At 70.5% G+C, this 115343-nt stretch carries 106 protein-coding genes (2 of these 106 only partly in view); 65 read left to right on the top strand and 41 right to left on the bottom strand.

Going from position 1 to position 115343, the window contains the following annotated elements:
- Both ACFC1I_RS08455 and ACFC1I_RS08450 read left to right on the top strand, forming a co-directional pair.
- Positions 1-494, top strand: partial view of a 4-oxalomesaconate tautomerase gene (locus tag ACFC1I_RS08455; RefSeq protein ID WP_376007896.1) — the 3' portion only. It extends 586 nt beyond the left edge of the window; 494 of the gene's 1080 nt are visible here — the last part of the coding sequence; its start codon lies beyond the left edge, outside the window; it ends in the stop codon at positions 492-494.
- Positions 495-516: 22 nt separating this feature from the next.
- A complete protein-coding gene (locus ACFC1I_RS08450) occupies positions 517-1482 on the top strand; it encodes a VOC family protein (RefSeq protein ID WP_376007894.1) in 966 nt (321 codons plus the stop codon).
- Between the two features lie 526 nt (positions 1483-2008).
- Here ACFC1I_RS08450 and ACFC1I_RS08445 read toward each other — a convergent pair.
- The 3 genes from ACFC1I_RS08445 to ACFC1I_RS08435 form a co-directional block, all read right to left on the bottom strand.
- A complete protein-coding gene (locus ACFC1I_RS08445) occupies positions 2009-3121 on the bottom strand; it encodes a 5-methyltetrahydropteroyltriglutamate--homocysteine S-methyltransferase (RefSeq protein WP_376007892.1) in 1113 nt (370 codons plus the stop codon).
- Positions 3122-3266: 145 nt separating this feature from the next.
- Positions 3267-4178, bottom strand: a complete 912-nt coding sequence (locus ACFC1I_RS08440) for a serine hydrolase (RefSeq protein WP_376007890.1) — start codon at positions 4176-4178, stop codon at positions 3267-3269.
- Between the two features lie 63 nt (positions 4179-4241).
- Positions 4242-6206: a M13 family metallopeptidase gene (locus ACFC1I_RS08435; protein ID WP_376007888.1), complete on the bottom strand. Its 1965-nt coding sequence runs from the start codon at positions 6204-6206 to the stop codon at positions 4242-4244.
- A gap of 125 nt (positions 6207-6331) precedes the next feature.
- On the opposite strand from ACFC1I_RS08435, the gene ACFC1I_RS08430 reads away from it, so the two are divergent.
- A complete protein-coding gene (locus tag ACFC1I_RS08430) occupies positions 6332-7651 on the top strand; it encodes an MATE family efflux transporter (protein WP_376007886.1) in 1320 nt (439 codons plus the stop codon).
- A 6-nt stretch (positions 7652-7657) separates the two neighbouring features.
- On the opposite strand, the gene ACFC1I_RS08425 is transcribed toward ACFC1I_RS08430, so the two are convergent.
- Positions 7658-8314 carry a TrmH family RNA methyltransferase gene (locus ACFC1I_RS08425; RefSeq protein WP_376007884.1) on the bottom strand — a complete coding sequence of 219 codons (657 nt, stop codon included), beginning with the start codon at positions 8312-8314 and terminating at the stop codon, positions 7658-7660.
- Between the two features lie 449 nt (positions 8315-8763).
- Between ACFC1I_RS08425 and ACFC1I_RS08420 the strand changes: the two genes are divergently transcribed.
- The 6 genes from ACFC1I_RS08420 to ACFC1I_RS08395 all read left to right on the top strand — a co-directional run bounded on the left by ACFC1I_RS08420 (position 8764) and on the right by ACFC1I_RS08395 (position 14945).
- Positions 8764-9912 (top strand): PP2C family protein-serine/threonine phosphatase, encoded by a 1149-nt coding sequence (locus ACFC1I_RS08420; protein ID WP_376007882.1) that lies wholly within the window; start codon positions 8764-8766, stop codon positions 9910-9912.
- Positions 9909-11867 (top strand): glycosyltransferase family 2 protein, encoded by a 1959-nt coding sequence (locus ACFC1I_RS08415; RefSeq protein ID WP_376007880.1) that lies wholly within the window; start codon positions 9909-9911, stop codon positions 11865-11867. The genes ACFC1I_RS08420 and ACFC1I_RS08415 overlap by 4 nt, the downstream gene beginning before the upstream one ends.
- Entirely contained in the window at positions 11864-12196 is a 333-nt protein-coding gene (locus ACFC1I_RS08410) for an STAS domain-containing protein (RefSeq protein ID WP_376007878.1), read from the top strand. The genes ACFC1I_RS08415 and ACFC1I_RS08410 overlap by 4 nt, the downstream gene beginning before the upstream one ends.
- Positions 12186-12599 carry an ATP-binding protein gene (locus ACFC1I_RS08405; RefSeq protein WP_376007876.1) on the top strand — a complete coding sequence of 138 codons (414 nt, stop codon included), beginning with the start codon at positions 12186-12188 and terminating at the stop codon, positions 12597-12599. The genes ACFC1I_RS08410 and ACFC1I_RS08405 overlap by 11 nt, the downstream gene beginning before the upstream one ends.
- A 340-nt stretch (positions 12600-12939) precedes the next feature.
- Positions 12940-14286: an Nramp family divalent metal transporter gene (locus ACFC1I_RS08400; RefSeq protein WP_376008037.1), complete on the top strand. Its 1347-nt coding sequence runs from the start codon at positions 12940-12942 to the stop codon at positions 14284-14286.
- 23 nt (positions 14287-14309) lie between these two features.
- Positions 14310-14945, top strand: a complete 636-nt coding sequence (locus ACFC1I_RS08395) for a metal-dependent transcriptional regulator (protein WP_376007874.1) — start codon at positions 14310-14312, stop codon at positions 14943-14945.
- Between the two features lie 39 nt (positions 14946-14984).
- Here ACFC1I_RS08395 and ACFC1I_RS08390 read toward each other — a convergent pair whose 3' ends face one another.
- Together ACFC1I_RS08390 and ACFC1I_RS08385 are read right to left on the bottom strand one after the other, a co-directional pair.
- A complete protein-coding gene (locus ACFC1I_RS08390) occupies positions 14985-15677 on the bottom strand; it encodes a VIT1/CCC1 transporter family protein (protein WP_376007872.1) in 693 nt (230 codons plus the stop codon).
- Positions 15678-15813: 136 nt separating this feature from the next.
- A complete protein-coding gene (locus ACFC1I_RS08385; protein WP_376007870.1) occupies positions 15814-16758 on the bottom strand; it encodes an SDR family NAD(P)-dependent oxidoreductase in 945 nt (314 codons plus the stop codon).
- A gap of 40 nt (positions 16759-16798) precedes the next feature.
- Here ACFC1I_RS08385 and ACFC1I_RS08380 point away from each other — a divergent pair, with 40 nt between their 5' ends.
- The 5 genes from ACFC1I_RS08380 to ACFC1I_RS08360 all read left to right on the top strand — a co-directional run bounded on the left by ACFC1I_RS08380 (position 16799) and on the right by ACFC1I_RS08360 (position 21962).
- Entirely contained in the window at positions 16799-17608 is an 810-nt protein-coding gene (locus tag ACFC1I_RS08380) for an HAD-IIA family hydrolase (protein WP_376007868.1), read from the top strand.
- Between the two features lie 220 nt (positions 17609-17828).
- On the top strand, positions 17829-18446 hold the full coding sequence (locus ACFC1I_RS08375; RefSeq protein WP_376007866.1) for a YdeI family protein: 618 nt from the start codon (positions 17829-17831) through the stop codon (positions 18444-18446).
- A 252-nt stretch (positions 18447-18698) separates the two neighbouring features.
- Positions 18699-20021: an ABC transporter substrate-binding protein gene (locus ACFC1I_RS08370; protein WP_376007864.1), complete on the top strand. Its 1323-nt coding sequence runs from the start codon at positions 18699-18701 to the stop codon at positions 20019-20021.
- 61 nt (positions 20022-20082) lie between these two features.
- Positions 20083-21042, top strand: coding sequence for a carbohydrate ABC transporter permease (locus ACFC1I_RS08365; protein WP_376007862.1), 960 nt, complete (start codon positions 20083-20085; stop codon positions 21040-21042).
- 89 nt (positions 21043-21131) lie between these two features.
- On the top strand, positions 21132-21962 hold the full coding sequence (locus ACFC1I_RS08360; protein ID WP_376007860.1) for a carbohydrate ABC transporter permease: 831 nt from the start codon (positions 21132-21134) through the stop codon (positions 21960-21962).
- A 9-nt stretch (positions 21963-21971) separates the two neighbouring features.
- Here ACFC1I_RS08360 and ACFC1I_RS08355 read toward each other — a convergent pair whose 3' ends face one another.
- Positions 21972-22835: a helix-turn-helix domain-containing protein gene (locus ACFC1I_RS08355; RefSeq protein WP_376007858.1), complete on the bottom strand. Its 864-nt coding sequence runs from the start codon at positions 22833-22835 to the stop codon at positions 21972-21974.
- Positions 22836-22928: 93 nt separating this feature from the next.
- On the opposite strand from ACFC1I_RS08355, the gene ACFC1I_RS08350 reads away from it, so the two are divergent.
- Entirely contained in the window at positions 22929-26213 is a 3285-nt protein-coding gene (locus tag ACFC1I_RS08350; protein ID WP_376007857.1) for a DUF5107 domain-containing protein, read from the top strand.
- Positions 26210-27514 carry a cellulase-like family protein gene (locus tag ACFC1I_RS08345; protein ID WP_376007855.1) on the top strand — a complete coding sequence of 435 codons (1305 nt, stop codon included), beginning with the start codon at positions 26210-26212 and terminating at the stop codon, positions 27512-27514. The genes ACFC1I_RS08350 and ACFC1I_RS08345 overlap by 4 nt, the downstream gene beginning before the upstream one ends.
- Before the next feature lie 24 nt (positions 27515-27538).
- Here ACFC1I_RS08345 and ACFC1I_RS08340 read toward each other — a convergent pair whose 3' ends face one another.
- From ACFC1I_RS08340 to ACFC1I_RS08315, 6 genes are all read right to left on the bottom strand, one after another.
- The gene (locus tag ACFC1I_RS08340) at positions 27539-28426 is read right to left on the bottom strand and encodes an RNA polymerase sigma-70 factor (protein ID WP_376007853.1); all 888 of its coding nucleotides are present in this window, start codon (positions 28424-28426) and stop codon (positions 27539-27541) included.
- A gap of 10 nt (positions 28427-28436) precedes the next feature.
- A complete protein-coding gene (locus ACFC1I_RS08335) occupies positions 28437-29027 on the bottom strand; it encodes a carboxymuconolactone decarboxylase family protein (RefSeq protein WP_376007851.1) in 591 nt (196 codons plus the stop codon).
- A 76-nt stretch (positions 29028-29103) separates the two neighbouring features.
- Entirely contained in the window at positions 29104-29682 is a 579-nt protein-coding gene (pyrE, locus tag ACFC1I_RS08330; RefSeq protein ID WP_376007849.1) for an orotate phosphoribosyltransferase, read from the bottom strand.
- Positions 29683-29718: 36 nt separating this feature from the next.
- Positions 29719-30015 (bottom strand): hypothetical protein, encoded by a 297-nt coding sequence (locus ACFC1I_RS08325; protein WP_376007847.1) that lies wholly within the window; start codon positions 30013-30015, stop codon positions 29719-29721.
- Between the two features lie 28 nt (positions 30016-30043).
- Positions 30044-30799, bottom strand: coding sequence for a hypothetical protein (locus ACFC1I_RS08320; protein WP_376007846.1), 756 nt, complete (start codon positions 30797-30799; stop codon positions 30044-30046).
- 39 nt (positions 30800-30838) lie between these two features.
- On the bottom strand, positions 30839-33094 hold the full coding sequence (locus ACFC1I_RS08315; RefSeq protein WP_376007844.1) for a hypothetical protein: 2256 nt from the start codon (positions 33092-33094) through the stop codon (positions 30839-30841).
- A gap of 198 nt (positions 33095-33292) precedes the next feature.
- On the opposite strand from ACFC1I_RS08315, the gene ACFC1I_RS08310 reads away from it, so the two are divergent.
- Both ACFC1I_RS08310 and ACFC1I_RS08305 read left to right on the top strand, forming a co-directional pair.
- Complete coding sequence (locus ACFC1I_RS08310) at positions 33293-34132, top strand: exodeoxyribonuclease III (protein WP_376007842.1); 840 nt, start codon at positions 33293-33295, stop codon at positions 34130-34132.
- Between the two features lie 218 nt (positions 34133-34350).
- Complete coding sequence (locus tag ACFC1I_RS08305; RefSeq protein ID WP_376007840.1) at positions 34351-36288, top strand: sigma-70 family RNA polymerase sigma factor; 1938 nt, start codon at positions 34351-34353, stop codon at positions 36286-36288.
- A 28-nt stretch (positions 36289-36316) separates the two neighbouring features.
- On the opposite strand, the gene ACFC1I_RS08300 is transcribed toward ACFC1I_RS08305, so the two are convergent.
- The 4 genes from ACFC1I_RS08300 to ACFC1I_RS08285 form a co-directional block, all read right to left on the bottom strand.
- Positions 36317-36934 (bottom strand): dihydrofolate reductase family protein, encoded by a 618-nt coding sequence (locus tag ACFC1I_RS08300; RefSeq protein WP_376007838.1) that lies wholly within the window; start codon positions 36932-36934, stop codon positions 36317-36319.
- Between the two features lie 28 nt (positions 36935-36962).
- The gene (locus ACFC1I_RS08295; RefSeq protein WP_376007836.1) at positions 36963-37682 is read right to left on the bottom strand and encodes a winged helix-turn-helix transcriptional regulator; all 720 of its coding nucleotides are present in this window, start codon (positions 37680-37682) and stop codon (positions 36963-36965) included.
- Complete coding sequence (locus ACFC1I_RS08290; protein ID WP_376007834.1) at positions 37683-38120, bottom strand: VOC family protein; 438 nt, start codon at positions 38118-38120, stop codon at positions 37683-37685.
- 107 nt (positions 38121-38227) lie between these two features.
- The gene (locus ACFC1I_RS08285) at positions 38228-39085 is read right to left on the bottom strand and encodes an oxygenase MpaB family protein (protein WP_376007832.1); all 858 of its coding nucleotides are present in this window, start codon (positions 39083-39085) and stop codon (positions 38228-38230) included.
- A gap of 123 nt (positions 39086-39208) precedes the next feature.
- Between ACFC1I_RS08285 and ACFC1I_RS08280 the strand changes: the two genes are divergently transcribed.
- Complete coding sequence (locus ACFC1I_RS08280; RefSeq protein WP_376007830.1) at positions 39209-40549, top strand: sensor histidine kinase; 1341 nt, start codon at positions 39209-39211, stop codon at positions 40547-40549.
- Complete coding sequence (locus ACFC1I_RS08275) at positions 40546-41310, top strand: response regulator (protein ID WP_376007828.1); 765 nt, start codon at positions 40546-40548, stop codon at positions 41308-41310. The genes ACFC1I_RS08280 and ACFC1I_RS08275 overlap by 4 nt, the downstream gene beginning before the upstream one ends.
- Positions 41311-41498: 188 nt before the next feature.
- Here ACFC1I_RS08275 and ACFC1I_RS08270 read toward each other — a convergent pair whose 3' ends face one another.
- Complete coding sequence (locus ACFC1I_RS08270; protein WP_376007826.1) at positions 41499-42068, bottom strand: NADPH-dependent FMN reductase; 570 nt, start codon at positions 42066-42068, stop codon at positions 41499-41501.
- A 209-nt stretch (positions 42069-42277) separates the two neighbouring features.
- Here ACFC1I_RS08270 and ACFC1I_RS08265 point away from each other — a divergent pair, with 209 nt between their 5' ends.
- The 7 genes from ACFC1I_RS08265 (at position 42278) to ACFC1I_RS08235 (ending at position 50169) form a co-directional block, all read left to right on the top strand.
- Complete coding sequence (locus tag ACFC1I_RS08265; RefSeq protein WP_376007824.1) at positions 42278-43162, top strand: ABC transporter ATP-binding protein; 885 nt, start codon at positions 42278-42280, stop codon at positions 43160-43162.
- Entirely contained in the window at positions 43159-44271 is a 1113-nt protein-coding gene (locus ACFC1I_RS08260; RefSeq protein ID WP_376007823.1) for an ABC transporter permease, read from the top strand. The genes ACFC1I_RS08265 and ACFC1I_RS08260 overlap by 4 nt, the downstream gene beginning before the upstream one ends.
- Positions 44272-44368: 97 nt before the next feature.
- On the top strand, positions 44369-45148 hold the full coding sequence (locus tag ACFC1I_RS08255) for a hypothetical protein (RefSeq protein WP_376007821.1): 780 nt from the start codon (positions 44369-44371) through the stop codon (positions 45146-45148).
- 223 nt (positions 45149-45371) lie between these two features.
- Positions 45372-46049 (top strand): hypothetical protein, encoded by a 678-nt coding sequence (locus tag ACFC1I_RS08250; RefSeq protein WP_376007819.1) that lies wholly within the window; start codon positions 45372-45374, stop codon positions 46047-46049.
- A gap of 749 nt (positions 46050-46798) precedes the next feature.
- Positions 46799-47989: an exonuclease domain-containing protein gene (locus tag ACFC1I_RS08245; RefSeq protein ID WP_376007817.1), complete on the top strand. Its 1191-nt coding sequence runs from the start codon at positions 46799-46801 to the stop codon at positions 47987-47989.
- 269 nt (positions 47990-48258) lie between these two features.
- On the top strand, positions 48259-49062 hold the full coding sequence (locus tag ACFC1I_RS08240) for a nuclease-related domain-containing protein (protein WP_376007815.1): 804 nt from the start codon (positions 48259-48261) through the stop codon (positions 49060-49062).
- Between the two features lie 390 nt (positions 49063-49452).
- A complete protein-coding gene (locus tag ACFC1I_RS08235) occupies positions 49453-50169 on the top strand; it encodes a hypothetical protein (protein ID WP_376007813.1) in 717 nt (238 codons plus the stop codon).
- A 38-nt stretch (positions 50170-50207) separates the two neighbouring features.
- Here ACFC1I_RS08235 and ACFC1I_RS08230 read toward each other — a convergent pair whose 3' ends face one another.
- Entirely contained in the window at positions 50208-50807 is a 600-nt protein-coding gene (locus ACFC1I_RS08230; protein WP_376007811.1) for a nucleotidyltransferase domain-containing protein, read from the bottom strand.
- Between the two features lie 16 nt (positions 50808-50823).
- Here ACFC1I_RS08230 and ACFC1I_RS08225 point away from each other — a divergent pair, with 16 nt between their 5' ends.
- Positions 50824-51075, top strand: coding sequence for a hypothetical protein (locus tag ACFC1I_RS08225; protein ID WP_376007809.1), 252 nt, complete (start codon positions 50824-50826; stop codon positions 51073-51075).
- A 39-nt stretch (positions 51076-51114) separates the two neighbouring features.
- On the opposite strand, the gene ACFC1I_RS08220 is transcribed toward ACFC1I_RS08225, so the two are convergent.
- A complete protein-coding gene (locus tag ACFC1I_RS08220; RefSeq protein WP_376007807.1) occupies positions 51115-51567 on the bottom strand; it encodes a nucleoside deaminase in 453 nt (150 codons plus the stop codon).
- 65 nt (positions 51568-51632) lie between these two features.
- Positions 51633-52487 carry a FadR/GntR family transcriptional regulator gene (locus tag ACFC1I_RS08215; protein WP_376007805.1) on the bottom strand — a complete coding sequence of 285 codons (855 nt, stop codon included), beginning with the start codon at positions 52485-52487 and terminating at the stop codon, positions 51633-51635.
- A 147-nt stretch (positions 52488-52634) separates the two neighbouring features.
- Here ACFC1I_RS08215 and ACFC1I_RS08210 point away from each other — a divergent pair, with 147 nt between their 5' ends.
- The 12 genes from ACFC1I_RS08210 (at position 52635) to ACFC1I_RS08155 (ending at position 62671) form a co-directional block, all read left to right on the top strand.
- Positions 52635-53552, top strand: coding sequence for an ABC transporter permease (locus tag ACFC1I_RS08210; RefSeq protein WP_376007803.1), 918 nt, complete (start codon positions 52635-52637; stop codon positions 53550-53552).
- On the top strand, positions 53549-54445 hold the full coding sequence (locus ACFC1I_RS08205) for an ABC transporter permease (protein ID WP_376007801.1): 897 nt from the start codon (positions 53549-53551) through the stop codon (positions 54443-54445). The genes ACFC1I_RS08210 and ACFC1I_RS08205 overlap by 4 nt, the downstream gene beginning before the upstream one ends.
- A complete protein-coding gene (locus ACFC1I_RS08200) occupies positions 54442-55497 on the top strand; it encodes an ABC transporter ATP-binding protein (protein WP_376007799.1) in 1056 nt (351 codons plus the stop codon). Before ACFC1I_RS08205 ends, ACFC1I_RS08200 begins: the two co-directional genes overlap by 4 nt.
- A complete protein-coding gene (locus ACFC1I_RS08195; protein WP_376007797.1) occupies positions 55494-56345 on the top strand; it encodes an ATP-binding cassette domain-containing protein in 852 nt (283 codons plus the stop codon). The genes ACFC1I_RS08200 and ACFC1I_RS08195 overlap by 4 nt, the downstream gene beginning before the upstream one ends.
- 55 nt (positions 56346-56400) lie before the next feature.
- Complete coding sequence (locus ACFC1I_RS08190; RefSeq protein ID WP_376007795.1) at positions 56401-57927, top strand: ABC transporter substrate-binding protein; 1527 nt, start codon at positions 56401-56403, stop codon at positions 57925-57927.
- A 51-nt stretch (positions 57928-57978) separates the two neighbouring features.
- Complete coding sequence (locus tag ACFC1I_RS08185; RefSeq protein WP_376007793.1) at positions 57979-58710, top strand: cysteine hydrolase family protein; 732 nt, start codon at positions 57979-57981, stop codon at positions 58708-58710.
- A 29-nt stretch (positions 58711-58739) separates the two neighbouring features.
- Positions 58740-59459, top strand: coding sequence for a cysteine hydrolase family protein (locus tag ACFC1I_RS08180; protein WP_376007791.1), 720 nt, complete (start codon positions 58740-58742; stop codon positions 59457-59459).
- Positions 59460-59517: 58 nt separating this feature from the next.
- Positions 59518-60990 (top strand): MFS transporter, encoded by a 1473-nt coding sequence (locus ACFC1I_RS08175; protein ID WP_376007789.1) that lies wholly within the window; start codon positions 59518-59520, stop codon positions 60988-60990.
- Between the two features lie 17 nt (positions 60991-61007).
- Positions 61008-61526 carry an ankyrin repeat domain-containing protein gene (locus ACFC1I_RS08170; protein ID WP_376007787.1) on the top strand — a complete coding sequence of 173 codons (519 nt, stop codon included), beginning with the start codon at positions 61008-61010 and terminating at the stop codon, positions 61524-61526.
- A gap of 214 nt (positions 61527-61740) precedes the next feature.
- Positions 61741-61953, top strand: a complete 213-nt coding sequence (locus tag ACFC1I_RS08165; protein WP_376007786.1) for a hypothetical protein — start codon at positions 61741-61743, stop codon at positions 61951-61953.
- Positions 61950-62324 carry a hypothetical protein gene (locus tag ACFC1I_RS08160; RefSeq protein ID WP_376007784.1) on the top strand — a complete coding sequence of 125 codons (375 nt, stop codon included), beginning with the start codon at positions 61950-61952 and terminating at the stop codon, positions 62322-62324. Before ACFC1I_RS08165 ends, ACFC1I_RS08160 begins: the two co-directional genes overlap by 4 nt.
- 161 nt (positions 62325-62485) lie before the next feature.
- Complete coding sequence (locus ACFC1I_RS08155) at positions 62486-62671, top strand: hypothetical protein (protein ID WP_376007782.1); 186 nt, start codon at positions 62486-62488, stop codon at positions 62669-62671.
- Positions 62672-62725: 54 nt separating this feature from the next.
- Here ACFC1I_RS08155 and ACFC1I_RS08150 read toward each other — a convergent pair whose 3' ends face one another.
- Together ACFC1I_RS08150 and ACFC1I_RS08145 are read right to left on the bottom strand one after the other, a co-directional pair.
- Positions 62726-63295: a dihydrofolate reductase family protein gene (locus ACFC1I_RS08150; protein WP_376007780.1), complete on the bottom strand. Its 570-nt coding sequence runs from the start codon at positions 63293-63295 to the stop codon at positions 62726-62728.
- Positions 63292-63876 (bottom strand): dihydrofolate reductase family protein, encoded by a 585-nt coding sequence (locus ACFC1I_RS08145; protein ID WP_376007778.1) that lies wholly within the window; start codon positions 63874-63876, stop codon positions 63292-63294. Before ACFC1I_RS08145 ends, ACFC1I_RS08150 begins: the two co-directional genes overlap by 4 nt.
- Positions 63877-64003: 127 nt before the next feature.
- On the opposite strand from ACFC1I_RS08145, the gene ACFC1I_RS08140 reads away from it, so the two are divergent.
- Entirely contained in the window at positions 64004-65371 is a 1368-nt protein-coding gene (locus ACFC1I_RS08140) for a glucose-6-phosphate dehydrogenase (protein ID WP_376007776.1), read from the top strand.
- Positions 65372-65411: 40 nt separating this feature from the next.
- Here the strand turns inward: ACFC1I_RS08140 and ACFC1I_RS08135 are convergent, their stop codons facing one another.
- Entirely contained in the window at positions 65412-65825 is a 414-nt protein-coding gene (locus ACFC1I_RS08135; protein WP_376007774.1) for a VOC family protein, read from the bottom strand.
- Positions 65826-65961: 136 nt separating this feature from the next.
- Here ACFC1I_RS08135 and ACFC1I_RS08130 point away from each other — a divergent pair, with 136 nt between their 5' ends.
- Genes ACFC1I_RS08130 through xdhC form a run of 3 tightly spaced genes read left to right on the top strand, consistent with a single transcriptional unit; the run spans position 65962 to position 71022 of the window.
- Positions 65962-67629 carry a xanthine dehydrogenase small subunit gene (locus ACFC1I_RS08130; protein WP_376007772.1) on the top strand — a complete coding sequence of 556 codons (1668 nt, stop codon included), beginning with the start codon at positions 65962-65964 and terminating at the stop codon, positions 67627-67629.
- Positions 67626-70184, top strand: coding sequence for a xanthine dehydrogenase molybdopterin binding subunit (gene xdhB, locus ACFC1I_RS08125; protein ID WP_376007771.1), 2559 nt, complete (start codon positions 67626-67628; stop codon positions 70182-70184). The genes ACFC1I_RS08130 and xdhB overlap by 4 nt, the downstream gene beginning before the upstream one ends.
- A 4-nt stretch (positions 70185-70188) precedes the next feature.
- Entirely contained in the window at positions 70189-71022 is an 834-nt protein-coding gene (xdhC, locus tag ACFC1I_RS08120) for a xanthine dehydrogenase accessory protein XdhC (protein WP_376007769.1), read from the top strand.
- Between the two features lie 271 nt (positions 71023-71293).
- On the opposite strand, the gene ACFC1I_RS08115 is transcribed toward xdhC, so the two are convergent.
- The 3 genes from ACFC1I_RS08115 to ACFC1I_RS08105 form a co-directional block, all read right to left on the bottom strand.
- Positions 71294-71785, bottom strand: a complete 492-nt coding sequence (locus tag ACFC1I_RS08115) for a nucleoside deaminase (RefSeq protein WP_376007767.1) — start codon at positions 71783-71785, stop codon at positions 71294-71296.
- Positions 71786-71833: 48 nt separating this feature from the next.
- A complete protein-coding gene (gene rraA / locus ACFC1I_RS08110) occupies positions 71834-72301 on the bottom strand; it encodes a ribonuclease E activity regulator RraA (protein WP_376007765.1) in 468 nt (155 codons plus the stop codon).
- A 144-nt stretch (positions 72302-72445) separates the two neighbouring features.
- Entirely contained in the window at positions 72446-73270 is an 825-nt protein-coding gene (locus ACFC1I_RS08105) for a LuxR C-terminal-related transcriptional regulator (protein WP_376007763.1), read from the bottom strand.
- 95 nt (positions 73271-73365) lie between these two features.
- Between ACFC1I_RS08105 and hxlB the strand changes: the two genes are divergently transcribed.
- Together hxlB and hxlA are read left to right on the top strand one after the other, a co-directional pair.
- Positions 73366-73950, top strand: a complete 585-nt coding sequence (gene hxlB, locus ACFC1I_RS08100) for a 6-phospho-3-hexuloisomerase (RefSeq protein ID WP_376007761.1) — start codon at positions 73366-73368, stop codon at positions 73948-73950.
- A 58-nt stretch (positions 73951-74008) separates the two neighbouring features.
- Positions 74009-74632 (top strand): 3-hexulose-6-phosphate synthase, encoded by a 624-nt coding sequence (hxlA, locus tag ACFC1I_RS08095; RefSeq protein WP_376007759.1) that lies wholly within the window; start codon positions 74009-74011, stop codon positions 74630-74632.
- Between the two features lie 193 nt (positions 74633-74825).
- Here the strand turns inward: hxlA and ACFC1I_RS08090 are convergent, their stop codons facing one another.
- A complete protein-coding gene (locus ACFC1I_RS08090) occupies positions 74826-75305 on the bottom strand; it encodes an ArsR/SmtB family transcription factor (RefSeq protein ID WP_376008035.1) in 480 nt (159 codons plus the stop codon).
- Positions 75306-75425: 120 nt separating this feature from the next.
- Between ACFC1I_RS08090 and ACFC1I_RS08085 the strand changes: the two genes are divergently transcribed.
- The 4 genes from ACFC1I_RS08085 (at position 75426) to ACFC1I_RS08070 (ending at position 80530) form a co-directional block, all read left to right on the top strand.
- Complete coding sequence (locus ACFC1I_RS08085) at positions 75426-76886, top strand: MFS transporter (protein WP_376007757.1); 1461 nt, start codon at positions 75426-75428, stop codon at positions 76884-76886.
- Between the two features lie 583 nt (positions 76887-77469).
- A complete protein-coding gene (locus ACFC1I_RS08080; protein WP_376007755.1) occupies positions 77470-78618 on the top strand; it encodes a type III polyketide synthase in 1149 nt (382 codons plus the stop codon).
- Between the two features lie 27 nt (positions 78619-78645).
- Positions 78646-79350 carry a methyltransferase domain-containing protein gene (locus ACFC1I_RS08075; protein ID WP_376007753.1) on the top strand — a complete coding sequence of 235 codons (705 nt, stop codon included), beginning with the start codon at positions 78646-78648 and terminating at the stop codon, positions 79348-79350.
- Complete coding sequence (locus ACFC1I_RS08070; RefSeq protein WP_376007751.1) at positions 79343-80530, top strand: FAD-dependent oxidoreductase; 1188 nt, start codon at positions 79343-79345, stop codon at positions 80528-80530. Before ACFC1I_RS08075 ends, ACFC1I_RS08070 begins: the two co-directional genes overlap by 8 nt.
- A 32-nt stretch (positions 80531-80562) precedes the next feature.
- On the opposite strand, the gene ACFC1I_RS08065 is transcribed toward ACFC1I_RS08070, so the two are convergent.
- Positions 80563-81405 carry a UbiA family prenyltransferase gene (locus ACFC1I_RS08065; protein ID WP_376007749.1) on the bottom strand — a complete coding sequence of 281 codons (843 nt, stop codon included), beginning with the start codon at positions 81403-81405 and terminating at the stop codon, positions 80563-80565.
- 130 nt (positions 81406-81535) lie between these two features.
- On the opposite strand from ACFC1I_RS08065, the gene ACFC1I_RS08060 reads away from it, so the two are divergent.
- Positions 81536-82117, top strand: a complete 582-nt coding sequence (locus ACFC1I_RS08060) for a nitroreductase family protein (protein WP_376007747.1) — start codon at positions 81536-81538, stop codon at positions 82115-82117.
- 221 nt (positions 82118-82338) lie between these two features.
- Here the strand turns inward: ACFC1I_RS08060 and ACFC1I_RS08055 are convergent, their stop codons facing one another.
- Positions 82339-84549, bottom strand: coding sequence for an ATP-dependent Clp protease ATP-binding subunit (locus ACFC1I_RS08055; protein WP_376007745.1), 2211 nt, complete (start codon positions 84547-84549; stop codon positions 82339-82341).
- 533 nt (positions 84550-85082) lie between these two features.
- Positions 85083-86753: a SulP family inorganic anion transporter gene (locus ACFC1I_RS08050; RefSeq protein WP_376007743.1), complete on the bottom strand. Its 1671-nt coding sequence runs from the start codon at positions 86751-86753 to the stop codon at positions 85083-85085.
- 215 nt (positions 86754-86968) lie between these two features.
- On the opposite strand from ACFC1I_RS08050, the gene ACFC1I_RS08045 reads away from it, so the two are divergent.
- On the top strand, positions 86969-87379 hold the full coding sequence (locus ACFC1I_RS08045; protein ID WP_376007741.1) for a hypothetical protein: 411 nt from the start codon (positions 86969-86971) through the stop codon (positions 87377-87379).
- Positions 87380-87404: 25 nt separating this feature from the next.
- Here ACFC1I_RS08045 and ACFC1I_RS08040 read toward each other — a convergent pair whose 3' ends face one another.
- From ACFC1I_RS08040 to ACFC1I_RS08030, 3 genes are all read right to left on the bottom strand, one after another.
- The gene (locus ACFC1I_RS08040; RefSeq protein ID WP_376007739.1) at positions 87405-88427 is read right to left on the bottom strand and encodes a GlxA family transcriptional regulator; all 1023 of its coding nucleotides are present in this window, start codon (positions 88425-88427) and stop codon (positions 87405-87407) included.
- Between the two features lie 269 nt (positions 88428-88696).
- Positions 88697-90097, bottom strand: a complete 1401-nt coding sequence (locus ACFC1I_RS08035) for a glycosyltransferase (protein WP_376007737.1) — start codon at positions 90095-90097, stop codon at positions 88697-88699.
- A gap of 6 nt (positions 90098-90103) precedes the next feature.
- Positions 90104-91318, bottom strand: coding sequence for a glycosyltransferase (locus ACFC1I_RS08030; protein ID WP_376007735.1), 1215 nt, complete (start codon positions 91316-91318; stop codon positions 90104-90106).
- 128 nt (positions 91319-91446) lie between these two features.
- Here ACFC1I_RS08030 and ACFC1I_RS08025 point away from each other — a divergent pair, with 128 nt between their 5' ends.
- The 4 genes from ACFC1I_RS08025 to ACFC1I_RS08010 all read left to right on the top strand — a co-directional run bounded on the left by ACFC1I_RS08025 (position 91447) and on the right by ACFC1I_RS08010 (position 94609).
- On the top strand, positions 91447-92088 hold the full coding sequence (locus tag ACFC1I_RS08025; protein ID WP_376007733.1) for a hypothetical protein: 642 nt from the start codon (positions 91447-91449) through the stop codon (positions 92086-92088).
- Between the two features lie 13 nt (positions 92089-92101).
- Entirely contained in the window at positions 92102-92941 is an 840-nt protein-coding gene (locus ACFC1I_RS08020) for an LLM class F420-dependent oxidoreductase (RefSeq protein WP_376007731.1), read from the top strand.
- A 61-nt stretch (positions 92942-93002) separates the two neighbouring features.
- Entirely contained in the window at positions 93003-93674 is a 672-nt protein-coding gene (locus tag ACFC1I_RS08015) for a GAP family protein (protein ID WP_376007729.1), read from the top strand.
- A gap of 20 nt (positions 93675-93694) precedes the next feature.
- Positions 93695-94609: a formylglycine-generating enzyme family protein gene (locus tag ACFC1I_RS08010; RefSeq protein WP_376007727.1), complete on the top strand. Its 915-nt coding sequence runs from the start codon at positions 93695-93697 to the stop codon at positions 94607-94609.
- A 3-nt stretch (positions 94610-94612) separates the two neighbouring features.
- Here ACFC1I_RS08010 and ACFC1I_RS08005 read toward each other — a convergent pair whose 3' ends face one another.
- Positions 94613-95548, bottom strand: coding sequence for an HAD family hydrolase (locus ACFC1I_RS08005; RefSeq protein WP_376007725.1), 936 nt, complete (start codon positions 95546-95548; stop codon positions 94613-94615).
- Between the two features lie 128 nt (positions 95549-95676).
- Between ACFC1I_RS08005 and ACFC1I_RS08000 the strand changes: the two genes are divergently transcribed.
- On the top strand, positions 95677-98019 hold the full coding sequence (locus ACFC1I_RS08000) for an arylsulfatase (RefSeq protein ID WP_376007723.1): 2343 nt from the start codon (positions 95677-95679) through the stop codon (positions 98017-98019).
- Between the two features lie 67 nt (positions 98020-98086).
- Here the strand turns inward: ACFC1I_RS08000 and ACFC1I_RS07995 are convergent, their stop codons facing one another.
- Positions 98087-99721 (bottom strand): SulP family inorganic anion transporter, encoded by a 1635-nt coding sequence (locus ACFC1I_RS07995; RefSeq protein ID WP_376007721.1) that lies wholly within the window; start codon positions 99719-99721, stop codon positions 98087-98089.
- 225 nt (positions 99722-99946) lie between these two features.
- On the opposite strand from ACFC1I_RS07995, the gene cls reads away from it, so the two are divergent.
- Positions 99947-101422: a cardiolipin synthase gene (gene cls / locus ACFC1I_RS07990; protein ID WP_376007719.1), complete on the top strand. Its 1476-nt coding sequence runs from the start codon at positions 99947-99949 to the stop codon at positions 101420-101422.
- 543 nt (positions 101423-101965) lie between these two features.
- Positions 101966-102955 carry a hypothetical protein gene (locus tag ACFC1I_RS07985; RefSeq protein WP_376007717.1) on the top strand — a complete coding sequence of 330 codons (990 nt, stop codon included), beginning with the start codon at positions 101966-101968 and terminating at the stop codon, positions 102953-102955.
- A gap of 196 nt (positions 102956-103151) precedes the next feature.
- On the opposite strand, the gene ACFC1I_RS07980 is transcribed toward ACFC1I_RS07985, so the two are convergent.
- Entirely contained in the window at positions 103152-104279 is a 1128-nt protein-coding gene (locus ACFC1I_RS07980; protein WP_376007715.1) for an AI-2E family transporter, read from the bottom strand.
- Between the two features lie 160 nt (positions 104280-104439).
- Here ACFC1I_RS07980 and ACFC1I_RS07975 point away from each other — a divergent pair, with 160 nt between their 5' ends.
- The 3 genes from ACFC1I_RS07975 to ACFC1I_RS07965 are packed head-to-tail and all read left to right on the top strand — an operon-like array spanning position 104440 to position 105632.
- Positions 104440-104826: an SHOCT domain-containing protein gene (locus ACFC1I_RS07975; protein WP_376007713.1), complete on the top strand. Its 387-nt coding sequence runs from the start codon at positions 104440-104442 to the stop codon at positions 104824-104826.
- Between the two features lie 24 nt (positions 104827-104850).
- A complete protein-coding gene (locus ACFC1I_RS07970; RefSeq protein ID WP_310240253.1) occupies positions 104851-105267 on the top strand; it encodes a DUF6325 family protein in 417 nt (138 codons plus the stop codon).
- A gap of 29 nt (positions 105268-105296) precedes the next feature.
- Entirely contained in the window at positions 105297-105632 is a 336-nt protein-coding gene (locus tag ACFC1I_RS07965; RefSeq protein WP_376008033.1) for an SHOCT domain-containing protein, read from the top strand.
- 204 nt (positions 105633-105836) lie between these two features.
- Here the strand turns inward: ACFC1I_RS07965 and ACFC1I_RS07960 are convergent, their stop codons facing one another.
- Complete coding sequence (locus tag ACFC1I_RS07960) at positions 105837-106703, bottom strand: potassium channel family protein (RefSeq protein ID WP_376007711.1); 867 nt, start codon at positions 106701-106703, stop codon at positions 105837-105839.
- A 115-nt stretch (positions 106704-106818) separates the two neighbouring features.
- Here ACFC1I_RS07960 and ACFC1I_RS07955 point away from each other — a divergent pair, with 115 nt between their 5' ends.
- Positions 106819-108162, top strand: a complete 1344-nt coding sequence (locus ACFC1I_RS07955) for an ion channel protein (RefSeq protein ID WP_376007709.1) — start codon at positions 106819-106821, stop codon at positions 108160-108162.
- Here ACFC1I_RS07955 and ACFC1I_RS07950 read toward each other — a convergent pair.
- The 3 genes from ACFC1I_RS07950 to ACFC1I_RS07940 all read right to left on the bottom strand — a co-directional run bounded on the left by ACFC1I_RS07950 (position 108151) and on the right by ACFC1I_RS07940 (position 111225).
- Positions 108151-108918, bottom strand: coding sequence for a potassium channel family protein (locus ACFC1I_RS07950; protein ID WP_376007707.1), 768 nt, complete (start codon positions 108916-108918; stop codon positions 108151-108153). The two genes, ACFC1I_RS07955 and ACFC1I_RS07950, sit on opposite strands and share 12 nt — an antisense overlap.
- Positions 108919-108997: 79 nt before the next feature.
- Complete coding sequence (locus tag ACFC1I_RS07945) at positions 108998-110089, bottom strand: DUF998 domain-containing protein (protein ID WP_376007705.1); 1092 nt, start codon at positions 110087-110089, stop codon at positions 108998-109000.
- 41 nt (positions 110090-110130) lie between these two features.
- Positions 110131-111225 (bottom strand): AI-2E family transporter, encoded by a 1095-nt coding sequence (locus ACFC1I_RS07940; RefSeq protein ID WP_376007703.1) that lies wholly within the window; start codon positions 111223-111225, stop codon positions 110131-110133.
- Positions 111226-111279: 54 nt separating this feature from the next.
- Between ACFC1I_RS07940 and ACFC1I_RS07935 the strand changes: the two genes are divergently transcribed.
- Positions 111280-112677, top strand: coding sequence for a DUF2252 domain-containing protein (locus tag ACFC1I_RS07935; protein ID WP_376007701.1), 1398 nt, complete (start codon positions 111280-111282; stop codon positions 112675-112677).
- Positions 112678-112838: 161 nt separating this feature from the next.
- A protein-coding gene (locus tag ACFC1I_RS07930) for a collagen-binding domain-containing protein (RefSeq protein WP_376007699.1) crosses the window boundary here: on the top strand, positions 112839-115343 show its 5' portion. It continues 840 nt past the right edge of the window; only the first 2505 of its 3345 coding nucleotides appear in the window; its start codon is at positions 112839-112841; the stop codon falls past the right edge of the window.

The raw sequence follows: 115343 nt of genomic DNA, 5'->3' as shown, positions 1-115343 counted from the left end.
TCGACAACGGCATGCCGGTCGTGCTCGTGCGCGCAGCCGACCTCGGCGTCGAGGGCACCGAGTCACCGGCGGCGCTCGAGGCCGATGCCGCTCTCGCGGCGCGGGTCGAGCGGGTGCGGCTCGCGGCCGGTCCGCTCATGGGGCTCGGCGACGTGTCGGCGCAGACGGTGCCGAAGGTGATCCTGGTCTCGCCACCGCGCGCAGGCGGCGCGATTTCGACGCGCGCCTTCATACCGACGCGCGTGCACACGGCGATCGGCGTGCTGATGGCAGCATCCGTCGCCGCCGCCCTGCGGATCCCCGGCGCGGTGGGGCACGAGATCGCGGGCCCGCTCGGCGAGGAGGACACCGCGATCGAGCACCCGAGCGGCACCTTCCCGTCGCGCGTGCGGGTCGCACAGGACGACGCCGGCGCCTGGCGCGCGACCTCCTTCTCGCTGCGCACCGCCCGCAAGCTCTTCGACGGCACGGTCTTCCCGAGGCCGCGCCGATGAACCCCGTCAGAGAGGACGCCCCATGACCGCCGACACGTCGTTCGACGTCGCCCACCTCGCCCATGTCGAGCTGCTCACCGCGAAGCCCGACGAGAGCCGCTGGTTCTTCGAGGACCTGCTGGCCATGCGGGTCGTCGCCGAGGACGGCGACTCGGTCTACCTGCGCACGTGGGACGAGTACCAGCTGTACACGATCAAGCTGACGGCCTCGGATGCTGCGGGCGTGGGTCGCACGTCGTTCCGGGCCTCGTCGCCGCAGGCGCTGGAGCGGCGCGTCGCCGCGATCCAGAAGACCGGACTCGGCGTCGGATGGATCGACGGCGACGTCGGCTGCGGACCGACCTACGCGTTCACCGACCCCGACGGTCACGCGATGTCGATCTTCTACGAGGCCGAGCGGTACGAGGCCGGCGACGACGACCGGCCGGCGCTGAAGAACCAGGCGTCTCGGTTCCCCGGCCGCGGCGTGAACGCCCGACGCCTCGACCACATCAACTACCTCGCGAAGGACGTCGAGGCCAACGGCGCGTTCCTGCGCGACGCCCTCGGCATGCGCGAGTCCGAGCGCATCCGCCTCGACAGCGGGAAGTTCGCGGCGTGGTGGTTCCACTTCTCGCTGAAGTCGTACGACGTCGTGTACTCCGACGACTGGACGAAGCACGGCAACCGCCTGCACCACATCGCGTTCGCGCCCGACACGCGGGAAGACATCCTCAAGGCCGCCGACATCCTCCTCGAGAACGGTATCCACATCGAGTCGGGCCCGCACAAGCACGCGATCAACCAGACGTTCTTCCTGTACGTCTGGGAGCCCGGCGGCAACCGCATCGAGTTCGCGAACGCCGGCGCCCGCCTGCTGCTGGATCCCGATCAGCCCGTCGTCGAGTGGACCGAGGCCGAGCGCCGCAAGGGTCAGGCCTGGGGCATGAAGACGATCGACACCTTCCACACCCACGGCACCCCGGTGGTCGACGCCCCCGCCCACTGAGGCCGGGGCGGGGTCCGGGGCTGGGTGCGGGTCGGGGTTGGGTCCGGGCCGGGCGCGGGGGTCTGGGGGTCAGCCGCCATCCCGGGTTTGGGGCGCAATCACTCCGTTGGGGCGCAGATTCTCCGCCCCAACGGACGAAACGCGCCCCAAACCCGACGAGCACGCCGGGGACTCGCCCCGGCTCACCCGTCGCCCGGGGTTCGGGGCGCGCCATGACCGTTCGGGGCGCAACCCGTGCGCCCCGAACGCACGCCGTGCGCCCCGAACCCGAAGCGCGTGGCCGAGGTCGGTCCCGGGGTCCGGCCCAGCTGCCATCCCGGGTTTGGGGCGCAATCACTCCGTCGGGGCGCAGATTCTCCGCCCCAACGGACGAAACGCGCCCCAAACCCGACGAGCACGCCGGGGTTCGCCCCGGCTCCCCGTCACCCGGGGTTCGGGGCGCGCCACGACCGTTCGGGGCGCAATCCGTGCGCCCCGAACGCACGCCGTGCGCCCCGAACCCGAAGCGCGTGGCCGAGGTGGGGGGTCAGCGCCAGACGTCGGCGGCGATGTCTACGACCTCGCGCACCTTGGCCCACTGCTCGTCCTCGGTGAGGACGTTGCCCTCCTCGGTGGAGGCGAAGCCGCACTGCGGGCTCAGGGCCAGCTGCTCGAGCGGGGCGAACGCCGCCGCCTCGTCGATGCGCTGCTTCACAGCATCCACGTTCTCGAGTTCGCCGCTCTTGGACGTGATGAGGCCGAGCACGACCGTCTTGTCGCCCTCCGGCAGGAACCGCAGCGGCTCGAAGCCGCCGGCGCGCTCGCTGTCGTACTCGAGGAAGTAGCCGTCGTACGCGGTGTTGCCGAGCAGCTGCTCGGCGACCGGCTCGTACCCGCCCGACGAGATCCACGTCGAGCGGAAGTTGCCGCGGCACACGTGGGTCGTCACGGTGAGGTCTTCGGGCTTGCCGTCGAGGATGCGGTTCAGGATCGTCGCGTACCGCTCGGCGATGCCGTCGGTGCGGATGCCTCGTTCCCGCGCCTTCTCGAGCTCGACGTCCGAGCAGAGATAGGCCCACGCGGTGTCGTCGAACTGCAGGTAGCGGGCGCCGGCGTCGTAGAACGCCGACACGGCGTCGCGGTACGCCTGCACGAGGTCGTCGACGATGTCGTCGCGGCCGTCGTAGCCCGACCCCTCGAGGTGGCCCGGCTCGAGACGGAAGTCGAGCACGGTCGGCGCGGGGATGCTGAACTTCGGCACCGCGCCGGTGGTGCGCTCGAGCAGGCTCTTGAGCGAACGGAAGTGGTCGAGGAACGGGTGCGTGTCGCTGAAGCCGATCTTGCCCGAGATCTCGATGCCGCGGGGCTTGGTCTGCACGCCCTGGAACTGGATGCCGTGGTCGAGCTCGACGATCTCGACGCCGTCGAGCAGGCCGAAGAAGTCGAAGTGCCACCACGAGCGGCGGAACTCGCCGTCGGTCGCGAGCTTCAGGCCGGCGTCGGCCTCGCGCACGACGAGCTCGGCGATCGCGGTCTCTTCTGCGACGCGCAGGGCGTCGGCGTCGATGTCACCCGCGGCGAATCGGCGGCGGGCCGCGGCGAGCTCGGTGGGACGGAGGAAGCTGCCGACGATGTCGGCGCGGAACGGCGGTGTTGACACCCCGCGAGCGTACCCGATGCCTCCCGGCATAGGTACTCCGCGGTCACCCGGCGTCATCCCCGCCGCCGTCCGTGAGACGACAGGGAAGGAGCCCGGACCCCGGTCCGGGCCGGGAGTCCCGAGCCGGCCCCGACCCCAGCCCGGGTCAGAACACGTACTCCATCAGGTCCGTCCCGAGGATGCGGAAGGCCTCGTGCGCGCGCAGCCGGTGCGAGATCGACAGGTCGTCGAAGCACACGATGAGCGCGTACGACACTCCGGCCCGGGGACCGGCCAGCACGCCCGCCTCGACGCGGATGCCGGCATCCCGGCCCGTCTTGTTGATGAAGAGCAGGCCGTGCTCGTCGTTCTCGTGCGAGAACGGGTCGAGCCCGGTGGCGGACGCCACGAGCGACAGGTCGTGGTTGAGGCTCAGCCACTCCGCCACCTGCGCGCTCACGCTCGGCGACACGACCTGCGAGTTCACGAGGGCCGCGAACACCTCGGCGAGCTCCCGGGCGGAGCCGAGCGCGAAGTGCGGCGCGTCGTCGGGTCCGCGCTCGTCACGGAAGCGGTCGAGCAGCGCCGAGCGCGAGAGCCCGAGCTCCTCGATGCGGGACCGCACCGCCGGAAGGCCGACGCGGCGCAGCAGGGCGTTGGCCGCCAGCGCGTCGCCGGTCGACGCGGTGAGCACCGCCAGGTCGACCAGGGGCAGGGCAGGCGCCTTCAGGTGCTGCCACACTCCCCCGACCCCGACGGGCTCGATGTGTGCGCGGTCGATGATCTCGAGCGGCTCGAGGCGCCCCGACTCGAACGCGGCCGCCACCTCGATGAGCAGCGGCACCACGCCGAGCCCGGCGACGGGCAGCGTGACGAAGTCGTCACCCGACAGCACGGACGTGCCGCGGTCGAGGTCGGTGATGCGCACCGAGATCTTGGCGCCTGATGCGGCGAGGTCGTCGAGCGCCTTCAGCGTCGATGTGAACGATCGACGACCTGCGGCCGCCCTCTTCGGCAGCCGCCGGCCGGTGCTCCGTCGCGCCCCCCGCAGCGACTCGGCATCCTTTCTGGGCTCCATGCCCACGGAGTTTCCTTCCCCTGACGTTGTTGCGGGGCGATCGGGCCGCACGCGGCCCGGCCGTCACCAGATGGTGACGCGCTGGTCCTCGTCGAGCCAGAGAGCATCTGACTCGGTCACACCGAAGGCATCGTAGAACGCGTCGATGTTGCGCACGATCTGGTTGCACCGGAACTCGTTGGGCGAGTGCGGGTCGATCGTGAGCAGGCGGATGGTCTCCGCATCCCGTCCCTTCTGCTGCCAGATCTGTCCCCAGCTCAGCAGCAGTCGCTGGATTCCCGTGAAGCCGTCGAGCTCCGGCGCCTCGTCATCGCCCAGCGACAGGGCGTAGGCCTTGATCGCGATGCCGAGTCCGCCCAGGTCGCCGATGTTCTCGCCGATGGTGAGCGCGCCGTTGACGTGGTTGTCGTCGGCGAGCCCCTGCGGCACGAGGGCGTCGTACTGGGCGATGAGGTTCTTGGTGCGCTCCTCGAAGGCGGCGCGGTCGTCGTCGGTCCACCAGTCGCGCAGCGACCCGTCGCCGTCGAAGCGGCTGCCCTGGTCGTCGAAGCCGTGGCCGATCTCGTGGCCGATGACCGCGCCGATGCCGCCGTAGTTGGCGGCGGCATCGCGCTCGACGTCGAAGAACGGGAACTGCAGGATCGCGGCCGGGAACACGATCTCGTTCATCAGCGGGTTGTAGTACGCGTTGACGGTCTGCGGCGTCATGAACCACTCGTCGCGGTCGATCGGCTGGCCGACCTTCGCGAGCTGGCGGTCGTGCTCCCAGACGTGGGCGCGGCGCACGTTGCCGACCAGGTCGTCGGCCTCGATCTCGAGGGTGGAGTAGTCCTTCCACTTCACCGGGTACCCGATCTTCGGGGTGAAGGCGTCGAGCTTGGCGAGCGCCCGCTCACGGGTGTCGGGGCTCATCCACTCGAGCTCGGCGATCGACTGCCGGTACGCCTCGATGAGGTTGCCGACGAGTTCGTCCATCGCGTCCTTGGCGGCGGGCGGGAAGTGCCGCTCGACGTAGACGCGGCCGATGGCCTCGCCCATCGCGGCCTCCGTGAGGCTGACGCCCCGCTTCCACCGCTCGCGGTTGACCGGCACGCCGGTGAGCTGCGTGCCGTAGAAGCCGAAGTTCTCGGCGACGAACTCGTCCGACAGGAACGGCGCCGCGGAGTGCACGACCGCGAACCGCAGCCACGCCTTCCAGTCCTCGAGGCGGTCCTCGACGAGCAGGGTGCCGAGGCCCTCGAAGAAGCTCGGCTGGTAGACGTTGATCTCGGCGAACGCGTCGGCGTGGTCGGGGGCCGCGCCCTCGCGCCACGGCGTCAGGTCGGCCCCGACGAGCTCCTGCACCTCGTCCCACGTCTTGAGGTTGTACGTCTTCACCGCGTCGCGGCTCGAGACGTTGTCCCAGTGGTGCGTGGCGAGTTCCGTCTCGATCGCGACGATCCGATCGGCGGATGCCTCGGCCCCGGCCACGCCCGCGAGCTCGAGGATGCGCTGCACGTGGGTGCGGAACGCGATCCGCGTCTCCTGGAAGTTGTCGAGGCGGTAGTAGCTCTCGTCCGGGAGCGACAGCCCGCCCTGGATGAAGAAGGGGACGTACCGCTCGGGGTTGCCCGGATCCGGCTCGAAGTAGAGGTGGATGAGCGCCGCGATGCCGTCGCGCTCGAACTCGCCGATCGTGCGGAGGAAGCCCGGGATGTCCTCGATCGCCTCGACGCGCTCGAGCGAGTCGGCGAGCGGGGCTGCGCCCTGCGCCTCGATGCGCTCGGTGTCCATGAAGCTCGTGTAGAGGTCGCCGATCTTGCGGGCCTCGGTGCCGGGCTCGGCCTGCTGCGACTCCTCGACGATCGCGTGCACGTCCTTCTCGGCCTGCTCCGCGATGAGGTGGAACGAGCCCCACCGCGCCTTGTCCTCCGGGATCTCGGTCCGATCGAGCCAGCTGCCGTTGACGTGGCGGAACAGATCATCCTGGGGGCGGATCTCGGCGCTCAGCTCATCGAGCGCGAGACCGGAGCGGGGGGCGTCGGTCATGCGTTCCAGGGTAGCCGCCCTGAACCTGGACAACTCTCGCGAGAGCACGGATCGCCGCCCGTGACGACATTGTGATCAATGGATGCTGCGCCCCGAGGTCCGAGCCCCTGTCTAGGCTCTTCCAGGTGAGGACCGACACGCTGAACCGCGACATCCTGCGGCTCGCGGTGCCGGCGCTCGGCGCCCTGATCGCCGAGCCGCTGTTCCTCATCGTCGACTCGGCGCTCGTCGGCCACCTCGGCGTCGAGCCGCTCGCCGGACTCGGCATCGCGTCCGCGGTGCTGCAGACGATCGTCGGGCTCATGGTGTTCCTCGCCTACTCGACGACGCCCGCCGTCGCGCGCCGGTTCGGCGCGGGCGACCCGTCGCGCGCGGTATCGGTCGGCATCGACGGCATGTGGCTCGCGCTCGGCATCGGGGCGGTGCTCGCTCTCGTCGGCTACGTCGCGACGCCGTTGCTCGTCGGCCTCTTCGGCGCGACGCCCGAGGTCGCGCAGCAGGCCGAGATCTACCTCGGCATCTCGATGTGGGGCCTTCCCGCGATGCTCGTCGTGTTCGCCGCGACCGGTCTCCTGCGCGGCATGCAGGACACCGTGACGCCCCTCTGGATCGCGGGACTCGGCTTCGCCGCGAACGCCCTCCTCAACTGGCTCTTCATCTACGGCTTCGGGTGGCGCATCGCGGGCTCCGCGATCGGCACCGTCCTGGCGCAGTGGGGCATGGTCGCCGCGTACGCGGTCGTCGTGGGCCGGCTCGCGCGGCGGCACGAGGCATCCCTTCGTCCTCAGCGCGAGGGCGTGCGCGGCTCGGCGCGATCCGGCGGCTGGCTGTTCCTGCGCACGGTGTCGCTGCGGTTCGCGCTGCTGGCGACCGTCGCCGTCGCGACCGGGCTCGGCACGGTCGAGCTCGCCGGCTGGCAGGTCGCCTTCACGATCTTCTCGACCGCGGCGTTCGCCCTCGACGCCCTGGCGATCGCCGCGCAGGCACTCATCGGCAAGGGGCTCGGCGCCGAAGACACGCCGCTCGTGCGTCGCGTGCTCGGCCGCACCGTCGCATGGGGCGCGTGGTTCGGCGTGATCACCGGCGCCATCATCGGCGCGCTGTCGGGAGTCATCGGGCTGCTCTTCACCGGCGATGCGGGCATCGCCGCCCTCGTGCAGCCCGCGCTCATCGTGCTCGCCATCGCGCAGCCGGTGTGCGGCATCGTCTTCGTGCTCGACGGCGTGCTCATCGGCGCCGGCGACGCGAAGTACCTCGCGATCGTCGGGCTGCTCAACCTCATCCCGTTCGTGCCCGCACTCGCGCTCGTCGCCTGGCTGCACCCCATCGGCGCCGCGGGACTCGCGTGGCTCGCGGTCACGTTCTTCGGCGTCTACATGCTCGCCCGGCTCGCCACCCTCGGCTGGCGCGTGCGCGGATCGGCCTGGCTCACCGCCGGCGCCTGAGCGCGGTCACGCCCAGCGGCGGCACCATTCGTACATGACGACCGCCGCGGCCGCGCTCGCGTTGATCGAGCGGGTCGAGCCGTACTGCTCGATCTGGATGGTTCCGGATGCTGCGGCCAGCGCCTCGGGCGAGAGCCCGGGTCCTTCCTGACCGAAGAGGAGCACGCACGCCTCGGGAAGCTCGGCGGCGGGCAGCGGCAGCGAGCCGTCGACGTTGTCGATCGCGATGACGGGGAGGGACGCGGCATCCGCCCACGCGGCGAAGGCCTCGACGGTCTCGTGGTGGCGCACGTGCTGGTAGCGGTCGGTGACCATGGCGCCGCGGCGGTTCCAGCGGCGCTTGCCGATGATGTGCACCTCGGCGGCGAGGAACGCGTTGGCGCTGCGCACGATCGAGCCGATGTTCATGTCGTGCTGCCAGTTCTCGATCGCGACGTGGAACGCGTGGCGGCGGGTGTCGAGGTCGGCGACGATGGCGTCCATCGTCCAGTACCGGTAGGCGTCGACGACGTTGCGCGCGTCGCCGTGCGCGAGGAGGTCGCGGTCGTAGCGCGGGTCGACGGGCCACGCGTCGGGGCCGCCGGGCCACGGCCCCACGCCGACCGGCAGCGTCGGCTCGGTGTGCTCGGCGTGCGGTGCGGCGCTCGGGTCGGGCGGATTCACCGGCCCAGGCTATCCCGCCCCGCCGTTCGCACCTCTGGACCAGACGCCCGCAGCGACCGCCACAGCGCCGTCACGCGGCATCCGCCCTGAATGACCAGCCGCGCCCGGCGATCAATGGGGCGTCTGGTGCCACTGGCCGCGCCGCGTGTCCGCGAGCGACGCACGCCACGCGTGGCTGCTCCGTCGGGTGCTTCTGCGATCCCGCATGCCGTCCACCACGCGATGGATCGCCGTGACCAGCTTCGTCATCATCTGTACCGCCCACTCTCGAGGTATGTCGAGTCAGGCATATCGCCGATCACCGGCGAGGCGAGTGGGGGTTGACAAGGGCAGGGGCGTCGTGCCGACGGGCGCGTCGGGCGGCCGATCTGGTCGCACCGCGGTGTCCGGCTCGACGCGGAAAGCGCACGCCGGTAATACTGGGAAAGACCGTACGACCGGGGGGCCAGTTGTTCGACGACGACAAGCGTCAGCGCGCCATCGAAGCACTCGGGGTGTTGGACACCCCGCCGGACGAGCGTGTCGACCGCGTCGCGCGGCTCGCCCAGGAGATGTTCGGCGTCCCTATGGTGAGCGTCACGCTCATGGACGGCGACCGCCAGTTCCGGAAGGCGCAGATCGGCCTCGGCGGTCACGAGGCGCCGCGCGCCGACTCGTTCTGCGACCTCACGATCCGCCAGGAGGGGACGCTGGTGGTCGAGGATGCCGCCACCGACGACGTCTTCGCCGAGAACCCGTTCGTGGTCGGCGACCCGCACCTGCGGTTCTACGCGGGTCATCCGCTGCGGGCTCCGGGCGGCGAACAGGTCGGGACCCTCTGCATCGTCGACACCGAGCCCCGCACCCTCGACGATCGGGGCAGGGCGCTGCTGCGCGAGCTCGCTCTGTGGGTGCAGGCCGAGATCCTCGATGCCGACGAGATGGACTACGCGTCGGTGGTGCAGCGCGCGATGCTCCCGGCGCGAACGCCGGAGGTGCCGGGATACACCCTGGCGGCGGCCGCCGCCCCGGCCGGCCACCTGCTCGGCGACGTGTACGACTGGCAGGTCGTCGGCGGCCGGCTGCGGGTCGCGCTCGCCGACGTCATGGGCAAGGGCGCCGGGCCTGCGATCATCGCCTCGGCCGTCCGCGCCTCGCTGCGGACCGCCCCCGAGCGCCCGCTCGCTCAGGCGGTGGGCGAGATCGACCGCATGCTCGAGGACGACATCGGCGGCTCGAACATCTTCGTGACCGCCGTCGCGGCCGACATCGACGTCGCGACCGGCGCGATGGACTTCGTCGACGCCGGCCACAGTCTCGCGTTCGTGCTGCGCGCGGGTGGGACATGGGAGCCGCTCCGGTCGACCGGCCTGCCGCTGGGCATGGGATTCGACGAGACGCGCACTGCGTCGACGGCGCAGCTCGACCCGGGAGACGTCTTCATGGTCTGCAGCGACGGCCTACTCGATGTGCTCGACGAGGACAACCCGTTCGCGCACGTGCACGACACGCTCCGCGCGCTCGGCCCTGCGGGCGCCGTGCACGAGGCGACGCTCCTCGCCGCCCGTCGGGGTGCGCCCGACGACGTCACGGTGCTCGTCGTGAGGAGGGACGCGTGACCGCACGGTTCGTCTGGATCCGCATCCTGGCGCTGCTGTCGGTGCTGCTCGGCGTGAACTACATCGTGTGGCGCTGGCTCGACTCGGTGAACTGGGCGGCGTGGTGGATCGCCGTGCCGCTGGTCATCGCCGAGACCTACAGCCTCATCGACACCTTCCTGTTCTCGGCGACGATGTGGCGCGCCCGCGAACGCCCGGCGCCGACGTCGCCACCGGAGGGCACCGTCGATGTCCTCATCACGACCTACAACGAGCCCGTCGAGATGGTGATCGCGACGGCGCGCGCGGCCAAGGGCATCGCCTACCCCCACGAGACGTGGATCCTCGACGACGGCGCGCGGCCCGACATGGAGGCGGCGGCACGCGCGATCGGCGTCGGCTACATCACCCGCTCCGCGGACTGGGCCGACAAACCCCGCCACGCGAAGGCCGGCAACCTCAACAACGCGCTCTTCCAGACCGAGGGCGAGTTCCTGCTGATCCTCGACGCCGACCAGGTGCCCGATCCGCTCATCCTCCACCGCACCCTCGGCTACTTCGCCGACGACCCCGAGGTCGCCCTCGTCCAGACCCCGCAGTGGTTCGTCAACGTCGACGACGCCGACCCGCTCGGCAGTCAGGCACCGCTGTTCTACGGCCCGATCCAGCAGGGCAAGGACGGCTGGAACGCGGCGTTCTTCTGCGGCTCGAACGCGGTGCTGCGTCGCGACGCCCTCATGCAGCTCGGCATCGTCGGGTATGTCCGCAGTCTCGAGCAGTCGACGGCGCGCACTCTGAAGGCCTCCGAGTCCCTCCTGGCGCACGCGGCTCGCGACCGCGACGCCGATCCCTCGGTGCGTCAGCAGCTGCGGGTGCTGCGCAGCGAGGTCACGCAGGCCCGCGCCCGCCTCGACGACGGCGAGCCCATCGCCGACGTCACCTACCGGGTGCAGTCCGCCGTCGACAGCGCGTCGCGTGAGCTCGTCCGCGGCGACCTCTCGCGCATGCGGGCAGACCTCGCGTCCATCGGCGAGCTGCCGGTGCAGCGCGACCGGGAACTCGACGAGATCGTCATCGACGACGCGGGCCTGGATGCGCTCGCCGCGCGCGAGCTGTCGCCACTGGGCGCGATCGACTCGGTCTCGGGGCTGCTCGAGGCGCTGCGGGTCGACCGCCCCGACGAGGCACAGCCGGTCCAGCCCATGGCGACGATCTCGGTCACCGAAGACATGGCGACCGCGATGCAGCTGCACGCGCTCGGCTGGAAGAGCGTCTACCACCACGAGATCCTGGCGCACGGGCTCGCCCCCGAAGACCTCCGCACGATGCTCACGCAGCGCCTGCGGTGGGCGCAGGGCACCCTGCAGGTCATGCTCCGAGACAACCCGCTCGCCAAGAAGGGGCTCTCGGCGGGCCAGCGGCTCATGTACTTCGCGACGATGTGGAGTTACCTGTCGGGATTCACCGCGATCGTCTATCTCGCGGCGCCCGTCATCTACCTCGTCTTCGGAGTGATGCCGGTCACCGCGTGGAGCGTCGACTTCTTCGCGCGCTTCCTGCCGTACTTCGTCGTCAATCAGATCCTGTTCCTCGTCGTCGCGAAGGGCCTCAGGACGTGGCGCGGCCAGCAGTACGCGCTGGCGCTCTTCCCCGTGTGGATCAAGGCGTGCACGTCGGCGTTCTCGAACGTCGTGCTGAAGCGCCCGCTCGGCTTCGCCGTCACGAAGAAGGACGGCCGCGACGAGTCGGGCCCGCCGTGGCGCGAGATCTGGCCGCAGCTGACGGCGATCGTCGTCCTCGTCATCGCCCTCGCGCTCGGCCTGACCCGTCTGGCCGTGGGCACCGCCGACGGCACCGGCACCCTCGTCAACACGGTGTGGGTGATCTACGACCTGGCCGTGCTGAGCGTCATCGTCCAGGCCGCCCTGTACCGCGGACCCCAGCGGCCCGCCCCCGAGCCCGAGGAGGCAGCGTGAATCTGATCGTCACACCCGGTGAGGCGTTCGCCGTCGTACGGCCCGAGGGCCGCCTCACCGCGATCTCGGTCCCGCGCCTCAAGAAGGCGGTGGACGAACTCGTCGGCGGCGGCAGCACGCGCATCGTGGTCGACCTGTCGGGCACGGAGTTCGTCGACTCGTCGGGCCTCGGCGCCCTGATCGGCGGCCTCAAGTCGGCCCGCCTCGCGGGCGGCGACCTGCGCATCGCGGCGGCGACGGAGCCGGTGCGCCGCGTGCTCAAGCTCACCAACCTCGACCGCGTGCTGCGCGATCACCCGACGCCGGAGTCGGCGTTCGATGGCGACTGAGCCGGGCATCCGCCTCGATGGAGTGGCCGACGATGCGCTCGTCGACCGCGTGCACGATGCTCTCGACGACCTCCTCGGCCGGGTGCCGGGCATCGGCGACGAGGATGCCATGATGTTCCGCCTGGCCGTCAGCGAGGTCGCGACGAACGTCGTGGAACACGCCCTCGCCCGTGAGCCGGTGCGCGTGACCGTCGAGCTCCACGCCGACGCCGATGCACTCTCGGCGGTCTTCACCGACACCGCCGACCCCGCGCTCATCGACCTCGGCGCGGTGTCGATGCCCGACTCAGACGCCGAGTCCGGCCGCGGGCTCGCCATCGCGCTCGCCACCCTCGACGAGCTCGTCCACGAGACCGAGCACGGCAACGTCTGGCGGCTGCGCCGCCGGCGCCACGACCACTGACCCGGCACCTCCGCCGCGAACCAAGGGAATCGCCCCGAGATCGAGGACGACGTCCCCGGTCTCGGCCGGAATCCCCTGCCTCGCCGAATCCACACCGCGGGACCGTTACGGACGATCGAACGCAGCCCCGACGAATGTCGCACTCCGCGCCGCGAACCAAGGGAATCTCGCCGAGACCGAGAGCGACGTCCCCGGTCTCGGCCGCACTCCCCGGTCTCGCCGACCGCGCCCACGAAGACGAAGGACGACGGATGCTGCGCCCCCACGCCCGCCCGCACTTTTCGGTACACCGAAAACAAGGTACGTTTTCGGTATGCCGAAAACTGCCGACGACGTCAGGATGCCGACCGCGCTGCAGAGCCGGCGCCTGTCGATGCCGCGCCTCGCGTGGCTGATCGGGCCGGCGCTCGTCGCGGGGGTCGCCTATCTCGATCCCGGCAACGTCGCGAGCAACATGACCGCCGGCGCCCGCTACGGGTACCTGCTGGTGTGGGTCGTGGTGCTCGGCAACGTCATGGCGTGGTTGATCCAGTACCTGTCGGCGAAGCTCGGCATCGTCACCGGCCGCAGCCTGCCCGAGACCCTCGGCCGGCGTATCGGCAACCGCTGGGGGCGGCGGGCGTACTGGCTGCAGGCCGAGCTCGTCGCGATGGCGACCGACATCGCCGAGGTGATCGGCGGCGCGGTCGCGCTCAACCTCCTGTTCGGCATTCCGCTCCTGTGGGGCGGGGCGATCACCGGTGCGGTGTCGATCGCGCTGCTGCTCGTGCAGTCACGGCGGGGCCCGCGCACGTTCGAGTTCGTGGTCATCGGCCTGCTCGCCATCATCGCGATCGGCTTCTCGTTCGGCGTCTTCGTCGCTCCGCCTGACGGCGCGAGCGTGGTGGAAGGCCTCGTGCCGCGGTTCGAGGGCACCGACTCGGTGCTGCTGGCGGCCTCGATCCTCGGCGCCACGATCATGCCGCACGCCATCTACGCCCACAGCGCCCTCGCGCGCGACCGCTTCGCTCCGGTGCCCGCCACCACCGGCAGCGCGCTCGGGGGCGACCGCCTGGTGCCGCGCGGCTCCCGCGCTGCCGACGCCCCGATCGGGGCCCCGGCAGACCCGACGCTGGCCGAGCTGCGCGGCATCCCGACCCGGCGCCTCCTGCGCGCGACGAAGTGGGACGTCACGATCGCCATGCTGATCGCAGGCACGGTGAACCTCTGCATCCTGCTGCTGGCGGCGGCGAACCTCGCCGGAGTCCCCGGCACCGACTCGCTCGAGGGCGCGTACGCCGCCCTCTACGCAGGCCTCGGCCCGCTCGTCGCGACGCTGTTCGCGGTGGGCCTGCTCGCCAGCGGACTCGCCAGCACGTCCGTCGGCGCGTACGCCGGCGCCGAGATCATGCACGGCCTGCTGCACATCCGCGTGCCGCTGCTCGCACGCCGTCTGGTCACGCTCATCCCGGCGCTGATCATCCTCGCGATCGGCTTCGACCCCACGGTCGCGCTCGTGCTGAGCCAGGTCGTGCTGTCGTTCGGCATCCCGTTCGCGCTCATCCCGCTGGTCGCGCTCACCGCCAACCGCGAGGTTCTCGGCGGCTATCGCAACCGGGCGTGGACGACGATCGCGGGGATCGCAGCATCCGTCTTCCTCATCGCCCTCAACGGGGTGCTGCTGTATCTCGTGCTGACGGGGGCGTGAGGGACGCCGGGTACCCTGATTCCGTGGCATCCCCGGCGATCGACGACTACCTGAAGACGATCTACCACCACACCGAGTGGCAGGACGAGCGCATCACGCCGTCGCAGCTGGCCGCCGAGCTCGGCCTCGCGCCGTCGAGCGTCACCGAGATGGTGCAGAAGCTCGCCGCGCAGGGCCTCGTGGACCACCGCCCGTACCGCCCGATCGCCCTGACACCCGCGGGCGAGCGGCGCGCGGCGGCGATCATCCGCCGTCACCGCCTGATCGAGACGTGGCTCGTGAGCGAGTTCGGCTACGCGTGGGACGAGGTGCACGACGAGGCCGAGGTGCTCGAGCACGCGATCAGCGACCGACTGCTCGAGGGCATCGACGAACGGCTCGGCCGGCCGCGCTTCGACCCGCACGGCGACGCCATCCCCGATGCTGCCGGCGAGGTCCACCGCGAGCCCTTCGTGCTGCTCGCGCATGCGCCGGTCGGTCATGTCGGCCGGGTGCTGCGGGTGAGCGACCGAGACCCCGAACTGCTCCGCGCGGTCGAGTCGGCCGGCGTGTCCGTCGGCGCGACGGTGACGGTGACGGATGCCGCGTCCCTCCGAATCGGGAACGCCCCGGTGTCCCTCCCCGACGCCGCCGCCGGCGCCGTCTGGCTCAGCGCCTGACGCGCTTCCCGTTCGTCCCGTCGCCCTGGCGCGGGGCGGTCAGAAGAAGATCACGCCGGCGAGGTAGCTGACGCCCATGGTGCCGAGGCCCACGGTGAGGCTGCGGATCAGCATGCGCAGCGCCGACAGACGCCCGACTCCCGCCGCGACCAGGGACGTGAGCGCGAGCGACACGACGACCGCGACGATGATCGCCCACGTCTCGATCGCGACCGGCGCGTAGTACGTGATGAGCACCGGGATCGCCGCCCCGATCATGAACGCGATCGAGGTCTCGAGGCCGGCCCACCACGGCGCCGAGCGGTGCGTGATCTCTTCGAGGCCGTGCTCGGCGTCGAGCTGCGCGCCGAGCGCATCGCGGGCCGTGAGCTGCTGCGCGACCTCGAGCGCGAGCGCGGGTTCGAGCCCGCGGGACTCCCAGTGCGCCGCGAGGGTCGCGAGCTCCCCCGCCGGGTCGCGCTGGAGCTCTTCCTCCTCCTGCGCCGCGATCCCGAGCTCGGACTCGCGCTCCGCCGCGACCTCCGCCCACTTCGCGCCGCCGGCGCTCAGCCCGCCGGCGATCATGGCGGCGATCGCCGTGAACAGCAGCAGCCGGTCGCCGGCGCCGGCTCCCGCGAAACCCTGCAGCAGACCCGCGGTCGCGATGATCCCGTCGTTCGCGTCGATCGCCCACGAGGTCTCGCGCATGCGCGCGACGAACCTCGACCACAGCGACGGGGCGACCTCGGCCACGCGACCTCCCGCGGCCAGTCTGACAGCCGGGGCCGCAGCATCCGTGTCCCGACACAGCACCTGGGCTCGTCGACGACACCGCGGACGACGGATGCTGCGCCCCGGCGAACTGCGAAGAGCCTCCGCTGCGCGCGGGTCAGCGCCGCGCGGTGACCTCGAAGGGCCAGCGCACGCCCGTGGCGGTCTCGGCGACGTCCCACAGGCGCGCGGCGACGGCGGGATCGCGCGTGATCTTCGAGGCCGTCTGGCGCCGCGGCTCACCGCGCGAGCCGGTGCGCGGGCCCCAGTACTCGCCGCCCTCGACGTCGGGGTCGGCGAGCGCCCGCACGAGCGACCAGGCGCCCTGTTCCTTCGACTGCGCGATCGCGGCCTGAAGGTTGTCGGCGAAGCGCTTGACGCGCGATGGCTCGTTGACGCCCACGATTCCGGGCGTGCGGCCGCCGGTCGAATAGCCCGGGTGAGCCACGACGCTCGCGACCGGGATGCCGGCCGCGCGGAGGCGCCGGTCGGCATCGAAGCCGAGCGCGGTCGTCGCGACCTTGGACTGCACGTAGGCGCGCCAGGCCGAGTATCCGTCGACGAGCTGCGGGTCGACGGGGTCGTACGGCGTGAGCGACGTCGACATGCTGCCGAGCCACACCATGCGCCCCTGGGCCTCGGCGAGCGCCGGCAGGAGCTCGCCGGCGAGCGCGTAGTGGCCGAGGGCGTTGGTCGCGAACACGACCTCGTGCCCGTCGATGGTGGTCTCGCGCTCCTTGGGCGGGTGCACGATCCCCGCGTTGAGCAGCACGCCGTCGAGGCCCCCGCGACCGCGGACGCTCGCCGCGGCGGAGCGCACCGACGCGAGGTTCGACGTGTCGAGGATGAGCGGCTCGGTCGCGTCGGGTGCGGCCTCCGGCACCCGGCGGCGGATCGCCGCACGCGCGGCCGAGAGCCGGTTCGGATGGCGCGCCGACATCAGCACGTGCGCTCCTGCGCGCACGAGCTGTTCGGAGGCGAAGTAGCCGAGGCCGGCGTTGGATCCGGTCACGAGGTACACGCGTCCGGAAAGGTCGGGAAGGGTCCGGGGGTCCCACGTCACGGGAACGACCCTACGCCTGCGCGCCGCCTAGTCTGGACGCATGCGGACCCGCGCGGACATCGAATGCTGGCTCACCGACATGGACGGCGTGCTGGTCCACGAGAACACCCCCATTCCCGGGGCATCAGACCTGCTGCAGCAGTGGACGGATCAGGGGGTGCCGTTCCTGGTGCTCACCAACAACTCCATCTTCACGCCGCGCGATCTGTCGGCCCGGCTGCGGGCCTCCGGCCTCGTCGTGCCGGAGGAGTCGATCTGGACCTCCGCGCTCGCCACCGCCGACTTCCTCAAGTCGCAGATGCCCGGCGGCTCGGCCTTCGTCATCGGCGAGGCGGGGCTCACGACCGCCCTGCACGAGGCCGGCTTCATCATGACCGAGACCGCCCCCGACTACGTCGTCGTCGGCGAGACGCGCAACTACTCGTTCGAGGCGATCACCAAGGCGATCCGGTTCATCAACGCCGGCGCCCGCTTCATCGCGACCAACCCTGACGCCACCGGCCCCTCGACCGAGGGCGTGCTTCCGGCGACCGGCGCGATCTCGGCGCTCATCACCAAGGCGACGGGCATGGAGCCCTACGTCGTCGGCAAGCCGAACCCGATGATGTTCCGCTCCGCGATGAACCGCCTCGGCGCGCACTCCGAGAACACCGGCATGATCGGCGACCGCATGGACACCGACGTCGTCGCCGGCATCGAGGCGGGCCTGCACACCGTGCTCGTGCTCACCGGCATCAGCGACGCCGCCGAGATCCAGCGCTACCCGTTCCGCCCCGACGAGGTGCTCGACTCGGTCGGTGACCTCCTCGACCTCGAGCCCGTCGAGTCGGAGGACCCCGAGCTGCTCTGACGCGGCGAGTCTGAGGACCCCGAGCTGCTGTAGCCACGAGTTCCCGCAGGGCGCCACGCCCGCAGCATCCACTGCCTCTCCCCTCTGTCTCGCTCGCCGCTCCCCGCTCCGACTCCTCGCGCCGGCTTCCCTCTCCAACAGGTCAACCGGGCTTGAACCGGACGAAACCCGCGCGAACGCTCATGTGGAACCGTGGTTGACCTGTTGAAGCCGGAGACGGATGCCTCGACCCACGGCGTCGGGCACCACCGGTAGGGTCGCGGGCATGGGCGCGCTCGAAGACGGCGAGATGGTGGAAGTGACGGATGCTGCGGCCTGGCGCGCGTGGCTCGACCAGAACCATCGCACCTCCAAGGGGGCGTGGCTCGTGCGGGCACGACCGGGCTCGACGGTCGAGGTCATCGGCTACGAGGACGCGATCCTGCAGGCGCTGTGCTTCGGGTGGATCGACGGGCCGGTGCGCTCGTTCGACGAGGAGCGCGGCGGGCTGTGGTTCGCCCCGCGGCGCGCGACGAGCGGCTGGGCGGCGACGAACAAGGCGCGGCTGATCCAGCTCGAGGAGGCCGGACTCATCACCGAGGCCGGGTACCGGGCGGTCGAGGTCGCCAAGGCGAACGGCGCGTGGACCGTGCTCGACAACGCCGAGGCGCTGCGCGAGCCCGACGACCTCGCCGAAGCTCTCGACGCCGTGCCGGCGGCGCGCACGGCGTGGGACGGATTCCCGCCGTCGACCCGCAAGCTCGGCATCTCGAACGTCGACCTGGCACGGCGGCCCGAGACCCGGGCCGCACGCGTCGCGAAGATCGTGGCGGATGCCGCGGAAGGGAAGCGCCCGTGATCTCCGAGACCGAGCAGACGCTGCTCCTCTTGACCGCCGCGCTCGTCACGCTGGGCACGCTCACCGTCATCATCTGGCAGTGGTGGCGAGGTCGCGGCAAGCGCGACTGACCGATCGAGCGCTGAGATCCGCCTTCGTAGATTCGTCCAGGTGGTTGCGCGCTTCTCCCATGTTCCCGGGCTGTGCACCGACGTAATCTCGGTGCGCACCATCCAGACGAGGCTGTCCCGTCTGCATCGCAAGGGAGCATGTATGTCCATTTCCGTACGTCGCCGGACCCGACTGGCGACACTCGTGGCCGCAGGCGCGGCCGCCGCGCTCGTCCTCGCCGGCTGCGCGAGCTCGACCGATCAGCCCGCCGACGGCGGCCCTGTCGAGATCACCTTCCAGTCGTGGGTCCCGAACATCGACCAGGCCGTCGACGCCTTCAACGAGGCGCACGACGACATCCACGTCACGCTCGAAACGATCACCGCCGGCCCCGACGGCGGATACGCCACGATGCTCTCCGCGGTCCAGGCGGGCAACCCCGCCGACGTCGTGCAGCTCGGCTATGACGCGATCCCCGACTTCCTCATCAACGACGCGCTCGAGGACATCACGCCGTACGTGGCGGACTCCGAGGACCTCTTCGTCCCCTGGCAGTGGCAGACCGGCGTCTTCGGCGACAAGGTCTACTCGATTCCGCAGGCGTCCGGGCCGCTCGGCCAGTTCTACCGGGCAGACGTCTTCGCCGAGCTCGGCATCGAGTACCCCGAGACGTGGGACGAGTTCTACGAGGCCGCCAAGATCGTGCGGGCCTCCGACCCGAACCGCTACATCACGGCGTTCGCGTTCAACCAGGCGCCCTGGATGATCGGCCTCGCCCAGCAGGGCGGTGCGAACTGGTTCGCCGCCGAGGACGACGCCTGGACGGTGTCGATCGACGGTGCAGAGACGGTGAAGGTCGCCGAGTTCTGGCAGAAGCTCATCGATGAGGACCTCGTCAAGGTCGAGGCCGACTTCTCGAGCGAGTGGAACGCCGACCTGCAGAACGGCAACATCCTCAGCTGGATCTCGGGCTCGTGGGCCGACGCGATCCTGCGCGGTACCGCACCCGACACCGCGGGCTCGTGGGCCGTCGGCGCCCTGCCGCAGTGGTCGGCGGGTGAGAACGTCTCGGCGACGTGGGCGGGCGGTTCGGCGAACGCCGTGCTGAAGGGATCGAAGAACCCCGAGGCCGCGGCCGAGTTCGCCGTGTGGCTCAACTCGAACCCCGACAGCGTCAGCATCCTGACCGAGATCGGCGCCGGATGGCCCTCGATCGTCGACACCGAGGCGATCGCTTCGCTGCAGGATGCTCCCGAGGTCTTCGCCTTCTACGGCGGGCAGGACATCTGGGACGTGTTCGCCGAGTCCGACAAGGCCGTCGACACGTCGTGGGCGTGGCCGCCGCTGTCGTCCACCCTCTTCGCCAGCCTGACCGACAACGTCAAGGCCGCCGTCGACTCGGGCACTCCGCTGCCTGAGGCGTACGCCAAGACCCAGGCCGACATGGTCGCGGCGCTCGAAGAGCGCGGCATCTCGGTCGACTGACATCCGACGGGGTGGGCCGCCGCGGCCCACCCCGTCGCCATTCCCCTGGGAGAGAGCACCCGTGAGCCTCACCGTCCGCGCTTCCGCGCCTGCCGCCGTGCCGGAATCCGAACCAGCGTCCGTCGCCCGCCGGCGGCGCCGACTTCCCGGCGCCGTGTGGGTGCTGGTGCTGCCGTTCGCTGTCATGTTCGCCGCGTTCTTCATCGCGCCGATCGTCTACGCGCTCGTGCAGAGCATGTTCACGACAAAGAGCTCGGGCCTCGGCTACGGAGCTCCCGAGACCGTGTTCGTCTTCCTCGACAACTACGTTCGGGCGCTCTCGGACCCCGCGTTCGTCGAGAGTCTCGGCCGTCTCGTCATGTTCTCCGCGATCCTCGTGCCCCTCATGGTCGTCGCGGCGCTCGGCCTGGCGCTCCTGCTGGACTCCGGACGGGCGAAGTTCCCACGGGCCTTCCGTGTCGTGTACTTCTCCCCCTACGGCGTGCCCGGGGTCGTCGCGACGCTGCTCTGGGGCTTCCTCTACGTGCCGGCGACCAGTCCGGTGCTGCAGGTGCTCGGATTCGGCGGCGTGAGCTTCGACCCACTCGCCAGCGGCGTCGTGCTGTTCTCGATCGCCAACATCGCGCTGTGGGGCTTCGCGGGCTACAACATGGTGATCCTGATGGCGGCACTGAACGCCATCCCCTCCGAGCTGTACGAAGCGGCACGCGTGGACGGCGCCTCGGGCTGGGCGACGGTGTGGCACATCAAGCTGCCCCTGGTGCGCCCCTCGATCATCCTCGTCACGGTCTTCACGATCATCGGCACGCTGCAGCTGTTCGTCGAGCCGCTCGTGCTGCGGCCGCTCACCACGGCCATCAGCTCGACGTACACGCCGAACCTCGCCGCCTACAACCAGGCCTTCGCTCAGGGCAACCCGAATCTCGCCGCGGCGATGGCCGTCATCGTCGCGGCCCTCGGCTTCGCGTTCTCGTTCGGGTTCCTGCGTCTCGTCAACCGGAAGGGGAACCGCGCGTGGTGACCTCAGCCCCGGCCGCTCCTCGCGCCGCCGACCGTCCTCTCGCGAGCACTGCCCCGACGCGACCCGCTCGCCGCGCCGGTGGCGGCGGCGTGAGCACCGTCGCGGTCAACGCCGTGCTCTTCGTCGCCGGCATCTACTTCCTGCTGCCGCTGGTGTGGGTCGTGATCGCCGCGACGAAGTCGCCCGCCGACCTGTTCGGCACGTTCGGCCTGTGGTTCTCGGACTCGCCGCAGGCGTGGGAGAACCTCGTCGCGCTGTTCACGCAGGACGGCGGAGCGTTCTCGCGCTGGGTGCTCAACAGCATCGTGTATTCGGGCGTCGGCGCCTTCGTCGCGATGGTGCTGTCGGCGGCGTGCGGCTACGCGATCGCGAAGTTCCCGTTCCGCGGCCGCGAGCTGCTGTTCTCGGTGATCCTCGGCGGGGTGCTCGTGCCGGCGACGGTGATCGCCCTCCCGCTCTATTTCCTGCTCAACACGTTCGGCCTGACCGGCACCTATTGGGCGGTGCTCCTTCCCAGCATGGTGAGTCCGTTCGGCGTGTACCTGGCGCGCATCCACGCGAACGCGAGCGTGCCCGACGAGGTCATCGAGGCGGCGCGCCTCGACGGCGCGGGTGACCTGCGCATCTTCGCGTCGATGGCGACCCGCATGATGATGCCGGCGATGGTCACGATCTTCCTGTTCCAGTTCGTGACGATCTGGAACAACTACCTGCTGCCGCTGGTCATGCTCAATGACACGTCGACCTTCCCGGTCACACTCGGCCTGACGCTGTGGAACGGCCAGACCCAGCGCGACCCGATGTTCTACTCGCTCGTCGTCGCGGGCTCGGCGGTATCGGCGCTGCTGCTCGTCGCTCTGATGACGGCGCTGCAGCGCTTCTGGCGCGCCGACCTCACCGCCGGCGCCACGAAGGGCTGATCCGCGCGGTCAGCCCTTGCGCTGGGCCCGGTAGGCGCGCGGGCTCATGCCGTGGGTCCGCCGGAACTGCCGCGAGAAGTAGAACGGATCATCGAGTCCGACCCGGCGCCCGACGTCGCCGACGGGCAGGTCGGTGGTGTCGAGCAGGGAGCGGGCGCGCGCCATCTTGAGCGCGTTGTGGTGGGCGAGCACGCCGCCGCCGGTCGCCTCGCGGAAGAGTGCGGCGAGGTGCGACGGCGAGACGCCGACCATGGCGGCGAGCTCGGCCACCTGCACCCGGCCGTCGACGCGCTCCTCGAGGTAGCGCATCGCCCTCTCGACGGGGGCGCCCTCGCTCGGCAGGACACGGTCCACGGCGAGCTGCGTGAACAGCCGCCACGCCATGCCGGAGGTGGCCGTGAGCCGCGCCGGAGTCGTGTCGCGTGCGAGGGCGACCGAGATCTCGTCGAGCAGCGACGTCACGCGGTCGACCTCGCGCAGCGAGAGGGTGAGCCGGTCGGGACGGATGCCGGCGGCCTCGGCCAGCTCCGCGACATCGGTGCCGCGGACGTGGCACCACCAGATCGTCCAGGGGTCATGGATCGCCGCACCGTACGAGTGCGCGACGCCGCCGGGGATCACGATCGCCGTCGAGCTTCCCACGCGCGTGCGCACGCCACCCGCCTCCACCCAGCCCGAACCTGCCACGCACACGATCACGATCGTCTCCTGGGCGCCGGCCGGGCGGTGCCGGCCGTGGTGTTCGGCGCGCGGGAAGTACCCGGCATCGGTCACCGTCATCCGCCGGGTGACCGGCCGCACGAGAGCGGCATCCACCAAAGGTCTCGGAACGACACTGAGACGCTCCCGTTCGAATCCGTCGGCGCGCTCCATTCCGGCATCCTGCCACAGGTGATCATCGGAACGTCCAGGTTCGAGACGAGATCGGCCATTGTCGCGCGGAGGTCGCGGACGTAGTTTTGCCAGGTGACTCCCGACGACCGCGCCCCGAGCCGCATCGAGCTCCCCCTTCCGCCCGCCGAGCAGGCCGCGATCCTCGCCGCCGGCGGCGTCGCCTGCTGGAGCGAGCCGCTGTGGATCGACACGTACGCCGCGGGCGAGCCCGACCTGTTCCCGCTGTTCCTCGACCGTCGCGTATACCAGGGCTCGAGCGGCAAGGTGTATCCGCTGCCGATGATCGACAGCGTCGCGCACGACAAGGCGCCCCGGCAGTGGCAGGCGATCCATCTCGAGAACGCGTTCGTGCGCCTGACCCTGCTGCCAGAGCTCGGCGGCCGCATCCACATCGGCTACGACAAGGTCGCCGGGTACGACTTCTTCTACCGCAACAACGTCATCAAGCCCGCGCTCGTGGGTCTCGCAGGCCCCTGGATCTCTGGCGGCGTCGAGTTCAACTGGCCGCAGCACCATCGCCCCGCGACCTTCCTGCCCGTCGACGCGCGCATCGACCGCGAAGAGGACGGCGCCGCGGTGGTCTGGCACAGCGATCTCGACCCCCTGCAGCGCATGCGCGGTCTGCACGGCGTGCGCCTGCGCCCGGGCTCGTCACTGATCGAGCTCGAGGCGTCGCTGCACAACCGCACAGACGTCGCGCAGACGTTCCTCTGGTGGGCCAACGTCGCGGCGCGCTCGCACGAGCGGTACCAGTCGTTCTTCCCCGACGACGTCGCATACGTCGCCGACCACGCGCGCCGTGCGATCACAGCCTTCCCGCGCGCCGACCGCCCCTACTACGGCGTCGACTATCCCGCGCTCGCCGCGCAACGCGGCGACGCGGACCGTATCGACGTGTACAGCAACATCCCGGTGCCCACGTCGTACATGATCACGGACACCGACGACTCGTTCTTCGGCGGGTACGACCACGCCGCCGACGCCGGGTTCGTGCACTGGGCGGACCGCGCGATCTCCCCCGGCAAGAAGATGTGGACGTGGGGTGACGGCCCGATCGGCCGCGCGTGGGACGACCAGCTCACCGACGGCGATGGGCCCTACGTCGAGCTCATGGCCGGCGTGTACACCGACAACCAGCCCGACTTCAGCTGGCTGCTGCCGGGCGAGACCAAGCGCTTCCGGCAGTACTGGTACCCGATCCACCGCACCGGGACGGTGCGGCAGGCGACGACGGATGCCGCGATCGGCGTGCGCACGGAGGGTGCCGGCACGCGCGTCACCGCGATCACGACCCGCGTGTTCGCGGGGGCGACGATCGAGGTGAGGGAGGGCGACGGCATCCTCGCGAGCTGGACCGTCGACCTCGCCCCAGACGCGCCGTTCACCGCTTTCGTGCCAGTCGCGGCGGATTCGGCGGGTCTCGAAGTGCGGGTCGCGCACGACGGCGCGCCGCTCGTCGAATGGCGGGCGCGCAGCGAGGAGGTGCAGGAGCCCTGGGTCGCGACGGCGCCGGCGCAGCCGTCCGACATCGCGTCGAACGACGAGCTGTACACGACCGCTGTGCACCTGCTGCAGTATCGCCACCCGAGCCGGTCTGCCCTCCCGTACCTGCACGAGGCGCTGCGTCGGGACCCCGGCGACTCCCGCGCCGCCACCGCGCTCGGGGCCTGGCACCTCGCGCGCGGGGAGTACGGCGTGGCACGCGAGCTGCTCGAGGGGGCGACCGCGCGCATGACGCGCCGCAACCTCAACCCGCGCGACGGCGAGACCGCCTATCTGCTCGGCCTCGCGTGCGAGCGGCTGCGCGACGCCCAGGCCGCCGACCGCTGGTTCGCGAAGGCCGGCTGGAATGCCGCCTTCGCGCCCGCGGCGGCCCTCGCACGCGCCCGCCTCGCCCTGCGCGCGGGCCGCGTGCACTCGGCTGCCGAGCTGGCCCGGAGCGCCGGCGATCTCCCCGAGGCGCAGCGCGTGCAGGCCCTGGCGCTCGCGCAGAGCGACGAGGTCGCAGCATCCGTCTCCCTCCTCGAGCGGCTGCGTAGCGACGACCCGCTCGATCCGGCGACGCGCGCACTCTGTGGCGACCTTGCCGCCCGCGACGCGCGCACCTTGCTCGATGTCGGCGCAGAGCTGGCACGCGCGGGCGCGCTCGAGGCGGCCCTCAGCGTCACAGCTGCCGAGGTCGACGCGACGCCCGCGGCGGGGCTCGCCGGCCCGCTCCGGCAGTACCTGCGCGCGCACTGGCTCGAGCAGGCGGGGCGCGCGGGCGAGGCCGCGGCCGAGAGGGCAGCTGCGCAGCGCGTGCCCACGGACCTGGCGTTCCCCTCGGGGCTGGACCAGTACGACGCGCTCGTGTCGGCCGTCACCGCCGACTCGGCGGACGCCGTGGCGCGGGGCCTGCTCGGCATGTGGCTGCTCGACGCGCACCGCGAGGCCGACGCGCTCGCGCAGCTGTGCGCGGCGACGGAGGCCGGCTCGACCGACCCTGTCGTGTGGCGCAACCTCGCCATCGCGCTCGTGGCTGCCGCCGACGACGAGACCGGGGCCGACGCGGCGCTCGCTCACGCTCTCAAGCTGCGCCCCGAACCTCGTCTCGTGTTCGAGCGCGACGTGCTCGCGGTGCGCCGGGGCACCGCTGCGGGCCCCCGGCTGGCGCTGCTTGAAGAGCACGCCGCCCTGCTCGGCGTGCGCGACGACCTCGCCGTGCGACATATCGTGCTGCTGCTCGACGCGGGGCGCGTCGACGAGGCCTGGGAGATCCTGACGCACCGTCGCTTCCGCCCGTTCGAGGGCGGCGAAGGCCTCGTGATCGCGGCGTTCGATCGCGCGTCATGCCTCCTCGCCGAACGGATGCTGCCGGTCACACCCGAGGACGCCGCGGCGCTGCTCGAATCGGGCTTCGAACCCCCGGCGACGCTCGGCGAGGGACGCCACCCTGCCGAGCACCCGGTGCAGCGATGGGTGCTGCTGGGACGCGCCCGCGCCGCCGCCGGCGACACCGCCGGCGCGCGGGACGCGTGGAACGCCGCCGTCGCACCGACGGCGCTCGCGGTCGCCACGCGGGCCGCCGACGAGTCCACGTACTGGACCGGGGTCGCGCACCTGCACCTCGGCGACCCCGTCGCCACGGCCGCGGCATGGGACGCGCTCGAGGCGCGCGCGTCGGCGCTGCGCGCGGCGCGCGACGAGGTCGACTACTTCGCGACGTCGGTGCCCGAGCTCACGCTGTTCGACGCCGCCACGGCGACGGCGCGCGGGGCGACGGCGGATGAGCTCGACCGTCTCGCCTCACTCGGCCGCGCGCTGACGATCGGCGCCGCGGCGACCGCGCAGGCCCAGTCGGAGAGGACGCGAGCATGACCGAGCGATACTTGGGGTCGGGCACGATCGAGCACGACGAGTCGTCCCTCACCGGGCCGGTGCCGGCACACCTGCCGCAGCGCCTGACGATCACGCTGTGGGACTTCTCCTGGTACACGCAGGCGGGGCCCGGCGAGCCGTACGCCGACCTCGACGCCGCCGTCGCGGACGCCGCGTCGCTCGGCTACAACGCGATCCGCATCTGCGCGGCGCCGCTGCTGCTCTTCGGCGAGCTCGGCCTGGACGACCTCGCACGTGACCTCGCGATCGAGGGTCTCGGTGCGGCTCCCGGCGGGGGCTTCTACGGGCAGCGAACGCGTTGGTACGACGCCCCGGGCGGGTTCCGCGTGGATCTGCACGCACGCCTGCTCGCCCTCTTCGACGCGGCGCAGCGTCACGACATCGTGATCGTGCTCGCCAGCTGGGAGTACCAGCAGTCCCCGGCGTTCGCGGCATCTCCGCGGTGGTTCGAGGCGATCGATGCCGTGCCGCTCGAAGAGCGCTACCGTGTGCTCGCCGATGCATGGGATCGCATGATCGCGTGGCTCAGCGCCCAGGGCCATCGTGAGCGCATCGCCGTGGTGGAGCTTCACAACGAGGTGGACTTCTCGATCCTGCCCGCGCTCGAGCAGGGCGGCGCCGCCGAGGTCGCGCGCCTGAGGGCGCGGCATCCCGACCTCCTCGTCACCGCGAGCTACGGCAAGCCGCCGCACCTGGCGATGCACCGCGTGCCCGAAGCACTCGGCGCCGCCCAGTTCCACGTGTACAGCTACGGCGTACTGGACGCACTGCAGCAGCGCATCGACATCCGCTCGGAGGGGAGCGAGGGCTTTCCCAACGCGGCGCTCCGGGAGCTGCTGCGCCGTGACGCCCCGTCTCTCGCGGAGTACGGTCGCGCCGCCGAGTGGAAGTACCGCGCGACGGTCGTCACGGACCAGATGATCTACGGCTACGACTGGATCGACCCCGTCGCGTGGGATGCCTGGCTCGTCGACCACTACCCGCCGTACGAGCACCTCATGCGCCGCGAGATCGCCTCGCGGACCATCGCCATCGCCGCGTGGGGGCGCTGGCAGGGCGTCCCGGCGATCGTCGGCGAGGGCTGGGTCGGCTACACGCCCTTGTACGGCACGTTCGAGGAGGGCCCGATCGGCCGGTCCCTCGCCGAGCACGGCGTGCGCACGGCGCTGGACCACGGGATGTGGGGCGTCGTGCTGTCGTCGAACGCGGCCCCGCACCACCCGATGTGGCAGCTGCGCGACTGGCAGCGCGAGCTCAACGCCGAGATCCTCGCCCGCTGAGCGGCGGGGCGCCGGGCGAGCGGCTCAGCGCCCCACCACCGCCTCCTCGTCCACCCGTCCGAGCTTCTCGGGGTTGGCGATCGAGTACACCTGCGTGATGCGCCCGTCCACGACGGTCAGGCTGACGACGCCGACGAGGACGCCGTCGAGCTCCATGCGCACCCCCGGCTGGCCGTTGACCCACGTCGACGACGCCAGGAGCCTGCCCTCGACCTTCGCCATGCCGCCGACGAGGTAGCGCGCGAGCCGATCCGCGCCGACGATCGGCCGGCGGGCCGCCCCGCGGACCTTGCCGCCGCCGTCGGCGACCGACACGACGTCAGGCGCGAGCACGTCCATGAGCCCCTGCAGATCGCCGCTGTTGAGCGCCACGACGAGCCGCTCCACGACCTCCTCGTGCTCGGTCGGCCCGACCGTCACGCGAGGCCTGCGCGCGGCGACGTGGTCCTTCGCACGGTGGGCGATCTGCCGCACGGCCGCAGGGGTCTTGCCCACCGCATCCGCGATCTCGTCGTACGGCACGTCGAACACCTCGCGCAGCACGAACACCGCCCGCTCCGCCGGCCCGAGCGTCTCGAGCACCGTGAGCATCGCGATCGAGAGGTTCTCGGCGAGTTCGACGTCGTCGGCCACGTCGGGGCTCGTGAGCAGCGGCTCGGGGAGCCACTCGCCGACGTAGTCCTCGCGGCGCCGCGACACCGTGCGCAGGTGGTTGAGCGCCTGCCGCGTCACGATGCGCACGAGATAGGCGCGCGGCTCCTGCACGGTGCGGTGGTCGACCGCCGCCCACCGCAGCCACGACTCCTGCAGGACGTCCTCGGCATCGGCGGCCGAGCCGAGCATCTCGTACGCGACGGTGAACAGCAGGCTCCGGTGCGTGACGAACGGGTCGTCGACGGCGGCGGTGCTCATGGCCGGGAGCCTACGCGGAAGCACCGACGGCCGGCCGCGCGGCGAGCGGAGGCAGGCCGCAGGCATCGGCGAAGTGCTCGGAACGGATGCCGAGCGCGATGTTCATGCGCGCCGACATGTTCATGAACGCCACCCTGGCGGCCAGTTCGACCAGCCCGGCCGGGCCGAGATCCTCGAGCAGCGCATCCGAGAGCTCGTCCGTGACGGCGGGCGGCGTTTGGCTCGCCGCCTCGGCGTACTCCATCACGCGGCGCTCGAGCGGCGTGAACAGGGTGGAGTCCCGCCACCGCGGCACCTCGCGCACCTTCGCGGCGTCCACCTCGCGGTTGCGCGACATGAAGTAATTGAAGTCCAGGCAGAAGCTGCAGCCGATGGTCGCCGCAGACGCCATCGCGGCGAAGGTCGCGAGGCCCGGGTCGAGCTCGTGCCAGCGCTCGACCTTCTGGCCGATGCCCATCGAGTCCTTCATGACTCCGCGGTGGTGCCACAGCACGCCGAGCGAGTCGGGCACGCGGCCGACCATCTTCTTGGCGACCGCCTTGATCAGCGTGCCGGAGACGCCGGTGACCTCTGCGGTGGGGATGCGGGTGTCGCTGCTCATGTCTACCTCCGTGTCGATTCGGTCCTTCGACATGGAGACACCGGTCGCCGCCGGCGTGTGACAGACCCCGGGAGATCTACTGCGGGTCGAGGCCCAGGTCGTCGAGGTCGATCGCGGCCAGCCACTGCAGGCCCTCGGCCTCGACGGCGGCCTGCGCACCGGTCTTGCGGTCGACGATGACGGCGACGGCGACGGGCTCGGCGCCTTCGCGGCGCAGCGCCTCGACGGCCTTCAGCGCCGACTGGCCGGTGGTCGAGGTGTCTTCGAGCACGACGACGCGCTTGCCCGCGACGTCCGCGCCCTCCACCTGGCGGCCGCGGCCGTGGTCCTTCGGCTCCTTGCGCACGACGAAGGCGTCGAGCGGCTTGTGGGTGCGCGCGGACTCGTGCATCACGGCGTTCGCGATCGGGTCGGCGCCGAGGGTGAGTCCGCCGACGGCGACGATGCCGTCGACGTCGCGGATGAGGTCGAGCATGATGCGCCCGATCGACGGCGCCGCCCGGTGGTCGAGCGTGAGCTTGCGCATGTCGACGTAGTACGTCGCCTTCTTGCCGCTCGAGAGGGTGAAGTCCCCGTGGAACACCGCCTCGTCCTGGATCAGAGCGATCAGGTACTGGCGGTCGGCTTCGAGCTCGGGCGTGGAGGCGGCGGTCATGCCCTCGATTTTACGGATGCTGCGCCCCGGCGCCGCTCAGGAGCCGACGGGAACCAGCTTCTTGTACGTGATCGAGAAGCCCCACTTCTTCGCCGAGCCCCAGTAGCCGCAGGCGTCACCCGCGTAGACGATCCCGCCGGAGTTCTTGATCGACCACGCTGTGGAACGCTCCGCCGCCAGGCACGCCGTGCTGGTCGTGTACCCGGACTTCGTGACCATGAACGACTTGTAGGTCATCGTCGCGGCCTGCGCAGGTGCTGCGGCGGCGATGCCCGCACCCGAGGCGACGCAGACGGCGAGGACACCGGCGAGCACGCGGTTCTTGATGGTCATGACGGCCCTTCTCGTGGCTGATGGCGCCTCAGTCTTCCACAGCCGCGTCGGTTCGGTCTTCGATCGGTCGCCCGCTGAGCATCGCGACGTCGCGCGGAGCCGCGCGCGACGTGATCGCCTCGCGTCGCTCGTCGTTCCCGGTGGCGCCCGGCGGCAGCAGCGCCGCCACGGCTCGCGACACCGCGGGATCGGCGTCGGCCGCCGTCTGGAGGGCGTCCGTGCGCGAGAGCGCCAGGCGGGCGGCAGCGGCCGTGCCCGCGTCCTCCGACTCGGCGAGACGCTCGAGCGCCGGCTCGGCGGCGCCGATGACGCCCGCTCCGAGCAGGCTCTGCACGACATCGCGATCGCGGAGGTCCGCGGCGAGCGCGGCGTCCGCGCCCGCGGTCCGCACGAGCACGGTCGTGTTCGACGTGAGCGTCTCGCCCGGTCGCGCGGCGAAGCGCGCCACCACCTCGTAGCGACCGGTCACGGGGAAGAGCGGCTCGCTGCCCTCCGATACGAGGGGCACCCCGGCGACCAGGCGCTCCCCCGCGGCGAGCTCCACCGACCGGGGCGCCGAATCAGCAGGCCACGGCCAGGTGGCGCGGGCGACCCGCCTGTCGGGCCCCGTCACCTCGACCTCGAGGTCGCCCTCGATGAGGTTGAGCCGGGCGCTCACGGTCGCCGCACCGTCGACCGCGGCGACCTCCACCTCGGCGAAGGCGACGCGGTCGAGCGGAACGGTATCGGCCGCGAGCCGGAGCCGGAGCTCCAGCCCGCCGCTGCTCTGACCATCGGACCTCACACGTCGATCCTTCCTCCGCGCAGTGCCGTTGTCACCGGGTCAGCGCCCCTGCGGCGAGACGAAGTCCTCGGCGATCTGCTCGGCCGCCGCGACATCCTTCCCGGCCGCCGACCTCGCGCCGCCCTTCGTGCGCGCCTTGAGCGCCGCCACCGTGTCGGCGACGACGGGCGCATTCCTCTCCGTCGGGCTCGCGACCGTCACGGCGAGAGCGGCGACGCGTTCCGCCGACCGGCCGGCCAGTGCGAGCTCCAGGAAGTGCGCCGCTTCGTCCGGCGCCGCGTCCCGCACGCCCCGGGCGCGGACGTCGGTGAACGAGCGCGCCAGCGAGTTCGCGAGCACCAGCGCCCCGGCAGCGCCCGTGTCGGTGTCGCTGTGCTGCTCGGCCAGGGCCGTCAGCACACTTCGGGCGGCAGCATCCGCCGCGAAATCTCCCAGGGCGATCGCGCGACCGACACCCGGCGTGAGCGTCTTCGCGCTGATGTCGACCTCGGCGTCGGACGCGGGCCCGCGCACGTCGACCGTCACCGGCGCCGAGCGGACGGTGGTCACCGGATCCACCTCGAGCTGCGCGGCGACGGCGTGGCGTCCCGGCTCGGTGAAGGTCACGCCCTGGTTGGTGAAGAACACCTGGACGTGGTTGCGGATCGACTCCCCGGGCTGCAGCACGGTCGTCGGACGCGGACCGCAGCCGATCGCGACGTCGACGAGGTGCTCGAGCGAACGGTCGGGCGAGGTGTGGAGGAAGACGAGGTCGCCCTCCGACAGGTTGATCAGCGTCGTGACCGTGCGGGGCTGGTCCGACACGTTCGTGAGCGCGACCTCGGCGGTGACGTACTCGCCGACGAACGCCTGCGCGGGCATCGTGACCGTCAGCTGCAGCGCGTCGTCGCCGGTGTCGCCCGCCAGACCCGCGACGTCGACCGGTGCGGGAAGCCCCGCCGAGAGGCTGCCGTGGCCCCAGCCGAAGTTCTTCCAGCCGGGCCGCACCTGCGGGTCGGGCGAGTGGATGAGAGACGTGCGGTCGTGCTCCGAGAACACGAACGCGGCGTTGCCCGGGTAGGGGTTGGCGACCGTGGCGAAGCCCATGACGTCGCCCGTCTGGTTCATGATCTCGATGCCGATGCCCGGGTTGTGGACGTCGTGCTTGGGGTGCCACAGGTTGAACGCGTGACCCGCCTCGTGCACCAGCGTGCGCAGGAACGCCGCCGGCACCTCGTCGAGCGGGCGGTTCCGCGCCCCCGCGGCGATGAACGAGTCGTTGCCGAGCACGACGTCGGCGAACCCCGCGGCGCCCTCGCGCGGCACGGTGTCGTCGTCGAACATGATCCCGAACAGCCCGCCCTGCGACGAGCCCACGAACAGCCACAGCCGCCACTGCTCGCCGGCCACCGTCTGCCGGTGCCCGGACATCAGGGTTGCGAGCTCGGCGTTCGTGAGGTCCGCATCGTTCGGCACGTCGATCTCGTCGGTGACGACGCTGACGTCCCAGCCGGCCGAGGCATAGACCGAGCGCACGTTCGCCGCGGCTCCCGAGCCGATGGTGGCGGATGCCGGGAACTCGCGGTTGACCATGGCATCCACCTCGATGCGGCACCCGCGGTACATCGGCGACGTCTTGCCCGCCGTGACGTTGGTGACGGTGCCCCCGATCGAGAGCGTCCCCGTCATGCGCTGCGAGGGCGCCACCAGCGCGGACGCGGGCGCCAGGACGAGAGGCCGCCGGCAGCGGAGCGTGAGCGTTCCGGTGTCGGTGGAGACGAACTCCTGCGTCGTGCGGTTCCAGAGGTGCCGAACGATCTGCACGGTGAGGGTGCCGTCGACGTAGGTGGCGCCGTTGGAGCGGAAGTACCAGGAGTACTCCGCCTTCGGGAAAGCGGGGTAGGTGCGAAGGCTCACCGCGAGGACGTCGGCGACCGCCGCATCGTCGCCGGCGCCGAGATCGCGGGCCACAGCGTCGGCACCTGCGGCCGGTCCCGGATCCGGGATCGCGACGGAGCGCTGCACCTCGCCGAGCAGCGGTGGGAAGAGGCGCCGCGAGTACATGTCGCCCGAGATGCGCAGCGAGGAGGCGCCGACCTCGATGCGCAGCGCGCCGCGCACCTCGGGCGCGAACACGGTGCGCCGTTCGAGCTGGAGCAGCCAGGAGCCGTCGAGCGTGCCGAGGGGGCACGGCCGGGTCGGCAGCTCGGGCCGGATGATCGGCCCGGCGACGAGCTCGCCGTCCGCGTCGAACTCGAGGGGCATGTCGTCGTGCGCGGCGGAGGCCGCGTGGCCGCAGCCGCAGTCGTGGTCCATGGTGGGTTCTCGCTCTCCCGACCGCGGACGCGGCCGCTGACAGAAAGGAGAATCCCCCTCGGAGCATTGATACGCCAGGGGTCGAAGCTGGGCCCACGCGCCCCGAGGCTCCGCGCAGCGCGAAGCGATGCGTGGAGTGGGCGTGGGGACGACGGCAGCGGCCGCTCGACGTCCGCCGCCCGGCCTAGGCTTGACCCCATGCGCCTGGCCACCTGGAACGTCAACTCGATCCGCGCGCGGGTCGACCGCATCGTCGACTTCGCGGTGCGCGAGCACATCGACGTGCTCGCGATGCAGGAGATCAAGTGCAAGACCGAGCAGTTCCCGTTCGACCGCTTCGAAGAGGCGGGGTATCACGTCGAGGCGTACGGGTTCTCGCAGTGGAACGGCGTCGCGATCGCGAGCCGCGAGCCGCTCACGAACGTGCGCACGTCGTTCCCCGGCATGCCGGGCTTCGAGAAGGGGCACAACGGCCCCGACGCCCCGCAGGAGGCGCGCGCGATGGGCGCCACCATCGGCGGCGTCGAGGTGTGGAGCCTGTACGTTCCCAACGGCCGTTCGCTCGGCGACCCGCACTACTTCTACAAGCTCGACTGGCTGTCGGCGCTCGAGCAGTACACCCGCGAGTCGCTGACGACGAACCCCGGCCTCGCCCTCGCGCTGGTCGGGGACTTCAACATCGCTCCGACCGACGCCGACAACGGCGATCCGACCGTGGTGCAGGGCTTCGCGACCCACGTGTCGCCGCCCGAGCGCGAGGCCTTCGCGGCTCTCGAGGCGGCCGGACTGCAGGACGTCGTCCGCCCCCTCATCCCGACCGGCTTCACGTACTGGGACTACAAGCAGCTGCGCTTCCCCCGCAACGAGGGCATGCGCATCGACTTCATCCTCGGCTCGCACGCGATCTCCGACGCCGTCACGGGTGCGACGATCCACCGCGACGAGCGCAAGGGCGAGGCCCCGAGCGACCACGTGCCGGTCGTCGTCGACCTCGATCTCGAGGGCCCGGACGACGACGATCGCCCGATGATCTTCTGACGTCACGGATGCGGCGGGCCGCAGCATCCGTGCCTCCCCGGAGAATCTGCGAAAATCTTCGCGCCGCGCGTCATGATTTCGTCCCCGCGACGTCTTGCCTGTGTGAACCCCCCGTTCTGCGCGTGCCGGATCCCTCGATCGGGCATCCGGAGCGCGCCGCCCGACGCCGACCCGCCGTCGACGGCTGAGAACCCGAACGCCATCCGGCGAGGAGAGCAGTGTCCACCCACCAGAGCGCCGTCGTCGACGGTCCGCTGAGCGAACGGTCCGACGAGGACCTCGTCGTGGCCGCGCGCGGCGGCGACGACGACGCGTACGCGGTGCTGTGGGAGCGCCACGTCGCCAGTGCGCGCAGCGCCGCGCGGGCGGTGAGCCCGAACGTCGACCCCGATGATCTGGTGTCGGAGGCGTTCACCTCGATCCTCGCCGCGATCCGGAGCGGCGGAGGGCCCCAGGACGGATTCCGTCCCTACCTCTTCGCCACCATCCGCAACGTCGCCGCGTCGTGGGGCCGCCGCACCGCCGAGACGCCGCTCGACGATCTCGACGAGCGCGCGTCGGACTCGGCCGCGGAGTTCGCCGAACTCGTCGCCGACCGCTCCGTGCTCGCGCAGGCGTTCCGCGAGCTGCCCGCCCAGTGGCGGACCATCCTCTGGTACATGGAGGTCGAGGGGATGAAGCCGCGCGAGGTCGCCCCCCTCCTCGGCATGAGCCCGAACGCCGTGTCGGCCCTCGCCTACCGCGCCCGCGAGGGCTTCAAGCAGGCGTGGCTGCAGGCGCACATCAGCGATCCCGCGCGCCCCGTGGAGTGCCGCTGGGTGTGCGAGCTGCTCGTCGCGAGCGAGCGCAAGCCGGTCAAGCGCCACGACCGCCGGCGCCTGGACGCGCACCTGCGCACCTGCCAGGCCTGCCGCATCGTCGCGGCCGACATCGAGCATGTCTCGCAGAAGCTCCGCATGGTGCTGCTGCCTCTTGTTCTCGGCGGGGCTGGGGCCCTCGCCTATACCGCCGATGCCACTCCGGCCGTGGCAGCGGTGATCGCCGGAACGCCCACCGGGGGTGGCGGGGCGTCCGGCTCTGGGGAGACAGGCGACTGGGGCGCCTCTGGCAGAGGTGCCGGCGCGGGGGGCGCCGGCACCGCTGCCCTCCCCCTCACGGGGATCGCGATCGGCGCGGGTGCGGTGGCCGTGGCCGCCGCCGCGGCGGTCGCGATCGCACTCGCGCCGTCATGGAGCGCACCGGCGGAGCAGCCGGCGACGGCCTCGGAAGCGGACGGGGAGACGGATGCTGCCGCCGACGCCGCGACCGCGCCCGATGACGCCGCGCCCGATGCGGCGGAGCCTGCGCTCGAGCCCGAGGCCGAGGCATCCGTGACGATTCCGGAGTCCGACACCGTGCCGCAGGCGGAACCCGCACCGGCACCGCCGCCGCGCGCACCCGGGGAGACGGCTCCCGCGCCGTCACCGGCGCCGGGCGTGTCGCCGGACACGACGCCGGCGCCGAGCCCGACCCCCACGCCCGCACCGAGCCCGGTACCGACCCCGACGCCAACCCCGAACCCGACGCCGACGCCCGACCCGGAGCCCGTCGTCAGCGCGGCGCCCGCGCTCGACCTGGTTCGCGACCTCGACGCGCCCGTCCCGCCGCCGGTCACGGGCACCGGCACGGTGGGCGCCGTGGTCGCCCTCATCGACGAGTCGGGCTCGACGCTCGTGACGACGGACGTCGGGGCGGACGGGCGGTTCGCCGCGGTGATCCCGGCCGACCTGCTGCGCGCCGGAATGACGCTGCGCGCGGTGCAGACCGCCCCCGGCGCCGAGCCCTCGACCCCGAGTCCGGCGGTCGGCCCGTTCACTCTTCCGGTGCCGACGGTGACCGCCCCGAACGGGTCCCTCGAGGCACAACTGGAGGACGCCGACTTCGACGGCCGCGCCGACGACCTCTACCTGCTGCTCGACGGCCGGCGCGAGCAGACTGTCGCGGTCTCGGTCAACGGCACGTGGACCGGTAACCTGCACACGCTCACGGGCGAGCCGCTCCTGCGAGTGGTGCACGACCTCGCTCCGGGCCTGCACACCATCGGCCTCCGTTACGTCGACCCGTCGTCGGGCCGCGAGGGCCGCACCGCGACCGTCACGATCCGCGCTACCCGCTGATACCGGGCCGCGACCGGGCGGCGCGGCGTCAGTCCTCCGGCCCCATCTCGCCGGTGCGCACCTCGCCCGCGGCCGGGCCGTACCGCAGCTGCAGCACCCCCAGCGGGCCGGTCACCGCCGGCTCGAGCAGCGTCACGTTCGCAGGGTGCGCGCCGTCGGGGAAGACCTTCTTGCCCTGGCCGAGCACCACGGGGTAGACCCACAGCGTCAGCACGTCGAAGAGCTGCTCCTTCAGCAGCGTCTGCACGAGGTCGACGCTGCCGATGACGTGGATGTTCTCGTGCTTCTCGCGCAGCGCCTCCACCTCCCGGTTCAGGTCGATGCCGAGCTGCGACGTGCCCTCCCACTCCAGCGTGGGCAGGCCCCGCGAGGCGACGTACTTGGGCACGCGGTTGAACACCTCGGCGATCTTGCCGGGCTGCTGCGGCCAGTACCCGGCGAAGATGTCGTACGTCCGCCGCCCGAGCAGCAGCGCGTCGAGCTCTGAGATCCCCTTCCAGATCGAGGCGCCGATCGCCTCGTCGGGGAACGGCGCCTGCCAGCCGCCGTAGGGGAACCCGTTCGACGGGTCCTCCTCCTGGCCGCCGGGCGCCTGGGCGACGCCGTCGAGGGTGGTGAACAGGTCGATGTAGATGCGACCGGTCATGGTCGCCTCCCTTCATGAAGGGCCGCGCTCAGGCGACGAGCACGACCCCGGGATCGATGGTGATGTGGAAGGTCTGCGCGAAGCGCTCGAGCAGCGTCGCGTCGCCCGAGACGACGGCGAGCACATCCTGGTCGATCGCGTCGGCCGGGGTGAGCTCGCCCGAGATGAGGCGACGGATGCCGGGACCCGCCGCGAAGACGAGGTCGGGCTCCCCCGAGGTCGAGGCCTGCGTCCCGAGCTTCGGGTCGATCGGACGCCCGGCCGGCTGCACCTGCGCGATGCGCAGCTCCGACGCGTCGACCTGCACGCGCAGCACGACGTCGCCCACGTGCAGCTCGTAGTCTGCGGGCGGCAGCGTGGCCGCGGCATCCATCCGGAATGCCGTGCGGAGCGCCATCGTCAGTGAGTCCGCCGTCACCACGTCGTCGGGCGACGGCTCGCCCATCTGGGCGAACCCCCACCGGCCGAGCGCGAGCACGATCGGCTCGAGCTCGCGCCCGTAGGGGGTCAGCTCGTAGACGAGCCCGCAGTGCAGCAGCGGCACGCGGCGCACGACGCCGCCCTCCTGCAGCTCTTTCAGTCGCGTGGAGAGGATGTTCGTCGGGATCTTGGGCAGCCCCTGCTTGAGGTCGGTGTAGCGCCGGGGGCCGACGAGCAGATCGCGGACGATGAGCAGCGCCCACCGCTCGCCGATCAGCTCGACGGCCGTCGTGACCCCGCAGTACTGCCCGTAGCTGCGGGAGGCCACTTACGCCTGCGCCTGCTCCGCCATGTAGGCCTCGGGGCCCTTCGCGGCCGCCTCGGGGTCCATCCACATGAACTGGATGCCGTTGCCGTCGGGGTCGATGAGGTCGCGGGCGTACATGAAGCCGAAGTCCTGCGGGTCGCCGGGTGCGGTGCCGCCGTTCGCGACGCCCGCCTCGATCGTCTGGTCGACCGCGTCGCGCGACTCGCGGCTGATCGACAGCAGCACCTGGGCGTGCGTCCTGGGGTCGGCGAACTCCTTGTCGGTGAACGTCGCGAAGTACTCCCGCGTGAGCACCATGAAGAACACGTTCTCGTCCCACACGATGCACGCGGCGTTCTCGTCGGTGAAGAGCGGGTTCAGCTCGCAGCCGAGGGCGGTGTAGTACGCCTTCGAGCGCTCGAGGTCGTTCGTCGGGATGTTGACGAAGATGTGCGTCATTGCCTTGCTCCTTGTCACCGAGGCCGGCGAGTTCCGCCGACACGAGAATGGTTGCAAAAAACAAGCTTGCTTGTCAATAGCAAGCAAATTAGAGCGACGCTGGGGCCTCACGGCTGCGCGTGCGGCACAGGACATCCGGGCGCGAACGTGCCCATCCGCTCGATGTCGTAGCCGTTCGGGTAGCTGCGGATGCGGGGCAGATCGATGATGCTGAGCGGCGTGCGACGCTTGGGCAGCACCGCGACCGCCCGGGCGCGGAGGCGGAGCGCCGCGGCCGAGAGCCGGCGCGCGACCCTGCCCGGTTCGCGGTAGCCGAACGCCCGCAGCAGCGGCGGGTCCATGAGTGCCCGGCTGAAGACCTCGACCACCGGCGCGAACAGTCGCGGATAGAACGAGACGAGCAGGGCCAGCGTGCGATCCGCGACCCGCGCCGACGCCTCGTCGTAGGCGAAGTGCTCGCGCTCGTAGTCGTCCATCAGCGCCGCGAACTCCGCGTACGTCTCGGGGATGTCCTTGATGCCCATGTGCCGGCCGAGGCTCTGGTAGTACCGCACCGACGCGAGGCGTTCGTCGGCGGTGAGCGGGCGCCACCCGAACGCATGCAGCCAGCGCACCGGAACGACGACGAACGTCGACAGCACGTACCGCATGTCGTCGTTCGAGATGTCGTACATGCGGTGCATCTGGTTGATCCGGCGGATCGCCGCGCGACCGCGCGGGCTGTCGAACCCGTCGGCCAGCGGCACCTCGAGCAGCAGCGACGTGTCGTCGTACCGCTTCTGCGTCGCCCGTTCGAACTCGCCGGTCGCGTCGAGCAGCCGCCCGATCGACGGCACGGCGTAGGTGCGGAACAGTGCGAAGCTCAGCGACTGGTTCAGGTCCCACGCGAAGTCGTAGGCGCCGAGGTTGCGGTAGATCTCGACGAACTGGGTCTCGGGGTCGAGCCCCGCGTTGCGGTCGTGCACGGGATCCCCTGTCGACACGAGGTGAACGATCGCTAACTTACCCGGCCGGGGCTCTGGGGCGCAGCATCCGTTCTCCGTCTCGCGGGGGATGCTGCGGCCCGGGCTCCCCCGTAGCGTGGAGGGATGTCCGACCTGCCTTCCGCGCACCCGGCGCGGCGCACGGCGCCGACCGCGGGCGAGCTGCGCAACGACGTCTGGCTCGCCGGCGGCCTCCTCGTCGCCGCGGTGATCAGCACCGCCCTCGGCTCCGTCGCCGGGATCTACGGCGCCGACGCCAACGCCGGCATGCAATGGGCCCTGCTGTACAGCGTCGGGCTCACCGCCCCGCTCGCCGTGCGGCGACGGTTCCCCGAGGTCGTCGTCGTCGTGATCGCGGTGGTCTTCTTCCTCGGCGTGACCTTCCGCATCCCCGACCTGTACGTCTCGAACGTCGCCGTGTTCATCGCGATGTACACCGTCGGCGCGTGGGTCGACGACCGGCGGCGCGCGATGTGGGTGCGTACGGGCGTGATCGTCGGGATGTTCGTGTGGCTGCTCATCACGATGTTCCAGGCGGCGATCGACCCGTCCGACGACGCCCTCTCGAAGGCGGGACTGTTCTCGCCGTTCGCGGCGATGCTGCTCATCCAGCTGCTCGTCAACGCTGGGTTCTTCGGCGGCGCGTACTACATGGGCGACCGCGCGTACGCCGCCGCGCTCTCGCGCGCCGCGCTCGAGGAGCGCACGCACGAGCTCGAGCGCGAGCGCGAGGTGACCGCCGCGCAGGCCGTGGCGCTCGATCGCGTGCGCATCGCGCGGGAGCTGCACGATGTCGTCGCGCACCACGTCTCGGCGATGGGCGTGCAGGCCGGCGCGGCCCGAGCTGTGCTGGAACGGGATCCGGATGCTGCGCGCACCGCCCTGCTCGGAGTCGAGTCGTCCGCCCGCTCGGCGCTGGTCGAGCTGCGGCAGCTGCTCGAGACGCTGCGGACCTCCGGCGGCGACGCCGAGGCCGCCGGATCGACGGTGCACCTGTCGGGGCTCGCCGACCTCGTCGCGCACGCCACCGACAACGGCCTGCCCACGACCCTCACGGTCGTCGGCGACCCGGTGGACCTCCCCGAGCTCGTGCAGGTGAACGTGTACCGCGTCGCACAGGAGGCGCTGACGAACGCACGTCGCCACGGCGGACCGGATGCCGCGGCCGACGTCCGCCTGCGCTACGCGCCCGAGGCCGTCGAGCTCGAGGTCGTCAACACCGGGCGTCTGGTCGCGGCGCCGATGCGGCCGGGGCTCGGCCTCGTCGGCATGCGCGAGCGGGCCGCCGCCTCGGGCGGCGCGCTCGAGGCCGCGCCGCGCGCCCGCGGCGGGTTCCTGGTGCGGTTGCGGGTGCCGCTGTTGGTGGCGGCGGGGGTTGGAGTCGGGCGCCCGGGTGCGGCGGCTGCGCCGGCCGCCGGCGTGGGCGCCGGGAGCGTGGACGCATGATCCGCGTGCTCCTGGTCGACGACCACGCCGTGATGCGGGCGGGGTTCCGCATGATCCTCGAGTCGGCGGGCGACATCGCCGTGGTGGGCGAGGCCTCGACCGGCGTGGAGGCGGTGGCCGCAGCATCCGATGTCCGTCCCGACGTGATCTGCATGGACGTGCAGATGCCCGACATGGACGGCCTCGAGGCGACTCGGCGCATCGTCGGCTCCGTCGAGACGGCCGTCGTGGTCGTGACGACGTTCGACCAGGACGACTACCTGTTCGACGCGCTCGCGGCCGGGGCGAGCGGGTTCCTGCTGAAGAACGCCGGCCCCGAGGAGCTGATCTCGGCCGTGCGGGTGGCGGCGGCCGGCGATGCGCTGCTCGCCCCCGAGGTCACGCGCCGCGTGATCGCCCGCTTCGCCGCCGAGCCCGGGGTCGTGCCCGAGGCCCGCTCGGGCGCCCCCTCTCCTGACCGCGAGAGTACGTCTGGTGGACGAGATGTTGGGGCGTTCCCTACCTCTCGGCGACCAGCTGTACTCTCGCGGGAGGTGGCGGGGGTGGATGCCGCGGCCGGGAGCCCAGCGGTCGAGCTCACCGAGCGCGAGGGCGAGGTGCTGCAGCTCGTCGCGCAGGCGCTCAGCAACGCCGAGATCGCGCAGCGCCTCTACATCGGCGAGGCCACCGTCAAGACGCACGTGTCGAACGTGCTGCAGAAGCTCGGCGCCCGCGACCGCGTCGCCGCCGTCGTATACGCCCACCGCCACGGCCTCGCCTGACCCGGCACCCGGGTTTTGGGGCGCATCAGCAGCGTTCGGGGCGCACGGCGCGCGCCCCGAACGCTCGCCACGCGCCCCGAACCCCGGCCCGAAACCACGGATGCCCCGGCCCGCGGCCCGCGAGGGGGCTCAGGGCCGAGGCATCCGATCGGCTGGAACACAAAGGTCGGCGGGGCCGACCGGGGGGATTACGCGGCGACGGGGACCGCGGCGTAGCGGTCGATGAGCGCGCCGAAGGCGGCGAGGTAGCCCGCGAGGAAGTCGGCCGTCTGCTCGTTGGTGACCTCGCCGGTCTCGGTGAAGAGGCCCGGCGTTGTCTGCACGTAGCCCTCGGGCTGGCCGAGCGTCGGAGCGTTGTAGTGGCTGAGGATCGCCTTGAGGTGCTGCTGCGCCGCCGCGGTGGCGATGCCGCCGCCCGAGGTGCCGATGACGGCTGTGGGCTTGCCGTCGAACGAGGCCTGACCCCACGGGCGGGCCGACCAGTCGAGGGCGTTCTTCAGCACGCCGGGGATCGAGCGGCTGTACTCGGGCGTGATGAGGATGACGCCGTCCACGTCGGCGATGGCCTGCTTGAAGTCGCGCGCGACCTGCGGGAAGTCGGCGTCGTAGTCGGGCGAGTAAAACGGGAGGTCCTTGATCGGGATCTCGACGAGGGTCGTGCCCTCGGGAGCGAGACGCTCGAGCGCCTTCGCGAGACGACGGTTGATGGAGGTCGACGAGATGCTGCCGACGATGTAGCCGATGGTCCGCTCGGACATGGGTACTCCTAAAAAGAGAAAGGCGTCCCCGGTGGGGACCACCGTGGACGTTCCACCTCCATGCAAGCACATGAACCCGGGTTCTATTCCGGTGCATGAAGGATCTCTCATCCCCCGCGCGGCGGACCCGTCCGAATCCGCCCCACGGGGGAGGCCGCCGCGCGCCCGCCTCCCTAGCCTCGAAGAGAGGGGAATCGAGAGGAGACAGGATGCTGCAGCTACGCGGTATCGGCAAGAGCTACGGGGGTCGCCGCGTGCTCGACGACGTGTCGTTCGACGTGCGGCCCGGCCGGCTCACGGGCTTCGTCGGCGGCAACGGTGCGGGCAAGACCACCACGATGCGGATCGTGCTGGGCGTGCTCGCCGGGGACGCCGGCACGGTGACGCTCGACGGCGCGGAGGTCACGGCATCCGATCGCCGCCGTTTCGGCTACATGCCCGAGGAGCGCGGGCTCTATCCGAAGATGAAGGTGCACGAGCACATCACGTACCTCGCGCGACTGCATGGTTTCTCGAAGACGGATGCTGCGACCCGCGCCCGCGCCCTGCTCGAGCAGCTGGGGCTCGGCGAGCGACTGAACGACAACGTCGAGACGCTGTCGCTCGGCAACCAGCAGCGCGCGCAGATCGCCGCCGCCCTCGTGCACGACCCGCAGGTGCTGATCCTCGACGAGCCGTTCTCGGGCCTCGACCCGCTCGCGGTCGACGTCGTGGCCGGCGTCCTGCAGCAGCGCGCCGCCGCCGGCGCCGCCGTGCTGTTCTCGTCGCACCAGCTCGACGTCGTCGAGCGGCTGTGCGACGACCTCGTGATCATCGCCGGCGGCACCATCCGCGCGGCCGGCGCCCGCGACACGCTCCGCGCCCAGCACTCCACCCGCCGCTTCGAGCTCGTCTCGGCCGGCGACGCCGGGTGGCTGCGCACCGAGCCGGGCGTCGACGTGCTCGACTTCGACGGCGGCTACGCCGTGTTCGACGCGGACAGCGACGAGACCGCGCAGCGGGTGCTGCGCCGGGCCGTCGCGCAAGGGGATGTCGCGAGCTTCGCGCCGCAGCATCCATCCCTCGCCCAGATCTTCAAGGAGGTCATCCAGTGAGCACCACGCAGACCCGCCGCGGCGCGGCGACCACGCTCGGCGCCGGGCAGGCGATCTGGCTCGTCGCCGAGCGCGAGATCGGCTCGAAGCTGCGCAGCAAGGCGTTCGTCATCTCGACGGCGATCCTGTTCATCGGCGCGCTCGCGATCGTGATCTGGGGCGGCTTCCAGGCGGCGAACAACTCCGGCACGCCGGTCGCGGTCACCGCCGACGCGCAGCAGTACGTCGCACAGGCGCAGGGCCTCGACGTCACCGACGTCTCGGACCGCGCCGCCGCCGAGGCGCTCGTGACCGACGGCTCGGTCGACGCGGCGATCGTCGGCGACTCGTCGTCGCCCCTCGGGTTCTCGGTGATCGCGGAATCGTCCGCCCCGACGTCGCTGCTGCTTCAGTTGGCGCAGGTGCCCCCGGTCGAGCTGCTCGCCCCCGAAGAGGGCAACGCGGCGCTGGGCTACATCGCCGCGGTCGGCTTCGGCATCGTGTTCCTGCTCGCCGCGTCGCTCTTCGGCGGCACCATCGCGCAGAGCGTCGTCGAAGAGAAGCAGACCCGCGTGGTCGAGCTGCTGATCTCGGCGATCCCGGTGCGGTCGCTGCTCGCGGGCAAGGTCATCGGCAACACGGTGCTCGCGATGGGGCAGATCCTGATCCTCGCGGCCATAGCGATCATCGGCCTCACGGTGACCGATCAGACCGCGCTGCTGCAGGGGCTCGGCGCACCCATCGCCTGGTTCGCGCTGTTCTTCCTGTTCGGCTTCATCCTGCTGGCGTCGCTGTTCGCGGCCGCCGCCTCGATGGTGTCGCGCCAGGAAGACATCGGCTCGACCACCATGCCGCTCACGATGCTCGTGATGGCGCCGTACTTCCTCGTGATCTTCTTCAACGACAACCCCGTGGTGCTCGCGATCATGTCGTACGTGCCGTTCTCGGCGCCCGTCGGCATGCCGATGCGCATCTTCCTCGGCCAGGCGCAGTGGTGGGAGCCGCTGCTGTCGATTGCGATCCTCATGGCGACCTGCGTCGTCGCGATCCTCGTCGCCGCCCGTATCTACCAGAACTCGCTGCTGCGCATGGGCGGCCGCGTGAAGCTCTCGGAGGCGCTCGCCGGCTGACCTGTGCCTCGGATCATGGATGCCTCGGCCCGGCGCGCTGCGCCGGGCCGAGGCATCTGTGCGCGCGGGCGCGGAGTGGTGCGGCAGAATGGCGCCGATGTCAACGCCAGACGACCCTCACCTCGAGGAGCTTCGCGCTCTCCGGACCCGTGCATACGGACCGAACGCCGACATACACGAGGACGCGGCCGCACTGGTCCGGCTGCGCGAGCTCGAAGCGCGCGCGACCGGGGACGGTGGCGATGCGTCGGCCACACCGCTGACCGTTGACCCGCGCATGGCGCCGACGGCGATCGGAGTGACCGGCCCCGACAGCACGGGACACGAGTCAGTGGAGGCGGGGGAGGTGGCCGTGGACGCCGATGAGCCTGGTGGGGCTGTCGCGGCCGCGGAGTCGCCGATGTGGTGGCGCAGGCGCATCCCCGTGCTCTGGACCGCCGCAGGAATCGTCGTGGGTGTCGTGCTCGGCATCGGGTTGTCGTCGCTCGTGCAGCCAGGCGCGCCCGAGCGGGTGGCGGTGCTGGATGTGGATGCGGGGGCCGAGTGGCCGAACGAGATCTTCGGTGTGGGTCCCGACGACGGCCGTCGCTACGAGGAGTTCCACGGCCTGACCGTGGTTGGCTACGACCGCACCACCGACGTCGGAGGCTCGCAGTCGTGCCTCGCCGTTCTCACCGCCCCGGACGGCTCGGGGTTCGCCGCGGGCGGCTGCGGTGCAGCGGCGTTCCCGGCGAACGCCTCGATGGAGATCACGTCGCTGTCGCCCCAGGAGCTGCGCGATGAGTTCCCTGAGGGAACGTCATTGCGGTTCGTGCGCGAGGGCACGCAGATGGAGGTCTACGCGGCACCGCCAGGTGCCCCGCGACCGACACCTTGAGGGGCGCGGGTCCTGGGGCGGACGGCCGTTCACCGACGGCCGCGTGCGCTGATGGTGCGCCCGGCCTGGGATCCAGGACGTTGTTCGAGCATCCCTCCACCGCGACTGGTGCACTGACCACGTGCAGGCACGGCGCACCGTCACCGCCCCGCCTCGATCACGATCTGTCAACGCCCCCCACCCCGGATGCGTGGAGGAGTGCTGCCGCAGCTAGGGTCGTGCCGTGCGCGTTCGCCTCATCCCGTGTCTGCTGCTCACCTCCGCCGTGCTGCTCAGTGGGTGCGCGTCGCCCGCTACGCCAACCACGGCACCGTCGGGCACACCCGATATGGCCACGCCCGCGGCCACGACACCCACACCAACCCCGACTTTCCAGAACGAACTCATCGTCGGCATCGAGGGCGTCACCTACGAGCACGACGGTGTCGTCGACGAGTTCCTGTTCGAGGGCGCAGCTGAGGCGGAGCAGCTCCTGGTCGCCGTCGAGGAGCTCACGGGACAACCGCGCACGGGCGAGGAAATCGAAGGACCGTACGGCGGCTACTGGGGCACCAGCTACACCTGGGACGGCGTCAAAGTCATCGTCGCCGGCGAGAACGCAGATAGGGTGAGCGTCGCCATCACCGCGCCGATCATTGGCGGGGTCCGCATCGTCACCGAGGACGGCGACCTGTCAGTCGGATCCTCCCGCGAGGACGCCGTCGCCTCCGGCGCACGAGACGGATGGGACGCGGATAGTGACGGCATTGCGGATTGGTTGGAGGTTGGCGAGCTCGAGGTGCCCGACACCAACTCGCTCGTCAACCCCGGCGAGGTCGGCATCATGTTCGTATTGCTTGGGATGACTGGCGACACCGTCACCGAGATTCAGTCTCCCGGCAATGACTTCAGCGACATCTGACGCAGCCAGCAGGGACTGGCTTGCGCATGGTAAGCGACCGCCATCTGCGCTGACGCGGGCGACCAGCGACGACCGAGATAGTGAAGCTGACGGCGCCGCACGGGCGACGGCACGTCGAGATCTGCGGCAGCGAACTACGGGTACTGACATCATGGCGAAATGACGGGGTCTGCCATTCACAAACCCGACAGCCATCCCTGGTGGCCGTCTCTGTTGCTCGCCCCCACCCTCGCGGCGATCGCGATCGCAGCCTGGGGTCAGGGTGAGGCGACGGCACACATCCTGGCGAACCCGTGCACCACGGGGTGGGACGTGCCGTGGACAGTCCCGTTTACGGTGCTCCACTCGCTGGGCCTTCTTGGTGCAATCGCCGCCGTCTCCGCGGCGTTTGCCCTGCGTGGCCCGAAGACGCGAGCAGCCGCGATCATCTGCCTACTTACGGGCCTTTTGCTTTGGATCTACGCAGCTGCGCTCATCAGCGCCCCATACGGATGGAACTGCGACCGGTACTAGGCGCCGGCGAGCAACAGTTAGAACTCGGCCACATCCGGGGCCTAACGCGGAATTTCACATGCTCGTCGGCGGGTCCCGTACAGATTCGCTGCCCGCTCGCCGACAGGCCGGGCAGCAGACGACGAACACCTGCGCGTGCGGGCGTTCCGCGTGGCTGAACAGGGTTGCCGGGGTCGACCGATATGTTCGCCCTCGTGCATATTCTGGGGAATGGGTTGGCGCCCGTCGGATACGCCGTGATCGACTTCGAGACGACGGGGTTCGTCGCCGAGCACCACGACCGCGTGATCGAGGTTGCGGTGGTCCATGTCAGCCCGGACGGACTGATCAGCGGTCGATGGGAGACTCTGGTCAACCCGGGCCGAGATCTAGGCCGGCAGGATATCCACGGGATCACTGCGCGTGAGATCCTCGGGGCTCCTGCCTTCGCGGATATCGTCGCCGATCTGGTTGAGCTCCTCACTGACCGTGTCATAGTCGCGCACAACGCGTCATTCGATCTGCGGTTCCTGAATGCGGAGCTGGCACGGGCCGGCTATCGCGCTAGTGCGGACTTTTCGTCGGTCTGCACAATGCGCGTGTCCCGCGCTCTGCTGGGAGGTGGGGGTTCGCTCGCCGACTGCTGCGCGGCGTTCGACATCGAACTGACCGGCGCCCACCGTGCCCTCGTCGACGCCACGGCAACGGCGGAGCTGTTGGCCGCGCTGATCGCGAGCACGGATCGCGAGTACTGGGTGCCGGCGTTCGAAGCGGTCAGCCCGCTGGCGCCGCATGTCGGGCAGCGCGCCGCATGGTTTGCGCGCGAGGACGGCGACTACGCGCCGACGTTCCTCGAGCGAATCGTCGACCGCGTTCCCGATGTCGCAGACACGCTCGAGCAGGCGGAGTACCTCGCGTTTCTGGAACGGTGCCTGCTGGACCGCTACCTGTCCGAGCACGAGATGAATGCCCTCGTCACCCTCGCCGACGAGCTCGGAGTCGGTCGCACCACGGCCGAGCGGCTGCACACGCTGTACTTCCAGGCTCTCGCCGCGGCGGCATGGGCCGACGGCATCGTCACCGAACTTGAACGCGACGATCTCCTCACCGTGGCTCAGCTGCTCTCCATTCCCGCAGAAATCGTCAGCACGGCGCTCGAAGCGCCGTCGACCGAAGTAGCGGCGCAGGCTACCGCAACGGCCGGGTTCGACCTGGCTGTCGGGGATGCGGTGGTGCTCACGGGCGACATGCTTCGACCGCGCGCGGCCTGGGAAGCGACGCTTGTTGACCTTGGCTACGTGGTCAAGCCGGCGGTGACCAAGACCGTCAAACTCGTGGTGGCCGCCGATCCGGACTCGCTTTCCGGGAAAGCGAAGAAGGCTCGTGACTACGGCATCCCCATCGTCGGCGAACCCTGGCTGCTCGACCTCACCGCCGCCACGGTCTGAGGGCTTGAACATGGGTCGGGGAGTTCAGCTGGGTGACGGCCATGAGTGTCGTGGCTGTTGGCAGCTGCAGGAGGGCACGTTCGAGAACGACCTCGAAGAGATCATTGCCCACGAGGACCCGCGCGGAAGGTTCATCGCCATCACAGATGAGTGCGGCACCAGCGAGCGTTATGCGATAGACGACCCGATGACGAAGGCGTACCTGGAAGCGCGAGGCCTCGACTGGCGATAACGCTCTTCGGATCAGCCGTGCTGGTACGTTCGGCGTCGTGACGCTGGAACTGGGGCCAGACGACAAACGCATGCGGCTCCGCTACGCCGGGACGTGCCGGCTCTGCGCCCGGGAACTCCCGGCCGGCGCGGACGCGGTCTACGGGCGCGGCTCGAAGACCGTGCGCTGTCTCGACTGCGCAACGGCGACCGCTGCGGACTCCGGCGCAGCGGGTGCGTCCGCGCGGCGCGAATATGAGCGCCGACGAGACAGACGCGAACAGCGAATCCGTACGGACCACCCGAAGCTTGGCGGGCTCATTCTTGCGCTCACCGATGACCCGCAGAGCACAAAGGCCTGGGAACGCGGCGCCGTCGGTGAGGAGCTCATGGCGCGGCGTCTCAACGACCTGCCCGACACCTTCCGGGTCCTTCATGACCGCCGCATCCGAGGTACTCGCGCGAACATCGACCACATCGCGATCGGCCCGACCGGCGTCTGGGTGATCGACGCGAAACGGTACGCGCACAAGCGTCCGGCTCTGCGGATCGAGGGAGGCATCAACCGACCGCGCGTCGAATCCCTCCGTATCGGCGGACGAGACGGCACCAAGCTGGTCCGCGGCGTCCAGTCCCAAGTCGAACGAGTGACCGCGGCCCTGGGCGAGACCTCGCTGCCAGTTGCTGGAGTGCTGTGCTTCCTCGAAGCCGACTGGCCACTCATCGGCGGCGCCTTCACGGTCGATGGCGTCCACGTACTCTGGCCGCGATTGCTCATCCAACGGATGACCGAGGCCCCGACGCACGATATCGACATCGACATCGTCTACGCCATCTTCGCCGCGGCCTTCCCGAACGCATAGCGCGACTCCACCGCGTGTCGGCCGTTTCGCAGGATTGGTCGCGGTGGACTCCCCGCTTCACAAGTGCCCCCTGATCGCGCGCGCGTCCGGATGCGGCTCGAGCAGCCTTGACGTGCGGTCGCTCCTCATGCCCGTCGGGTGGCCTCATGCGCGATGAACGTCCCCGATAATTCCGGCGCCCTCTGGAGGTTCCGCATTCGAACAATGCGCGCCGAGGGATCGCTTTGCGCGACGGTCGGGAGCGCCCCTGTTGTGACAGGCGCCGTCTTGATCCCGTCGCCCTGTCGCACCGCTCATCGCGAGAGTACATTCTGCGGTGAAGTCGCGCGCCCGAAACACGTCATGAATAGTGCGGGCGCATATCCGGGTCATCCTCAAGGGGCGGATTCCATGAACCGGTACCTCGCAAGCGCAGTCGCCATCGTGACACTGTTCGCTGTCGCCGGGTGCGCGCCGCCGGGAGCAACATCTTCCACACCCGAGCCTTCACCGTCGGGGTCGACGGTCGGCTACGAGGTGGGCAGCGAACTCGATCCCGGCACCTATACGTCGCAGGTGTTCGACACTCCCGTCACCTTCACCGTCCCTGCGGGGTGGAAGGTGTTCGAGGACGTGCCCGGCTGGATCGGGCTGGCCCGCATGGAGAACGACGGACCGCCGCTGCTGGTCGTGCGCGATGTCGACGCAGCCGCGAAGAGCTGTTCCGAGGAAGCGGAGCCTGGAGTGGGCCGCACGCCCGCGCAATTGACGACGTGGCTGAGTGAGCACGAGGGGCTCGCGACGAGTGAACCGAGCCAAGTAACCGTGGGCGGGCTGGACGGCACGACTATTGACACTGCCATGGCCCCCTCCTGGACGACGGCGTGCCCCTTCTCCGAGGGCCAGCCGATCGCGATGACGCTCGTCGGCACCGACATCAGTAAGACCTTCCACTGGGGCAACGACGCCGAGTGGTCCGACCGGCTCTGGGTCCTCGACCTGCCCTCAGTTGAGAACGGAAACATCGTCATCGTCGGCACAATCTGCTGCGGCGTGGACAGACAGGATCAACTCGACGCCGTTCAGGAAGTGGTTGACTCATTCGAATTCGACACCGGCGAAACCTGAAAAACGAGCGGCGCAGTGGCGGTCGGCATCGAATGTGGTCAGCCTGGTTGCCGCAGTACGGCGAAGGCGGGCCCGAGCCGGGTGGCACGCTGGGGGTCGATCCGCGCGATCTCCTCCAGCAGGTGATCGGTCAATCGGATGCGGCTCGCTTCCAGCTCGTCGACCGCAAGACGCGCCACACGCGTCTTCTCGAGGTTCTGCAATTCCGCGGCGGGCAGGGCGTCGACCTGGCGGCCGTGCCACGCTTCCAGGCCCCGTCGGGCGCACTTGAGAGCGATCACCTGGTTCCTGAGGTCGTCGATCATGATGGCGGCCTGCCAGAGCTTGCCGCGGGCGGTAGCGGATCGGGCGTGGAGCGCGTACAGCCACCCCATCCCGATCAGGTTGTCGGTGTTCGGCGGCGCCGGTTGCGTCGGCACGTTCGCGGTGCCGAAAAGGAGCGTGAACCCGGGCTCGGTGGCCCGGAAATCGTCCTGCGGCCAGAACGACACATCGATCTGAAGCGAGTTCTGCAGCAGAAACACCCGGTAGCGGACACCACCGGAAAACACGTCAAGGATGTCGGCGAGCCCGTACTGCCCGGCGATGGCGCGGGTCCACGCGTCGACGACGACCGGCTCATCCGCTTCAGGGGCCAACTGCAGGATCAGATCGATGTCCGACCATCGGTCCTCGGTGCCGCGCGCGGCCGAACCCGCCAGCCGCGCCCGCGATACCCGGATCCATCCGCGCGGCCTCAATCAGGGCGCGGCGAATATCGGTGCGGTCGGCAACGGAGAACATGCCTCCAACATCACACATCACGGCTCTCGAGTGGGGCTCGTGCGCTCGGAGCCGAACGTTCCTGCACGATGCTCACAAGCGGATGCCCGGCTTCAACTGCCGCGGAAATCGCGCGGGGTGTGACTTGCCAGTGGCAAGTCACACCCCGGGCTAAGTGCGCCTCTACTTCTTCCAGGTGGCGCGGAGCCCTTCGAGGTACTCGATCGACTCGGCGTCGTCGATGCGGTGCACTTCGTGGCCGAGGTCTTCCAGCGATGCGGCTCCGCCGGTCCCCGTCGCTGCGCCGATGATGACGCGGGAAATGCCGAACTGGCGGATCAGGCCCGAGCAGTACCAGCACGGCTCAGCAGTGGTCACCATCGTGGTGCCGGCGTAGGACTCGCGGTAGGCGGCATCCGAGAATGCCTGCGTTTCGGCGTGCGCGGACACGTCTCCGAGCTGGGCGAAGCGGTTGCGCCCGCGGCCGAGGACCTCGCCGGCGGGGCCGATGAGCACCGATCCGATGGGCTGGCCGCCTTCTTCCTTCCCTGCGCGGGCCTCTTCGAGCGCGATGTCCATCCACGCCCGGGCGGTCTCGGGGGTGATCTCGACGATGTCGATGGCGGTGTCGGTCATGGTGGTGCGTCCTTTCTTGGGGGAATCCCGATTCGGGCGGTGACCGACGACGGTGTCGGGAGAGTTCAGGTCGGGGAGTCGTCGTACGCGGGATCGGTGATGTCCCGCACGCGGCGAAGGTGTTCGAGGGTCACTTCCGCCGCCAGGTCGGCGTCGCCGCGGCGCACCGCGTCGAGGATGCGGGCATGGTCGCTGTTCGCGGCATCCCATGTGCCAGGCTTCGGCTGCAGCATGTTCGGTCGCGAGATCGCGAGGACCGGCGCGAGCATGAGTTCCATCACCGCATTTCCGGTCGCGCTGAGCAGCCGCAGGTGGAACTCGTGGCTGTGTTCACCACGCGACCAGCCGGTGTGATCGTCGCGCTCGGCGTCGACGATGGCTTGCAGGTCTGCCAGGTCCTGCTCGCTGCGCCGGAGCGCCGCCTGTCGGGCGCACGGGACCTCCAGCATGATGCGGGCCTCGGCGAGATCTGCGGCGGAGATCGAGTCGCTGCTGACGAGCAGTCCGAGGCGGGACTCGAGGTAATCGCTCACGTCTTCGGGCGCGACTTGGGCGACGAACGTGCCGCCGTTGACGCCGCGTTCGGTGCGGACGAGGCCGGCGGAGCTCAGCATCCGCAGCGCCTCCCTCACCGTGTTGCGGGAGACGCCGAAGGCGGCGCCGAGCGAGGACTCGACAGGCAGTCGCTCCCCGGGCGCGAGGGATCCGTTGAGGATCAGCAGCTTCAGCTGCCCGGCTACCTGATCGTAGGCAGGTCTGATCCGGGCGACGTCGATGTCGGCGTCGAGCGGCATGCGGTCTCCTTCCCCCAGGTCGGCTCTCTGAACGTTAGCCGTCGCCAGGGTCGACGGCAAGGTAAATGTCCAATGTTTTTGACGAGCACTGGCTGGCAGGCTGCTTCGCGGTGGTCGAAACGTCACTGAGCGCCGGAGTTTACAAACGTGAAACCACCAAACGTGATGGTCTCGGTAAGAATCGAGCCACGACGCGATATGTCCAACATTTTCATCCGGCTCGATGGGGAGCTCTGATCCGCTGAGATCCGACCCACTGAGAGAGGAGTCACGATGCCGATCTACATCGCCCGCAAGATCGCTCAGGCGCTCGTGACCGTGTTCGCCGTCCTGACCATCGGGTTCTTCCTGGGCCGGCTCTCGGGCAAGCCAGGCGCCCTGATTCTTCCCGAGGGCGCGACCCAGCAGGAGATCGACGCCTTCAACTCCGCACTGGGCTTCGACAAGCCGCTCTGGCAGCAGTACCTGGACTTCCTCGCGGGGCTGTTCACGGGGACGGTGGGCGACTCCTACCGGCAGAAGGTCCCGGCGATGGATCTGCTGATCGACCGGATCCCCGCGACGTTCCAGCTCGCGGTCGCCTCGTTCGCGATCGGGCTCGGTGCCGCGATGCTCGTCGCGCTGCTGATCTTCGTCACACGCTGGAACTGGCTTCGCCTGGCACTGCTGTGGCTCGGTTCGCTGCGCCAGGCGATCCCGGACTTCCTGTTCGGGGTGCTGCTCGCCTTCGTGTTCTCCGTGCTCCTCGGGTGGCTGCCGTCGCTGGGCAACCAGGGACCGCAAAGTCTCGTACTGCCGGTCGCGTGCCTGGCAACGGCGCAGTTCGCCCTGTACTTGCGGCTCATCGGCTCCGCCCTCGGCGAGCAACAGGGCATGGACTACGTGCGGGCCAGTTACGCGAAGGGCCAATCGCATCGGTCCGTCGTCGTCACCCAGATGACCCCCAACGCGCTCGTGCCCGTTCTCACGATCGCAGGGCTGAATCTCGGCGGACTGCTCGGCGGCACCGTCATCGTCGAAGCCGTCTTCGCATGGCCCGGGATGGGGCAGGTGCTGTTGCAGGCGGTGAACGGTCGGGACTTCCCCGTCGTGCTGGCAGGCCTCGCCGTGGTCGCCGTGTTCTTCGTTGTGGTGAACCTGATCGTCGACCTCATCACCGCATCCATCGACCCGAGAGTGAGGCTCGCATGACCGTCGCCGTCTCCCGCTTCGCGCTGCCCGCACTTGGCCGGCGCAAACGTCTGCGCAGGCTCCGTCCGAGCGGAACCGTTCCGATGTACATCGGGATCGGCCTGCTGTCGTCGATCGTGCTCCTCATCGTCGTGGTCCCGTTCCTGCCGATCTACGATCCTTTCGGGCAGGACCTGGTCGACGCGATGATGCCGCCATTCGTCTCGGCGCAGCATCCTCTCGGAACCGACTCGCTGGGACGCGACGTACTCAGCCGACTGTCTCTCGCCGGACTGGTCTCGGTCGGAATCGCCGCAACCGTGGTCGCCATCAACTTCGTGATCGGCGTCACCCTCGGACTCATCGCGGGCTATCGCGGCGGCCTGCTCGACTCGGGGATCGGCGCCCTGTCCGAGGTGCAGCTCGCGATGCCGGTCGTCATCCTGCTCATCGCGCTCTCGGCGGTCTTCGGGCCGAGCACCCAGCTCATGGTGATCACCCTGGGGCTCACCTACTGGGTCGGATACGCCCGCGTCGCACGCGCTCTGGCGATGGCACTGCGAGACCGGGACTTCGTGGTCTCGCCTCTCACGCAGGGCGGGTCGCACGGGCGCACCGTATTCACCCATGTGCTCCCTCAGGTGCTGCCGCAAATGGCGGTCATCGCCTCCTTCGACATCGCCGTGATCGTCGGGATCGAGTCTTCGCTCGACTACCTCGGTCTCGGTGTGCAGCCGCCCGTACCGAGCTGGGGCGCGATGATCACGGAGGGCCAGAAGTACCTCCAGATCAATCCGTGGCTCGTGATCCTCCCCGGCATCGCGCTCTTCCTCCTCGTCGCCGGCATGCAGTTCCTCAGCCAGCGCTTCACGACAGAATCGGTCGCCCCCGCCCGGAAGGGAGTGCGCCGATGAGCGCGAACCAGCCGCCCGTGCTCGAGGTGCAGAACCTCGTGGTCGAGGCCGACACCCCGCACGGCCCCGTCACCCTCGTCGACGACGTCAGCTTCTCGGTCGCCCCGGGAGAGGTGCTGAGCCTGGTGGGAGAGTCCGGATCGGGCAAGTCCATCACGATGCTCGCAGTCATGGGGCTGCTCCCACCCGGCACCTGGGTCACCTCCGGCAGCATCCGGTTCCAAGGCACCGACCTGCTCGACCTCGACGAGCGCGCACTGAACGCTCTGCGCGGCGGGAGCCTGGCGATGGTGTTCCAGGACCCCATGACCACGTTGAACCCGGTCCGTCGCGTCGGGTCGCAGCTCGCCGAGGGTGTGCGCCTCCACGATCGCTCGATCGGCCGCGCCGGTGCCCGGCGCCGTGTCGTCGAGCTGCTCGACAGCGTCGGCATCCCGGACGCGACCGCCAAGGCGCGCGACTACCCGCATCAATGGTCCGGCGGCATGCGACAGCGCGCATTGATCGCCGGGGCCATGGCCCACGATCCGGCACTGCTCATCGCGGATGAGCCGACGACCGCGCTCGACGTCACGATCCAGGCCCAGGTCATGCGCGTGCTCGCGGAGTCCCGCGCGGCATCCGGCTCCGCCATGATCCTCATCACCCATGACCTCGGCCTCGTCGCCCAGGTCGCCGACCGGGTCGCGGTCATGTACAGCGGGCGCATCGTCGAGACGCAGGATGTGTACCGCATCTTCGAAGGACCGCAGCATCCGTATACCGCCGGCCTGCTCGCCAGCGTGCTCAGTCTGGAAACGGCCGGAGCCACGGCGTACGCGATTCCGGGCCAGCCGCCCACTCCGGCCGGCCGGGGGCAGGGCTGCCCGTTCCGGCCGCGATGCGAGATCGGGCGGGATCTCGAGGAGTGCGGCACGCGACCTCCGCTGGTCAGCACCGCGCACGTCTCGCTGGCCTGCCATTTCCCGCTCGTCGACGGGGCGCTGCCCATCGGCGCCCCACTGCCCACCATCGCGCCCGCCGCGCTCTCCCCGGAGGTGAAGGCGTCATGACCACTCTTCTCGAACGCCGTCGACTGCGCCGCGTAGAACCTGCTCCCGAATCGGCCGCACAGCAACCGTTCGCCCTCGAGATCGTTGACGTGCACAAGCACTTCCGCAAGCGCACCGGCTTCAGGACAGAGACGTTCGCCGCCGTCGCCGGCGTGTCGCTGACGGTCGAGCCGGGCGAGACCGTGGGCCTCGTCGGGGAATCAGGATGCGGCAAGTCGACGCTCGTCCGGACGATCCTCGGCCTGCACGAGCCCACCTCCGGAACCATTCGAGTGATGGGTGCCGACGTCAACGCGTACGGCAGCCGGGAGCGCGCGAAGGCTCGATCGAATGCGCAGGTCGTGTTCCAGGACCCGTACTCCTCGCTCGATCCCCGCATGTCGGCGAAGAACATCGTCGCGGAGCCGCTGCGGCTGCACCGTCAGTACTCCGAGCAGCGAGTCAGGGAGTTGTTCGACTGGGTCGGCCTGCCCTGGGAGTATGCGTCGCGCAAGGCTGCCGCCTTCTCTGGTGGCCAGCGACAGCGCATCGGCATCGCGCGGGCACTCGCCCTGCGACCGCGCCTTGTGATCCTCGATGAGCCCGTGTCCGCACTGGATGTCTCGATCCAGGCCCAGATCATCAACCTGCTCGCGGAGCTCCAGCGTGAGCTCGGCGTCTCTTACCTGTTCGTCGCGCACGACCTGTCGGTGGTCCGGCACGTCTCGCACCGTGTCGCAGTGATGCGGCAGGGGCGGATCGTCGAACAGGGACCCACCGAGGAGATCTTCCTCGCGCCCCGAGACGACTACACGCGCACGCTGCTGTCCGCGATCCCGATCCCCGACCCACGACGTCGGCCGAGCTGACGAGCTCGATGCACCACCCCCCTGCATCACACGCCTCTACCCGAGAAGGATTCACATGTCCCGCAAACGCACCCGCTGGGCGCTCGGCGCCCTGTCTTCGATCGCAGCCGTCGCGCTGCTCACCGCCTGTGCCGGCACCCCCGCTCCCGGCAGCAGCGCCGAGTCGGCGAAATCGGTCACCGTGGCCATCACGCAGGACCCGGAGAACCTCAATCCGGTCGTCGGCGGATCCTTCGGAGCGCTGAGCCTCGAGTTCAACCTCTTCGACCAGCTCGCCGAGATCAACACCGACGGGAGCGTCGGCCCTCGCGCCGCGTCCGAGTGGACGTCCAACGAGGACTTCACGGTCTGGGACTTCACCCTCCGCGATGACGTCACCTTCCATGACGGCTCCACGATGACCGCTGACGACGTGGTGTTCTCCTTCGAGGAGGTGCTCGCCGAACCCGACAGCACCCGCCAGCTGTGGCTCACCGACATGACCTCCGTCGAGGCCGTCGACGACACCCACGTACGGTTCACGCTTTCGACGCCCTTCTCGGAGTGGCCGCGCCAGACCACGCTCATCTCGATCGTTCCTCAGGCGGCCTACGAGGAGCTCGGCGCCGACGGCTTCAATCAGCAGCCCGTCGGGTCCGGACCATTCCAGTTCGTGAGCTGGCAGCGCGGACAATCCGTGGTGGTTGAGAAGTTCGACGACTACTTCGGTGGGGCGCCGGCCCTCGACACCGTTGAGTTCGTGCCCGTCCCCGCCGACGACGCCCGGGTCACCGGCGTGCAGTCGGGGACTGTCGACATCGCCTCCATCCCGACGGCGCAGATTCCCGCTGTCGAGGCCACGGGCAGTGCCGAGGTGCGCGAGATCCCCAGCCACCAGGTCGTCTACCTCGGCTTCAATACTGAGAGCGGGCCGCTCGCCGACGCCGCGCTGCGGACCGCAATCCTGCAGGCCATCGACCGCGACGCGATCGTCGACACGATCCTCGACGGTCGCGCCGAGTCGAACAGCCAGCTCGTCGCTCCGACCGTCGTCGGATTCTCTGACACGCTCGAGCCTGTCGAGTACGACCCCGCCGCAGCGGAGGCGGCGCTCGAGGCGGCCGGATACGCCGGTCAGGAGATCCCGTTCCAGTACGCGCTGGACGGCGTGATCCCGCTCGGCGCAGAGCTCGCGCAGGCGATTGCCGGGCAGCTCAGTGAGGTCGGCGTAAACGTCAAGCTCGAGGGGACCGATAACGCCAGCTACGACATCGTCAACCGCGAACACGGTCTGACTGGTCTGTTCCTGGGGCAGTTCTCCCCGTCGATCCTCGACGCGGGCCTTCCGCTGAGGTTCCTCTTCTCGGCTGAGGCCACCAACTACTTCGACGACGCCGAGATCGAGCAGCTCGTGGTCGACCAGAAGGCGGTGGCGGATGCTGCGCGCCTGGCCGTCATCTCGCAGATCTGGGAGATCAACCAGGCGAACGGCTACGTAGCGCCGCTGTACACGCCGACCGCCGCGTACGGCGTGAACCCTGCGGTGGTGTGGGAGCCCCGCCCCGACGGCCTCTTCATCATGAAGGACGCCGACATCCAGTGACCGCCCGGGGGGCGGCGGACGACCGCCGCCCCCGCACCGAAAGGACAGATCATGGCCCGCAAGACCTTCCAGGGATGGCTCGACGGCGAGTATTCGTCGCCCGTCGGGGTCCCGGCATCCGATGTCGCGCTCATCGTCGTCGACATGCAGAACGCGTTCCTCCGCGAGGAGTACTCCCTCGGCATCGCAGAGACCCAGGAGCCGTTCGCCGCGGCGATCCCCGGCACGGCGAACCTGATCGCCGCCGCGCGATCGGCCGGAGTGCCGGTCATCTATACCCGGTACGCCTACCTGCCCGGCAACGAGGACCAGCTCAGCCCCACCGGCCGCCTCGAAGGAACGCCCCTCTCGCCCCGGCTCGTCGAGGGGACCGTTGACATCGAGATCGTCGACGAGCTCGCCCCCGAGCCTGGAGACATCGTCCTCGACAAGTCGCGGCCGAGCGCCTTCTACGGAACACGGCTCGAGCCGTTCCTCACAGCCAAGGGGATCCGCAGCGTCGTCATCTGCGGCGTGACCACCAACATCTGCGTCGAGACGACCGCCCGTGACGCGAGCCAGAAGGGCTACAAGACCTACATCGTCGAGGACGCCGTTGGCGAGGCGGAACTCAGCCGTCACTGGCACGCGCTGTACACGATCGAGTTCCTGTTCGGCACGGTGTGCACAGTCGCAGACGTACAGCGCTCTTGGGGAGCCCCCGTCACGGGCGTCCCCGGCTACCCCCTCAAACGCGGCGAGAACGTCACGAACCTCGCCTGGCTCGAAACGGCCGCCTCGTGAGCGGCGCACCCATGGAGAGGAAGCGGCACTTGAAGACCTTCGACAGCTGGATGAACGGCACCGACGGCGAACCCGTCGAGGTGGCAGCGAAGGATGTCGCGCTGATCGTCATCGACATGCAGCGCGGTTTCATCGAAGAGGAGTACTCGCTCGGGATCGCCCCCACCCAGGAGCCGTTCGCGATGGCGGTTCCCGGGTGCGTGGCACTGGTCGAGTCCGCGCGCGACGCCGGTGTGCCCGTGATCTTCACGCGCGCCACGAACCTCTACGACCACGCGGATGCTCTGCCCCGGCGGGGGCGCGCCATCGCCAAGCCGGAGACGGCGCCTCGTATGGGCGAGCTCAGCAAGGACGTCGAGATCATCGACGAACTGACTCCACTGCCGAGCGAGTATGTCGTCGACAAGTCGCGGCCGGGAGCCATCTACGGAACACGCCTTGAGCCGCTTCTGGTCGGACTCGGCATCCGCAGCGTCGTGATCTGCGGCGTGACGACGAACATCTGCGTCGAGACGACCGCGCGGGAAGCCCATGCACGCGGCTACGACACGTACGTGATCGCCGATGCGACGGGCGAGGCCGAGCCGAGCCGCTACTGGCACGCGCTCTACTCGATCGAGTTCCTCTTCGGAACCGTCGCGATGGTGGAGGACGCGCAGCGTTCGTGGGGCACCGAGGTGACCGGTGTTCCCGGCTTCCCCCTCCAGCGGCCCGGGGTCGGCTCGGCGGCATTGACGGCCGTCGTCTGAGGTGGCGATCCTCAGAACCCGGGGGCCGGGCCGTCGAGAGGCGACCCGGCCCCCGGCCATGACCGCGGCGCGCGGTGACCGCCGGCGGCTGCGGGTGCAGATCGGCGTTCTCATGCTCGTGCAGTTCGTGGGCATGATGAGCGGCACGATCATCGCCACCGCGCTCCCCGGCATCACCCGCGAGATCGACGGGACCACCGTCCACTACACCTGGATGTTCGTCACCACGGCGCTGGCATCCACTGTGACGACGCCGTTGTGGGGCCGGCTCGGTGACGTGTTCGACGCGAAGACCGTGCTGCAGTGGTCACTCGGCTTCTACACGGCCGGTGCCCTGCTGTGCGGCCTCGCGCCCACCGCAGATCTTCTGATCGCGGCGCGCGTCATCCAGGGCATCGGGATCGGCGGCCACATCGCGCTGACCCAGACGCTCGCGGCCCGGCTCGTCGTGCCTCGCGCCCGCGCACAGGTGAACGGGGTGATGGGGCTGTCGCAGATCGTCGCCACGATCAGCGGGCCAGTCGTCGGGGCGGTGCTGGTGGGGATCCCCGGCATCGGCTGGCGGCTGTGCTTCCTCCTCGGCGTGCCGGTCGCGCTGGTGGCCGCCATCATCGTCCAGATCGTCATGCCCAAGGCGCTCGCCGTCGTCAAAGGCTCCGTCGACTACATCGGCGCCGCGCTCCTCGTCGTCGGCCTCACGGGCGTGCTGGGGTGGATCTCGTTCGTGGGAAAGCAGCTCGCGCCGCTGTCATTCGCGTCAATCGCGCTGATCGTCTCCTCTGTGGGCGTGCTGGCGATCGCCGCCGTGTGGGAGTGGCGAGCGAAGGAGCCGATCATCCCGCTTCGAGCGCTCGCCGGCCGGGCGTCCGCGCTGGCGGCCGTCGCAAGCTGCGCCGTCGGCGTTTCGATGTTCGGCGGGACCATCTTCGTGACCCAGTACCTGCAGCTCGGGCGCGGCGCGTCCGCGCTCACTGCAGGCGTGCTGCTCATGCCTATGGCCGTCGCAACCTTCATCGCCGCTGTGCTCGTCGGCCGCATGAGCACCCGGAGCGGCCGACTGCGGCGCTACCTCGTCGTCGGCACCGGCCTACTGGTCATCGGCAACGCCGGACTCATCCCGCTCACGACCACCACCCCCCTGTGGTGGGTCGTCGCCGCGACCTGCGCGGTCGGGGCGGGGCTCGGCATGACGGTGACCAACCTCATTCTCGTCGCGCAGAACGCCACCCGGCTTCGTGACGTCGGCGCTGTCAGCGGCGCGATCATCTTCTGCCGAACGTTCGGATCGACTGCCGGACTCGCCGTGTTCGGGGCGATCGTCGCCGCGTACGTGCCGAGCCAGGCAGCGGTGAGCGCGGCAGCCGCGCCCGGCCTCTACGCGCAGGCAGCATCGATGGTGTTCCTCGTCGCGACCACCGTCTCGGTCGTCGCCGCAGCCGCCGTCGCATTTCTGCCGGGGATCGGGTTGCGGTCCACACCGGATCTCGAAACCTATCGACCGATCGGCGATCTCGCCGCCGCAGAAGGATGAAGGGAAGGATTGCTGCCATGGACGACGACAAGGCACACGCGCTCGGCATGGAGGCTCTCACGTTGCTGCGATCCGGCGACCGCGCTCGCGCACTGGATCTCATCGCCCAAGGTGCCGACGTCAACGCGCGGGATCGCCGGCTGGACTCCGTGCTCCTTTTCGCGGGCGCCAACGGCATGGACGACGTCGTCATCGCGGCGCTCGAGGCAGGAGGCGATCTCACCGTCACGAACCGATTCGGCGGGATCGCGCTCATCCCCGCCAGCGAGCGCGGCCACGTGTCGACGGTGCGCCTTCTCATCGACGCCGGCTCGAACCTCGATCACGTCAACAACCTCGGCTGGACAGCCCTCCACGAAGCGATCGTCCTGGGTGACGGCGGCGCGCGGCACCTGGAGATCGTCCGCATGCTGTTGGACGCGGGGGCGAATCCGCGTCTTCCCGACGGCGACGGCGTTCCACCCCGCGAACTCGCGAGGCGTGAAGGGTACGAAGAGATCGTGGGCGCATTGGACCTTGGTCTCGAACAGCCCTGACGCTCGGGCTCGCCCGTCCCTTGGTGGGGCGACCGATCATGCTGGCGCGCCGGCACTGCGCTGCAGTAGCGTTCGAGCACCTGACCAGGGAGGCAACGGTGTCCGACGTCATCTCGCTCGCCAACCCGCTCGAGCCTGTCGCCGGGGCCGCGGCGTTCGCCCAGGTAACGCCATCCGCGGCAATGTGGGCGGCGTGATCGCGATGAGGACGCGCATGGACCTTGTGGTGCTCGGGGACTCGTTGCGTCACGTCGAGAATCGCCTGAAGTTCAACCCGCGCAAGCTGCCGCATTTCCCGGTCGTCGGCCACTGGGCCCACAAGGATGCGTGGCTGCCGCACTCGCACTACGTCACGATCGACAACTGGATCGGCGACGATCTGTCCGACATCGTGCGTACCCGCTACGCCCTCATCGGCCAAGGGTGATCCCACCCACCGATCCCGCGACGACCTGGCTGCTCTGGCTCGTCGCGCTCGCCACGATCATCGCTGCTCTACCGAGCATCGTCTGGTACGCCTGGCCGGCAGCCAAACGGGCCGGTGCCGATCGAGAGCGTTGGGGCATGGCCATGTACCTGATCACTCGCTCGTTCGCCCTGGCGGCCGTGGCCCTGGCCGGCGCCGTCCTCGCGGAGCCGGGGCTCGTCCTCGGCGTCGCTATCGCCACCATCGTTGTCCAGGCGCTGGACATCGCCGTAGCGGTAGGCCGTCGCAAGCTGCGCGATGCCTTTGGCGCGGGGCTGCTCGCCATGCTCGTCCTCGCAGCGGTTCTGGCCTTCGCGATGCTCACCGGGTAGCCGCCTTGGCCCACTCATCCACCTCGACCAAGGCGTGGCCAAAGCGTGGCCAAAGCGTGAGCTGTGCCTGCCTCTACAACGCTGGCACAGGCAGGTCAACCCGCTGATGGTGCGTCGCGTGACCGGACAGAGTCATCCACGAACCAGCAGAGGAGGAGACGATGTCCACCAGAGAGCCGATCGACCCCGATACCGGCCAGCCCGTCGAGCCATCCACCGACGAAGAGGCACCTGAGCACTTCGACGAACCCGGTGAGGTCGATGCAGAACCTGACCGCGCCGACACCGACCTCATCATGGGTGAGGTGTTGATCGAAGATGACCCCGCGTCGTCGACGGATCGCTGAGCCGCGCCCGCGCAGCCTGACGCCTCCGACCGCGTCCTCTGGGCATGCCTGAGATCAAGGCTGGCTGCGCACCGGCCGGTACCGCTGAGCGACCGCCCCGGACCCGAACTCCCGGCGATCCACCAGCTCGAGCTGCAGGCGTTCGCGCAAGCCGGCGAGCAGCGTCGGCCCATGACCGGCGAGCACCGGCTGCACGACGAACACGTACTCGTCGATCAGCCCCATGTCTGCGAGAGCCAGCGGGAGCGTCACGCCGCCCACCGTCAGTCCCTCGCCGGACTGCTGCTTGAGCTGCTCGACGGCGTGCCTCAGGTCACCGCGCACCAGCTCGGCGTTCCAGTCCACGTCGGTGAGCGTGCTGGACACGACGTACTTCTTCGTGCGATCGATGGCGCGCGCGAAAGGGATCTCCCACTCGCGCATCCAGTCGGGCCACTCCCCCGACGCCGGCTCGCGCCACGCCGACTCCATCATCTGGTACGTCACCCGGCCGAAGAGCTGCGCGTCGGCCCGCTCCATCTCGGCCGTCCAGTAGCGCATCGACTCCTCGTCGGGCGCGACCCCGGCTTCGTGATGCACGCAGCCGTCGAGGGTGACGTTGATCGCGTATCGAAGTGGTCTCATCCCACTGCCCTTCCTCGCTCGCGCTGCCCTGGCGGCAGCACGTCATACCTGATGTGCGTGATCCGCTTCGACTCCAGCACGCGCGTCGGCTCGAGCGCGATCGGCAAGTGCGGGAGCTGGTCGAAGAGCTTGACGCCGGCGCCGAGGAGCACCGCGGTGATCGCGAGCTCGAAGACGTCGACGGCGTCGATCGCGATCAGCTGCCGCGCAACGTCGGCGCTGCCCATGATGTAGACGTCACGGTCGCCGGCCGCGTCGACAGCCCTGTGCAGCGCTTCCTCCGCTGAGCCGACGAAGGTGAACAGCGCGCCGTTCCTCACCACCGGATCGCGCCGCTCATGCGTGGGGACGAACACCGGCATCGGGAAGATCGACTCGTCGCCCCAGGCGACGTCGCCCGCTCGCAGCGTGCGGGCGCCGAAGATCACCGCACCGGCATCGAAGAACTCCGCAGTCACGCGCGGGTGCATCGCCATCGTCGGATCGCCGAACGCCCAGCCATGGAGCACGGTGAGGTCGTCGTCTGGACCGGTGGCGAAGCCGTCGACCGACATCGACGCGTACAGGATCACTTTCGCCACGACGTCAATGTATACGGCGTCAACATTGCTGTCCAGACCTAGGAGCCGAGGGCGGGCAGACCATGGCACAGCAGGTCGGCAACCGCCAGTCCTCCCCCGCCCGGGTCACGGCGCGTAGCGTGAGGCCATGGCGGACCAGACCACGTTGATCATCCTGGGCGCCTCGGGCGACCTCACTTCGCGCCTGCTGCTGCCGGCCCTCGCGCAGCTGCTCGCCCGCGAGCCCGAGCGCAAGGTGCGGCTGCAAGGCGCCGGCATCGACGACTGGGACGACGACCGCTGGCGGCAGACCGTGCGCTCCTCCTTCGAAGAGGCCGGCTTCGCCAAGGCCTTCGATGCGGTGGCCGACACCACCTACACTCACGCCGACATCACCGACGCGACGGACCTCGAGCGCCTGCTCGCCGACCACGACGGGCGCATCGCCCTCTACTTCGCGGTCCCGCCGGCGGTCGCGAAGGCCGCGTGCGAGGCGCTCGCCGATGTCGCCATCCCCGAGGGCACGGTACTCGCCCTCGAGAAGCCGTTCGGCGTCGACCAGGCCAGCGCGAACGAGCTGAACACGACGCTCGCCAAGCTGGTGCCCGAGGCGCAGGTGTTCCGCATCGACCACTTCCTCGGCCGCTCGACGACGCTGAACCTGCTCGGCGTGCGCTTCGCGAACCGCGTGTTCGCGCCGGTGTGGCGCGCGCAAGACATCGCGTCCGTCGTCATCCGCTACGACGAGACGCTCGGCCTCGAAGGCCGCGCCGGCTACTACGACAAGGCCGGTGCGCTCGTCGACATGATCCAGAGCCACCTGCTTCAGGTGATGGCGGTGCTCGCCATGGAGCCGCCGGCGACCCTGCACGAGAGGGACTTCCGGGATGCTACGGCCGCCGTGCTGCGGGCGACCCACGTGTGGGGAGACGACCCCGCGAAGGCGTCGCGGCGCGCGCGGTACACGGCGGGCAAGGTGGGCGACCGCGCCCTGCCGTCGTACGTCGACGAGCCCGGTGTCGATCCGAAGCGAGCGACCGAGACGCTCGCCCAGGTGACGTACGAGGTGCGCAACGAGCGGTGGGAAGGCGTGCCGTTCACCCTGCGCTCGGGCAAGGCGCTCGCCGGCAAGGACGGCGAGGTCGTGGTGACCTTCCGTCCGGTGAACCACGTGCCCGAAGGACTCACGGGCTCGGCGCCCGGATCGGTGCTGCGCTTCTCGCTCGGGCCCGACCGCATGGACCTCGAACTCAACGTCAACGGCGGCGACGACCCGTTCGAACTCGAGCGGGCGCTGCTCGAGGCCGACCTCGGCGAGGGCGCGCTCAAGGCCTACGGCGAGGTGCTCTCGGGCATCCTCGATGCCGACGCGACGCTCGCGGTGCGCGGCGACGCCGCCGAGGAGTCCTGGCGCATCGTCGACCCGGTGCTCGCGGCCTGGCGCGCGGGCGAGGTGCCCCTCGAGGAGTACCCGGCGGGCTCGCTCGGGCCGAAGCGCTGGCCGGCGCTGCCGTGACCCTCGGCACGGCCGCGGGTCGCAGCATCCGTCTCCGTCGTTACATCTCGCCCATCATCTGCGGCATCATCTCGCCGACCGCGATGACGTTGCCGGCGGGGTCTTTGAACCAGGCGATGTCGGGGCCGCCCTCGAAGCCGCGGGAGATGCCCTTCTCGTCGGTGCCGTAGTCGGGGTCGGTGTAGATCTTCGTGACGACGCCGCGTTTGTTGAGGTCGTCGACGGCGGCGTCGACGTCTTTGACGCTGAAGTTGAGGATCGTGAACACGGCCGGCTCGTGATCCTCCTTCGGGTAGACGAAGACCGCGCCGCCGCCGGGGAGGGCGATGGTGAAGCCTCCGCCCATCTCTTCGTAGACGGTGACGTCGAGCCCCAGGGTGTCGCGGTAGAAGGCCGCGGCTGCGCCGATGTCGGGTACGGCGAAGCTCGAGAACGGCCGATCGGGTGTGAACATGACAGCCTCCCAGTGTGTGTGCCCAGGCCCACGATCCTCTCGCCCGCGGGGCCTGTCCAGAGGGGTCGCGACGCACCTTCGCGGTCCCGCGGTCGCGGCGTAGACTCCGGGCATCCGCACGAACCGTGACAGCGCTGTGACAGTCAACGGGCGGGTCGTCCCGCTCGTCGACGCGGTCGCGCACGCCACCGCGCTGGACTGGCTGCGCGGCCTCGGACTGACCGGCGCGAAAGAGGGCTGCGCCGAGGGCGAGTGCGGCGCGTGCGCGGTGCTGCTCGCCACGGCCGGACCCGACGGCGGCACCGTCTGGACGCCCGTGAACGCCTGCCTGCTGCCGGTGCACGCGCTCGACGGGCAGGAGGTCGTGACGTCGGAGGGACTCGGTTCGCCCGACGACCTGCATCCGGTGCAGCGGCAGCTGGCCGCCGCCGGTGGGTCGCAGTGCGGGTACTGCACCCCGGGATTCGCGTGCGCGATGGCCGCGGAGTTCTATCGGGCGGACCGCGGGGCGGACGCGGACGGCGGGGCGCGGCGGGCGGAGGGCGCAGCGGCACGGGCGGACGGCGCGGCCGCGGCGGATGGTTCGGCGACGCGAGTGGACGGCGGGAAGCCACGGTCGAACGGCGGCCACGGCGCGTCTGCGGCGAGCGCCGACTCATCGGTCGACGCCGAGCACGGCCCCAACGGCTTCGACCTGCATGCGCTGAGCGGCAACCTGTGTCGCTGCACGGGCTACCGGCCCATCCGCGACGCGGCTTTCGGGCTCGGGATGCCTCGGCCCGATGACCCCTTGCGCGAGCGGTTGAGCGAGCCGGCGCCGCCGGCGATCTTCACCGACGTCCGCGCGAGCGACGGGCGCTTCGCGCGACCCACGAGCCTGAACGACGCGCTGCAGCTCCTGCGCGACGAACCCGATGCGCTCGCGGTCGCCGGCAGCACGGACTGGGGCGTCGACGTGAACCTCCGCGCCGCGCGGGCGCCGCTCATCGTCGCGATCGACCGCCTGACCGAGCTGCGCCGCATCGATGTGGCCGACGACCTCCTCGAGATCGGCGCCGCCGTGCCGCTCTCCGACATCGAGCGCCGCGTCGGCTCGCGCGTGCCGCTCCTCGCGCAGCTGCTCCCCCAGTTCGCGTCGCGCCTGATCCGCAACCGCGCCACCCTCGGCGGCAACCTCGGCACCGCTTCTCCCATCGGCGACGCGGCCCCTGCGCTGCTCGCGCTCGGGGCGAGCGTCGTACTCGTCTCGGCAGACGGCGGCGAGCGCGAGGTCGACCTCGCCGACTTCTTCACCGGGTACCGCACCTCGGTCCGGCGCCGCGACGAGCTCATCCGCACGATCCGCATCCCCGCCGTGCCGGCCGACCCGACCGACCCGGCCGACCCGGCCGACCCGGCCGCGAGCCGACCCGAACGGTCGCCCCACGACGCACCACACGACCACACGCGTTGGCTCGACGCCGGACACACCACCCTGACCGCGTTCCACAAGGTCGCGAAGCGGCGGTTCGACGACATCTCGTCCGTCGCCGTCGCGGTCGCGCTACACCTCGACGCCGACGGCGTCGTCACGACTGCCCGCATCGGCCTCGGCGGCGTCGCGGCCACGCCCCTGCGCGCGTACGCCACGGAGGCCGCGCTCGAGGGACGCCCGTGGAATGCCGCGACGGTGGCGGCAGCATCCATCGTCCTGCAGCAGGAGGGGACGCCGCTCGACGACCATCGCGCGAGCGCCGCGTACCGCGCACGCATGCTCGGCACGGCACTGCCGTCGCTCTTCGCGCGCGACGAGGTGCGGGCATGAGCTCCCTCGCGGATCGCCCCGAGAACCCGGTCGTCGGCCGCCCCGCGGTGCACGAGAGCGCGGCGCTGCACGTCACCGGCGCCGCCGTCTACACCGACGACATCGCCGCCCGCGCCCATGGCGTGCTCACCGCGTGGCCGGTGCAGGCGACGGTCGCGCACGCGCGCGTGACGGTCGACGTCGCCCCCGCCTACGACGTGCCGGGGGTCGTGCGCGTGCTGACCGCCGAAGACGTGCCGGGCGTCAACGACGCCGGGGTCAAGCACGACGAGCCCCTCTTCCCCAGCGAGGCGATGTTCTTCGGGCATGCGCTGGTGTGGGTGCTGGGAGAGACGACGGATGCTGCGCGCCGAGGCGCCGCCGCGGTCACGGTGTCGTACGAGCCGCTGCCGTCGCTGGTCACTGTGGAGGAGGCGATCGAGGCCGGGTCGTTCCAGGGCGTACCCCGCACGATCGCGCGGGGGGACGCAGCATCCGCTCTCGAATCCTCGCCGTTCGTGTTCGAGGGTGTGACCGTCGTCGGCGGGCAGGAGCACTTCTCGCTCGAGACCCATGCCTCGTTCGCGGTGCGCGACCCCGACGGACGCTACTTCGTGGAGTGCTCGACGCAGCACCCGTCCGAGACGCAGGAGATCGTCGCGCACGTGCTCGGCGTGCCGTCGAGCGAGGTCACGGTCGAGTGCCTGCGCATGGGCGGCGGGTTCGGCGGAAAGGAGATGCAGCCGCACGGGTTCGCGGCGATCGCGGCGCTCGGCGCGAAGCTCACGGGCCGCCCGGTGCGGTTGCGGCTGAATCGCACACAGGACATCACGATGTCGGGCAAGCGGCATCCGTTCCACCTGGCGTGGCGTGCGGGCTTCGACGCCGACGGCTACCTGCAGGCGCTCGACGCGACCCTCACCGCCGACGGCGGCTGGAGCCTCGACCTGTCCGAGCCGGTGCTCGGCCGCGCGCTCTGCCACGTCGACAACGCCTATTGGATCCCGCATGTGCGGGTGCACGGCCGCGTCGCGCAGACGCACAAGCCGTCCAACACGGCGTTCCGGGGGTTCGGCGGGCCGCAGGGCGCGTTCCTGATCGAAGAGATCCTGGGGCGGGCCGCGCCGGTGCTCGGGATCGACGCGCTCGACCTGCGGGAGAAGAACTTCTACCGACCCGGCCAGTCGACGCATTACGGGCAGTTGGTGAAGGACGCCGGGCGGCTGCCGACGATCTGGAACCGGCTGCGCAGCTCGTCCGACCTCGACGCCCGCCTGCGTTCGATCGAGCAGTTCAACGAGGCGCACGCCGACCGCAAGCGCGGGCTCGCGATGACCCCGGTGAAGTTCGGCATCTCGTTCACCTTCACCTCGTTCAACCAGGCCGGCGCGCTCGTGCTCGTCTACAGGGACGGCTCGGTGCTCATCAACCATGGCGGCACCGAGATGGGCCAGGGCCTGCACACCAAGATGCTGCAGGTCGCCGCGACCGCCCTCGGCGTGCCCCTCGAGTCGGTGCGCGTCGCCCCGACCCGCACCGACAAGGTGCCCAACACGTCGGCCACCGCGGCCTCGTCGAGCGCCGACCTCAACGGCGGCGCGGTGAAACTCGCGTGCGAAGAGATCCGCGGGCGCCTCGCCGCCGTTGCCGGGCGCCTGCTCGGCGTCGACGCCCGCGACGTGCGATTCTCGGACGGGTGGGTCTCGGCGCTGGGCGGAGGGGAACGGATGCTGTTCGCCGACATCGTCGCCGCCGCCTACCTGCAACGCGTGCAGCTGTTCGCCGCCGGCTACTACCGCACAGAGGGCCTCCACTGGGACGCCGAACGCCAGCAGGGCTCGCCGTTCAAGTACTTCGCGTACGGCTGTGCCGCCGCCGAAGTAGAGGTGGACGGCTTCACGGGCGCCTACCGGTTGCGCCGGGTCGACATCGTGCACGACGTCGGCGACTCTCTCTCGCCGCTGCTCGACATCGGCCAGATCGAGGGCGGCTTCGTGCAGGGCACCGGCTGGCTCACCCTCGAGGAACTCCGCTGGGACACGAGCGACGGCCCCACCCGTGGACGTCTGCAGACCCCGTCGGCGAGCACGTACAAGCTGCCGAGCTTCTCCGAGATGCCCGAGGAGTTCCACGCCGCGCTCTTCGACGACGCCCGCGAAGACGGCGCCGTGTACGGCTCCAAGGCCGTCGGCGAGCCGCCTCTGCTGCTCGCGTTCAGCGTGCGCGAGGCGCTGCGGCAGGCGGTCGGCGCCTTCGGACCGGGCGGGCGTGCGGTCGAGCTCGCGTCACCCGCGACCCCGGAGGCGGTGTTCTGGGCGATCGACGCGGCGCGCGGTGCAGAGGGTGGGGGCGCAGCCGTATCTCCGGATGGGACGGATGCTGCGACCGCGGGTGCTTCCGGCGGCCAGGGCGCGACCGTGGGCGGCGGACACACCGAGGGTTCTGACGACGGACGCGAGTCGTCGACGGGCGATGCGGACGCCGGCGGGCGAGACGGGCGGGGAGGCGCAGCATCCGTCGCTCCTTCCGAAGCTGACGGCGAACGCGATGCCGTCCGCGTCACCACGGAGCGCTGACGCCATGGACTGGCTCGATGCGGTGCGCGGCCTGCGCGACACCCGCACGCCCGCGGTGATCGTGACGCTCGCGATGGTGCGCGGGCACGCGCCGCGCAACGGCGGCGCGAAGATGGTCGTCGCGCCGGGCGAGGTCTTCGAGACGATCGGCGGCGGCAACCTCGAGGCGACCGCCGTCGCTCACGCTCGGGCGATGCTCGCCTCGGGCACCGCCGAGCCGGAGCTGCTGACGCTCACCCTGAGCGACCGCGAGACCACCGAGTACGGCGTGCAGTGCTGCGGAGGAGAGGTCACGCTCATGCTCGAGCCGGTGCGGGTCGTGCCGTCGGTCGCGGTGTTCGGGATGGGGCATGTCGGGCTGGAGGTCGCGCGGATCCTCGCGCGCCAGCACCTCGACCTGCACCTCGTCGACTCGCGGGAGGCGATGCTCGCGCCGACGCGCCTGGGCGTGGGCGGGGAGCCGGGGCCGCTTGCTGATGCGGTCGCGCGGGTGCGCATGCACCACGCGCCGGTGCCCGAGGCGGTGCTGGCCGCGGTGCCGGCGGGTACGCACGTGCTCGTCATGACGCACGACCACGCCGAGGACCTGTCGATCATCGACCAGGCGCTGCGCACCGACGGCGTCGCGTCGATCGGGTTGATCGGGTCGCGGTCGAAGTGGGCGCGCTTCCGCGCGCGGCTGCAGGAGGCAGGCCACAACGAGTCCGCACTGGCGCGGGTGACGACGCCGATCGGCCTTCCCGAGATCCCCGGCAAGCAGCCCGCGACGATCGCCGTCAGCGTGTCGGCACAGCTGCTGCAGCTGATCGAGGAGACCGCCCCGGTCTCCCCAAGCTGAGCTGTTCTCCAGATCAGGAGATCTGGCCTACGCAGGACGTTTCGGCGCAGATCCTCCTGCCTTCGCCAGATCTCCTGATCTCAGCAACGCGACAGGAGGGGCGGATGCTGCCGCCCTGGGCCACCCCGTGAGCGCGGCACCGCAGCATCCATTCGCTGAACTCAGGAGATCTGGCGCACACAGGACGTTCCGGCGCAGATCCGCCTGCCGCCGCCAGATCTCCTGATCTCACCGACGGCCTGGCCGACGGCGGCTCGGGCAAGAGCCCGGATCAGTACTCGACGCGGGTCGAGGTCTGGCCCCACTCGGTGAACGGCGCGATCCGGTGGTCGGCGGCGAGCTCGATCGACTCGACGGGCATGATGTCGCGATGCTCGGGATGGCCGTCGAAGTAGCGGTAGAAGACGGCGTCGTCGAAGCCGGCGGCGGCGGCGTCCTCGCGGTCGGCGGCGAAGTAGACGCGCTCGACACGGGCCCAGAGCGCGGTGCCGAGGCACATCGGGCACGGCTCGCAGCTCGTGTAAAGCGTGGCGCCGGTGAGGTCGAAGGTGCCGAGCCCTTGGCACGCCCGTCGGATGGCGACGACCTCGGCGTGCGCCGACGGGTCGAGGTCGGCGGTGACGCGGTTCACGCCCTCGAAGACCTGTCCGTCGGCCGACACCACGACCGCGCCGAACGGACCGCCCGCGTTGCGGACGTTCTCGGTCGCGATCCCTATGGCCCGGGCGAGGTACTGGGCGGGCGTCCCGTCGGTGCTGGACATCAGCCCCACCCTACGAGCGCGCCGCGCCGCGCGCACCACCCCCGCGCGTCACCGCTCGACGAGCACTCCGTCGGCGTCAGCCCACACGTGCTTGCCCGGCGCGAACGCGACGCCCGCGATGGTCACGGGCACGTCGACCTCGCCGACGCCGGCCTTCGCACTCTTGCGCGGGTTCGAGCCGAGCGCCTTCACGCCGAGGTCGAGCTCGCCGATCGCAACCCGGTCGCGGATCGCGCCGTGCACGATGAGTCCCGCCCACCCGTTCTCGACCGCGGACGCCGCGATGAGATCGCCGACCAGCGCGGACTCGAGCGATCCGCCGCCGTCGATCACGAGCACGGCGCCCTCACCCGGGTTCGCGAGCAGCGCCTTCACGAGCGCGTTGTCGCGGTGGCACCGCACCGTGCGGATCGGCCCGTCGAACGCGACGCGTCCTCCGAAGTCGTGCAGCGGCAGCGCGAGCGAGTCGAGCTCGTCGCCGCGTTCGTCGTAGAGATCGGCCGTCGCGGTGGTCATGCTCCTCACGCTATGACGGATGCTGCGGCCCCAGGCATCCCTCATCCAGAGAAGTTCCGGCACCCTTCTGCCGCGCGCAAGATCTGCGGGCGACTCGTACCGGCCACGCTTTCGGGTAGGTCGCCCTCCCCCGAACCGGTGGGTTCAGGTGCGCGCCAGCGCCACCAGCTCGGTGCGTGACGTCGCGCCGGCCTTGCGCAGCAGGTTCGACACGTGGAACTTCACGGTGTTCTCGCTCACCCCGAGTGTCTGCGCGATGTCGCGGTTGCGGCGCCCCGCGACCACGAGGCGCAGCACGTCGCGCTCGCGTGGACTCGCGTCCACGGCATCCGGAAGATCGTCCGGCTCGGCGGGCGGATCGAGCGGGAGGCGGATGCCGATCTCGGAGCCCCAGCCGGGGGTCGAGGCGACCGAGAGGTGCCCGGCAAGGGCCGCGACCTGCTCGCCGACCGGGCGCAGCGCGTCGTCGTGCGGGGTGAGGTCGCCGCGGCCGTCGTCGCGGATCGCGATGAGCAGGTGCAGGCCGTCGCAGTCCCACTGGATGCGGACCCGGTTGGTCTCGCCGTGGTCGACGATCGCGAGCACCACGGTGCGCACGATCGCGCGGGCCGCGTGGGCGATATCACCGGGGAGGGCCCGGCCGTTCGTCGGCGGCTCCACGAACTGCACGTCGAGCTCGCTGTACCGGACGAGCGGGCGCAGGTCGCTGCGCAGGCGCTCGAAGGCTCCGACCACCGGTTCGAGGGCCGCGCTCTGCTCGTCGCTCTGCACGCGGAGGCCGACCAGCGCACCCGCCGCGACGTCGACGGCCATCGTGCGCGCCGCGCGGTCGTCGAGCCGCGGCGAGCGCAGCGTCGCCAGCAGCGACTCGAGCGTCAGGGCGTAGCGGTCACGCTGCTCGGCTAGCGCGCGCGCGTGGTCGGCCGCGGCGCGGCGCGAGGCCGCGATGCGTGTGATGTCGTCGGTCACGGTCACCTATCCTACGAGCACCCCTCCTTTCGGGTAGTCAGGGCCGTTCGCGGGGAGGAACGCACGCCCACGACGCGAGGGCGACGCTGGAGGGCATGCCCAGCACCACCGCCACCATCTCGCCCGCCGCGGCGATCTCGCTCGTCGCCAACGAGGCGCTGCGGGCGGCCGAGCGCGCGGCGGTCTCGAGCTCCGAGCAGCTCGATGCCCTCGCCGATCTGCTCCTGGACGCCCGCCGTGTGTTCGTCGGCGCCGCCGGGCGCTCCGGCATCGCACTGCGCATGACGGCGATGCGCCTGACGCACCTCGGCCTCGAGGTGCACGTCGTCGGCGACGTCACCACCCCGGCGATCGGCCCGGCCGACGTGCTGCTCACCGCGAGCGGCTCGGGCACGACCGAGTCGGTCGTGCGCACCGCGCAGAAGGCCGCCGCCGCGGGCGCCCGCATCGGCGCGATCACGACCGCTATCGCCTCGCCGCTCGCGGACCTCGCCGATGTGGTCGTCGTCGTGCCCGCCGCGCAGAAGCTCGACCGCACCGCGGCCGCCTCCGACCAGTACGCCGGGGGCCTCTTCGAGCAGGTCGTCGTGCTCCTCGGCGACGGCCTGTTCCACGCGCTGTGGCAGCGCCAGGGCTCGAGCGCGGACGACCTCTGGCCCCGCCACTCGAATCTCGAGTGACCTCCGACCCTCGTCGCCGGCCTGGCGGCAGCATCCACCCCCTACTGAATGGAGCACCATGAAGCTGCAGTTCGCGATCGACACCCTGACCACCGAGAAGGCCCTCGAGCTCGCCGCCGCCGCGGCCGCGCACGTCGACATTCTCGAGTTCGGCACCCCGCTCATCAAGAGCGAGGGCCTCGCCGCCGTCACGGCGCTCAAGGCCGCGCACCCCGACAAGGTCATCTTCGCGGACCTCAAGACGATGGATGCCGGTGAGCTCGAGGCCGACATCGCCTTCGGCGCCGGCGCCGACTTGGTGACGGTGCTCGGCTCGGCCGACGACAGCACCATCGCGGGCGCCGTCAAGGCGGCGCAGAAGCACGGCAAGGGCATCGTCGTCGACCTGATCGGCGTGGCCGACAAGCCCGCCCGGGCGAAGGAGGTCGTCGCGCTCGGCGCCGAGTTCGTCGAGGTGCACGCGGGCCTCGACGAGCAGGCACAGGAGGGCTACTCGCTCGACTCGCTGCTGCGTGCCGGCGAGGCCTCGGGCGTGCCGTTCTCGATCGCGGGCGGCGTGAACGCGTCGACGATCGGTGCGGTCCGCGACGCCGGCGCACGCATCGCCGTCGTGGGCGGCGCGCTCTACGGTGCGCCGGACGTCACGGCTGCCGCCGCCGAGCTGCGCGCGGCCATCGGCTGACAGGCATCACGCGACGAGGTCGCGGTTCGGGAAGACGCCGGTTCGGTGTTGCTCCCGGGCCGCGATCTTCGCGTTTTGGGGCCAGGAGGCGGTATCCGGCGTCTTCGGCCGGCGGGTCGTCGGGTGCTCAGTCCTTGCTTCAGCGGGCGGGTCGTCGGGCGCTCAGCCGCTTCGACGGCCGGGCCCTCGGCCCTTAGCCCCTCGCTTCGGCCGGCGGATTGACGTCGGGATGGAGGGTGCTGAAGAACGAGTACGTCTCGCCGTCGGGGTCGGGCCCCCGCTCCTTGAACTCGTTGACGAGCTCGTACAGCCGTTGCCGGAACTCTTCCCGATGCGCGGGCGTGAGCTTCAGCCCCATCCAGGTCGTGTCGAGGTCCTCGGGGTCGACGCCCTCGATCTGCTGCAGGAACGTCTCGATCAGCACCGGCGATCCACCCGGCATCGAGGTGCGCCACGAGAGCCCGGTCGCCCGGTACGGCACCTCGCGCGCGCCCTGGGCGCCGGTGCGGTCCTCCTCGGCGGCGAGGTAGCCGGTCTGCACGAGAGTGCGCACGTGGTGCAGCATCGTGCCGGGATTCAGTCCGAGCAGCTCGGCCAGCTCCTTGTTGGTGCGCGACTCGAACGCGCACAGCCGCAGCACCCGCAGGCGCAGCGGCGAGCTGAGCGCGCGCATCCGCGCCTCCGCCTCGGGATCCCCCCGGCGAAGCTCGATCCGGTCTTCGTGATCGTCCCCCACGGGGCCAGGCTACAAGACTGATTGACAGTTCTCAATCAGTGGCGCACACTGATTGGCATGTCTCAATCAGACGAGCTGCCGGTGGCCGCGGACGAGCGCGCCGCCGACGACACCGCCACGGGCGATCTCGCCGCCGAGGCTCTCGCAGAGGGTCGGGCCGAGGCATCCATTCTCACGTCCCGCGCGGGTGCCGACGAGGCGATCGAAGCGGATCAGGATGCTGCGGCCCCGCCGACATCCGCGGCGCCGGCGCCGAAGGGCTCGCTGTGGCGCGAACGCAACTTCATGACGCTCTGGACCGGTCAGGCGCTCAGTCAGTTCGGCGCGCAGATCACCGAGCTCGCGATCCCCGTGCTCGCCGTGTTGACGCTGAACGCGACGGAGTGGGAAGTCGGCGTGCTCAACGCCGCGCAGGTCGCGGCGTTCCTGATCGTCGGGCTCCCGGCCGGCGCGTGGATCGACCGCATGCGCAAGCGGCACGTCATGATCGTCGCCGACGCGGTGCGCGCGATCGCCCTGGCGGCGCTCCCGGTCCTCGCGCTGCTGGGCATGCTGCAGATCTGGCACATGATCGCCGTGGCCCTCATCATGGGCGTCGCGACGGTGTTCTTCGATGTGTCGAACCAGAGCATCGTGCCGTCGCTCGTGCGCTCGAACCAGATCGCCGAGGCGAACGGCAAGCTGCAGTCCACCGAGCAGCTCGCCGGTCTCGCCGGCCCGGCGGTGGGCGGGTGGCTGCTCGGCGTGCTCGCCGCGCCGCTCGCGATCCTGATCACGGTCGGCACCTACATCGCCTCGTTCGTGGCGCTGCTGTTCACCCGCGACCACGAGACGCTCCGGGCGCCGGAGGACCACAAGCCGCTCGCCCACGAGATCGGCGAGGGGCTGCGGTGGGTGTTCGGCAACCCGCTGCTGCGGCGGATCGTGCTGACGACCGGCACCGCGAACTTCTTCGGCACGATCGCGATGACACTGCTGCCGATCTTCGCGTTGCGCGAACTGGGCCTCACCCCGCAGATGCTGGGCATCGTGTTCTCGCTCTCGGCGGTCGGCGGCCTGCTCGGCGCGATGATGACCCCGCGCATCGTCGCGCGGATCGGCGAGGCCCGCGCCATCCCGATCAGCGCGATCGCGTTTTCGGTGGTCCCCTTCTTCCTGCCGGCGATCTCGCTGGCCCCCGCGCTCGCGTTCCCGCTCCTCGTGATCCAGTTCTTCCTGGCGAGCTTCACCGTACTGCTCTACAACATCACGCAGGTCACCTTCCGCCAGCGGATCACGCCGCCACGGCTCCTGGGTCGCATGAACGCCTCCGTGCGCTTCGTGGTGTGGGGCGTCATGCCCATCGCCGCGCTGCTCGCCGGTGCACTCGGCACCTGGATCGGCACGGTGCCGACGATCTGGATCGGGGCGTTCGGCGAGCTCTTCGCGTGCCTGTTCGTTGTCATCGGCCCGTTCTGGCGCATGCGGGAGCTCCCCGACGCCCACGCCGACCACGCCGACCCGAAGCCCGCCGGCTGACAGGCTCGGATACCTCGGCCCGCCGCGCAGGGTGCGGGCCGAGGCATCCGTCCCCCGCGCCTCGGCTTCCGGTTCCGGTTCCGCGAGACCGGGGACACTCGCCGAGACCCAGGACCACACCCCCGGTCTCGACCGAAACACCCGGGCTCGACGAGACAACGCCGGAACCGCAGCATCCACCCCGCCCCCTCCCCCATCCGCGAGACCGGGGACACTCGCCGAAACCGGGGAAGCCGCCCTCGGTCTCGGCCGAAACACCCGGGCTCGACGAGACAACGCCGGACCGCAGCATCCACCCCGCCCCCTCCCCCATCCGCGAGACCGGGGACACGCGCCGAGCCCCAGGACCACACCCCCGGTCTCGACCGAAACACCCGGGCTCGACGAAACAACGCCGGGCGCAGCATCCACCCCGCCCCCTCCCCATCCGCGAGACCGGGGACACTCGCCGAGACCCAGGACCACACCCCCGGTCTCGGCCGAAACACCCGGGATCGACGAAACAACGCCGGGGGCGGTACTCGACCTGCGAGATTCCGGCAAGGTCGTGCCCTTCCGGGCGCGGGCGTGCTTAGGTTGCTCCATGACGGCCCGCATCGTCTCGATCGGCACAGCTGTTCCGCCCACCCGCATCGCGCAGGAGGTCGCGCGCGACATCTTCGCGGCGCAGGAAGGGGCCGACCGACTCACCAGGCGCCGCATCCAAGCGGTGTTCGACGCATCGGCGATCGCAGAGCGCCACACCGTGCTGTCGGAGTTCGTCACCGGCCCGACGTCCGTCCGTGCGGCATTCGTCGACGCCGAGGGCCGGCTCCTCTCCCCCGCGACCGGCGCGCGCAACGAGCGCTACATCGCCGCCGCACCGGAACTCACGGCCGCCGCCGCACGCGCCGCGCTGGCCGACGGCGGAATCGATCCCTCCGCAATCACGCACGTCGTGACCGTGTCGTGCACCGGCCTCTTCGCGCCCGGCCCGGACTACCGCCTCGTACGCGACCTCGGGCTGCGCCCCACGGTCGAGCGCTGCCACCTCGGCTTCATCGGGTGCGCGGCGGCCCTGCCCGCACTGCGCGTCGCTTCGGCGTTGACGGCGTCGAGGCCGGATGCGGTCGTGCTCGTCGTGTGCACCGAGCTCTGCACGCTGCATCTTCGGCCCTCGAACGATCCGCAGCAGATCGTCGCCTCGTCCGTCTTCGCCGACGGCGCGGCGGCCGCGATCATCACCGCCGACCCCGCCGCCGGATTCCCCGGCGGACTCGACCTCGACCGGTTCGGCACGACCCTCACCGACGAGGGCGAGACCGACATGGTGTGGACGATCGGCGACAACGGCTTCGAGATGATCCTCTCGGCCGAGGTGCCGCGCATCATCGGCCGCGAGATCCAGGGCGCGGTGGGCCGCTTCCTCGGCGACGACGCGGCTCCCGAGGTGTGGGCGGTGCATCCCGGCGGGCGCAGCGTGCTCGACCGCGTCGAGGCGGCGCTCGATCTGCCGCCCGACGCCCTCGCGGTGTCGCGCGCGGTGCTGCGCGACTTCGGCAACATGTCGAGCGCGACGATCCTGTTCATCCTCGCGTCGCTGCTGCGCGACGACGCGGTGCCCGATGGGGCGCGCGTCGCCGGGCTGGCCTTCGGCCCCGGACTCACGGTCGAGTCGGCGCTCATGACCCGGCGTCGCCCCGCGGTCGCGACCGCAGACGACGTCGCCCTCGCGCTGGCGGCGTCCGCGTGAGGGCGGCGGTATGAGGGCGGTACCCGCATGAGCCTCGCCGTCCGCGACGACCGGCTCGCCGAGCTCATGGACGACCCCTCGTGCGACCCGGAACTCCTGCGCGCCACGCTGGTGCGATTCGGCACGGTCAACCGGCTCGTGTCGGGCTGGGGCGTCGTCTACCGCACGCGGCTGCGCCCCCACCTGGCGGCGCTGGGCAGGCCGGCGCACGTCCTCGACATCGGGTCCGGCGGCGGCGACCTCGTATCCCGCCTCGCCGCGGCCGCCCGCAGCGACGGGTTCGAGGTCACCTGGACCGGCATCGACCCCGACCCTCGCGCGCACGAGGTCGCCGAGGCGCGCCCACCGATCCCCGGGGCGAGCTTCCGGAGAGCGGATGCTGCGACCCTGGTCGCAGAGGGGCGCACGTACGACGCGGTGCTGTCGAACCACGTGCTCCACCACCTCGGCGACGACCTCCCCGAGTTCGCCGCCGAGTCCCTCGCGCTCTCGCGCGGCATCGTGCTGCACAGCGACATCGCGCGCTCGCGCCTCGCGTACGGGCTCTATGCCGTCGCGGTCACGCCGTTCGCGCGCGGCACGTTCCTGCGCACCGACGGGCTCCGGTCGATCCGCCGCAGCTACACGCGCGCCGAGCTCGCGGCTGCACTCGACGGCAATGGCCGCGGGACCTGGTCGGTGGAACACCCGGTGCCCTTCCGCCTCGTCGCCGTCGGCCGCGGTCATGCGTGAGGTCACCGTCGTCGGCGCGGGGCCGGTCGGCATGCTGCTGGCCGGAGAGCTCGCGCGCCGCGGCGTCGACGTCGAACTCCTCGAGCGACGGCCCGCGGTCGGCGACGGCACCCGGGCCATCGGCATCCACTCCCCCGTCCTGGCCGCCCTCGAATCGTCCGGCCTCACCGACCGTCTCCTCGCCGAAGCGGTGCGCGTACGACGCGGCGAGGCCCGCTCGCGAGGCCGCCTGCTCGGGACCGTCCACTTCGACGTGCTGACTGCGCGCTTCCCCTTCGTCGCGACCCTGCCGCAGTCGGCCACCGAGGCCGTCCTCGGGACCGCGGCGCCCGAGCCGCTGCGCGGCGCCTACGTGCTCGCGGTGATCCCTCGGCGGGACTCGGTCGTGGTGCGCGCCGGCCTCCTCGGCCGCCCCGTCGAGTCCGAGAGCCGCATCGTCGTCGTCGCGGGCGGGGGCGCAGCGCGCGACCTCGTCTACCGTCCGGGTGCGGTGCCGGCCCGCGAGTACCGCGACCGGTATCTGATGACGGATGCTGCCGCCCACGCCGACGCGGAACTCGCTGTGATCCACCTCGATCCCGACGGCGTGCTCGAGTCCTTCCCGTTGCCCGGCGGGCGTCGGCGGTTCGTCGCCTGGGATCCGCCGGGCGCCGACGTGGACGAACCCCGCGCGGGCGACGACCCCGAGGCGCACGCGGTGCGCGCCGCGACCGTGGCCGAGGCCCGCGTGCAGCGGCTGCGCGAAGCGCTCGCCCGCCGCGGCGAAGGGCCGGCGGCCGACGCGGTGTCGACCGCGACCTCGTTCGGCGTCCGCCGTGTCGTCGCACCCCGTCTTCGCCACGGCCGGGTGTTCGCGATCGGAGACACCGCCCACGAGGTCAGCCCGATCGGCGGCCAGGGCATGAACCTCGGCCTGCTCGACGCGGTCACGCTGGCGCCGCTCCTCGCGTCCTGGGTGCGCACCGGCCGCGCGCCCGACACCGGTCTCCTCAGGTGGGAGGCGCGCCGGGTCCAGTCGGCGCGGCGCGCAGCGGCGCTGGCGAGCGTGAACACGGCCCTCGGCCGCGCGAGCGGTCGCGGCGACGCGCTGCGGCGCACGGCCGTGCGCGCGATGCTCACCGGCCCGTCGGCCCGCCTGTTCGCGCGCGCCTACTCCATGGGCTTCGACGTCGACGCCTGATCCGGCCAGTCCGCCCCGCGACCGAACCGGCGTCAGGCGACGAAGGCGCTGCCCGACGCCACCAGCTGCGCCGCGAGGAGGAGCGCCGCGAGCATCACGAGGCGGAACAGCGCCCGCGTCGGGGGCCGCGAGACCGCACGCCACGCCGTCACCGCGGCCACCAGCACGACGGCGGCGAAGAAGACCCACGACACCGGTGACACCGCCGAGAGGTCGCCGCCCGCGGCGCCGAGCAGCACCGCGAGCGCGCCGCCCACGACGGCGAGCGCCGCCACGATCGCCGCCGCCCGCGGCCCCATCCGGTGCGGAAGGCCGCGCACCCCGGTGCGCGCGTCGTCGTCAAGGTCGGGCAGCACGTTCGTGAGGTGCACGGCGGCGCCGAGCGAAGCGCCCGCGACCCACGCCCACCACGCGGCGAACGAGGGATCGGGCGCCGAGAGCGTCGCCAGGGACGGGAAGATCCCGAAGCTCACGAGGAACGGCACGATCGACCACGCCGTGGACTTCAGCCCCGCGTTGTAGGCCCACGCCGAACCGAGCGCCAGGGCGTGGGCTGCCAGCATCCGCCATCCCAACGGCGCCGAGAGCACCAGGGCGAGAGCCAGGAGCCCGAGCGCCGCGAACCAGGCGACCCGCACCGACACATCCCCGCGCGCGATCGGCTTGTCGGCGCGCCCCACCGCCCGGTCTCGCGCGACGTCGAGGGCGTCGTTCGAGATGCCGACCGACAGCTGCCCGGCGAAGACCGACACCGTCAGCAGCGCCAGTCGCCACAGCTCGAGCCCGGTCGCGATGCCCAGGGCGAGCGCGAGCGCGGTCACGACGAGCGTCGGCCCGGGGTGCGAAGACCCCCACAGAGCACGGACGGTGCGCACGGCTCGATGCTCTCACGGGACACTCGGCGACACGGGAGGACAGAGAGGGAATGTTCCCAGGTCCATGTCGTTGCATGGATCTGGGCCGACGGGGTCCCGGCAGAAATCGCTCGACCCCAGAGGAGCAGCCATGTCCACTCTCACCGCCCGCACCGCCGAGACGCACGCGCCGATCCTCGACGTCCTCGCCGAGCGCTGGAGCACCCGCATCTTCGACCGCGACGCCGTCATCGACGAGGCCGCCCTCGCGAGTGCGCTCGAAGCCGCCCGATGGACCCCGACCGCCGCCAACACCCAGGCCTGGCGCGTCATCGTGGCGCGCCGCGGGTCGGCCGCGCACGCGACCGTGCTCGCGTCGCTCGCAGGGTTCAACAGCGCATGGGCGGGCGACGCCGCCGCACTCATCGTGTTCGTCGCCGAGACCACGCGCGACGGCGAGCCCATGCGCTGGGCCCAGTACGACACCGGCCAGGTCGCCGCGCACTTCACTGTGCAGGCCCACGCGAACGGCCTGTCGACGCATCAGATGGGCGGCTTCGATCGCGACGCCATCTCCGCCGGCTTCGCTCTCAGCACCGACTTCACCCCGGTCACTGTCATGGCGATCGGTGAGCTCGGCGACATCCGCCTCGCCTCCGACGAGCTGCAGGCCCGCGAGAACGCCCCGCGCGTGCGCCGCCCCGTCGCCGACTCGGTGCTCGTGAACGACTGATCCACCCCGGATCCGGATGACGGATGCCTCGACCCGCCGCCGCGGGCCGAGGCATCCGTCCCTCCGTCCATCCGTGCTCGACGTCGGGTTCGGGGCACGGCATCCGTCTCATCCGCGCTCGCTGTGCGGATGCACGGGTTCGTCACACCGATACGCCGGTGACGGATGCCGAACCCCGGCGTGTCGGACGACGGACCCGTGTTTCGGCGACTCGGACGGGGTTACTCGTCGAGGAGCTCGGCCTCGATCACGTCGTCGTCGCCCTTCGCCGCGGGCTCGGCCGCGGCCGGCCCGTCGCTCGTCAGCACCAGGGACGAGCCGTCGGCCGCGACATCCACCCGCACCACATCGCCGTCGCGCACGCCGCCCGAGAGCAGCGCCATCGCGAGGCGGTCCTGGATCTCGGACTGGATGAGGCGGCGCAGCGGCCGCGCCCCGAACACGGGGTCGTAGCCGCGCTCGGCGAGCCAGGCCCGGGCGTCGGGCGTCACCGCCAACGACAGCCGACGATCACGCAGGCGTCGCTGCAGGGCGAACACCGCAAGCTCGACGATCTGGGCGAGGTCGTCCTGGCTGAGCGCGGCGAACATCACGATGTCGTCGAGCCGGTTGAGGAACTCGGGCTTGAACGCCTGCCGCACGATCGCCATGACGGCGTCGCGCTTCTCGTCGGTCGACAGCATCGGGTCGATGAGGATCGGCGAGCCGATGTTCGACGTCAGGATGAGGATGACGTTCGTGAAGTCGACCGTGCGACCCTGGCCATCGGTGAGCCTGCCGTCGTCCATCACCTGCAGCAGCACGTCGAACACCTCGGGGTGCGCCTTCTCGACCTCGTCGAGCAGCACCACCGAGTACGGGCGCCGGCGCACGGCCTCGGTGAGCTGGCCGCCCTGCTCGTACCCGACGTACCCGGGAGGGGCGCCGACCAGGCGCGAGACCGAGTGCTTCTCGCCGTACTCCGACATGTCGATGCGCACCATGGCGTGCTCGTCGTCGAAGAGGAACTCGGCGAGCGCCTTGGCGAGCTCGGTCTTGCCGACACCGGTGGGGCCGAGGAAGAGGAACGAACCCGTCGGGCGTCCCGGGTCGCTGATGCCCGCACGCGAGCGGCGCACGGCATCCGACACGGCCTTCACGGCGTCCTTCTGCCCGATCAGGCGCCTGCCCAGCTCGGACTCGAGGTGCAGCAGCTTCTCGGTCTCGCCCTGCATCAGCCGGCCGACGGGGATACCGGTCCACGCCGCGATGACGGCGGCGATGTCTTCGTCGGTGACCTGGTCGTTGACCATGCGGTCGCCGGCCGGCTCCTCGCGCTCGGCCACGACCAACTCGCGCTCGAGGGAGGGGATCTCGGCGTACAGCAGGCGCGACGCCTTCTCGAGGTTGCCCTCGCGCTGCGCGCGCTCGGCCTCCATGCGGGCGGCGTCGAGCTTCGTCTTGAGGTCGCCGACGCGGTTGAGCGACGCACGCTCGCGCTCCCACCGGCCCTGCAGCTCCGCGAGCCGCGCCTGCTCGCCCGCGAGCGTCTCGCGCAGCGCGGCGAGGCGCTCCTTCGAGGCGTCGTCCTTCTCCTTCTTGAGCGCGAGCTCTTCGAGCTTGAGGCGGTCGACGTGGCGACGCAGCTCGTCGATCTCGAGCGGCGCGGAGTCGATCTCCATCCGCAGCCGCGAGGCGGCCTCGTCGATCAGGTCGATCGCCTTGTCGGGCAGCTGGCGCGAGGGAATGTAGCGATGGCTGAGGGATGCTGCGGCCACGAGCGCTGCGTCGGCGATGGCCACCTTGTGGTGGGCCTCGTACCGCTCCTTGAGTCCGCGCAGAATCGCGACAGTGTCTTCGACGCTGGGCTCGCCGACATAGACCTGCTGGAAGCGACGCTCGAGCGCAGCATCCTTCTCGATGAACTCCCGGTACTCGTTGAGCGTCGTGGCTCCGATGAGGCGGAGCTCGCCGCGCGCGAGCATCGGCTTCAGCATGTTGGATGCCGCGACCGACCCCTCCCCGCCGCCCGCGCCCATGAGCACGTGCAGCTCGTCGATGAACGTGATGATGCGGCCGTCGGACTCGGTGATCTCCTTGAGCACGCTCTTCAGGCGCTCTTCGAACTGGCCGCGGTACATCGCGCCGGCGACGAGCGCCGAGATGTCGAGGGTGACGAGCTCCTTGTTCTTGAGCGACTCGGCGACGTCGCCCGCGACGATGCGCTGAGCGAGGCCCTCGACGACGGCGGTCTTGCCGACACCGGGCTCGCCGATGAGGACGGGGTTGTTCTTCGTGCGGCGGGTCAGCACCTGGCTGACGCGGCGGATCTCGCTGTCGCGCCCGATGACGGGGTCGAGCTTGCCCTGCCGGGCACGGTCGGTGAGGTTGATGCCGAACTGCTCGAGGGCGCTCTGCGCGTCCTCCTGTCCGGGGTTCTGTGTGGCGTTCATATGTCTCCTGAAATCTTCGCGGCAAAGTTGAGCCGTGCTGACTCAAGTTTAGCAAGGTGAGAGGCGCCTCGGCAAGGACGACGCCGCCGGCGCCCGCTCGCCGTCGTGCACAACCGCGGATCCGCAGGAGCGGATCACGACGGCGACACGCCGGTTCGAGGCATCCATTCGCGGCGTGCCGCCCTGCGGCTCCGCACCTGCGGATCCGATTCTGTGTCGGGAAGACGAATGGATGCTGCAGCCGACGCCTGCGGATCCGATTCCGTGTCGGGAGGACGAATGGATGCTGCAGCCGACGCCTCCGGATCCGATCTTGTGGCGGCGCGGGGAAGGGATGCTGCCGCCGGCTCCCGCGCGACCTCGTACACAACCGCGGATCCGCAGGAGCGGATCGCGACGGCGACACGCCGGTTCGAGGCATCCATTCGCGGCGTGCCGCCCCGCCGCTCCGCACCTGCGGATCCGATTCTGTGTCAGGAGGACGAATGGATGCCGCGGCCGACGCCTGCGGATCGGCGGGGCCGTCGGGGCCCCTAGGCGTCGTCGTCGACCTCAGCCCGCGCATCGGCGTAGGCGCGCCGCAGCCCTTCGCCCACCCACTCCGTGCCGCGGTAGACGTTGTCGGGGCCGATGTCGGCGGTGAGCCCGCCGGCGTCGAGCTGGGAGATGACGCGGTCCTCGGTGGCGACGACCTTCAGCGTCGAGTCGGCGTCGCGCAATGCGGCCGCGAACCGGCGCAGCACCTCGACGTGCGAGAGACCGATCTCGTCGGTGCCGCGGAGGCGCACGATCACGACCGCGCCGCTCGACTCGCGACTCACATCGGGCAGCTGCCGTTCGAACACCGGCGCGCTCGCGAAGAACAGGCTGCCGTAGGGCTGCAGCACGAGCACCTCCCCCGGCGGGACGACCGCGGGCGGGTCGCTCTCGCGCATGCGCCCGTCGTCCGCGAGGTGCACCGCGCGCACGCGCACGCTGTTCGACTGCTCGGCGACGTACAGGATCACGCCGAGCCCCACGCCGACCAGCACCGCGAACTGCAGCGGGATGATCAGCGTCAGACCGAAGGTGACGGCCATGATCGTCGTCGGCAACGGGCCCGACTTCATGACCGAGTACACGCGGCTGGGCTTGATCGCGCGCCACCCCACGACGATCAGCAAGCCGGCGAGCGCCGGCATCGCGACGAAGGCCACGACGTCGGCCAGCAGGAACACCACGACCGCCATCACCGCCCCGGCGACGAAGAGCGAGAGCCGCGTCTTCGCCCCCGCCTGCACGATGAGCGACGAGCCCGACATCGACCCACCGACCGGCATGCCCTGGAAGAGTCCCGAGACGACGTTGCCGAGTCCCTGCCCGAGGAAGTCGCGGTTCGCATCGGCGCGCTTGCCGTCGGCGGTCGGAATGCCGGCCGACACCGCCGCACCCTGCACGAGTCCGATGAACGTCAGCGACAGCGCCGGGATGAGCAGCGTCGGCGCGTCGGCGATGCTGGGCAGCACCGGCGCCGGCAGGCCGCGCGGCACGTCGACGATGTCGCGCAGCAGCACGACCGAGTTGGGCACCCACAGGTTCAGCAGCACCGCGCACACCGACCCCACGACCACGGCGATCACGAGGCCCATGCTGCCCACGCGGGTCGGCAGCAGCACCACGATGATGAGCACCGCGATCGCGCCGACGACGAGCGACGGGATGTTCCACTGCCCCACGTGCACGAGCACGTCGATGGTCTTGAGCAGACGGTTGGCGCCCTGCGCCTGGTAGCCGGTGAAGTTCGACAGCTGGCCGAGGATGATGTTCACGCCGATCGCGGTGACGAACCCCGTCATCACCGCCGTCGGCACGAAGCTGATGAGCCGGCCTCCTCGCAGGAGGCCCGCGATGACCATGATGATGCCGGTCAGGATCGCGAGGGTGAAGAGCCCGCGGTCGGGGTCCGGAAGCGTGTCGAGCCCGGCGTCCGACACGACCAGCGCCATCGCGCTCGTGGCCTGCACCGCCATGAACGCACTGCTCGTGAGCACCGCCGCGCCGACCATGCCGAAGAGGTAGCCGTAGAGTCCGGCGAGCGGATTGACCCCGGCGAGCAGCCCGGCCGCGAGACCGTCGGGCACCGCCTCGACGCCCAGGATCACCCCCGCGACGGCGTCCTTGCGCAGCGTCTTACGGGAGAACCACGATCTCGGATCGAACCCCACGGGTCACACGCTAGCGAAGGCCTCCCCGCCCGCGGTGGCGACGTTTTCGACGCACGGCGTCATCGCGCGTAATTCATGCGACCTGCGTGACTCCCACCTCTTCCCAGGGTTCTCCCAGGATCGCTAGTGTGACGCCTAGCGGCACGAACACCGCCCGGGCGACCGGTCGCCCGAAGCTGAACGGCCTCCCCGGCCGACACGAAGGGACCCTCGCCATGACCAACTCCGACGTCAACACCTCCGGCTGGGCAGGATGGGGCGTCTTCGCCGCCGTCGTGCTGATCGTCGCCGGCACCATCGACGCCTTCCACGGCCTGCAGGCGCTCATCGGCCCTGACACCGCCTACTTCCTCGGCCAGATCGGGCTCTTCTCGATCGACGTCCAGGGCTGGGGCTGGTGGCACCTGATCATCGGCGCCCTGCTGATCCTCGTCGGCATCTTCCTGCTCCTGGGTGCGACGTGGGCCCGCGTCGTCGCCATCATCCTGGTGGCGCTCAACGCCATCGGCCAGATCACGCTCATCTCGGTGCAGCCGTGGCTGTCGATCGCCCTCCTCGCGATCGACGTCGTCGTGATCTACGCCCTCACCGTGCACGGCAAGGACATCGACGCCAAGAAGGCCTGACCCCGCCGCAGGGCGCGAGAACGCCCTACGCCACGGGTTCGAGGACGGATGCCTCGGCCACCGCTTCGGCGGCGGTCGAGGCATCCGTCATCTCGTCCAGATGGCAGGCGAAGCGCGAGCGGTACGCGGTCGGCGTCGTGCCGAGCACACGCGCGAAGTTCTGGCGCAGCACCGCCGCCGAGCCGAACCCGCTCTCGTAGGCGATCCGGTCGAGGCCCAGGTCGGTCTTCTCGAGCAGGCGCTGGGCGTGGATGATGCGCTGGCGCGCCAGCCAGGCCGCCGGCGTCGCGCCGTAATCGGCCTTGAACCGGCGCGCGAAGGTGCGCGGCGACATGTGCGCCTTGGTCGCGAGCTGGTCGACGGTGAGGTCGAGGCGGAGGTTGTCGAGCATCCAGTCGGTGACGGGTGCGAGCGAGAGCGACGTCGTGGCGGGCAGGGGGTTCGCGATGAACTGCGCCTGGCCGCCGTCGCGCTGGGGCGGTACGACCATGCGGCGGGCGATGATGTTGGTGAGCTCGGCGCCGAGCTCCTGCCGCAGCAGGTGCAGGCACGCGTCGAGCCCGGCCGCTGTGCCGGCGCTCGTGATGATGCGGCCGTCCTGCACGTAGAGCACATCGGGGTCGACGTCGATGGACGGGTACATCTCCTTCATCTTCTGCGCGTACATCCAGTGGGTCGTCGCGCGGCGGCCGTCCAGCACGCCCGACGCGGCGATCACGAAAGAGCCGCTGCACACGCTCAGCACCCACGCGTCGCGGGCGACCGCCGCGCGGACGACGTCGAGCACGCGCTCGTCGATGCTGCCCCAGTACTGGTGCGGCACGGGGGAGACCACCACGAGGTCGGCCTCGTACGCGAACGACAGGTCGGCGTCGACGTTGATCGAGAAGCCCATCTTCGACTCGACGGCCCCGGGATCGGGCGTGACGATGCGGAAGTCGAAGTTGGGGATGCCGTCGTCGGAGCGATCGAGGCCGAACGCCTCACACGCGACGCCGAACTCGAACGGCGCGAAGCCGTCCGTGACGATGCAGGCCACCGTTTTCATGCGAACCTCCGGGCTGGCAGTTTTCGTACGATGTGTGGCCATTCTGCCACTCGTGGCAGGACAGGCGCAAGCGTAGCGTTTCTGCCATGTTCATCGTGATTGTTCTCGCAGCCCTGTCCGCGGTGGCCTTCGCATCGACGATCGCCGCCCTTCGCACCGACGGTTACCGTCGCCTCCCCACTGACCGCACCCGCCTCCCCTGACCCCACAGCGAAAGGGCAGGGCCCGCCGCTTCGCGCGGCGCGGACCTGCCCTTCTGCGTTCCCGCGTCAGGCGATGACGCGGTCGTAGACCTCGACCATCGCGGCGGTGCGCGACGACTGGCGGAAGCGCTCGCGAATGGTCGGCTCCGGCACGCGGGGGTTTCCGGCGGAGATATCGGATGCTGCGACCCGCAGCGCGTCCGCCAGTGCGGCGACCGACGGGTCGGGCGTGACGCCGTCGCCGACCGCCCAGAAGCCCGCGCCGAGCTCGGCCGCGAGGTCGGGGTCGCTGACCACCGACGGCGTGCCGAGCGACGCGGCCTCGAAGATCGTCATGCCCTGCGTCTCGAAGCCGATCGACGTCTGCACCACGGCGTCGGAGGCGGCGATGCGCCGCAGAGTCTGGGCGTACGGCATCCGTCCCGCGAAGTTCACGGTCGCACGCGGCCGGAGCTTCTCGACGAGACGCCGGGCCGCCCCGAGCTGCCCGCCGCCGCCGATCACCTCGACCTCGGCGTCGATACCCGACGCCGCAACGGCCTCGAGGAACGGCATCAGCCGCTTCTCGGGGCTCATGCGCCCGAGCCAGACGAACTTCGGCCTGCGTTCTGCTACCGGAACACGGGTCGGTCGTGGCGACACGCCGGGAACGGATGCTGCGCCCCCGCGTGTCGCGTCACCGACCCGTGTTTCGGCACGAGAGGCCGGGTCGGCGGGGTCGGCGGGGTCGGCCGGGTCGGCCGGGTCGGCGGGGTCGGCCAGGTCGGGCCGGGTATCCGGGAGGGCCGACAGCACCTCGGCGAGCACGTCGTCGTCGATGCCGTTCCAGATCACGTCGACCCCGGGGGCGGATGGAGCCGCCGCACCGGCCAGGGGCACGACGCCGTTCGCCTCGAGCCGGCGCGCGAAGTGCGTCGACGGGGCCGTGATCGCGGCGGCGTGGGCGCCGAACCGGCGGAGGTACGCCCAGCCGTCGTGTCCGCGTTCGCCCGCATCGGCGCCGCGCCCGAGCGCCCGCCGCTGCCAGGCGTTCAGCACCCGCAGCACGGTCTTCGGGAACGGCGTGGTCGCCTCGATCCCGACGTCGAGGCGGTTGTGCATCGTGTGCACGATCGGAAGGCCGTGCCGCTGGGCGAACCGCACGCCGACGAACGCGCCCCAGAAGTCGCCCTGGATGTGCACGACATCGACCGGCGGGCGGCCCGTCATCGCAGCATCCAGCCACCGATCGGAACGCCGGCCCGGCCACGACATCGAGTACTCGCGGTCCACCGTGATGGGGATCGACGGCAGGTCCACGTAGGCAGGGTCGGCGGCCGCGGCCCGCGCCCGCGAGCCGTGCATCGCCGGCGCGACCATCGTGACGGTGTGCCCGGCCTTCTCGAGGAAGCGGCGCTGCAGCCGCATCGAGACCTGCGCCCCACCGAGGGACTCGGCGTGCTGGTCGCCGAACATCACGACGTGCATGGCGGCCTACTCGGGGAGCGGCTCGTCGCGGTACAGCGCCTCGAACGTGTCGAGCGTGCGGTTCATGTCGTGCACCTTGACGCCCTCGAGCGAGCACCGCTGCATGCGCGCGCGCTCCTCCGGCGACTGCGTCAGCACCGTCGTGAGCTTGGCGGCGAGGTCGTCGACGTCGCCGGGGCGGAACAGGTACCCGTTCTCGCCGTCGTGCACGAGGTGCGGGAGCGCGACCGCGTCAGCCGCCACGATCGGCAGGCCCGAGGCCATGGCCTCCATCGTCGCGATCGACTGCAGCTCGGCGATCGAGGCGATCACGAACAGGCTCGCATTGGTGAGCAGCGACCGGATCTCCTCGTCGGTCGTGTGCCCGTGGAAGTAGACGCGGTCGCCGAGACCGAGCTCGGCGACGAGCTGCTCGAGGTTGCGGCGCTGGTCGCCCGAGCCGACGATGTCGAAGCGGACGTCGAGCACGGGGTCGAGCTTCGCGATCGCACGCAGCACGACGTCGATCTGCTTCTCGGTCGTCAGGCGGCCCACGAACACGAGGCGGTGCGCGTCGCGCGGCGTGAGGTCGGCCGTGTAGTTCGAGGCGTCGATGCCGCAGCTGACCGGGATGACGCCGTCGATGTCGATGGTGCGCTCGAGGAACTCGGCGGCCTTGCGCGTCGGCGTCGTGACGGCGCGCGTCATCTTGAAGGTGCGCTCGGCGTCCTCCCACGCGAGCTTGACCGCGTACTGCGTCCACGACGGCGGGAGCACCGTGAAGTCGAGCACGTTCTCGGCCATGACGTGGTTCGTCGCGACGACGGGGATCCCGCGCTTGCGCGCCTCGCGCGTGAGGCCGCGGCCGATCACGATGTGCGACTGGATGTGCACCACATCGGGCTGCACCTCGTCGAGCACTCGACGCGCGTAGTGCTTCGACATGAACGGCATGACGAACGTGAGCCAGTCGTGCGGGTACCAGCGCCACGACGGCAGCCGGTGCATCGTCATCGGCTTGCCCTCGATGACCTCGGTGAACGTGCCGTGGTCGCGGTGACGCTTGCTGGGCGCCATGACGTGCACCTCGTGGCCGCGGCCCACGAGGCCTGCGGCGAGACGCTCGGCGAACCGCGCGGCGCCGTTCACGTGCGGAAGGAAGGTGTCGGCGCCGATGAGGATCTTCAGCGGAGGATGACTCGCGGCGGCGGCGGTGTCGTCGGGCGTCGCAGGATCGGTCACGGGTTGGGGGCCTGTCTGTGCGGCGGGGACGCGCGGCAGCGGCTGGCGCCACGCGCCCTCCACCCTACCCGAGGGGGTTCCGCCGCCTCCCCAGGAACGCGCCAGAGAGGCCCCGTACGCTGGGTCGCATGCCCCGACTGCAGGCCGACGCCGACCCCAACCTCTGGGTGCCCGTGACCGAGTCGCTCGGCTTCCGAGGCCGCCGTCACCGGAAGACGGCGATACGGATGCTGCTGAACCAGGCAGGTGGCCTGATGATCGGCCCGCCCGGCGCGACGTCGATCGAGGCGGGCGCTGCCGCAGGCGGGCAGCCGCGCTCCGGGAACGGCTTCGCCGCCTGGGCGATGAGCCAGGCCGCGCCGTTCCTGATGCGCAAGGCCGCGGGCCGCGTGCTCGTGTGGGTGTGGAAGGCCGACGCCGAGCTCGTCGTCGTGATGGCTCAGGTGCAGCAGGCGACGAACGACCTCCGCGCCGCCCGCGCCATGATGCCCATGGAGTACGACGACACCGAGAGCTTCCGCAACCCCTACCTCGGCGTCGGCGAGAAGCTCGAGATGGCACTCCCCTCCGACACGCGCACCCCGCCGTTCGCCACCTACACGTGGGACACCGGCACGCACTTCGTCACCGTGACCGCGGTGTGCTCCGACCGCGAGCGCTTCGGCACCGTGATCGGCAGCGTCGACGACCTCGCCCGCACGCTCCGTGTCGTCGACGACCTCACGGTCGGCGAGTCGCCCGACGTGCTCCGCATCGAGCCGAAGAACTGAGAGACTCGCTCAGATGACCGACTCGCAGCATCCGTCGTCCCATCGCCCGCTTCGGATCGGCGTGCAGCTCGCGCCGCAGCACGGGTCGTACGCGGCCTATCGCGACGCCGTTCTGCGCGCCGAGGAGCTCGGCGTCGACGCGATCTTCAACTGGGACCACTTCTTCCCGCTGACCGAGCCGTTCGAGTCCGCGCACTTCGAGGCGTGGACGGTGCTCGCGGCGATGGCCGAGCAGACCGAGCGCGTCGAGTTCGGCCCGCTCGTGAACTGCAGCTCGTACCGCAACCCCGACCTGCAGGCCGACATGGCCCGCACCGTCGACCACATCAGCGCCCGCGCCACGGGCACCGGCCGTTTCATCTTCGGCACCGGGTCGGGGTGGGCGCAGCCCGACTACGACGCGTACGGCTACGAGTTCGGCACGGTCGGCTCGCGCCTCGACGCTCTCGCCGAGGACCTGCCGCGCGTGCGCGCCCGCTGGGAGCAGCTGAACCCGTTGCCGACCCGGCGGATCCCGATCCTCATCGGCGGCCAGGGCGAGCGCAAGACCCTGCGCCTCGTCGCCCAGCACGCCGACATCTGGCACACCTTCACGAAGCTCGACGACCTGCCCCGCAAGATCGGCGTGCTGCACGAATGGTGCGCGCGCGAAGGCCGCGACCCGGCCGAGATCGAGCTGTCGACCGGGACCACCGTCCGCGGTTTCGGCCCTCTCCTGGAGGGGACGGATGCCGCGTCCCGCCTGTACGACCTCGGCTTCCGGCTGATCGTCCCGGCGATCGACGGGCCCGAGTACGACCTCGCGCCGGTCAAGGCGCTCCTGGAGTGGCGCGACCGGATCAACGGGGTCTGAGCCGCTTCGACCGATACGGTGGCCACGCCGATATCGTTCGACACCCCTCAGGAGGACGCCCATGGGCGCCGTCATCGGAGAGATCCTTCCCCTCGCCCTCGGTGTGGCGATCAGCCCGATCCCGATCATCGCGGCGATCCTCATGCTCCTGTCGCCGAGGGCGCGGGTGACGAGCGTCGGGTTCCTGCTCGGCTGGGTGCTGGGCATCGTGGTCGCGGTGACCGTGTTCACGCTGCTGTCGTCGATCCTTCCTGCGCAGGACACGGATGCCTCGAAGCCGATCCAGGGCGTGATCCAGCTGCTCCTCGGAGCGGGGCTGATCCTGCTGGCGCTGCGCCAATGGCGCGGGCGGCCGAAGGCCGGCGAAGAGCCCAAGATGCCGAAGTGGATGCAGGCGATCGACAAGGTCACCTTCCCCGTCGCGCTCGGCCTCGGCTTCCTGCTGTCGGCGGTCAACCCGAAGAACCTGCTCATGGCCGCCGCTGCCGGCGTCGACATCGGGTCGGCGGGACTCGAGACCGGGCCGATCGTGGTCGTGATCGCGGTGTTCACGGTGATCGCAGCATCCACCGTCCTCGTCCCCGTGGTCGGGTACCTCATCGCCGCCGAGAAGCTCCGCGGCCCGCTCGACGCGCTGCGCGTGTGGCTCGGCAAGGAGAACGCGGTGATCATGGCCGTGCTGCTGCTCGTGATCGGCGTCTCGCTGATCGGCAAGGGCATCGGCTCGTTCTGACCCCGGGCTACGGTGGAGCGGTGACTGCGGTGACCCACGACCAGGTGCTCCTCGACGGCGGCGTGTTCCGCATGGGGTCCGACGAGTTCTACCCCGATGAGAAGCCCGTGCACGAGCGCGAGGTCGCGCCGTTCCGCATCGACCGGTACGCCGTGACCAACGCGCAGTACGCCGCGTTCGTCGACGACACCGGGTACGTCACGGTCGCCGAGCGCGAGCTCGACGCCGCCGCGTTCGAGGGCGCGGATCCTGCCGACCTCGTGCCGGGCGCGATGGTGTTCACCCCGACCGCGGGCCCGGTCGACCTCCGCGACTGGCGCAACTGGTGGCGGTGGCAGCCGGGCGCGTTCTGGCGTCGGCCGTTCGGACCCGAGTCGTCCGTCGACGAGAGGCTGCAGCATCCCGTCGTCCATGTGGCCTTCGAGGACGCGACCGCGTATGCCGAGTGGGCCGGGCTGCGACTGCCCACCGAGGCCGAGCACGAGTACGCGGCGCGCGGCGGGCTCGAGGGCGCGCGGTTCGCGTGGGGCGACGAGGCGTACCCCGGCGGCGTCGCGCAGGCGAACTCGTGGCTCGGGCGGTTCCCCTACGACAACCAGGGAGTGGGGGATGCTGCGCCCGTCGGCTCGTACGAACCCAACGGGTACGGCCTCTACGACATGACCGGCAACGTGTGGGAGTGGACGACCGACTTCTACACGCCGCGCCACCTGCGCCTGTCGGACAAGCCCGTCGACGCCGGCAAGCGCGCGAACCTGCTCGCCGCGGCGAGCGCGCAGGACGGCTTCCCCTCGATCCCGCGCCGCGTGCTCAAGGGCGGCTCGCACCTGTGCTCGCCGGACTACTGCCTGCGCTTCCGGCCCGCGGCCCGCTCGCCCCAGGCCGAGGACACCGGCATGTCGCACATCGGCTTCCGCTGCGTCGGCGACGCCTGACGCTCACTCCGCCGGCGGGAAGACCTCGGACCAGTCGTCGCGCACGCTCACGACCGTGAAGCCGTGGACGGATGCTGCGGCCAGGGCCTGCTCCGCGCCCTTGTCGTACGGCACATCGCCGCGACCGGCGTCGTCGTGGTGGTGCACGAGCAGCGCGAGGCTGCGGGCGTTGCCCTGCGCGAAGCGGAGCATCGGGATGTCGCCGTTCGAGTTTCCGACCGCGAGGATCGGGCGCCGGCCGACCCGCATCCAGATGCGCACCGGCTTCTCGGGGCCGTCGTCGAAGAACGCGAGCTTCGACGTGTACCGCACCACGTTGTCGTCGGCGTCGTACTCGAGGCCCATGCCGGTGCCGACGACCCGCTCGGCGGGGATGCCGTAGTAGTCCTGCGTCATCGGGCGCATGAAGTCGCGGTCGCCGCCCGACACGATGTACGCGGTGAACCCGTGCGCCTCGAGATAGCGGATCAGCTCGACCATCGGCTGGTAGACCGTGTGCGCGTAGGAGCTGCCGAGCGACAGGTGGCGGGCATCGCGATAGAACGCGGCGACGGATGCCTCGTACTCCTCCACGCTCGCACCGGCACTGGACTCCGACACGGCGGCGATGAGCAGGCCGAGATCGGAGTCGTCGCCGGCGTAGTGCTTGTCGACCGCCTGACCCAGCCACGCGAGGTCGCCGGAGGCAGCAGCTCGGAACGGCTGCCGATCGGCGAGCGACGGGTCGGCGGCGGCCTGCGCCTTCCACTGCTGCAGCAGGTAGTGCAGCTGTGTGGGCATCGGCTTCTCGGTCCAGAGGGTGCCGTCGTTGTCGAACACCGCCACGCGGGCATCCGGCGGGACGAAGTCCGGCCCGCCCTCGGCGGTCACGGCGGCGACGAAATCGAAGATCGCGGCACGGGTCGCCGTGTCGCGCCACGAGGGCAGCGGCTCGCTCATGCCGCGACTCTAGCGGGCACGCGTGTCGGCCCTTCCGCGGGACACGGAGTCCCAACTAGGGTGCCAAGTGGGAGGCCTCGTCGGGCCTCCCTGCTTGTTTGTGACGTGTGTGAAGAACGGAGAACCCTGTGCCTCGCGAATTCCAGGGAAAGATCGAACTCGACGTCCGCGACTCGGTGGCGGACTGGGATGCCTTCCTGCCGAACAAGGCGCCGAAGGACGCACCCAATGTGCTCGTCGTGCTCTACGACGACACCGGCATGGCCGCATGGTCGCCGTACGGCGGGCGGATCAACATGCCGACGATGGACCGGCTCGCCGAGAACGGCCTGACCTACTCGCAGTGGCACACCACCGCGCTGTGCTCCCCCACGCGCTCGACCTTCCTCACCGGCCGCAACCACCACCTCAACGGCTTCGCGACGATCTCGGAGTCGTCGACGGGCTTCCCCGGCTACAACTCGCACATCCCCGACTCGAACGTGACGATGGCGCACCTGCTGCGCGACGCCGGATGGTCGACCTTCTGGGTGGGCAAGAACCACAACGTGCCCATCGACGAGTGGACCGCCGGCGCCAGCAAGAAGCACTGGCCGCTCGCGCAGGGCTACGACCGCTTCTACGGCTTCGTCGGCGGCGAGACGAACAACTGGTTCCCGTCGCTCGCCGAGGACAACCACTACATCGACCAGCCGTACCTCCCCGAGCAGGGGTACCACCTGTCGAAGGACCTCGCCGATCAGGCGCTCAAGATGATCCGCGACGTCAAGCAGACCGAGCCGGACAAGCCTTGGTACCTGTGGTTCTGCCCCGGTGCGAACCACGCTCCGCACCACGCCCCGCAGGAGTACATCGACAAGTACAAGGGCAAGTTCGACGACGGCTACGAGGCCTATCGCGACTGGGTGCTCGAGCGCATGAAGGAGAAGGGAATCGTCCCGTCCGACACCGCGCTGACCCCGCTCAACCCGATGCCCGAGGGCACGTTCTCGCAGACCGACGAGGTACTCCCGTGGGACACCCTGTCGGACGAGCAGAAGGCCATGTTCAGCCGCATGGCGGAGGTGTACGCCGGCTTCAGCGAGTACACCGACGCGCAGGTCGGCCGCATCATCGACTACCTCGAGGAGTCGGGCCAGCTCGACAACACGCTCGTCATCTACTGCGCCGACAACGGCGCCTCGGGTGAGGGCAGCCCGAACGGGTCGGTCAACGAGGGCAAGATCTTCGGCGGCTACCCCGACAGCCTCGAAGACAACCTGCGCCAGGTCGACAAGCTCGGCTCGCCCGACACGTACAACCACTACCCCACCGGGTGGGCGGCCGCGTTCTCGACGCCGTACAAGATGTTCAAGCGCTACACCTACCAGGGCGGCGTCGCCGACCCGCTGGTGATCCACTGGCCCGCCGGCTTCGGCGCCAAGGGCGAGGTGCGCCACCAGTACCACCACTCGACCGACATCGTGCCGACGATCCTCGAGGCGTGCGGCGTCTCGTTCCCCGACACGTACAACGGCGTCGAGCAGACGCCGCTGTCAGGCGTCTCGATGGTGCCGTCCTTCGACGCCGCGCCCGACGGGCCGACGAACAAGAAGACGCAGTACTACGAGATGTTCGGCCAGCGCGGACTCTGGCACGAGGGCTGGAAGGCCGTCACCGTGCACGGGCCGGTGAGCGGCAAGGGCGACTTCCCCGGCGACGAGTGGGAGCTGTACCACACCGACGTCGACCGCTCCGAGGCGCACAACCTCGCCGCGGAGCACCCCGACAAGCTCGAGGAGCTCAAGGCGCTGTGGCTCGAGGAGGCGAAGACCAACAAGGTGCTGCCGCTGAACGACCTGCAGATCATCGGCAGCCCGAAGGACTTCGAGACCTTCATCAAGATGGAGTTCCACCAGCCGGCACCGCCGTCGGGGCAGTTCGTCTACTACCCGGGCACGAGCGAGGTTCCGGAGCGGAGCGCGGCCAACGTGCACGGCGGCTCGTACAAGATCGCCGCCGAGATCGAGTTCACGCCCGAGACGCAAGGCGTGATCTTCGCGCACGGCTCGCGCTTCGGCGGACACGCGCTCGTCGTGAAGGACGGCCAGATCCACTACGTGTACAACTTCCTCGGCATCCCGCCCGAGGACCGCGTGTCGGCACCCGCCCCCACCTCGGGCAAGCACATCATCGGCGTCGAGTTCACCAAGGAGGGCACCGGCGACTACCGCGAGCCGAAGGGACCGGTGAAGCTCTACATCGACGACCAGCAGGTCGGCGAGAAGCAGATCCGCACCGTGCTCGGCCACTTCTCGCTCTGCGGCGAGGGCCTCACCATCGGCCGCGACAGCGCCGACCCGGTGTCGTCGCTGTACGGCTACGGGTTCGACTTCGCCGGCGGCGAGATCAACAAGGTGATCTTCGACATCGCCGACGACGTGTACCTCGACCTCGAGGCGCACCTCGCGGCGGCCTACGCGCGCGACTGACCCGACGGACGAAGAGCGGGATGGATGCCTCGAGCCGAGGCATCCATCCCGCTCCTTCTTCTGCGAATCATGCGGATGCTGCGGCCAGCCCCTCCTCGACCGTGGCGTGCACGCGGCCCGCGGCGTCGAGCTGCGCGTACCACGGCGTCTTGCGCGCGACCTTCGCGGCGGACTCCGGGAGCGCCGCGAGATGCAGCACCGCACCGTGGTGGGCGAGCTCGCGGTCGAGGTCCTCGAACATGTCGAGTCCCGTGACGGTGATGAGGTACTGGCGCTCGAGGTCGAGCACGACGGCTGTCGCGTTCTCGCCGGCGGCGAGCGCGATGATCGCTGACTCGTTCTCGAGCGCGTTCGCGGTGTAGACGCCGCGCAGCAGGTGGATCGCGACGGCGCGCCCGCGGCGCTCCTCGATCGCGAGCATCGGCTTGTTGATCTCGCGGAGCACCATCACCAGCGTCACCAGAACGCCGATGCCGACAGCGGCGAGGAGGCCGGCCGACAGGCCGATCAGCGCGACGGCGACGGCGACCCAGAAGTCGCGCGGGCTGATGCGCGCCCACCGCACGAGCTCGGGGATGTCGATCAGCCCGATGACCGCCACGAACACCATCGCGGCGAGCGTCGCCTGCGGCAGCAGGCTCAGGACCGGCCCGAGGAACAGCGCCACCAGCACGGCGAGCGCGACCGTCACCAGTGTCGAGAGCTGCGTCTTGGCGCCGGCGTTCTGATTGACCGCGCTCTGCGAGAAGCCGCCCGCCGCGGGCATCGTGGTGAAGAACGCACCGGCGACGTTGGCGGCACTGGTCGCGAACAGCTCCTGGTTGCTGTCGATCTGCGGTTCGGAGGATCGACGGATGCCTCGCGCCACCGCCGCCGACTCCAGGAACGCCATCACCGCGATGGCGAGGGCGCCCGGCACGAGGGCGGGCAGGTGCGTGACGTCCGGAAGCCCGGGGAGCGGCAGCCCGGACGGAACCGGGGCGATGAGGTCGACGCCGGCGTCGGCGAGCCCGGCGAACGCGACCAGCAGGATGCCTCCGACCACCACGATGAGGGTCGCGGGCACCTTCGGCGCGAAGCGCTTGAGCACGAGAAGAGTCGCGATCGATCCGGCCGACAGCGCCACCGTCGGCCAGTTGACGGTGGCGAACGCCTCGCCGACCGCGACGAGCGATCGGAGGAAGCCGTGCCCCGAGAAGTCGTACGTCTCGCCCAGGAGCTTCGGCAGCTGCCCCACGGCGACCGTCGCGCCGACGCCGATCTTCATGCCGAGCAGCGTCGCGCCGCTGATGTTCTCGACGAGCGAGCCGAGCTTGAACAGGCGGGCCAGCAGCAGGATCGCCCCGACGAGGAGCGTGAGCATCATGAGCGAGCCGAGTGCTTCGTCGGTGCTCTCGGCGGACGCTGCGACCCCCGCCGAGACGAGCGTGGTCGCGGTCAGCGTCGCGATGGTCGAGGTCGTCGAAACGCTCATCGCACGGCTGCCGCCGAGCATCGCGTAGACGAGCATCGGCACGATGCACGTGTAGAGGCCGACCTGTACGGGCAGATTCGCGATCGTCGCGTACGCCATCGCCTGCGGCACGACGACCGCTCCGGCCGAGAGTCCGCCGACGATGTCGGGGGCCAGCCACTCGCGGCGGTACCCGGCGAAGGTCGGCAGCAGCCACCGCGGGCGGGGCGCGGGCGCGGTGGTGGTCATGAGGCGAATCTAGCGAGACCGGCCGCCCGCGCCGGTCCACCCGGGCCGCAGGGCACGCCGATCCGACGCGACACGCCGCGCACGCAGCATCCGCCCGACAACATGCGTCGGCTCGATCCCCGCCCTGGCCGGCCGGGGCGAGCCCGGCCGGGATGCGGGCGACGCGTGCGGAATCACGCGCTTCGAACGACGCGTTCCAGCGGCCGCCGGTGCCACACTTACCCCGTGGACTCCGGTTTTCTCGCCAACCTGACCTGGTCGCTCGCCGCGCTGGTGCACGCCGCGATCGTCATCACCGCGCTCATCGTGATCCCCCGGGGCCGAAAGCCCACGGCGGCGATGGCGTGGATCCTCCTCATCGTCGTGCTCCCGGGCGTCGGTGTGGTGCTCTACCTCGTCATCGGCAACTTCCGCCTGCCGGCCAAGCGACGAGCGGAGCAGGCACGCATCGACGAGATCATCCGCGGCAGGGTGACCGACGGCGCGCTGACGGAGACGGATGCCTCGTGGCCGCGGTGGTTCCAGCGTGTGGTGCAGCAGAACCAGAACCTGACGGCGCTGCCCGCCTCGGACGGCAACGAGGCGACGCTCCTGCCGCACTACCAGGAGTCGCTCGACGCCATGGCGGCCGAGCTCGACACGGCCACGGACTTCGTGCACATCGAGTTCTTCATCGTCGGGTGGGACGACTCCACACGCGGGTTCTTCTCGGCGATGGAGCGGGCGGTCGCCCGCGGCGTCACGGTGCGCCTGCTGGCCGACTACGTCGCGACCAAGAAGGTCGCCGACAGCAGCAAGATGCTGGCCGAACTCGACCGCATCGGCGTGAAATGGGCGTGGATGCTCCCGGTCGAGCCCTTCAAGGGCAAGTACCAGCGTCCCGACCTGCGCAACCACCGCAAGATCGTCGTGGTCGACGGACGCGTCGCGTTCATGGGCTCGCAGAACCTGATCGCCCGCCACTACGACTCGCAGAAGAACATCAAGCGCGGCCTCAAGTGGCAGGAGCTCATGACGCGGCTGACCGGGCCGGTCGTGGCATCCGTCAACACCGTCTTCCTGTCGGACTGGCTCATCGAGACCGGTGAAGACCTCTCGGCCACGGCCCAGGTGCCGCCGTCGCAGCTCGCGGTCTCGACCTCGCCCGACGCGCTGCAGTGCCAGGTGGTGCCGAGCGGTCCCGGCTACGACACCGAGAACAACCTGCGGCTGTTCCTGTCGCTCATCTACGGAGCGACCGAGAAGGTCATCCTCACGAGCCCGTACTTCGTGCCCGACGAGGCGATGGTCTACGCCATCACGAGCGCGTGCCAGCGCGGCCTCGAGGTGCAGCTGTTCGTGTCGGAGATCGGCGACCAGTTCATGGTGTGGCACGCGCAGCGGTCGTACTACCAGGTGCTGCTCGAGGCCGGCGTGCGCATCTTCCTGTACCCCGCGCCGTTCATCCTGCACTCGAAGCACTTCTCGATCGACGACGACATCGCCGTCATCGGCTCGAGCAACATGGACATCCGCTCGTTCAGCCTCAACAGCGAGGTCTCGCTCATGGTGCGCGGCGAGTCGTTCGTCGCCGGCATGCGCGAGGTCGAGCAGGCCTACCGCGACGCCGGCCGCGAGCTCACCCTCGAGGAGTGGCGCCGCGAGCCCGCCAAGGCGACGTTCCTCGACGGCCTCATGCGCCTGACTTCTGCGCTGAACTGACCGTCTGGTGATGGATGCCTCGCCCCGAGGCATCCATCCCCCGCCTGTCTCCGGGGCACCATGCCCCGCCGGGCGCCGCGCCTCGCCGGCCCGCGCCTCGCCGGGGGCGCCTCTCCGGGCGCGCCTCGCCGTCACCACCGCCCGACCCTCTCGCCGAGACAAGGCGTTTCGGCCGAGACCAAGGAGCTCACCCTCGGTCTCGGCGCGAAACCCCTGCCTCGACGATGAAGCTGGTGGAACGGGATGCCGGGCCCCGCGTCCCCGCCGAGCTCGCCGCCGTCAGCCCCGCTCCAGTCCAGCCCAGCCCAGCCCAGCCGAGCCGAGGGTCACGCGTCCGCCGCGTTCTCTCGTCCCTCGAGGCACAGCGTTCCCGCCGAGACCGGCGGCCTCTCCCTCGGTCTCAGCGGAAGTCCCATGCCTCGGCGAGGAGGACGAGCCCGACGCCTCCTCCACAGCCCATGGCCGCGCCGGCGAACGGGGCCGCAATCCACATTCAGCAGCGCCGCATCCCCACGGCGGTTGCTGCCCGGGCAGTCTGGCGCGATGACAGCGACCGTCGATGCAGCGCTACTCCTCAGCCGCGAACAGCCATTCGATGTCGCCCGCCTGGATCGCGATGGGAGGCTGCATCGGATCCGGCCGGGTGCGTACGTGCCGAAAAACAAGTGGGATGCGCTCCAGCCGTGGGAACGCTATCGCTTGCGGGTGCTCGCCGTCGCCCGCGTGTGGAAGTCGCCGGTGTTCTGTCTCGAATCGGCGGCAGTGCTCCAAGGGCTACCCATCTTCGGCGAGCCGACGCACATCCACGTGCTGAGCGCGGACGGCCGGTCTTGGTCCGAAGGCGACGTGATCGTGCACGGCCACAGCAGCGAGCGAGGCGTGACGGACGCCGCGGGCACGCGCGTGACAGCGCTTTCTGACACCGCGGTCGATCTGGCCCGCGTGCTGCCGCCGGCTTTCGCGCTGGCGGTTGTAGATGCAGCCGCCCGCATCCTCGAGAGGAGCGGCGAGGCGATCGATGTCAGCGAGCGTGGCCGCGCACAGGCCAACCGCCGTGGGGTGCGCCAGCTCGACTGGGTGCAGGAGCGTGCCAACCCCCTCTCGGAGTCCGCCGGCGAGGCGGTGAGTCGGGCCGTCATCGAGTGGCTCGGATATGAGGCGCCGGTCCTCCAGCAGGTGTTCTCGTACGAAGGCGAGACCGATCGCTGCGATTTCTACTGGCGTCGCCTGCGAATCATCGGCGAATCCGACGGCTACGGAAAATACGACGACGCGGATCCCGACGCGATGAAGGCCCACTTCGTGCGGGAGAAGAAGCGCGAGGACCGCCTGCGAAGACACGAAGGCGGCTTCGCGAGGTGGGACTGGGGCGACACCATGCGGTTCGAGTCTCTCGATGCGAAGCTGCGCGCCAGCGGCCTGACGCCTGTGCGGTCGCGACAGTCCCTCATGCTGCGCACCCTGGCGCAGAACCCGAGATCAATCGCCCCGAAGGCCAAGTCAGGTCCTCCGAAACCGGGGGCGAAGTCCTAGGCTTCGGCGAGAACCCGCGGGTCTCGGCGGATTGCCGCGACCGAGACGGATGCCGCGACCACCGTCTGCTCGCCGATCCAAGGCATCCCGGCCGAAACTCAGGACGTCGCCCTCGGTCTCGGCCGAAGTCCCCGGTCTCGGCAACAGCGGCGACCGAAACGAATAACTCTGCGCCGGATCGGGGTTTCTCGCGTGACTAGACCTTGAGGTCCTGCTTCGGGACGACGACCTCGCGGATGATCAGCAGGATCGACGCCATCACGGGGAGTGCCACCAGGACGCCGACGATGCCGGCGAGCGCGCCGCCGGCGAGCGCGCCGATCAGCACCAGCGCGGCGGGGATCTCGATCGCCTTGTTCATGACCCGGGGGCTGACGACGTAGGACTCGATCTGGATGTAGACGAGGTAGGCGATGAAGAAGATGAGCGCCTGCGTCGGGCTCGTGAACAGCGCGATGATCGACGCGAAGATCCAGAAGATCACCGAGCCGAACAGCGGGATCAGTGTCACGACGAACGCGATCACCGCCATGAGCGCCGGGAACGGCAGTCCGATCACGAGGTGCAGCACGAAGACCACGGCCGCGTTGATCGACGACAGGATGACCGAGCCGATCAGGGCGCTGCCGACCGAATCGGTGATGCGCTCGGTGAGGTCGGCGAGCCGCACGCGGCTGTGCGCCGGCGCGAGGGCGTAGAAGGCGCGCTTGGCGGCCGTGAGCGACGCGAGGAAGTACAGCGTCAGGGCAATGACGACGAAGCTCGCCGAGATCGCGGCCACGAAGCCGACGCCGACCGCCAGGACGCCGCCGCCGAGGGCGGCCAGAGTCGAGGGCGCCGAGATCCATTCGGCGACCTGCTCGAGCGCGCCGAGCACCGCGACCTGCACGTCGGGAGTCAGGCGGGCGAACCAGTCGGACTGCGGGATGTTCTCGACGGCCTCCGGGATCGCCTGCACCAGCTGCACGATCTGGGCGACGACCGGCGGCAGCACGAAGACGAAGAAGGCCACCGCGATCAGCGCGAAGCCGCCGAAGACGATCGCGATGCCGGCGCCGCGCTTGACCCTGTGCCGCTCGAGCATGCGCACGATCGGGTCGAGACCTATCGCGAGGAACATGCCCAGGATGATGTAGACGAGGATCGTCGCGATCGAGCCGATGGCCGATCCGAGCACCAGCGCACCGAGCACGCCGATGGTCACGAGGAACCCCGTCGCGGCCGGATGATCGAGCCCGGCCAGCACGCGCGAGAAGCGGCGGGGGCGCTCTTCGACGCCTGCGGCGACCACGCCGGCGTCGGAGCTCTCGGGTTCGTCGGTCATGAGGATCATGATGCCGCCATTCGGTCCGAAATCGTTCAGATTGCGTCATGTGCAGACGGCGTGTTTGGGGGTAGTGTCGCGACCACGGCCGGCGCAAGGGGCGCGGACCGCAACTTCACAGTGGCGGGCCTCGGTCCGTCCTCACGATTGGCAACCTCGCATGGGCAATTTGTGGGACTTCGTCCTCTGGTTCTTCTGGATCTTCGTCTTCGTCGCGTACCTGATGGTGCTGTTCTCGATCATCGGCGACATCTTCCGCGACCACGACCTCAACGGCTGGCTGAAGGCCGTCTGGATCCTGTTCCTGATCTTCGTCCCGTTCCTGACTGCGCTGGTGTACCTGATCGCCCGCGGCAACAGCATGCAGAAGCGGTCGATCGCACAGGCGCAGGAGATGCGCGCCGCGCAGGACGCCTACATCCGCCAGACCGCGGGATCGGGCTCCAGCGCCGCTGACGACATCGCGAAGGCCAAGTCGCTGCTCGACTCGGGCGCGATCTCGCAGGCCGAGTTCGACGCGCTCAAGGCCAAGGCGCTGGCAGCCTAAGCCGGCCCCGGAACAGGAGAAGACATGACGACCTTCGACTACGGCCCGATCGAGTTCTACGCGATCGGCTTCGAGGGCGACCGGCCCGGTCCCGCGGTGCTGCAGGCGATCGACGACCTCGTCGCCGCCGGCACGGTCAACGTGCTCGACCTCGTGTTCGCGCGCCGCTCGCCCGAGGGCGAGATCGAGGTGCTCGAGCTCTCCGACACGATCGACGACGGCGCCCCGGCGCTCGACCTCGCGGGCCTCGCGGGGCAGGACGACATCCTGTACCTCGCCGAGAACCTCGAGCCGGGCTCGTCGGCTGCGATCCTCGTGGTCGAGCTGCTGTGGGCGAAGTCGTTCGCGGCCGCGCTGTACGACGCCGGCGGCGCCGTCATCGCGCGCGAGGGCATCCCCGCACCGATCGTCAACGCGTTCCTCGCCGAGAACGCGGACTGAAGGAGGAAAGACACATGCCACTCGGAAGAATGGGCCGTCCCGGCCTGATCGGCATGGCCGCCCGCACCGCTGTCGTCGCCGGCACGGCGACGGCCGTCTCGGGCAGCGTCGCGCGCCACCAGCAGCAGAAGGCCTACGACCAGTCTCAGCAGCAGGCCTACGAGGCCCAGGCTCAGCAGGCCGCCATGGACCAGGCGGCGGCGCAGGCAGTCGCCAACGCCCAGGCCGCGCAGGCGCCTGCACCGGCTGCTGCTCCCGCCCAGGACGACATGATGGCCAAGATCACGCAGCTCGCGCAGCTGCACGCTCAGGGCATCCTGTCGGACGAGGAGTTCGCGGCCGCGAAGGCCAAGCTGCTCTCCTGACGCATCGCACAAGAAGGCCGCGTCCCCCGCTCGGGGACGCGGCCTTCTTGTCTGAGACGGGAGATGGATGCTGCGCCCCCACGCGGACCCGGGTGCCCTGGCCGCACAGGCCATGGGTCGAGACAGGGCATTCCCGCCGAGGCCGGCGACGTAGCCCTCGGTCTCGGCGGGAATCCCCTGGTTCGACGTGACGGACGCCGGGGCTCAGCCGCCCGGGCGGTCGTCGCCGCCGCCCATGGGCCTGGGCGGGCGCTCCGGCCCGGGTCCACGCTCCGGGCCGTACCCGAGCTCCGGCCCCGGAGCACCGCCCGGGCCCGACCCGGGGCCGCGCCCCGGTCCGGGCGCACCGCCCGGGCCCGGCGCGCCGCCACCGGACGACGGAGGCGGCAGGAGCGCGTCGATCTTCTCGGTGAGGAGCCGCAGCTGGGCGCGGGTCGCCGGCTCTTCGTCATCGTGCTCGCGGGCGGCGCGCTCGAGCACCCATGACGCGAGCGTCGCCGTGATCACACCGGCGAGTGCCACGCCGCCGAACATGAGCCCGACGCCGACCCACCGGCCGGCGCCCGTCACAGGCGTGTAGTCGCCGTAGCCAGTGGTCGTCACCGTCACGGCCGACCACCAGATGGCGATGTCGAACGTGGTGATGTTGGCGTCCGACGCGTGGCGCTCGGCCTCGAGCACCGCGAGCGACGCGAGGTAGATGAGGATGATCGACGCGCCGACGCCGTAGACGAGGATCTTCGTGCGCAGCGCGCCGCCGGCTGTCGTCTTCATACCCGGCACATACGTCAGCACGCGGAGCAGCCGGACGAGCCGCAGCACCGGGATGAGCGCGAACGTCAGCGCTGCGAGGTGCTTGCGGAACCACAGCCGCCGGTTCTTCGCCAGCGCGAGCCGCACGAGGTAGTCGGCGATGAACATCGCCCACGTCACGACGATGACCGTCGTGGCGACGGTACGGCCCGGACCGTGCAGGTCGGCGATCACCCGCCACGAGTACGCGACGAGGTACGCCAGGCCGGCGACGATGAGCGGCGCCGAGGTGCGCTTATGCCAGGTGTGCTCGTCCACAGCCGAATCATGGCGCATCCGCGCCGCCGCGCCGGGCGGGACGCGCCCGCGCCGCGCGGGATCGTGGCGCGTCACCATCCTCGCGGCGGTGGTCCGCGCCCGCTATCGTGTGGCCATGCCCGGCCCCTCCGCCGCCTCGCCCGCACCGGCCACGCCGCCCGGTCCGCAGCTCACGGTCCGACGGCTCATCCTGCTGTCGATCCCCGCGATCCTCATCGGCGTCCTTTCGGCCCTCTCGCTGCGCGCGGTCGACCTCCTCGCCGATCAGGTCGACGACGGGCTGTGGACGAGCCTGCCGAAGTCCCTGGGCATCGCCCCGGACTCCCCGTGGTGGATCTTCGCGGTGCTCACCTTCACCGGCATCGCCGTCGGACTCGTGGTGTGGCTCGTTCCCGGCCACGCGGGACCGGACTCGGCGACGACCGAGCTCGCCGCCACTCCTCTCAAACTCTCGGTGCTGCCCGGCCTTGCCGTCGTCGTCATCCTCAGCCTCGCCGGCGGTGTGAGCCTCGGCCCCGAGAACCCGATCATCGCCATCAACGTGTCGCTCGCGGTCGCGATCCTGGCGCGCATCTCGAAGGCGGTCCCGCCCGCGCTGATCGGGGCGCTGGCCATCTCGGCGACCATCGGCGCGCTGTTCGGCACACCGGTCGCGGCCGCTCTCGTCTTCACCGGCATGGTCGGCGAGTTCAAGATGGGCGGGTCCCTGTGGGACAAGCTCTTCCTCCCGCTCGTCGCCGCGGGCGCCGGCTCGGTCACGACCTATCTCGCCGGCGGAGGCTTCGGCACGAAGACGCCGTTCGACCCCTACGGCGCTCCGCAGCCGTTCGACCTGCTCACCGGTTCGCTGATCGCGGTCGCGGCCGCCGCCTTCGGACTCGTCGGCATCTATCTCTTCCCGCTGGTGCACCGCGCGTTCCATGCGCTGCGGCATCCACTCCTCTTCACCGCACTGGGCGGCGTCGTGCTCGGGGCTCTGGGCGCGATCGGCGGGCCGATCACGCTGTTCAAGGGCCTCGATCAGAGCGCGGAACTGCTCGAGGACCCGAGCGCGTACCCGCCCGGCCAGCTCACGATCATCCTGCTCGTCAAGATGGCGGCGCTCGTCGTCGCGGCATCGGCGGGATTCCGAGGCGGCCGCATCTTCCCCGCGGTGTTCCTCGGGGTGGCCGCGGGACTTCTCGGCGGCGCACTGCTGCCCGGCCTCCCGCTGTCGCTCGCGGTCGCGTGCGGCGTGCTCGGCGTCGTGCTCGCGATCGCCCGCGACGGGTGGGTCGCGCTGTTCGTCGCGGTCGCGATCGTCGACGACGTGACGGTGCTGCCGATGCTCTGCATCATCGTGCTGCCGGCGTGGCTGGTCGTCACGAAGGCGCGCGAGATGCTCATCACGCCCGACGACCTCGCGCGCGAGCGACCCGGCGCCCGCCTCCCGTGGGACCGGCCTGCCTCAGTGCGCTGACGCCGGCTGCGACGGGTTCGGCCGCGAGTCCACGACCTGCGTCTCCTCGCCCGCGGCGGGGTGCGGGTGAGCCGCGTGGTGGGCGCCGGACGGCGCAGCCTTCTCGGTCACCGCCGACGAGATCGTCGCGACGATCACGCCGACGAGCACCACGCCGCCGGCCATGAGCACGATCGCGAAGAAGCGGCCGATGTGGGTCACGGGCGTGTAGTCGCCGTACCCGACCGTCGTGATCGTGCAGAACGCCCACCACACCGCGTCACCGAAGGTGAGGATGTTCGCGCCGGGCGCGTGGCGCTCGAACTGCAGCACCACGAGCGAGACGTACCAGATGAGCAGCAGAGCCGAGCCGATGCCGTAGATCAGCAGTCGGGCACGCAGCGTCGTGCCCGCGGTACGGCGGAACGCGGCGACCCGGGTGAAGGCGTCGAGCAGCCGCACGGGCCGCAGCGCCGGGATGAGGACCATCCCCAGCGAGGCGAGGTGCGAGCGGAACCACGCGCCCCGCGGCTTCGAGAGAGCGAGCCGCCCGAGGTAGTCGACGATGAACACGATCCACGTCAGGGTGATGATCGTCGTCGTCACCATCGCGGCGAGACCGTGCAGATCACCGATCACGTGGATCGTGTACGTGATGAGGAAGGCCAGCGCCGCGAAGCTGAGCGGCCAGTACATGATGCGCGACCATTTCAGCGTCGCCTCAGTCTCGCCCGCTCTTCTCTCGCCGAGCAGGACGTTCGCCTCGTGATGCGTCATGCCCGCAGGCTATCTTCGCCGCGCTGATCGGCCGAATAGCCAGCCCCGCCGCGGGACGGGGCGGGGTGCGGGCGAGACCTCAGTCGGCGGACGCCTGCTGTCGCGCGTCCTGCTGGAGGGCGGCCGCGTTGCGGATGAACAGCACGATCCACGTGAACACGAGGATGCCGGCCACGAGCTCGACCGCCGTCAGCGTGTAGTACCCGATGAAGAAGAACACCGCGAGCAGCAGGGTGACGGCCAGGAACAGCCAGCCGAGCGCGACGAAGGCCCGCGGGATGCCGGTGATCCACTTCGGCAGCGCGATCACGAGCACGCCGAACGCGGCGACCATGCCCGATGCGACACCGGTGTGCAGGGCGAAGAACTTGTCGACCGGAAACAGTCCCACCATGCCGAGGAACACGCCGAGCACGATGAGCGTCGTGCGCACACGGCCGATCCCCTTCGGGTTCGACGTCGGGATGCCGCGGGTCGAGTAGCGTGCGAGCGTCGTCACGAGGAAGCCGGCGACGATGATCGTGATGTTGAACGCGAAGGCCGACACGTTCGACGACATGCCGAGGGCGCTCAGGTTGTCCTTCCACCAGTCGGGGTCGCTCGCGGTGAGCATGCTGGCGAGGACGCCGAACACCAGGAACACGGCCAGCACGACCGCGAGCAGCTGGAGGTCCATGTGCGTGGCGGAGTAGAACGCGAGGTAGCCGCTCATCGCCGCGGTCGCGCCGGCGAGGAGCAGCACCGGCAGCGCGAAGACCGTCGCGCCGATGAACGCCTGCTCGAGGATCACGGCGAGCAGCGTCCAGCCGAGCAGTGCGATCACGCCGTGCGCGAAGGCGAGGGCCGCGACGTCGATGTAGTCCAGCACGTGCAGGCGGCGGCCGCCCTCGTGGCGATGCACGATGACGCGGCCCGCGACCACCGCCAGGAAGGCGACGACGCCGGAGGCGATGGCTGCGAACTGGCCGACGGAGCCCGGGCCCGAGATGGGCGCCGCCTGGAACTGGAAGGCGATCAGCGACACGAGAGCCACGACGACGAACGAGATCGCACCGACGCCGAGGGCCAGCGACTCGAGCGACCGCTCGCTCGACGCGTCGAACATGCCCGCGCTGCTGCGGGGCGAGGAGGGCTGCTCGGGGATCGGCCGGTCGAGCGAGGTCTGGGTCATCGGGGCTCCGGGTGGAATCGGGTGGTGCGGTCGAGGGTGGATCAGGAGTCGGTGAGTGATTCGCGGGCGGCGGACGCCGGCGTGGCCGTGCGGTCGCCCGACAGCCATCGCAGCCATAGTGAGCCAGGATCGCCCTCGAGCACCAGCGTGCGCACGAACAACGTCAGCGGGATCGACAGGATCGCGCCGAGCGGGCCGATCACGAACGTCCAGAACACGACCGAGAAGAAGCTCAGCGTGAGGCTGAGGTCGACCGCGTCGCTCACGAACTTCGGCTGCACGAGCACCTGCAGCACCACGTTCACGACGCAGTAGATTGCGATGACGGCGAGGAACAGCGGCCAGCCGCCGACCACGAACGCGAGCACGGCCGGCGGGATGAGGCCCAGCACGAACCCGATGTTCGGGATGAAGTTCGTCACGAAGGCGAGCACCGCCCACACGATCGGGGCGGGCACGCCGAGCGCCCAGAGTGCGAGGCCGTCGATGATCGCGACGACGGCGCCGAACGACGCATTGACGACGTAGTAGCGACGGATGCCTCGGTTCAGGCGTCCGATCCGGGCCAGAACCGGGCGGCGGCCGGCGCCGAAGACGCGCTCCGCGTCGCGGTAGCGCGCGGCGTCCGCCGCGGTGAAGATGACGTAGGAGACGACGAAGAAGAGCGCGGTGGCCACCCCGATGACCGTGCCGCCGATGCTCCCCACGAGCCCCAGCAGCGCCTTGGGGTCGAGGACCGAGGCCGCAGCATCCGTCGCCTGCTGATCCAGCCCGGCGGACTGGAGCCAGGCGAGCGCGTCGTCGAGGCTGCCGCGCAGCTGATCGAGATAGTCCGACACGAGGCCGGCGAACTGCACCCCCGCCACCCACAGCAGCAGACCCATGACCACGAGGACCAGGTAGGCGAGCAGGATGACGGCGGTCGTGCCCGTCCAGCGTGGCCAGCCGCGGCGCTCGAGCGGTCGGCGGATCGGCTCGCAGATCACGACGAGCACGATGGCGAGCGCCAGCGGGCCGATCAGACTCCGTGCGAAATAGACGCCCGCGAGCACCACGACGGTCGCGGCGAGGATGAGGAGCACGCGCAGGCTCGGCGAGATCGCAGGGGGCGGAGCGGGCTGCGCGGCGCGGGTCACGGCGTCAGGGTACCGCTCTTCCGGGCGGCCGCCACGCAGTGCCACACTGGGCCCATGTCTACGATCGATGCCTCGCCCATCGGACGCACGTGGGCCCCGCTGCCGTCCTACGCCGACCACGTCGCCGAGGGCCGCGCCGCCCGCCAGCGCAATCCGCGTGAGTCTCTCGCCGAGCTGCCGACGAACGACCGCGACCCGATGGGGATCCTCGACGGACAGGACGCGGAGCGCGTCCCGGAGCTCGTCCCGCTGCGCACGGAGCGCATGGCGGCGAGCGCGTTCGCGTTCTACCGAGGGACGGCAGCGCTGATGGCCGCCGATCTCGCCCGATCGCCGTCGAGCGGCGTGAGCGTCGGGTCGTGCGGGGACGCGCACGTGTCGAACTTCGGCTTGTACGCCTCGCCGCAGCGATCCCTCGTCTTCGACCTCAACGACTTCGACGAGGCCGCGTGGGCGCCGTGGGAGTGGGACGTCAAGCGCCTGGTCACCAGCATCGTGATCGCAGGGCAGTCGACCGGCCGCGCCGACAAGGTCGTGCGTGAGGCGTCGCTGGACGCCGTGCGCGTGTACGCCCGTGCGCTCGGCACGGGCGCCAAGCGCAGCCCGCTGAAGCGCTACTACGACCGCTTCGACGCCCTGGCGGCCGAGCGCGCGGTCGACGCCGACACGCAGGCGGCCATCGACTCCGCGATCAAAGAGGCGGAGAAGCGCACCGGCGCGCGAGCGGCCAAGAAGATGACGCAGGTCGACGACGAGGGCCGCGTGGTCTTCGTCGAGGCGCCGCCGACGATGACCCACATCGACGCGCAGTCGGAGGAGCGCGTCCTCGGCGTCTTCGACCAGTACGTGCAGTCGGCGAACATCGACATCAGGGCTCTCCTGCAGAAGTACCGCCTCTCGGACATCGCCCTGCGCGTGGTCGGGGTGGGTAGCGTCGGCACGCGGTGCTTCGTCATCTCCATGCAGGACGGCGACGACGACGTCCTGCTGCTGCAGGGCAAGGAGGCGGGGAGGAGCGTGCTGATCGAGCACGGCAAGGCCGAGCAACCCGAGGTCGTGACCCGGTTCATCGATCAGTTCGGCGACGGCGGCCGCGTGGTCGGCATGCAGCGCATCCTGCAGTCCGTGTCGGACCCGTTCCTCGGCTATCTGCGGCGTTCGACGTACGGGGCGCAGCGCGACTTCTACGTCCGCCAGTTCCGCGACAAGAAGGGCGGGTTCGACATGGACGCGCTCGACGACTCGGCGTTCCTCTGGTACGCCGACGCGTGCGCGGCGACCCTCGCACGTGCGCACGGTCAGTCCCCGCTGTCGGCGGCGGTGGCGGGCTACGTCGGCGGGGGCAAGGTCGCGGGCGAGGCGATCCTGGAGTGGGCGTATGCGTACGCCGACCTCTCGCGGTCCGACTGGAAGCTGTTCCGCACGCACCGCGGGGTCGACGCCGCGAACTGAGCCCTCTCCGGTTGCCGACGGGCGGCTCGACGACGAGCTTCCGTCGCCGGGCGATCCGTGTGCGTGCGCGTGAATCGCTCCATTGTCCGGTTGACGCGGACCGATAGGGTACGACTACCGAGGCGTGCTCCCTCGCGCCTCGGCGGGAGAGGGGTCTCGCAATGCCACGATTCGGCCGCCCACGCCTGCGACGCGTCGTCGCAGGGATCACCGCGACACTGCTCGCCGCCACCGGCGCGGTCGTCGTGGGAGCGATCGATCCGCAGCCGGCGGCGGCCGCCTATCCCGATTCCGTCAATCCCTTCGCGATCGCAGGCGGCTTCACCGTCTACGCCCGCGAAGACGCGCTGCTGCAGAACCAGGAGACCGAGGGCAGCATCGCGGTCGGCGGCACCGCCACCGTGCAGGGCAGCAGCGGGCAGTACACGATCATCCACGTGTCGGCCGGCACCGGCGATTACGACCTGCCCACCGTCGACGGCGACCCCACGCGCTTCCTCGTCGGCGAGTACAGCACCGCGAGCACCGGCATCCTTGCCATCACGAGCGCCGGCACCACGAACCCCGAACTGTGGGGCGACCTCAAGATGGTCCAGCGCGACGGCGGCTGGCAGGCGTTCGCACGCGCCGACTGGCTGCGGCTGAACCAGAATCCCTCCGACGTCGACCAGACCCCGCTCATCGACACGACCCATCAGCAGTATCCGGCGAACGCGGCGCCCCCGGCCGGTGCGGTCGGAGGCGGCAGCATCTACACAGCCAGCACCTCCGGCACCGCCGTCGCCGACTACGTCGAGGCGAACCGCGACGCATCGTGGGAGGAGGCGTCGAGCTGCTTCGACGACATCGCCGACCCCACCACCGGCGTCGGCTACCCGGTCGGCGTCGCCGAAGACGCGGGCGACCGCGTCGTCCTCGAGGAGCTGAGCCCCGACCAGCCCAACATCGTGGACTACGCCGACATCGCGGGCGCGTCGCTCATCCAGTTCTCCCCCGGACCGACGCCCGGCGTCTCGAACCCGCTCGTCATCCGCGTACCCGCGGGGACGACCGAGGTGATCGGCGCCCGCGCGGACCCGCAGGGCGTGCACTCGCCGTACATCGTGTGGGATCTGTCGCAGCTCACCGGCGATGTCACCGTGGCTGCGGGACAGGCGCGCATCGACGGCTCGATCTACGCGCCGAACGCCTCTGTCACCGTCAACGCCGCGCCGCTCGACGGCCAGGTGATCGGGCAGAACGTGATCATCCAGGGCGGAGAGGTCCACTCGTTCCTGTTCTCGGCCGAGATCTCGTGCAATGACGCCAGCGGCACGTTCGTCGTGCGCAAGCAGGTCGAAGGCATCGAGCCGGACCAGCTGCCCGAAGGGCTGACCTTCACCGTCAACTACCGCGCCGTGGAGCCGGACAGGACCGTGAGCGTCGGCTCGCTCGAGGTGCCCGCCGACGGCACGCCGATTGCCGCGGGCGAGCGGTTCCCCGAGGGCACCCGTGTGACCTTCGCCGAGATCGCGCCGGAGACGATCCCCGGGTGGGAGTGGGACGAGGACGTCACGATCGCACCGAACCCGCTCATCGTCGGGGCGGGCACCACGGCACAGGTGGTGGTCACCAACGTTGCGACACAGCTGATGGGCACGTTCAGCGTCTCGAAGACGATCGACGACCCCTCAGGCGGAGACCCGGTTCTGCAGGGCACGGTTCCCGTCGAATGGACTGCGCTCACACCCGGAGCCGATCCGATCTCAGGCGTTCTCGACGTGCCGCTGGACGGCAGCGTGGTCGACGTCGGGCAGCAGTTCCCGGTCGGCACGCGCATCATCCTGAGCGAGAACCTCGCGGGCATCACCCCGCCTCTCGGATACGACTGGAGCGGCGTCGGCTGGAACCCCGGCCGCACGTTCGTGATCACGGATGCGGACACCACGGTCGCCGTCGAGCTCACGAACGTGATCACCCCGACCGAGGACGGTCGCACGATCACGATCGTGAAGCACGCCGAGGGGGCGGCCGCCGATCCCCGGTTCGGCTATGCCGTCACCTACAACGGCAACCCCGAGGGTGCCCGCACGGAGCTCGCGCTGCCGGTCGGCGAGCCGCAGCTCATCACCGACCTCGAGACCGGCGCGGAGACCCTGGAGCTCGCGGAGCTTCCGCCGACCTTCGAAGGCGAGCCCGTCGAGAATCCGGGCGACTGGAAGCCGCCCGTGGTGAACGTCACGATCGGCGACGGCGTACCGGCGACCTACACGCCCGCCTTCGGAGAGATCGTGAGCATCGAGCTTCCCCCGTCGACCGAGCCGGACGTCGACATCGAGATCGAGGTCACGAACGCACTGAAGGAGGGCACCTTCAACATCAGGAAGACGTTCGACGGTGTCCCGTCCGACCAGGTGCCGCCGGGGCTCGAATACAGCGTCGCGTGGACCGCGTTCTTCCCGACCGGCGAGGAAGAGGACATCATCGACAGCGGGATCCTGCGAGTCCCCGGCAACAGCGAGGAAGGCGTGGGCCCCGTCGACGCCGCCGGTCAGCCACTGCTGTTCCCCTACGGCACCATCGTGAGGTACGAGGAGCAGTCCGCTCCGACTGTCCGGCACATCTCCTGGCTGCAGGCCGCGTTCGACTCTGAAGAACTCGTCATCGGCCAGAACGATTCCGCATCC

This window comes from Microbacterium sp. NPDC056044 (genome assembly GCF_042267145.1).
Taxonomy (GTDB): Bacteria; Actinomycetota; Actinomycetes; order Actinomycetales; family Microbacteriaceae; genus Microbacterium.
This window is presented reverse-complemented; position numbering and strand designations above follow the sequence as displayed.

Bases quoted from the DNA above. Each gene is read 5' to 3' on its own strand.
- ACFC1I_RS08450 (WP_376007894.1), top strand. From the start codon at position 517: ATGACCGCCGACACGTCGTTCGACGTCGCCCACCTCGCCCATGTCGAG.
- ACFC1I_RS08440 (WP_376007890.1), bottom strand. From the start codon at position 4,178: ATGGAGCCCAGAAAGGATGCCGAGTCGCTGCGGGGGGCGCGACGGAGC.
- ACFC1I_RS08435 (WP_376007888.1), bottom strand. From the start codon at position 6,206: ATGACCGACGCCCCCCGCTCCGGTCTCGCGCTCGATGAGCTGAGCGCC.
- ACFC1I_RS08405 (WP_376007876.1), top strand. From the start codon at position 12,186: ATGGCGACTGAGCCGGGCATCCGCCTCGATGGAGTGGCCGACGATGCG.
- ACFC1I_RS08400 (WP_376008037.1), top strand. From the start codon at position 12,940: ATGCCGACCGCGCTGCAGAGCCGGCGCCTGTCGATGCCGCGCCTCGCG.
- ACFC1I_RS08380 (WP_376007868.1), top strand. From the start codon at position 16,799: ATGCGGACCCGCGCGGACATCGAATGCTGGCTCACCGACATGGACGGC.
- ACFC1I_RS08375 (WP_376007866.1), top strand. From the start codon at position 17,829: ATGCCTCGACCCACGGCGTCGGGCACCACCGGTAGGGTCGCGGGCATG.
- ACFC1I_RS08370 (WP_376007864.1), top strand. From the start codon at position 18,699: ATGTCCATTTCCGTACGTCGCCGGACCCGACTGGCGACACTCGTGGCC.
- ACFC1I_RS08355 (WP_376007858.1), bottom strand. From the start codon at position 22,835: ATGGAGCGCGCCGACGGATTCGAACGGGAGCGTCTCAGTGTCGTTCCG.
- ACFC1I_RS08345 (WP_376007855.1), top strand. From the start codon at position 26,210: ATGACCGAGCGATACTTGGGGTCGGGCACGATCGAGCACGACGAGTCG.
- ACFC1I_RS08340 (WP_376007853.1), bottom strand. From the start codon at position 28,426: ATGAGCACCGCCGCCGTCGACGACCCGTTCGTCACGCACCGGAGCCTG.
- ACFC1I_RS08335 (WP_376007851.1), bottom strand. From the start codon at position 29,027: ATGAGCAGCGACACCCGCATCCCCACCGCAGAGGTCACCGGCGTCTCC.
- pyrE (WP_376007849.1), bottom strand. From the start codon at position 29,682: ATGACCGCCGCCTCCACGCCCGAGCTCGAAGCCGACCGCCAGTACCTG.
- ACFC1I_RS08325 (WP_376007847.1), bottom strand. From the start codon at position 30,015: ATGACCATCAAGAACCGCGTGCTCGCCGGTGTCCTCGCCGTCTGCGTC.
- ACFC1I_RS08315 (WP_376007844.1), bottom strand. From the start codon at position 33,094: ATGGACCACGACTGCGGCTGCGGCCACGCGGCCTCCGCCGCGCACGAC.
- ACFC1I_RS08310 (WP_376007842.1), top strand. From the start codon at position 33,293: ATGCGCCTGGCCACCTGGAACGTCAACTCGATCCGCGCGCGGGTCGAC.
- ACFC1I_RS08300 (WP_376007838.1), bottom strand. From the start codon at position 36,934: ATGACCGGTCGCATCTACATCGACCTGTTCACCACCCTCGACGGCGTC.
- ACFC1I_RS08290 (WP_376007834.1), bottom strand. From the start codon at position 38,120: ATGACGCACATCTTCGTCAACATCCCGACGAACGACCTCGAGCGCTCG.
- ACFC1I_RS08280 (WP_376007830.1), top strand. From the start codon at position 39,209: ATGTCCGACCTGCCTTCCGCGCACCCGGCGCGGCGCACGGCGCCGACC.
- ACFC1I_RS08275 (WP_376007828.1), top strand. From the start codon at position 40,546: ATGATCCGCGTGCTCCTGGTCGACGACCACGCCGTGATGCGGGCGGGG.
- ACFC1I_RS08270 (WP_376007826.1), bottom strand. From the start codon at position 42,068: ATGTCCGAGCGGACCATCGGCTACATCGTCGGCAGCATCTCGTCGACC.
- ACFC1I_RS08265 (WP_376007824.1), top strand. From the start codon at position 42,278: ATGCTGCAGCTACGCGGTATCGGCAAGAGCTACGGGGGTCGCCGCGTG.
- ACFC1I_RS08255 (WP_376007821.1), top strand. From the start codon at position 44,369: ATGTCAACGCCAGACGACCCTCACCTCGAGGAGCTTCGCGCTCTCCGG.
- ACFC1I_RS08235 (WP_376007813.1), top strand. From the start codon at position 49,453: ATGAACCGGTACCTCGCAAGCGCAGTCGCCATCGTGACACTGTTCGCT.
- ACFC1I_RS08225 (WP_376007809.1), top strand. From the start codon at position 50,824: ATGTCCGACCATCGGTCCTCGGTGCCGCGCGCGGCCGAACCCGCCAGC.
- ACFC1I_RS08220 (WP_376007807.1), bottom strand. From the start codon at position 51,567: ATGACCGACACCGCCATCGACATCGTCGAGATCACCCCCGAGACCGCC.
- ACFC1I_RS08210 (WP_376007803.1), top strand. From the start codon at position 52,635: ATGCCGATCTACATCGCCCGCAAGATCGCTCAGGCGCTCGTGACCGTG.
- ACFC1I_RS08205 (WP_376007801.1), top strand. From the start codon at position 53,549: ATGACCGTCGCCGTCTCCCGCTTCGCGCTGCCCGCACTTGGCCGGCGC.
- ACFC1I_RS08200 (WP_376007799.1), top strand. From the start codon at position 54,442: ATGAGCGCGAACCAGCCGCCCGTGCTCGAGGTGCAGAACCTCGTGGTC.
- ACFC1I_RS08195 (WP_376007797.1), top strand. From the start codon at position 55,494: ATGACCACTCTTCTCGAACGCCGTCGACTGCGCCGCGTAGAACCTGCT.
- ACFC1I_RS08190 (WP_376007795.1), top strand. From the start codon at position 56,401: ATGTCCCGCAAACGCACCCGCTGGGCGCTCGGCGCCCTGTCTTCGATC.
- ACFC1I_RS08185 (WP_376007793.1), top strand. From the start codon at position 57,979: ATGGCCCGCAAGACCTTCCAGGGATGGCTCGACGGCGAGTATTCGTCG.
- ACFC1I_RS08175 (WP_376007789.1), top strand. From the start codon at position 59,518: ATGACCGCGGCGCGCGGTGACCGCCGGCGGCTGCGGGTGCAGATCGGC.
- ACFC1I_RS08170 (WP_376007787.1), top strand. From the start codon at position 61,008: ATGGACGACGACAAGGCACACGCGCTCGGCATGGAGGCTCTCACGTTG.
- ACFC1I_RS08165 (WP_376007786.1), top strand. From the start codon at position 61,741: ATGGACCTTGTGGTGCTCGGGGACTCGTTGCGTCACGTCGAGAATCGC.
- ACFC1I_RS08155 (WP_376007782.1), top strand. From the start codon at position 62,486: ATGTCCACCAGAGAGCCGATCGACCCCGATACCGGCCAGCCCGTCGAG.
- ACFC1I_RS08150 (WP_376007780.1), bottom strand. From the start codon at position 63,295: ATGAGACCACTTCGATACGCGATCAACGTCACCCTCGACGGCTGCGTG.
- ACFC1I_RS08140 (WP_376007776.1), top strand. From the start codon at position 64,004: ATGGCGGACCAGACCACGTTGATCATCCTGGGCGCCTCGGGCGACCTC.
- ACFC1I_RS08135 (WP_376007774.1), bottom strand. From the start codon at position 65,825: ATGTTCACACCCGATCGGCCGTTCTCGAGCTTCGCCGTACCCGACATC.
- xdhB (WP_376007771.1), top strand. From the start codon at position 67,626: ATGAGCTCCCTCGCGGATCGCCCCGAGAACCCGGTCGTCGGCCGCCCC.
- xdhC (WP_376007769.1), top strand. From the start codon at position 70,189: ATGGACTGGCTCGATGCGGTGCGCGGCCTGCGCGACACCCGCACGCCC.
- ACFC1I_RS08115 (WP_376007767.1), bottom strand. From the start codon at position 71,785: ATGTCCAGCACCGACGGGACGCCCGCCCAGTACCTCGCCCGGGCCATA.
- rraA (WP_376007765.1), bottom strand. From the start codon at position 72,301: ATGACCACCGCGACGGCCGATCTCTACGACGAACGCGGCGACGAGCTC.
- hxlB (WP_376007761.1), top strand. From the start codon at position 73,366: ATGCCCAGCACCACCGCCACCATCTCGCCCGCCGCGGCGATCTCGCTC.
- hxlA (WP_376007759.1), top strand. From the start codon at position 74,009: ATGAAGCTGCAGTTCGCGATCGACACCCTGACCACCGAGAAGGCCCTC.
- ACFC1I_RS08090 (WP_376008035.1), bottom strand. From the start codon at position 75,305: ATGCGCGCGCTCAGCTCGCCGCTGCGCCTGCGGGTGCTGCGGCTGTGC.
- ACFC1I_RS08085 (WP_376007757.1), top strand. From the start codon at position 75,426: ATGTCTCAATCAGACGAGCTGCCGGTGGCCGCGGACGAGCGCGCCGCC.
- ACFC1I_RS08080 (WP_376007755.1), top strand. From the start codon at position 77,470: ATGACGGCCCGCATCGTCTCGATCGGCACAGCTGTTCCGCCCACCCGC.
- ACFC1I_RS08075 (WP_376007753.1), top strand. From the start codon at position 78,646: ATGAGCCTCGCCGTCCGCGACGACCGGCTCGCCGAGCTCATGGACGAC.
- ACFC1I_RS08070 (WP_376007751.1), top strand. From the start codon at position 79,343: ATGCGTGAGGTCACCGTCGTCGGCGCGGGGCCGGTCGGCATGCTGCTG.
- ACFC1I_RS08060 (WP_376007747.1), top strand. From the start codon at position 81,536: ATGTCCACTCTCACCGCCCGCACCGCCGAGACGCACGCGCCGATCCTC.
- ACFC1I_RS08055 (WP_376007745.1), bottom strand. From the start codon at position 84,549: ATGAACGCCACACAGAACCCCGGACAGGAGGACGCGCAGAGCGCCCTC.
- ACFC1I_RS08045 (WP_376007741.1), top strand. From the start codon at position 86,969: ATGACCAACTCCGACGTCAACACCTCCGGCTGGGCAGGATGGGGCGTC.
- ACFC1I_RS08040 (WP_376007739.1), bottom strand. From the start codon at position 88,427: ATGAAAACGGTGGCCTGCATCGTCACGGACGGCTTCGCGCCGTTCGAG.
- ACFC1I_RS08035 (WP_376007737.1), bottom strand. From the start codon at position 90,097: ATGCACGTCGTGATGTTCGGCGACCAGCACGCCGAGTCCCTCGGTGGG.
- ACFC1I_RS08025 (WP_376007733.1), top strand. From the start codon at position 91,447: ATGCCCCGACTGCAGGCCGACGCCGACCCCAACCTCTGGGTGCCCGTG.
- ACFC1I_RS08020 (WP_376007731.1), top strand. From the start codon at position 92,102: ATGACCGACTCGCAGCATCCGTCGTCCCATCGCCCGCTTCGGATCGGC.
- ACFC1I_RS08015 (WP_376007729.1), top strand. From the start codon at position 93,003: ATGGGCGCCGTCATCGGAGAGATCCTTCCCCTCGCCCTCGGTGTGGCG.
- ACFC1I_RS08005 (WP_376007725.1), bottom strand. From the start codon at position 95,548: ATGAGCGAGCCGCTGCCCTCGTGGCGCGACACGGCGACCCGTGCCGCG.
- ACFC1I_RS07995 (WP_376007721.1), bottom strand. From the start codon at position 99,721: ATGACCACCACCGCGCCCGCGCCCCGCCCGCGGTGGCTGCTGCCGACC.
- ACFC1I_RS07985 (WP_376007717.1), top strand. From the start codon at position 101,966: ATGACAGCGACCGTCGATGCAGCGCTACTCCTCAGCCGCGAACAGCCA.
- ACFC1I_RS07980 (WP_376007715.1), bottom strand. From the start codon at position 104,279: ATGACCGACGAACCCGAGAGCTCCGACGCCGGCGTGGTCGCCGCAGGC.
- ACFC1I_RS07975 (WP_376007713.1), top strand. From the start codon at position 104,440: ATGGGCAATTTGTGGGACTTCGTCCTCTGGTTCTTCTGGATCTTCGTC.
- ACFC1I_RS07970 (WP_310240253.1), top strand. From the start codon at position 104,851: ATGACGACCTTCGACTACGGCCCGATCGAGTTCTACGCGATCGGCTTC.
- ACFC1I_RS07965 (WP_376008033.1), top strand. From the start codon at position 105,297: ATGGGCCGTCCCGGCCTGATCGGCATGGCCGCCCGCACCGCTGTCGTC.
- ACFC1I_RS07955 (WP_376007709.1), top strand. From the start codon at position 106,819: ATGCCCGGCCCCTCCGCCGCCTCGCCCGCACCGGCCACGCCGCCCGGT.
- ACFC1I_RS07950 (WP_376007707.1), bottom strand. From the start codon at position 108,918: ATGACGCATCACGAGGCGAACGTCCTGCTCGGCGAGAGAAGAGCGGGC.
- ACFC1I_RS07945 (WP_376007705.1), bottom strand. From the start codon at position 110,089: ATGACCCAGACCTCGCTCGACCGGCCGATCCCCGAGCAGCCCTCCTCG.
- ACFC1I_RS07935 (WP_376007701.1), top strand. From the start codon at position 111,280: ATGTCTACGATCGATGCCTCGCCCATCGGACGCACGTGGGCCCCGCTG.